Source organism: Streptomyces sp. NPDC006610 (genome assembly GCF_040611575.1).
Classification (GTDB): domain Bacteria; phylum Actinomycetota; class Actinomycetes; order Streptomycetales; family Streptomycetaceae; genus Streptomyces.
Genome location: NZ_JBEXOP010000001.1, coordinates 281,725 through 371,807, shown reverse-complemented (window position 1 = coordinate 371,807; position 90,083 = coordinate 281,725). Strand labels below are relative to the sequence as shown.

The window sequence follows — 90,083 nt, the reverse complement described above, 5'->3', positions numbered from 1 at the left end:
CGGTCTGTCGCAAGAGGTACCCGTGTTGACGCGCCAACCGCTGCGGGCGGACACCCCCGGCCCGTCCCCTTCCCGCCGTACGCGGCCCACCCGCCGTCGTGGCCAGACAGGGTGGGGGGTGCCGCCCCCATGGGGGCGGCCTCCCGTGGGGGCGGGAACGGCCGTGCCGACTTTCCCTCGTCTGGGCTAGTGCGCCAAGTGGCGTTCCACCGTTTCGACCTTGGCGGTCAGGCCGTCCTGCACTCCTGGGCGGATGTCCGCCTTCAGGACCAGGGAGACTCTGGGAGCCCTTGCCTCTACGGCCGCCACCGCGCGCTTGACGACGTCCATGACCTCGTCCCAGTCGCCCTCGATGGACGTGAACATCGCGTCCGTGCGGTTCGGGAGGCCCGACTCGCGGACCACCCTGACCGCGTCGGCGACGTATTCGCCGACGTCCTCGCCCACGCCCAGGGGGGTCACGGAGAAGGCGACGATCATGCCGTGGCCTTTCGGGCCTGCGAGGCGAACACCGCGTTCTCGGCCTCGGTGCGCAGGCGGCGCTCCGCGTAGAAGCCGCCGGCCGGGAGGACCGAGAGGACGAAGTAGAGGGCGGCGGTCTTCAGGGACCACTTGGTGCGGTTCCAGGCGTCCGCCCAGAAGATCACGTAGAGGATGAACAGGACGCCGTGGATCGCGCCCATCACCGGGACCGCGTTGAATTCGGTCGTGCGCTTGAGCACCGAGCAGACGAGCAGGACGAGGAAGGACACCGCCTCGGGCGCCGAGACCAGGCGCAGGCGGCGGAGGGCGGTGGCGGTCTTGAGGTCCACGGGGGTCACCTTCGGGGTCGCTTTGTGAACGGGTGCACAAACTTTCCGTCATTGTGACAAACGCTCGCAGGCCGAGTCCCGGCAGGGGTAGGTACCTTCCTCCCTGTGGCGATGTTTCGACTCCAAGGCAGCAAGGTGCTGGCCGTCGACATGACCGGGGACGCCGTGAAGGCGAAGAACGGCTCGATGGTCGCGTACGACGGGCAGATGACCTTCAAGAAGCTGAGTGGCGGGGGTGAGGGGATACGGGGGATGGTGACCCGGCGTCTCACCGGTGAGCAGATGACCCTGATGGAGGTGACGGGGCACGGGACGTGCTGGTTCGCCGACCGGGCCTCGGAGATCAACCTGGTGGCTCTGCAGGGCGACAAGTTGTTCGTGGAGTCGAGCAATCTGCTCGCCACGGACTCGGGGCTGCGGACGGGGACGTCGTTCACCGGGGTGCGCGGCGCGGCTCAGGGCAACGGGCTGTTCACGACGACGGTCGAGGGGCACGGGCAGGCGGCGATCATGTCGGACGGGCCGGCCGTGGTGCTGCGGGTCAGTCCGCAGTTCCCGCTGAGCGTCGACCCCGGTGCGTACATCGCGCATCAGGGGAACCTCCAGCAGTCCTTCCAGTCCGGGGTGACCTTCCGGACGTTCATGGGCGAGGGCGGCGGCGAGGCCTTCCAGATCAGGTTCGAGGGTGACGGGCTCGTGTACGTGCAGCCCAGCGAGCGGAACACCGTCGCGGGGGGTGTGTGAGATGGGTTTCCGTGAGCTCAACGCGAAGATGATCGAGGCGACCGTCGCCCCGGGTCAGCGGCTGTTCAGTCAGCGCGGGGCCATGCTCGCCTACAAGGGAGAGGTGTCCTTCACGCCCAACATGGCGGGCGGGCAGGGCGGGGTCGTGTCGATGATCGGGCGGCGCGTGGCCGGTGAGGACACGCCGCTCATGACCGTCGAGGGCAGCGGGACCGTGCTGTTCGGGCACGGCGGACACCACGTGCAGGTGATCAATCTCGGCGGGGAGACCCTGTGCGTCGAGGCCGATCGGCTGCTGGCCTTCGAGGGGACCCTGCAGCAGGGGACGCTCTTCCTGGGGTCCCAGGGCGGGGTCATGGGGATGGTCCGCGGGCAGATCAGCGGGCAGGGGCTGTTCACGACCACGCTGACCGGGCACGGGGCCGTGGCCGTGATGGCCCACGGGGGCGTCTTCGAGGTGCCCATCAGACCCGACCGGCCCGTTCACGTCGACCCGCAGGCGTACGTCGCCCACCATGGCGACGTACGGAACAAGCTGTCCACGGCCCTGGGCTGGCGGGACATGGTGGGGCGCGGCTCCGGCGAGGCGTTCCAGCTGGAGCTGAGCGGCAGCGGTGTGGTGTACGTGCAGGCCTCGGAGGAGAAGCTGTGAACGGTGTCTATGGGCCGCCGGGGCCCGTTGTCCACGATCCGATGACGTTGCCCGTCGACGACAACGTCAACCCGTACACCTTCTGTGTGGAACTCAAGGGCAACCAATGGTTCCTCCAGAAGGGCAAGATGATCGCCTACTACGGCGCCATCCAGTTCAACGGCATCGGGCACGGTGCGCTCGACCGGCTGGTGCGGACGTCGTTCCATTCGCCTCTGCACGCGGCCGACTGGGTGGTGGCGGACGGCTCGGGCAAGATGCTGCTGGCCGACCGGGCCTTCGACGTCAATTCGTATGACCTCGAAGACGGCAACTTGACCATTCGCTCCGGCAATCTGCTCGCTTTTCAGCCAACCCTCGCGCTGAAGCAGTCCATCGTCCCGGGCTTTCTGACGCTCATCGGAACCGGGAAGTTCGTGGCCGCGTCCAACGGACCGGTGGTGTTCATGGAACCGCCGATCCGGGTGGACCCGGAGGCGCTCGTCGGGTGGGCCGACTGCCCCTCCCCGTGCCACCACTACGACCACGGCTACATGAGCGGGGTGATGGGCGGTCTACGTGCGCTGACGGGCCTCGGCGGGGCCTCCGGGGAGGAGCACCAGTTCGAGTTCGTCGGGGCGGGCACGGTGCTGCTCCAGTCGTCCGAGGCGCTGATGACCGAACAGCCCGTGGGGGCGGGTCCGCAACAGGCCGGAGGGGGTATGGCCGGAGGGCATGGGGCGCAAGGCGGCACACCGCGTCTTCCCGGACAGCTGGGGGACGTCCAGCGTCGCTTCGGGCTGTGAGCGGTAGTCTGCGGAGTGTGACAGTCGAACGCGTGCGCACTGTCACACGACCCTCACTAGTTCGCCTTTCAACCTTTTAGGTAGACTTCATTCATGGAGACCGAGACGGCCACGCGCTGGCTGACCGATGCGGAGCAGTGTGCTTGGCGCACCCATCTGGACGTCAACAGACTCTTGACGTACCAGCTCGAAAAGGATCTGCAGCCGTTCGGCCTGACGATGAACGACTACGAGATCCTGGTGAACCTCTCGGAGTCGGAGGATTCGCGGATGCGGATGAGCGATCTCGCCGCCGCGACCCTCCAGTCCAAGAGCCGGCTCTCGCACCAGATCACACGCATGGAGAACGCCGGGCTCGTGCGGCGGGAGAACTGCGAGTCGGACCGCCGCGGTCTGTACGCCGTCCTCACCGAGCACGGCATGGAGACCATGCAGAAGGTCGCGCCGCACCATGTGGCGTCCGTGCGCCGGCACTTCATCGACCTGCTGTCCCCCGAGGCCCTGACCGAGCTGGACAAGGCCCTCAAGCCCATCGCGGAGCATCTGCGCGGGCACCGGGGGCGTCCCTGACGAGTCGGTAGCGGGCGCGGGCGGGGCCTCTGCGGGCCCCGCCCGCTCCGTCAGGACCGGGTCAGTTCCGCGATCAGGTCGTCCGCCGCGCGGTACGGGTCCAGTTCGCCGGCGACGATGCGCTCCGCCAGGGCGTCCAGCCGGCGGTCGCCGTGAAGGTCGCCGATGCGTTCGCGAAGGGCGGTGACGGCGATCGTCTCGACCTCGCGGGCGGCGCGGGCCCGTCGGCGCCCGCTCAGGACGCCGTGCTCCTCCATCCACGCCCGGTGCTTCTCCAAGGCCTCCACGACCTCGTCGACGCCCTCGCCGCGCGCCGCCACCGTCTTCACGATCGGCGGGCGCCAGTCGCCGGGGCCCCGCGACTGACCGAGGCCCAGCATGTGGTTCAGCTCGCGTGCGGTGGCGTCGGCCCCGTCGCGGTCGGCCTTGTTGACGACGTAGACGTCGCCGATCTCCAGGATGCCCGCCTTCGCGGCCTGGATGCCGTCCCCCATGCCCGGCGCGAGCAGCACGACGCTGGTGTCGGCCTGCGAGGCGATCTCCACCTCGGACTGGCCGACGCCGACCGTCTCCACCAGGATCACCTCGCAGCCGGCGGCGTCCAGGACGCGGATGGCCTGCGGCGCCGCCCAGGCGAGGCCGCCGAGGTGGCCGCGGGTCGCCATGGAGCGGATGTAGACGCCCGGGTCGGAGGCGTGCTCCGACATGCGGACCCGGTCGCCGAGCAGGGCCCCGCCCGAGAACGGCGAGGACGGGTCCACGGCGAGGACGCCGACCCGCCTGCCCTGCTTGCGGTACGCCGTCACCAGCGCCGACGTGGAGGTCGACTTGCCGACGCCCGGCGAACCCGTCAGGCCGACCACGTAGGCGTTGCCGGTCAGCGGGGCCAGGGCCGCCATCACCTCCCGCAACTGCGGGGACGCCCCCTCCACCAGGGAGATCAGCCGGGCGACGGCACGCGGCCGGCCTTCCCCGGCCTGGGCCACCAGTGAGGAGACGTCCTGCATCACAGCTCCGTTCGAGAGTTCTTCGGCGAGGGTCAGGCCTTCGGCACGCGGATGATCAGGGCGTCGCCCTGACCGCCGCCGCCGCACAGCGCCGCCGCTCCGACGCCGCCGCCGCGCCGCTTCAGCTCCAGCGCCAAGTGCAGCACCAGACGGGCGCCGGACATGCCGATCGGGTGCCCCAGGGCGATGGCGCCGCCGTTCACATTCACCTTTTCGACGGAAACGCCGAGGTCCTTCATTGACTGCACGGCGACCGCGGCGAAGGCCTCGTTGATCTCGATCAGGTCGAGGTCGGCGACGTCCAGGCCCTCCTTCTTCAGCGCGTGCGCGATGGCGTTGGACGGCTGGGACTGCAGGGAGGTGTCGGGGCCCGCCACGTTGCCGTGGGCGCCGATCTCGGCGATCCACTCCAGGCCCAGCTCCTGCGCCTTGGCCTTGCTCATCACGACCACCGCGGCGGCGCCGTCGGAGATCTGCGAGGAGGAGCCGGCGGTGATCGTGCCGTCCTTGGTGAACGCCGGGCGCAGCTTGCCCAGCGACTCGGCGGTCGTGTCGCCGCGGATGCCCTCGTCCTGGCTGACGACCACCGGCTCGCCCTTGCGCTGCGGGATCTCCACGGGGGTGATCTCCGCCTCGAAGACGCCGTTCTTCTGGGCGGCGGCGGCGCGCTGGTGGGACAGCGCGGCGATCTCGTCCTGTTCGGCGCGGCCGATGCCGAGGCGCGTGTTGTGCCGCTCCGTCGACTCGCCCATGGGGATGTTCTCCCACGGGTCGGTCAGACCGTCGTACGCCATCGCGTCCAGCATCTGCACGGCGCCGTACTTGACGCCCTCGCGGGACTTCGGCAGCAGGTGCGGGGCGTTGGTCATGGACTCCTGGCCGCCGGCCACGATCACGTCGAACTCGCCGGCGCGGATGAGCTGGTCGGCGAGCGCGATGGCGTCCAGGCCGGAGAGGCACACCTTGTTGATCGTGAGCGCCGGGACGTTCATCGGGATGCCGGCCTTGACCGCGGCCTGGCGCGCCGGGATCTGCCCCGCCCCGGCCTGCAGCACCTGGCCCATGATCACGTACTGCACCTGGTCGCCGCCGATCCCCGCACGGTCCAGGGCGGCCTTGATAGCGAAGCCGCCGAGGTCGGCTCCGGAGAAGGACTTCAGCGAACCGAGCAACCGCCCCATCGGGGTCCGGGCGCCCGCGACGATGACGGACGTCGTGCCGTTCGTTGCAGATGACATGAGCTGAGATCCCCTTACCGGCCTTGCACGGGCCGAGGAGTGAACGAGGGTTTACTCGAATGTACTGAGCGGTACTCCACCCGTCATCGGGCGGTCGGTGTGATCGCGCGCACGTTGCGTAACCACCTCCGGAACGCTGCACTGAATCCATGCTGACGCGAATCGACCACATCGGAATCGCCTGCCACGACCTCGACGCGACCGTGGAGTTCTACCGGGCCACGTACGGCTTCGAGGTCTTCCACACCGAGGTCAACGAGGAGCAGGGCGTGCGCGAGGCCATGCTCAAGATCAACGATACGTCGGACGGCGGTGCGTCGTACCTCCAGCTTCTCGAACCGATCCGGGAGGACTCCACCGTCGCCAAGTGGCTGGCGAAGAACGGGGAGGGCGTCCACCACATCGCCTTCGGCACCGCGGACGTCGACGCCGACGCCGCCGCCGTGCGGGACAAGGGCGTGCGCGTGCTCTACGACGAGCCCCGCCGCGGCTCCATGGGATCGCGGATCACCTTCCTGCACCCCAAGGACTGCCACGGCGTTCTCACCGAACTGGTCACTTCGGCGCCCGTTGAGTCACCTGAGCACTGATGCTCGTACATAGGGGCCGGTAGGGTTGGGGGCGGTCGCCGCTCCTTCCAGGGCGACCGAGGTCCTGTCGCGTTGACGGCAGGACCGCCGGGGTCCGGGTTTCGGGGGACGAGCGTCGGGGCAGCAGCCCATGCTCCGCCGTTGATCTGACACCATTCCCCGGGGGCCCCGTTCGGCGGATGGACGGAGCTCGTTCGGAAAGACTTGCGACCAGGGGACGGATGGGACCGCGCAGTGCGGGGCTACGAGAGCCAGGAGCGAGAGCCGGCGGCTGACGTCGACCACCTCACTCGGTTCGAAGCCGAGATGAAGCGGCTGAGGACCGAGCGGGAAAAGGCCATCCAGCACGCCGAGGACCTCGGCTACCAGGTCGAGGTGCTGCGCGCCAAGCTGCACGAGGCGCGGCGCACGCTCATGACGCGGCCTGCCTATGACAGTGCTGACATCGGCTACCAGGCCGAGCAGTTGCTGCGCAACGCCCAGATGCAGGCCGACCAGATCCGCGCCGACGCCGAGCGCGAGCTGAGCCAGGCCCGCGCCCAGACCCAGCGCATCCTCCAGGAGCACGCCGAGCAGGCGGCCCGCCTCCAGGCCGAGCTGCACCAGGAGGCCGTGACCCGGCGCCAGCAGCTCGACCAGGAGCTGGCCGAGCGCCGGGCCACCGTCGAGTCCCACGTCAACGAGAACGTCGCGTGGGCGGAGCAGCTGCGCGCCCGCACCGAGCAGCAGGCCCGCCGGCTGCTGGAGGAGTCCCGCGCCGAGGCCGAGCAGGCCATGGCCGCCGCCCGCGCCGAGGCCGAGCGGCTGACCGCCGAGGCCCGTCAGCGGCTGCGCGGCGAGGCCGAGGCCGCCCGCGCCGAGGCGGAGCAGCTGCTGCGGCGCGCCCGCGCGGACGCGGAGCGGCTGCTGAACGCCGCCTCCACCCAGGCCCAGGAGGCCACCGACCACGCCGAGCAGCTGCGCACCACCACGGTCACCGAGTCGGACGCCGCCCGCCGCCAGGCCGCCGAGCTGAGCCGGGCCGCCGAGGCGCGGATGACCGAGGCCGAGGAGGCGCTGCGCAAGGCGCAGTCCGAGGCGGAGAAGCTGGTCACCGAGGCCAAGGAGGCCGCGGCCAAGACCCTCGCGAGCGCCGACTCGGCCAACGAGCTGCGCACCCGTACGGCCAAGGAGCAGGTCGCCCGGCTGGTCAGCGAGGCCACCAAGGAGGCCGAGACCACCAAGGCGGAGGCCGAGCAGCTCGTCGCCGACGCCCGCGCCGAGGCCGAGAAGATCGTCGCGGAGGCCGCCGAGAAGGCCCGCACGATCACCGCCGAGGAGACCGCGACCCAGCTGTCCAAGGCGGCCAGGACCGCCGAGGACGTCCTCAACAAGGCCGCCGAGAACGCCAAGAACACCACCAAGGCCGCCGCCGAGGAGGCCGAGCGGATCCGCCGCGAGGCGGAGGCCGAGGCGGACCGGCTGCGTGCCGAGGCGCACGACATCGCCGAGCAGCTCAAGGGCGCGGCGAAGGACGACACCAAGGAGTACCGCGCCAAGACGGTCGAGCTGCAGGAGGAGGCGCGCCGGCTGCGCGGCGAGGCCGAGCAGCTGCGCTCCGACGCGGTCGCCGAGGGCGAGAAGATCCGCGCCGAGGCCCGCAAGGAGGCCGTGGCGCAGATCGAGGAGGCGGCCAGGACCGCCGAGGAACTGCTCGCCAAGGCCAAGGCGGACGCGGACGAACTGCGCCGGATCGCGACCGCGGACAGCGAGAAGGTCCGCACCGAGGCCATCGAGCGCGCCACCACGCTGCGCCGGCAGGCCGAGGAAACCCTGGAGCGCACCCGCAAGGAGGCCGAGCGCCACCGCGACGAGGTGCTGGAGCAGGCCGAGGGCATCCGCGCGGACGCCGAGCGGGCCGCGCTCGAACTGCGCGAGGAGACCGAGCGCGCCGTCGCGGCCCGGCAGGCGGAGGCCGCCGACGAGCTGGCCCGGCTGCACGCGGACACCGAGGCCCGTCTGGCCGCCGCCGAGCAGGCCCTCACCGACGCCCGCGAGGAGGCCGCGCGGATCCGCCGCGAGGCCACCGAGGAGGCCGACCGGCTGCGCACCGAGGCCGCCGAGCGCATCCGCGCCCTGCAGCAGCAGGCGGAGGCGGAAGCGGAACGGCTGCGCACCGAGGCCGCGTCCGACGCGTCCGCGTCCCGCGCGGAGGGCGAGGCCGTCGCCGTACGGCTGCGGACCGAGGCCGCGACGGAGGCCGAGCGGCTGAAGACCGAGGCGCAGGACACCGCCGACCGGGTGCGCGCCGAGGCGCAGGCCGCGGCCGAACGGCTGGCCGCGGAGGCGTCGGAGACGCTGGCCGCCGCGCAGGAGGAGGCCGTACGGCGTCGGCGCGAGGCCGAGGAGACGCTCGGCGCGGCCCGGCAGGAGGCCGACCAGGAGCGCGAGCGGGCCCGCGAGCAGAGCGAGGAACTGCTGGCCTCTGCGCGCACCCGCGTGGAGGAGGCGCAGGCCGAGGCGGTCCGCCTGGTCGAGGAGGCCGACCGGCGCGCCACCGAGATGGTCTCCGCCGCCGAGGCCCACGCCCAGCAGGTGCGGGACTCCGTCGCCGGGCTGCACGAGCAGGCGCAGGAGGAGATCGCCGGTCTGCGCAGCGCCGCCGAGCACGCGGCGGAGCGCACCCGGCGCGAGGCCGAGGAGGAGGCGGACCGGGTCCGCGCCGACGCCTACGCCGAGCGGGAGCGGGCCAGCGAGGACGCGAGCCGGGTCCGGCGCGAGGCGAGCGAGGAGGCGGAGGCCGCGAAGTCCCTCGCCGAGCGGACCATGGCGGAGGCCATCGCCGAGTCGGAGCGGATGCGCGCCGACGCCGCCGAGCACGCGCAGCGCGCCCGGACCGAGGCGTCGGACGCCATCGCTCAGGCCGACCAGGAGGCGGCGCGCGCCCGTGCGGACGCCCGCGAGGACGCGAACCGGATCCGTTCGGACGCGGCGGCGCAGGCGGACACGCTGATCACCGAGGCGCGCTCCGAGGCGGAGCGGCTCACCACGGAGACGGCCGCCGAGGTCGAGCGGGTGCGGGCCGAGGCGGTCGCCCAGGCCGAGAAGCTGCTCGGGGACGCGAACGGCGAGGCGGAGCGGCTGCGTGCCGAGGCCGCGCAGACGGTCGGCTCCGCGCAGCAGCACGCCGAGCGGGTGCGCGGCGAGTCCGAGCGGGTCAGGGCCGAGGCGCTCGCCGAGGCAGAGCGGGTCACCGCCGCCGCGCGCGACGAGGCCGAGCGGACGCTGGACGCGGCCCGCAAGGAGGCCAACAAGCGGCGTTCGGAGGCCGCCGAGCAGGTCGACAAGCTCATCACGGAGACCGCGGCCGAGGCCGACAAGCTGCTCGCCGAGGCGCAGGCGCAGGCGCTCAAGACCACCGCGGACGCCGAGGCGCAGGCCGACACCATGGTCGGCGCGGCCCGCAAGGAGGCCGAGCGGCTGGTCGCGGAGGCCACGGTCGAGGGCAACTCCCGGGTGGAGAAGGCCCGCACGGACGCCGACGAGTTGCTGGTCGGCGCCCGCCGGGACGCCACCGCCGTCCGGGAGCGCGCCGAGGAGCTGCGCGCCCGGATCACCGCCGAGATCGAGGAGCTGCACGAGCGGGCCCGCCGGGAGGCGGCCGAGACGATGAAGTCGACCGGCGACCGCTGCGACGCGCTGATCAAGGCCGCCGAGGAGCAGCTCGCCAAGGCCCAGGCGAAGGCGAAGGAGCTGGTGTCGGAGGCCAACTCCGAGGCCGGCAAGGTGCGCATCGCCGCCGTGAAGAAGGCCGAGGCCCTGCTGAAGGAGGCCGAGCAGAAGAAGGCCACCCTCATCCGGGAGGCCGAGGAGCTGAAGGCCGAGGCGATCCGCGAGGCCCGGCGCACGGTCGAGGAGGGCAAGCGCGAGCTGGAGGTCCTGGTGCGCCGGCGCGAGGACATCAACGCCGAGATCTCCCGGGTGCAGGACGTGCTGGAGGCGCTGGAGTCGTTCGAGGCGCCGCCGTCCGGCAAGGACGGCGCGGTCAAGGCCGGGGCGGCCGTGGGACCGCCGCGCTCGGGCGGCAAGGCGTCGGACGGGTAGCCGTGGCGACCGTTGGAGATCGTCTGAAAGTGTTTGGCCTGATTTCCGGAAGCTCGTGCGCTGGTCAGCCGTCCAAATGGGGTGTCATTCTCCAGATCAAACCCGTATCCGCTCGATGACACACCGCTTCGGCCCCTAGGATTCCACCTATCACCTCACCGGTCTCATTCGACAGGAACCCCATGAGCGACACTTCCCCCTACGGCTTCGAGCTTGTGCGGCGTGGGTACGACCGCGCTCAGGTGGACGAACGGATCTCCAAGCTCGTCTCCGACCGTGACAGCGCTCTCGCCCGCATCACCGCTCTGGAAAAGCGCATCGAGGAGCTCCACCTCGAGACGCAGAACGCCCAGGCCGCCGTGACCGACGCGGAGCCGTCGTACGCGGGTCTCGGCGCGCGCGTCGAGAAGATCCTCCGCCTCGCGGAGGAGGAGGCGAAGGACCTGCGCGAGGAGGCCCGGCGCGCGGCCGAGCAGCACCGTGAGCTGGCCGAGTCGGCGGCCCAGCAGGTGCGCAACGACGCCGAGTCGTTCGCGGCGGAGCGCAAGGCCAAGGCCGAGGACGAGGGCGTCCGGATCGTCGAGAAGGCCAAGGGCGAGGCCGCCCAGCTGCGTGCGGACGCGCAGAAGGACGCGCAGTCCAAGCGCGAGGAGGCCGACGCGCTCTTCGAGGAGACTCGCGCCAAGGCCGCTCAGGCCGCCGCCGACTTCGAGACCAACCTGGCCAAGCGCCGCGAGCAGTCCGAGCGCGACCTGGCGTCCCGTCAGGCCAAGGCCGAGAAGCGGCTCGCGGAGATCGAGCACCGGGCGGAGCAGCTGCGCCTGGAGGCCGAGAAGCTGCGCACCGACGCCGAGCGCCGCGCCCGCCAGACGGTGGAGACCGCCCAGCGTCAGGCCGAGGACATCGTCGCCGACGCCAACGCCAAGGCGGACCGCATCCGTTCGGAATCCGAGCGCGAGCTGGCCGCTCTGACCAACCGCCGCGACTCCATCAACGCCCAGCTGACGAACGTCCGCGAGATGCTCGCCACGCTCACCGGCGCCGCGGTGGCCGCGACCGGCCCCGCCGACGACGAGTCCGTCTCCCGCGGCGTCCCGGCGCAGCAGTCCCGGTAAGCAGTAGGCAGTACACGGCGTACCCTCCGCGAGGCCCTCCGTCACTGAAGTGGCAGGGGGCCTCGTGCCGTTTTAGCGTGGCCGCATGATCGAGCTCGAGGGGCTGACCAAGCGGTACGGCGAGAAGGTCGCGGTGAACGGGCTGACGTTCACCGTGCGGCCCGGCGTCGTCACCGGCTTCCTCGGTCCCAACGGCGCCGGCAAGTCGACCACCATGCGGATGATGCTGGGCCTGGACCGGCCCACCGCGGGGGACGTGCGCATCGACGGCGTCCACTACGACCGGCTGAAGGACCCGCTGAAGTACATCGGCGCCCTGCTCGACGCCAAGGCCGTGCACGGCGGCCGCAGCGCCCGCAACCATCTGCTGTGCCTGGCGCAGAGCAACGGCATCCCCGAACGGCGGGTGGCCGAGGTGCTGGACACGGTGGGCCTGACGGCCGTCGCCCGGAAGAAGGCCAAGGGGTTCTCGCTGGGCATGGGCCAGCGGCTGGGCATCGCCGCCGCGCTGCTGGGCGATCCGCGCATCCTGATGTTCGACGAGCCGGTGAACGGGCTGGACCCCGAGGGCATCCACTGGATCCGCCATCTGATGAAGTCGCTGGCCGCCCAGGGCCGTACGGTGTTCGTCTCCTCGCATCTGATGAGCGAGATGGCGCTGACGGCCGACCACCTCGTCGTCATCGGCCAGGGCCGGCTGCTGGCGGACACCTCCATGGCCGACTTCATCGCGCGGAACAGCCGCACGTACACCCGGATCCGCTCCCCCGAGCGGGAGCGGCTGCTGGACGCGCTGCACGGGGCCGGGATGACGGTGGTGGAGAACGGCGGCGGCGCGCTGGAGGTGGACGGCGCCGGTGCGGAGCGGATCGGCGAGCTGGCCGCGCGGCACGGGATCACGCTGCACGAGCTGAGCCCGCAACGCGCCTCGCTGGAGGAGGCGTTCATGCGGCTGACGGCGGAGTCGGTGGAGTACCACGCGCACTCCGACTCCCCGGAGCCGCCGGCGGCCTGGGGCGAGGGCTGGAGGAAGGCAAGCACATGACGGCGGCCCAGGTCATCCGCTCCGAATGGACGAAGATCCGCTCCGTGGCGTCCACCGTGTGGACGCTGTCGCTCGCCGTGGTCGTGACGATCGCGCTGGGCATGCTGATCTCGGCGCTGTCGAAGAGCGAGTTCGACCGGATGGACGAACGCGACCGGCTCTCCTTCGATCCGACGTTCATCAGCTTCGCCGGGATGAGCCTCGGCCAGCTGGCGATGATCGTCTTCGGGGTGCTGGTGGTGTCGAACGAGTACAGCTCCGGCATGATCCGCACCTCCCTCGCGGCGGTGCCGCAGCGCGGGACGTTCCTGTTCGGGAAGCTGGCGGTGGCCACGGCGCTGGCGCTGGCGGTCGGCATGGCGACGAGCTTCGCCGCGTTCTTCCTGGGGCAGGCGATGCTCGGCGAGCTGCGGGCGTCGCTCGGCGACCCGGGGGTGCTGCGGGCGGTGCTCGGCGGCGGGATCTACATGACGCTGATCGCGATGTTCTCCATGGGCGTCGCGGCGATGCTGCGCTCGCCCATGCTGTCGCTGGGCATCCTGATGCCGTTCTTCTTCCTGATCTCCAGCATCCTCGGCAACGTCCCGGCCACCGAGAAGGTCGGCCGGTTCCTGCCCGACCAGGCCGGCAGCCGGATCATGCAGGTGGTCACCCCGGTGGACGACGACACCCCGTACGGCCCCTGGGGCGGGCTGCTGATCATGCTGGCGTGGGTGGCGGCGGCGGTCGCCGGCGGCTATCTGGTGCTGAGGCGGCGGGACGCCTAGCCGCACTGTGCACGGAGCGTTCTTTTGCCCGCGCTTGAAGGGAACCGGCGGGGCCTGGATATCCTCCTAAGCCTTACGGGGGCGTGTGCCCCGCTGTCCAGGACCTTTCGATGGGTGCGGAGCATGATCGAGGCAGTCGGCCTGACCAAGCGCTACGGCGACAAGACCGCTGTGCACAACCTTTCCTTCCAGGTGCGGCCCGGAGCCGTCACGGGCTTCCTCGGGCCGAACGGCTCCGGCAAGTCGACGACGATGCGGATGATCCTCGGCCTGGACAACCCCACCTCCGGGCAGGTGACGATCGGCGGCTACCCCTACCGCAAGCTGCCGAACGCCCCCCGCCAGGTCGGCGCCCTGCTCGACGCCAAGGCGGTCCACGGCGGCCGGTCCGCCCGCAACCACCTGCTGAGCCTCGCCCAGCTGTCCGGCATCCCGGCCCGCCGCGTGGACGAGGTGCTCGGCGTGGTGGGCCTCCAGGACGTCGCCAAGCGGCGCTCCAAGGGCTTCTCCCTCGGCATGGGCCAGCGGCTCGGCATCGCCGGCGCGCTCCTCGGCGACCCCCAGGTGCTGCTGTTCGACGAGCCGGTCAACGGCCTCGACCCCGAGGGCATCCTCTGGGTGCGCAACCTGATGAAGTCGCTCGCCGCGGAGGGCCGCACGGTCTTCGTCTCCTCCCACCTGATGAGCGAGATGGCGCTGACGGCCGACCACCTCATCGTCATCGGACGCGGTCAGCTGCTCGCCGACATGAGCGTGCAGGACTTCATCGCGGCGAACTCCGCGGGCTTCGCGCGCGTGCGCACCCCGGACACCGAGCCGCAGCTGCGCGAGAAGCTGGCCTCCGCGCTGGCCGAGGCGGGCGGGCACGTGCTGCCCGAGCCGGACGGGGCGCTGCGGGTGACGGGACTGCCGCTGCCCCGCATCAGCGACATCGCGCACGACACGGACGTACGGCTGTGGGAGCTGTCGCCGCACCAGGCCTCGCTGGAGGAGGCGTACATGCGGATGACGCAGTCGGTGGTGGACTACCGCTCGACGGCCGACCAGAAGGCCGGACTGATGCAGCCGCTGCCGGCGGGCGCGCAGCCGCCGGTCCCGGTGCCCGGCCAGGGCCAGCCGGGCTGGTACGCCCCGCCGCCGCCCCAGCAGGGCGGTCAGCCCTTCGCGGGCCCGTACGGCGGCCCTCAGCCGTCCGCGCCCGCCCAGGGCGGTACGCCGAACCCGTACGCGCAGCCGGCGCCGCAGCCGCCCGCCCAGGCCCCCGCGCAGCCCGCCCAGGCCCCCGCGCAGCCGCCCGCCGCGGCCCCCTCCGCCTCTGCTCCCGCCGACCAGACCAAGCCCGAGGACGCCCGATGAGCACGCCCCAGCCCTCCACGCCACAGGCCGCGCCCCAGTGGGGAGCGCCCTCCGGCGCCCCGTACCCCGGTTACACCTCGCCGATCCCGGTCGTGCGCACGCACCTCGGGCACGCCGTCGCCTCCGAGTGGACGAAGATCCGGTCGGTGCGCTCCACGATGTGGACGCTGGGCGTGTTCGTGCTGCTCGTCGTCGGCATCGGGCTGTCCACCGGCGCGCTGGTCGCCGGCTCCTCGGAGGCCGACCTGGGCGGCGAGAGCCCGCTCGCGCTCGGCTTCTTCGGGCTGCTGCTGGGCTGCATGTGCATCATCACGCTGGGCGTGCTGACGACGGCCTCGGAGTACGGCACCGGGATGATCCGGACCACGATGACCGCGTGCCCCTCGCGCGCCCGGGTGCTGGCGGCGAAGGCGATCGTGTTCTTCACGGTCGCGTTCGTGGTGACGCTGGTCTCCTCCGGCTTCGTCGCCCTGGCGCAGGTCGGCATGGTGAGCGAGGCGCGCGAACCGTCCGGCGGCGAGTGGTTGAGGGGGACGGTCGGCGTCTCCCTCTACATCGCGCTGCTGGGCCTGCTCTCGCTCGTGGTCGGCTCGATCGTGCGGCACTCGGCGGGCGCCATCACCATCATGATCGCGGCGGTGCTGGCGCCGCTGGTGATCGCGCTGTTCATGTTCTCGTCGTCGCTGGAGGACCTGCGCGAGGCGCTGTTCGAGTACTCCATCCCGAACCAGCTGAGCGTGTTCTACGCCAACTCCCTCAGCGAGTCCGGCCCCTCGGGCTGGGACCCGCTGTGGATCATGCTGGGCGTCACGGCGGTCGCGTTCGCCGGGGCCGTCGTGCTGCTGGAGAAGCGGGACGTCTGAGGCTCCCGGGGGCCGGCGTCCGGGCCGCCCTAGAACTTCGGCGCGTTTCGGGACCGCTGCACCCGGGTGGTGCGGCGGTCCCGCGCGTTCCAGCAGGACTTGTGCCAGTGCCGGCGGTCGTCCACGCCCGCGTGCTCGGGCCAGGCCACGACGTGCGGCACCCCGGAGGGGATGAGCTGGTCGCAGCCGGGGCAGCGGTACGACTTGCCCTGCGAGGAGGCGCCGGCGACATGGCGCACGCTCCAGCCGTCGCCCTGCCAGTCCTCGGTGGACTGCCAGCCGCCGTAGCGGCCCGGGCGGTCGTCCTCGGCACTCCGGCCGGAGGAGCCTGAGCCCTTGGGTCGGTTGCGGCGCGGCGACACGGGACACCTCACGGAGTTGTCGGGGAGTGTTCGCGACAAGCCTACGCGTCCCCCGTAGGGGTACCCGGAAGGGTCCGAAGCTCACAAGTCCCCCGCGCGCGCCACCGATTCTGCCGACAATCCGCAAATCCCTCCGCCCGCCCGTGTCCTCGGTACGTGTCGGCCGGTTATGCCCGTGGGGGAGCTCCGTGTCGGAGCCAAGGAAGCAGGAATTGCGATGCGCGTAGGAACATTCGTGCTGGCCGCCCAGTTCCCGGGGCAGGGCCAGGGGGAGGCGCTGCACCGCGCGGTCCGCTCGGCGGAGGCCGCGGAGGAGGCGGGGCTCGACTCGGTCTGGCTGGCCGAACACCACTTCGTGCCGTACGGGACGTGCCCGTCGGCCGTCACCCTCGCCGGGTTCCTTCTCGGCCGCACCCGCCGCATCCGGGTCGGCACGGCGGTGAGCGTGCTGCCGACCGCCCACCCGGTCGCCCTCGGCGAGCAGGCCGCGCTGCTGCACATCGCGAGCGGTGGCCGGTTCTCGCTGGGCGTGGGGCGGGGCGGCCCCTGGGTGGACCTGGAGGTGTTCGGGTCGGGCCTGGAGGCGTACGAGAAAGGGCTCCCGGAATCGCTCGATCTGCTGCTGCGCTGGCTGCGCGAGCCGGCCGTCGCGGGCACCGGCGAGCGCTTCGCCTTCCGCGAGGTGCCCGTGGTGCCCCGGCCCGCGGAGGCGCTGACGGACGCGCCGGGTCCGGAGGTGCTGCTGGCCTGCACCTCCCCGCAGGGCGTGCGCACGGCCGCCGAGCGCGGGCTGCCGATGCTGCTCGGCATGCACATCGGGGACGAGGAGAAGGCCGAGATGGTCGCCCTGTGGCGGCGGCACGCACGCGCCTGCGGACGCCCTGCGGCGGAGATCGCCGGCGCGGCCCATGTCTCGGCCGGCGTCTGCCAGATCGCCGACCAACGCACCGACGCGGCCGAGACGCTGCTGAAGGCAATGCCGGGCTGGCTGCGCCAGGGGCTCGACGCCCATGTCACGGTGGACGGCCGCGAGCGCCGGATGCGCGATCCGCTGGCATACACGGAACTGCTCTGCGGACTGCACCCGGTGGGCCCGCCGCGGCTGTGCGCCGACCGGCTGGCGGCGACCGGCGAGCGCACGGGCGTCACCCGCTTCGCCCTGCTGGTCGAGGGCTCCGGCGACCTGGCGACGACGGAGGAGAACGTACGGCGGCTGGGCGCGGAGGTGCTGCCGCAGCTGACGTGACCGGGGCCGCGCCGGCGTGCCGCGCGGCGTGGTGGGCTTGCCGCTCCGGTACGGATCGCACCTCCCCCGCGTACGGAGCGGCAAGCGAGCGGATCGCCGCCGTCAGCAGTCCCGCAGCTCCGGGGACTGGTTGAGCAGCTGGCTGCGGACCGAGGTGAAGCGGGTCAGCGTCGCGTCCGCCGAGGCGTCCAGCGGGAACACGGCCACCCGGTGGCAGTTCTGGAACGCCAGCCGCACCCCGAAGTGCCGCTGCAGCGCACCGCGAATGGCGTCACTCGCCAGCGCACGCAGCAGCTGACCGCGTGCCTGCTCGTCCGGCGGGGGCGTCAGGTTGTCGGCGAACTGTCCGCCGTCCACCTTCAGCTGGGCCACCAGGGAGCTGATCATCTCCCATGCGTAGGGCAGGGAGGTCCGGACGCAGTCGACGAAGGCAGCTTCGTCGACCTCGCCTCGCTCGGCCTGTTCGAGTAGGGCCGGTGAGACGTCGAGCGACATGGGTTCTCCTCTCGCACCCCCAACGAGCAGGGGTTGCCGGACAGATGAGGGAGCACGCACGGCGAACACGCTGGGTACACGCGCGGCGACCTCCCGTTTATACGGTAGGCAACTGCCGGAGGCGGCACCAGGAGAATGCCGACACAGACGCGTTCCGTTGTGTTCACTATCGGCCATTGCCGAACAGGTCTCTTCCAGGGCGAATCGCGTGCGCTCTCGTCCGTCGAGTAGCGTTGCCGACCATGCGTCTCGTCATTGCCCGATGCTCCGTCGACTACGCGGGCCGGCTCACCGCCCACCTTCCGACCGCTCCCCGTCTGATCCTGGTGAAGGCGGACGGCAGCGTCTCGATCCACGCGGACGACCGGGCCTACAAGCCCCTGAACTGGATGTCGCCGCCCTGCACGCTGAAGGAGGGGACCGGCGAGGAGGCCGGCGTCTGGACCGTCGTGAACAAGGCCGGCGAGAAGCTGATCATCACGATGGAGGAGGTGCTGCACGACTCCTCGCACGAACTCGGCGTCGATCCCGGCCTGATCAAGGACGGCGTGGAAGCGCACCTCCAGGAACTGCTCGCCGACCGCATCGAGACCCTCGGCGAGGGCTACACGCTGATCCGCCGCGAGTACATGACGGCCATCGGCCCGGTCGACATCCTGTGCCGCGACGCCGAGGGGCGGACCGTCGCCGTGGAGATCAAGCGGCGCGGCGAGATCGACGGCGTGGAGCAGCTCACCCGCTATCTGGAGCTGCTGAACCGCGACCCGCATCTGGCGCCGGTGCGCGGCATCTTCGCCGCGCAGGAGATCAAGCCGCAGGCACGTGTCCTCGCCACGGACCGCGGCATCGGCTGCCATGTGCTGGACTACGACGCCCTGCGCGGCATCGAGGACGACAAGCTGCGGCTTTTCTGACCCGCACCTGTGCCCCACCCGCGCCCACCGGGCCCGGGTGGGCTCTCAGATGACCGGCTCCTCCGCGTGGTCTTCGGGGTCCTCGGGAGAGGAGGCCGTCGAAGTGCCCGGGCCGGTCGCCGAGTTGGTGGTCGACGGGCTGGTCGAGGTGTCGGTGGGCGTCGGGCTGCTCTGGCTCGGCGTCGGGTCGGGGCTGGGCGACTGCGATTCGTCGGAGGACGGGCTCGGCGTCGGGCTCGACGAGGTCGGCTTCGACGTGGACGGCCTGGTCGGCGTGGAGGGGTCCGCCTCGTCGTCCGGCTTCGTCGTGCCGGTGGGCTCGGCGTCGGGCTCGTCCGCTCCCTCGTCGCCGTTGTCGCCGACGGCCGTCGGGGTCGGGTCGTCGGCCGTGCCGAGGGTGCCGTCGGGTCCGGGGGCGGTGGGCCGGCTGGTCGCCGAGCCGGTGTCGCCCACGTCGTCCCCGTCCGCCACGCCGAGGTTCTCCTCGCCGTCGTCCTGGGTGGCCGTCGGGTTGACGCCGACGCGGCCGGACGGGCCCTCGGCGTCGTTGTCGGAGGTGGCGCCGAGGGTGACGACGGTGCCGAGCACCGCCACGAGCAGGGCGCCCGCGCCGGCCGCGACCAGGTTGCGCCGGGCCAGTCCGCGCAGGCCGGCGCGCGTGTGCCGGGACGGCGTGCCCGGCACGGAGACGCCGCCGTACGCGGCCAGCGCCGGGGCGTCCGTGGGCGGCTGGAGTTCGGGGAAAGGCTCCGGCGACGCGGGCGCCTTGGCGGCGTCGCCGTCGGCGAAGGCGTCCGGGAAGTCCGCGAGGTCGTCGCCGAACGGGAGACCGGCCCCGGCGATCGCGGCCGTGCCCCCTCCCGGTGCGGTCGCGAGCCCCGGTGTGCCCGAGCGGTCGGCGACCAGGGCGAGGGCGCGGCGGCCGGCGACCGTGCCGCGCTTGTCGGCGAGGGCGCCGCGCAGCCCGATGGACGCCTCCAGCTCCGCGCGGGCCCGGTCCAGCCGGCCCCGGCACAGTGCGAGGACGCCCAGTTCGTGCTGGAAGTAGGCCTGTCCGGCGACGTCGCCGGCGAGCCGGGCGGCCTCGGCGCCGGCGCGCAGGGCGCGTTCCCAGGCGCTCCAGTGCAGTCCGGCGGCGAACGCGGGCGCCGCCGTGCGGGCCAGCCGTACGGCTGGGCTGTCCCCGTCGTCGCCGACCGGGGCGGCGGGCTGGAGCGCGGCGAGCAGGGCGTCGGCCTCGGCGCCGACGCGCTCGGGGTCGACGGAGGGGTGTCCGGCCCACCAGGCGTAGTGCCGGGCGGCGGTGAGGGCGTGGGCCGGGGCGTCCTGGGCGTATCCGGCGGCCTCCAGCTGGGTGCGCACGCCGGCCGCGAGCCGGTAGCGGGTGCCCACCGGGGAGACCAGGGCGCAGCGGAGCAGTTCCCCGAGCGCGGCGTCCGCGTGGGTGTCGCCGACGAGGGCGGGCAGGTGGGCCTGGTGCGGCACCTCGCCGCCGAGCGCGACGGCGAAGCGCAGGGTGGCCCGCGCGGAGGGGCTCAGCCGGGAGGCGAGCAGCGCGGCGGGCGCGGCGCCCTCGGCGAGGGAGGGCAGCGGCACGTCGTCGGCGAGCGCGGCCGGGTCGACGGGGGTCTCGAAGGCCGGGTCGGCCGGGATGTCGCCGAAGACGCCGAACTCGTCCAGGGCGTCGGCGCCGGCCCGCAGCCGGTCGCGCTGCCGCAGCAGGGCGCCGGCCTGCACGAACCGCAGGGGCAGGCCCTCGGACTCGAACCACAGGTCGCCGGCCCAGTTGGCCTCGTCCTCGGTGAGGGGGCGGCCGACGGCGTGCTCCAGCAGCCGCAGCCCGCCGGCGCGGTCGAGGCCCCCGAGGGCGACCTCCTCGATGCCGGCGTCCGCGGAGGGGGCGGGCGCGCCGGGGGCCGCGCCGATCAGGAAGGCGCACTCGGGGGTGGCGTCGAGCAGCTCGTCCAGCGCGGCGCCGCCGAGTTCGGCGTCGTCCAGGACGACGACCGCGCCGATCTCCCCGACGAGTTCGAGGAGTTGCTCGCGGTCGGGGCGGTGGCCGGGGGCGGCGTAGACGGCGTGGAAGAGGTCGTGGAGCAGGTCGTCGGCCGTGCGGCGCAGTCCGCAGAGGCGGACGACGCCGTCGGGGGCGAGGTCGGCGCAGTCCTCGGCGACGGTGTCGAGCAGGGTGGTGCGGCCGGAGCCGGCGGGGCCGGTGACGCGGGCCGAACGGCCACGGGCGAGCAGGCGTATCAGGCGCTCGCGTTCCTCCTGGCGGCCGAGGAGCGGCGGCGCGGGCCGGGCGGGGCCCGGCGGGACAGGGGGGCGGGCGGCGCGGGCCGCCTCGGCGCGTTCGGCGGGGGTGCGCTTGGCGGGGCGGGCGGGCCGCTCGGCGGGCGGGCAGACCTCTATCTCGCTGCCGTCGACGGGGTTGACGGTGAGCAGCAGGTCGCCGGAGACCAGCCGCGCGGTGCGGGCGGGCGCGGGCGCGTGCTGGCCGAAGTCGGAGGTGAGGGGGTCCCTGGGCGGCCGCCGGCCCGACGGGCCGTCGTCGTGGCCGTACTCCTCGGGTCCCCGGGTGTTCGGGTCCATAGGTTCCAAGCCCCCAAAAGCGTCGAGTGCGTCCAGCCCCTCCCGGCCTTGCCGCACACCGCGCTGTCGCTTCTGGTCCGGGCCCGCTCGAGGGTCGAACAGTCGCGGGCGTCCGAACACTAACCGCAGGCCGGTGTCCGCGACAGCCCGGGGTGCCGCGCCGTCCGAGACGTCACGGTCCAAGCGGAATGCGCGCGTCGGGCGTTTCGCCGTGGGCTGCCCGGGTCTCCCCCGGGCGGCCGTTCACACCTGCCGGGTCAGACCCGCGGCAGGGACTCCACGCCGATGCCGCCCTCGATCGCCAGGATCCGGTGCAACCGGGTGGCGACGAGGAGGCGTTGCATCTGGGGCGGTACGCCGCGCAGCACCAGCCGCCGGCCGCAGCGGCCGGCGCGCCGGTGGGCGCCCATGATGACGCCGAGTCCGGTGGCGTCCCAGGAGTCCAGTTCGGACAGGTCGAGAATCAGGTCCCCGGCGCCGTCGTCGACCGCCGTGTGCAGAACCGCACGGGCGTCCGCCGCGGTGCGGACGTCGAGGCGGCCCCCGACGACCACCTCGGCGTGGTCGCCCCTGATGTGCATATGCGCTCCCCGTGAGTGCGGTTGACGTACTGCAGAACGGTGGCTGTGCAACGTCTGACGGCTTCCGTGGCGATGCGGTTGCTGGTTGTGAGCGAACCGATACCGAATTCACCCCGAGGTGTGATGCCCTCGGGGCGAGTGCTGTTTCAGTGCTTGTAGAAGCCCTGCCCGCTCTTGCGCCCGATGTCACCGGCGTCAACCATCCGGCGCATCAGCTCCGGCGGGGCGAACTTCTCGTCCTGGGTCTCGGTGTAGATGTTGCTCGCGGCGTGCAGGAGGATGTCGACGCCGGTCAGGTCGGCCGTGGCGAGCGGGCCCATGGCGTGCCCGAAGCCCAGCTTGCAGGCGAGGTCGATGTCCTCGGCGGAGGCGACGCCGGACTCGTAGAGCTTGGTGGCCTCGACCACGAGCGCGGAGATGAGCCGGGTGGTGACGAAGCCGGCGACGTCGCGGTTGACGACGATGCAGGTCTTGCCGACCGACTCGGCGAACTCCCGCGCGGTGGCGAGGGTCTCGTCGCTGGTCTTGTGGCCGCGGACGAGTTCGCACAGCTGCATCATCGGGACCGGCGAGAAGAAGTGGACGCCGACCACGCGCTCCGGGCGCTCCGTCGCGGCCGCGATCTTGGTGATCGGGATGGCGGAGGTGTTGGACGCGAGGACGGCGTCGTCCTTCACGAGCTTGTCGAGCGCCCGGAAGATCTCGTGCTTGACCTCGAGCTTCTCGAACACGGCCTCGACCACGACGTCCGCGTCGGCCGCGGCGTCGAGGTCGGTGGTCGCGGTGATCCGGGCGAGGGCGGCGTCGGCGTCGTGCGCCTCCATCCGGCCCTTGGAGACGAACTTGTCGTACGACGCCCTGATGCCGTCGGTGCCACGGGTCAGCGCCTCGTCGGTGACGTCGCGCAGGACGACGTCCCAGCCCGCCTGCGCGGAGACCTGGGCGATGCCGGAACCCATGAGACCGGCCCCGATGACGGCGAGCTTCCGTGCCACTGTGCGACTCCCCTGATACGCGCTGTCCTTACTTCTCTCGCCGGGACACTAGCGCTCGTGAGGCGCGCTGTGACCGGTAAGTAACGCGCGTCACGTCTCACATGACGGACATCACACCGGCGGCGGCAGGGCGCGGCAGGCGGTGCCGCGCGCCGGGGCGGCGGCGACGCCCCGGCGCGAACGCCCCCTCGGCCGCCGCGGGTTCGGCCGGTCGCCCGTCGGCGCCGGCCTCGGCGGGCGTCTTGCCCCGCATTGTCCGCACGCCGGCGCGGGCGCCGGCCCTTCGCGTACGACCGGACGGAGCGCCCGCACGGACGAAGGACCTCGTACACGCGTGGGTTCGCGCGCCCGGCGCCGCGCCATACCTCGGCGAAAGTGATCGTCGGGCCGGTCGGCGGGTGCCAGAGTAGGAGGACCCGCGTCCCGTTGCACCGGAGGAGAACCACCCGCATGGCCGTGATCCACCGCACCACCCTGAAGCCGACCAAGCTGGAGCTGCTGACCGCCTGGCTGCCCTCGCGCCCCTGGTACCACGGGGGCGCGGAGAAGCCCGTGCTGACCAAGGCCGGCGGCTTCCGGCTGGACGACCCGGAGGGGGAGGTCGGCATCGAGTTCATGATCGTCACCGATGGCTCCGGACCCGAGCCGGGCGCCGCCTACCTGGTGCCGCTCAGCTACCGGGGCGCTCCGCTGGAGGGGGCCGAGAACGCCCTCATCGGCACCACCGAGCACGGCGTCCTCGGGCGGCGCTGGGTGTACGACGGCTGCCACGACCCGGTGGTGACGGACCGTCTGGCGGCGCTGGTGGAGGGCCGCGCCGAGCCGCAGGCGCAGAGCGAGACGGACACCCCCGACCGTGAGGTGAGCCGCGCCCACGCGGGCGCCGGCCCGGTCCCGTCCGTGTTCACCGCCGTGGCCGACACCGAGCGGGACACCGCGCTGACGGCGCCGGACGGCACGGTCCTGCGGGTGCTGCGGACCCCGCACCCGGCCCCCGGCGGCACGCCGCTGCCCCCGCCGGGCACGACGGGCCACGTCGCCGGCGCCTGGAACGCGGCGGACGGGACCCGCGTCCAGGGGATCCTCTTCACCCTCGCGGACTGAGCGGGCCTACGCTGGCCGCATGGTCAATCTGACGCGCATCTACACCCGGACCGGCGACAAGGGCACCACCGCCCTGGGGGACATGAGCCGGGTCGCCAAGACCGATCTGCGGATCGCCGCGTACGCCGACGCCAACGAGGCGAACGCGGTGATCGGCACGGCCATCGCGCTGGGCGGTCTGGAGGAGGACGTCGTCAAGGTCCTCACCCGCGTCCAGAACGACCTGTTCGACGTGGGCGCGGACCTGTCGACGCCGGTCGTGGAGAACCCCGAGTATCCGCCGCTGCGGGTCGAGCAGTTCTACGTCGACCGGCTGGAGGCGGACTGCGACCGGTTCAACGAGCGGCTGGAGAAGCTGCGCTCCTTCATCCTGCCCGGCGGCACCCCCGGCGCGGCCCTGCTGCACCAGGCCTGCACGGTGGTCCGCCGGGCCGAGCGCTCGACCTGGGCCGCGCTGGAGGCGCACGGCGAGACGATGAACCCGCTCACCGCGACCTACCTCAACCGGCTCTCCGACCTACTGTTCATCCTCGCGCGCACGGCCAACGGCCGCGTCGGGGACGTGCTGTGGGTTCCGGGCGGAGAACGCTGAGCCCTGCCGCCGCACCGTCTTCGGCGCCTTCTTCGGGAAGACGGCGTAGGACAGCGCGATCAGTCCGTGGATGCCGGTCACCTGCCAGGCGACGGCCCGCCACTGCTCAAGGGACGTGACGCGGGAGGCGTCGTCGACGTACCAGACGGCGATCTGGAGCAGCACGGTCGCGGTGGCCGCGCCGATGACCGTGCCCAGCCACACCTTGCCCTCGTGGCGGGCGCGGGCCATGCCGTGCCGGGGCGCCCCGGCGGGCTTGGGGGCGTCGCCGAACCGGTGGGCGGCGTGGCCGTCGAGCCACTTCACGGTGCGGTGGCCGTGGCCGACGGTGTAGCCGATGTAGAGGGCGGCCAGGCCGTGCTTCCAGCTGGGGTCGGCGCCGTTCTTCAGGTCGAGCGCGGTGACGACCAGCAGCACGACCTCCAGCAGCGGCTCGCACAGCAGCAGGGCGAGTCCGGTGCGGGGCATCTTGAGCAGGTAGCGGAAGGCCAGGCCGGCGGCCAGCAGCACCCAGAAGCCGACCTCACAGACGACGATCAGTGTGACGATCACGGCTCGCGCTCCTCCCAGTGCGTCGGATCACCCTTCAAGGCTCCCGTCGCGGCGGCCGGATTTCGTCGTCGCCGCAGACGAACCGCGACTGCATCCTTCGATGTACTGCCGGGGGGCCGGGGACCGTCCCGGAGGAGCAGGCGCGCCCCGCGCGGGCCGTGTTGGATGGTCCCATGGCCGTACGACTCCCCCGCCCGTCCCGCTTCGACGTGTACATCGCGCTGGCGGGCCTGCTGGGCGGGCTGCTGCTGTGGGGCATCGGTCTGGGCATGCGATCCGCCGACGAGCCGGTCGTGCTGTGGCCCGGGCGCTGGCCGATCCTGCTGCCGCTGGCGCTGATGGCGGGCTGCGAGCTGCTGCGCCGGTCCGCGCCGCGGGTCGCGCTGCCCGCCGCGACGGCGGCGCTCCTGCTGGACACGCTCACCCAGGGCAGCCTGGTCACGGCCCTGATGTTCACCGACGTGATCTACGCCGCCGTCCTGTACGGCTCCCCCGCCGCCGCCCGCCGCATCCCCCGGGTGACGGGGCTGCTGTCGGTGGCCGCCGCGATCGTGCCGTTCGCGGTGTGGCAGGCGCCCGAGGTGCTGCTGATCGGCGTGGCCGTGGGCATCGTGGGGTTCGCGCCGGCCTCCACGGGGCTGATCGTGCGCAACCACCGGGACGCCGCCGAGTCGGCCCGGCTGCGCGCCGAGCAGACCGCGCTGCTGGCCGAGATGGACCGGACGCAGGCGGTGGTCGCCGAACGCGCCCGTATGGCACGGGAACTGCACGACATGGTGGCCAACCACCTCTCCGCCATCGCCATCCACTCCACCGCCGCGCTGTCCCTGGACGACCCCGGCACCAGCCGCGAGGCCCTCGCCGTGATCCGCGAGAACAGCGTCGCCGGACTGGCCGAAATGCGTCGACTGATCGGCATCCTGCGCGACGGGGACGCCGACCGGGAACCGGCGGCCACACCGACGCTCGACGGCCTCGACGCCCTGGTCCGCGCGGCCCGCGGCAACGGCCTGGACGTCACCCTGGAGGCCGAGCACGGCGCGGTCCCGGCGCCGGTGGAGCTGGCCGCCTACCGCATCGTGCAGGAGTCGCTGACCAACGCCCTCAAGCACGCCGTCCCCGGCCGGGTCGCCGTCGTCCTCGCCCGCCGCGACACCACCCTCGACGTGCGGGTGACCAGCCCCTACGGTCACCGGAACGGCCCCCGCGCCCCGGGCTCCGGCGCCGGACTGATCGGCATGCGGGAGCGTGCCGCGCTGCTCGGCGGGACGCTGGAGGCCGGGCCCGAGGGCGACCGGTGGACCGTGCACGCCCGTCTGCCCCTCGCCGAGGGGGACCGCATGACCGAAGGAGAATCCGCATGATCCGCGTCCTCGTCGCCGAGGACCAGTCCGCCGTCCGCGCCGGGCTGGTCCTGATCCTGCGCAGCGCGCCCGACATCGAGGTGGTCGGCGAGGCCGCGGACGGCGAGCAGGCGGTGGCGCTGGCCCGCGAACTGAGGCCGGACCTGGTGCTGATGGACGTTCAGATGCCGCGCCTGGACGGGGTGTCGGCCACCCGGCAGGTGGTCGCGGAGAAGCTGGCGGACGTGCTGGTGCTGACCACCTTCGACCTGGACGAGTACGTGTTCGGGGCGCTCAGGGCGGGCGCCGCCGGGTTCCTGCTGAAGAACACCGACGCACGGGACCTGCTGGAGGCGGTGCGGACCGTGGCGCGCGGCGAGGGGCTGATCGCGCCGGCCGTGACGCGGCGGCTCATCGCCGAGTTCGCGGCGGGGCCGGCGCGGGAGCCGAAGGCCGACCGGGCGGTGCTCGCGGAACTGACCCGGCGCGAACGCGAGGTACTTTCCTGCCTGGGCGAGGGGCTGTCCAACGCGGAGATCGCGATACGCCTGGACATGGCCGAGGGAACGGTGAAAACGCACGTCAGCCGGTTGCTGGGGAAGCTGGAGCTGCGCAGCCGGGTGCAAGCGGCGGTGCTAGCTCAGGAGTTGGGGATCTAGGTTCGCGAGCCGTAGGTGGTCCAGACCTATTGACCTGTGGTCCAGACCTTTCTATTCTCGCCGCACCGTGGACATGAAGGCTCAGTCATGTCCCCCACAACCCCCATAAGGAGGCGCAGCATGCGCTTCAGACACAGAGCCGCGGCAGGGTTCGCGACCCTGTTGCTGCCGCTGGCCGGTCTGGTCGGCCTCGCGAGCCCGGCCCAGGCCGCCACGTCCGCCACCGCCACCTACACCAAGGCCTCGGACTGGGGCAACGGCTTCGAGGGCAAGTGGACGGTGAAGAACACCGGCACCACGTCCATCAGCTCCTGGACCGTCGAGTGGGACTTCCCCTCCGGCACGTCGGTCACCTCCGCCTGGGACGCCGACGTCACGTCCTCCGGCACCCACTGGACCGCCAAGAACAAGGCCTGGAACGGCACGCTCGCCCCCGGCGCGTCCGTCTCCTTCGGCTTCAACGGCACCGGCACCGGCTCGCCCACCAACTGTAAGCTCAACGGCGGCAGTTGCGACGGCGGCCCGTCCGTGCCCGGCGACGCGGCCCCCTCCGCGCCCGGCACCCCGACCGCCTCCTCCGTCACCGACACCTCGGTGAAGCTCACCTGGAGCGCGGCCACCGACGACAAGGGCATCAAGAACTACGACGTCCTGCGCGGCGGCGCCAAGGTCGCCACGGTCACCGGCACCACCTACACGGACACCGGCCTGAGTGCCGGCACGGACTACTCCTACACCGTGCAGGCCCGTGACACCGCCGACCAGACCGGCCCGGTCAGCGGTTCGGTCGCCGTGCGCACCACCGGCGGCGGCAGCGGCGAGGAGCCGCCCCCCGGCACCAAGGTCAACCTGGGCTACTTCACCGAGTGGGGCGTCTACGGGCGCAACTACCACGTCAAGAACCTGGTGACCTCGGGCTCCGCGTCCAAGATCACGCACATCAACTACTCGTTCGGCAACGTCAAGAACGGTCAGTGCACCGTCGACGACACCTACGCCGCCTACGACAAGGCGTACACCGCCGACCAGTCCGTCAGCGGCACCGCCGACACCTGGGACCAGCCGCTGCGCGGCAACTTCAACCAGCTGCGCCAGCTGAAGGCGAAGTACCCGCACATCAAGGTGCTGTACTCGTTCGGCGGCTGGACCTACTCCGGCGGCTTCGGCCAGGCCTCGCAGAACGCCGCGGCGTTCGCCAAGTCCTGCAAGGCCGTCGTGGAGGACCCGCGCTGGGCCGACGTCTTCGACGGCATCGACATCGACTGGGAGTACCCGAACGCCTGCGGCCTGACCTGCGACACCTCGGGTCCGGCGGCGTTCAAGACCCTCTCCCAGGCGCTGCGCGCCGAGTTCGGCAAGGACTACCTCATCACCGCCGCGATCACCGCGGACGGCTCCGAGGGCGGCAAGATCGACGCGGCCGACTACGGCGGCGCGGCGCAGTACCTCGACTGGTACAACGTGATGACGTACGACTACTTCGGCGCCTGGGCCAAGACCGGCCCGACGGCCCCGCACTCCCCGCTCACCTCGTACCCGGGCATCCCGACCGCGGGCTTCAACTCCGCGGACGCGATCGCCAAGCTCAAGGCGAAGGGCGTGCCGGCCGCCAAGCTGCTGCTCGGCATCGGCTTCTACGGCCGCGGCTGGACCGGCGTCACCCAGTCCGCCCCGGGCGGCACGGCGACCGGCGCGGCGCCGGGCACGTACGAGGCGGGCATCGAGGACTACAAGGTCCTCAAGACGGCCTGCCCGGCCACCGGCACCATCGCCGGCACGGCCTACGCCCACTGCGGCACCAACTGGTGGTCCTACGACACCCCGGCGACGATCGCGGGCAAGATGGCCTGGGCCAAGAACCAGGGCCTGGGCGGCGCGTTCTTCTGGGAGTTCAGCGGCGACACCAGCAACGGCGAACTGGTCACGGCGATCAGCAACGGCCTGAAGTAACCCAGCTCCACCCCGAGCCCGTCGCAGGAGACCCCTGCGGCGGGCTCGCCCTTTTCCCCCGGCCCCGGCTGGAGCAGGCGCCTTCCAGGCGCTCGGCCTCTGCCGCCGGGCACCGGAAACGCCCCGAAGGGGCGCGGGGAACCGCGCGACCGGCCCACCACGACCCGCACCCGACCCTTCGCTCGCCCGGGACACCCCCCACCCCGCCCCACAAACGAATACGCCCCTCCCGATCCCTCGAAGAGGGGCGGTGGGGCGTCGGACGTCAGGCGCCGGCCGGACTCAGGCCACGTTCACCCGCTGGCCCGGCGGAGCCGCCTCCAGCCACGCCAGGAACCCGGTGAGCGCATCCTCGCTCATCGCCAGCTCCAGCCGCGTCCCCCGGTGCAGACACGCGAGGATCACCGCGTCGGACAGCAGCGCCAGCTCCTCCTCGCCCTCGGGCAGGCGGCGGCCGGCCACCTCGATCGAGGCGCGTTCCAGGACGCGGCGCGGGCGGGGGGCGTAGGAGAAGACGCGGAACCATTCGACCCGGTCGCCGTTGTAGCGGGCCACCCCGTAGGCCCAGCCCTTTCCGTCACCGTCCGGCGTCACCGGGGCGTCCCAGCGCAGGCTGCAGTCGAACGTGCCGCCGGAGCGCTGGATCAGCCGGCGCCGCAGGCCGAAGACGGCGAGCCCCAGCACCACCAGGAACACCACGATTCCGCACACAGTCAGAGCGAGGACCATCGACACCGACCTCCTCGTCTCCTAGGTAACGGAACGGAAAAAACATCCATATCTGCCTCAGCCGCGACCGGCACCGGATCGCTCCGGTCCCAGCCGCGGCTGAGTGACGTCATCGCGTACGCGGGTGCGCTCAGCGCCCCGCGGTCGCCGCGCGCAGTCGTACCTCCGCACGACGCTCGGCAAAGGCGTCGTCCTCGGACTTCGCGCGCTCCAGCGCCCGCTCGGCGCGCTGGACGTCGATCTCCTCCGACAGCTCGGCGATCTCGGCCAGCAGCGACAGCTTGTTGTCCGCGAACGAGATGAAACCGCCGTGCACCGCGGCGACGACCGTTCCACCATCACTCGTGCGGATGGTCACCGGGCCCGACTCCAGCACACCGAGCAGCGGCTGGTGACCGGGCATGACGCCGATGTCGCCGGACGTGGTGCGCGCGACGACCAGGGTGGCCTCGCCGGACCAGACCTCTCGGTCGGCCGCGACCAGCGCGACGTGCAGCTCAGCAGCCAAGGGTGGCTCCTCGGGTCACCACCCGGCGGGTCTGCCGGGTGTTGGGGTCAATTCTAGTAGGAGTGCGGAGAGGGGCAGGACGCACCCCGCGCGGGTGGATCCCGCCCCTCATCAAGAGCGCGGGGGTCAGGAGACGCCCAGCTCCTTCGCGTTCTTCTTCAGGTCCTCGATACCACCGCACATGAAGAACGCCTGCTCCGGGAAGTGGTCGTACTCGCCGTCGCAGATCGCGTTGAAGGCCGCGATCGACTCGTCCAGCGGGACGTCCGACCCGTCGACGCCGGTGAACTGCTTGGCGACGTGGGTGTTCTGGGACAGGAAGCGCTCCACGCGACGGGCACGGTGGACGACGAGCTTGTCCTCCTCGCCGAGCTCGTCGATACCGAGGATCGCGATGATGTCCTGGAGGTCCTTGTACTTCTGCAGGATGTTCTTGACGCGCATGGCGGCGTCGTAGTGGTCCTGCGCGATGTAGCGCGGGTCCAGGATGCGGGACGTGGAGTCCAGCGGGTCCACGGCCGGGTAGATGCCCTTCTCCGAAATCGGACGGGACAGAACCGTCGTCGCGTCGAGGTGGGCGAAGGTGGTGGCCGGGGCCGGGTCGGTCAGGTCGTCCGCAGGGACGTAGATCGCCTGCATGGAGGTGATCGAGTGACCGCGGGTCGAGGTGATGCGCTCCTGGAGGAGACCCATCTCGTCGGCCAGGTTCGGCTGGTAGCCCACCGCGGAGGGCATACGGCCGAGCAGGGTCGACACCTCGGAACCGGCCTGGGTGAAGCGGAAGATGTTGTCGATGAAGAACAGCACGTCCTGCTTCTGGACGTCGCGGAAGTACTCGGCCATGGTCAGGCCGGCCAGCGCGACGCGCAGACGGGTGCCCGGGGGCTCGTCCATCTGGCCGAAGACCAGCGCGGTCTTGTCGATGACGCCCGACTCGCTCATCTCGTCGATGAGGTCGTTGCCCTCACGGGTGCGCTCACCGACGCCGGCGAACACCGACACACCGTCGTGGTTGTTGGCGACGCGGTAGATCATCTCCTGGATGAGCACCGTCTTGCCGACGCCGGCGCCGCCGAACAGACCGATCTTGCCGCCCTTGACGTACGGGGTCAGCAGGTCGATGACCTTGACGCCGGTCTCGAACATCTCGGTCTTCGACTCGAGCTCGTCGAAGTTCGGGGCCTTGCGGTGGATGGACCAGCGCTCGCCCGTGTACTTCTCGTCGACGTTCAGCACCTCACCGAGGGTGTTGAACACCTTGCCCTTGGTGAAGTCGCCGACCGGGACGGTGATGCCGTCGCCGGTGTCGACGACCGGGGCCTGGCGGACCAGGCCGTCGGTCGGCTGCATGGAGATGGTGCGGACCAGGCCGTCGCCCAGGTGCTGGGCGACCTCGAGGGTCAGCGTCTTCTTCTCGCCGGCGTTGGCCGGGTCGGCCACCTCGACGTGCAGAGCGTTGTAGATCTCCGGCATCGCGTCGACGGGGAACTCCACGTCGACGACCGGGCCGATGACCCGGGCGACGCGGCCCGTAGCCGTCGCGGTCTCAACAGTGGTGGTCATTAGCGGTCACTCCCCGCGGTCGCGTCGGCCAGGGCGCTGGCGCCACCGACGATCTCGCTGATTTCCTGGGTGATTTCGGCCTGGCGGGCCGCGTTGGCAAGACGGGAGAGCGTGTTGATCAGCTCGCCCGCGTTGTCGGTGGCCGACTTCATCGCACGCCGGGTGGCGGCGTGCTTGGAAGCGGCCGACTGAAGCAGCGCGTTGTAGATCCGGCTCTCGACGTACCGCGGCAGCAGGGCGTCGAGGACGTCCTCCGCCGACGGCTCGAAGTCGTACAGCGGGAGGATCTCGTCCTTGGCGGACGCCTCCTGCGCGACCTCGTCGAGGCTGAGCGGCAGCAGGCGGTCGTCGAGCGCCGTCTGCGTCATCATCGAGACGAACTCGGTGAAGACGATGTGGATCTCGTCCACGCCGCCCTCGGCCGTGTCCTTCTGGATGGCCTCGATCAGCGGCGCCGCGACCTTCTTGGCGTCCGCGTACGAGGGCTCGTCGGTGAAGCCCGTCCACGACTCCGCGACCTTGCGCTCACGGAAGTTGTAGTGCGCCACACCACGCCGGCCGACGATGTACGTGTCGACCTGCTTGCCCTCGCGCTCCAGGCGCTCGGTCAGCTGCTCCGCCGCCTTGATGGCGTTGGAGTTGAAGGCGCCGGCCAGACCGCGGTCGCTGGTCAGCAGCAGGACCGCGGACCGGGTGACCGTCTCGGCCTGGGTGGTCAGCGGGTGCTTCGTGTTCGACCCGGTGCCGACCGCCGTGACCGCGCGGGTCAGTTCCTGCGCGTACGGCGTGGAGGCCGCCACCTTGCGCTGCGCCTTGACGACGCGCGAGGCGGCGATCATCTCCATCGCCTTGGTGATCTTCTTGGTCGCGGTGACGGATCGGATGCGACGCTTGTAGACCCGGAGCTGGGCTCCCATGAGTCAGGTCCCTTCCTACGTCACTTGGAGACGTTGACAGCCGCCGGGGCGTCCTCGCCGAGAAGCTTGCCGTCCGAGGTCTCGAACTGCTTCTTGAACTCCGCGATGGCGTCGGCAACGGCGCCGAGGGTGTCGTCGGACATCTTGCCGCCCTCGCGGATGGAGGTCATGAGGCCCTGCTCCTTGCGGTGCAGGTACTCCAGGAGCTCCTTCTCGAAGCGGCGGATGTCGGCGACGGGGACGTCGTCCATCTTGCCGGTGGTGCCGGCCCAGACGGAGACGACCTGGTCCTCGGTGGACATCGGCTGGTACTGGTTCTGCTTCAGCAGCTCGACCATGCGCTGACCGCGCTCCAGCTGCGCCTTCGACGCGGCGTCCAGGTCGGAACCGAAGGCGGCGAACGCCTCCAGCTCGCGGAACTGGGCCAGGTCCACGCGCAGACGGCCGGAGACCTGCTTCATCGCCTTGTGCTGCGCGGAACCGCCGACTCGGGAGACGGAGATACCGACGTTCAGCGCGGGGCGCTGACCGGCGTTGAACAGGTCCGACTCCAGGAAGCACTGGCCGTCGGTGATGGAGATGACGTTGGTCGGGATGAACGCCGACACGTCGTTGGCCTTGGTCTCGACGATCGGCAGACCGGTCATCGAGCCGGCGCCCATGTCGTCGGAGAGCTTGGCGCAGCGCTCCAGCAGACGGGAGTGCAGGTAGAAGACGTCGCCCGGGTAGGCCTCGCGGCCCGGCGGACGGCGCAGCAGCAGGGACACGGCGCGGTAGGCGTCGGCCTGCTTCGACAGGTCGTCGAAGATGATCAGGACGTGCTTGCCCTCGTACATCCACTGCTGGCCGATGGCCGAGCCGGTGTAGGGGGCGAGGTACTTGAAGCCGGCCGGGTCGGACGCCGGGGCGGCGACGATGGTCGTGTACTCCAGCGCGCCGTTCTCCTCCAGCGCGCGGCGGACCGACGCGATGGTCGAGCCCTTCTGGCCGATGGCGACGTAGATGCAGCGGACCTGCTTCTTCGGGTCGCCCGAGCGCCAGTTGTCGCGCTGGTTGATGATCGTGTCGACGGCCAGCGCGGTCTTGCCGGTCTGACGGTCGCCGATGATCAGCTGACGCTGGCCACGGCCGATCGGGGTCATCGCGTCGACGGCCTTGTAGCCCGTCTCCATGGGCTCGTGCACCGACTTGCGCTGCATGACCGTGGGGGCCTGCAGCTCGAGGGCGCGGCGGCCCGAGGTCTCGATCTCGCCGAGGCCGTCGATCGGGTTGCCGAGCGGGTCGACGACGCGGCCGAGGTAGCCCTCGCCCACTGCCACGGAGAGCACCTCGCCGGTACGGGTGACCGGCTGACCCTCCTCGATGCCGCTGAACTCGCCGAGGATGACGCAACCGATCTCGCGCTCCTCGAGGTTGAGGGCGAGACCGAGGGTGCCGTCCTCGAACTTCAGCAGTTCGTTGGCCATGGCCGAGGGGAGGCCCTCGACCTTCGCGATGCCGTCGCCGGCAAGGGTGACCGTACCGACCTCCTCGCGCGAGGCCGCGTCCGGCTTGTACGACTGGACGAAGGTCTCCAGTGCGTCCCGGATCTCCTCCGGCCGGATCGTGAGCTCCGCCATCTGGGTTCCCTGCTCTCCTTGTTGGGCCCGAAGTTTCACTTTGGGGGGATGGGGACTCCCCCCAACAGGAGGTGAATCCTCTGCACGGCCCAACCAGGGCCGTAAGTACGTACTGCGTTCTGTTTGTGCGCTGCCGGCGGTGCCGTCAGCCCGCCAGGCGGCGGCTCGCGTCTTCCAGCCGGTCCGCGATGGAGCCGTTGATGACCTCGTCGCCGACCCGCACCCGGATCCCGCCGAGGACCTCGGGGTCCACGTCGAGGTTGAGGTGCATCCGGCGGCCGTAGAGCTTCGCGAGGGCGGCGCCGAGGCGCTGCTTCTGCGAGTCGCTCAGCGGGACCGCCGAGGTGACGACGGCGACCGTGCGGTCACGGCGCTCGGCGGCGAGCTTGGACAGGGACTCCAGTCCCGTCTCCAGGCTACGGCCTCGCGGCGCGGTCACCAGGCGCGTCACCAGCCGCTCGGTGGCGGCCTCGGCCCGGCCGCCGAGCAGGCTGCGCAGCAGCTCGCCCTTGGCCGCGGTGGTGGCCTTGCGGTCGGTCAGCGCGGCGCGCAGCTCGGTGTTCGAGGAGACGATCCGGCCGAACCGGAACAGCTCGTCCTCGACGTTGTCGAGCGTGCCCGCCTTCTGCGCGGCGGTGAGGTCGGCGACGGCCGCCAGCTCCTCGAGGGCGTCCACCAGGTCGCGCGACTGCGACCAGCGGGAGCGCACCATGCCGGACAGCAGGTCCACGGTCTCGCCGCCGACCTGCCCGCCGATCAGGCGCCGGGCCAGGTCGGCCTTGGCCTCACCGGCCTGCGCCGGGTCGGTCAGGACCCGACGCAGCGACACCTCGCGGTCGAGCAGCGCGGTCACCGCGGCCAGCTCCTCGGCGAGCCGCTGCGCGTCCACGGACGTGGCGTCCGTCAGCGCGTCGAGACGCTCACGTGCGGCTGCCAGGGCCTCGCGGCTCGCTCCGTTCATCGAGACGCCTCGGCCTTCTCCTCGAGCTCGTCGAGGAAGCGGTCGATCACGCGGCTCTGCCGGGCGTGGTCCTCGAGGGACTCGCCGACCAGCTTGCCGGCCAGGTCGGTGGCGAGCTTGCCGACGTCCTGGCGCAGCGCGGAGGACGCGGCCTTGCGGTCGGCCTCGATCTGGGCGTGACCGGCGGCGACGATCTCCTCGCGCTGCCGCTGGCCTTCCGCGCGCATCTCGGCGATGAGCGCGGCTCCCTGCTCCTGCGCCTCCTGGCGCAGTCGCGCGGCCTCGTGACGGGCTTCGGCGAGCTGTGCCTTGTACTGCTCAAGGACGCTCTGGGCCTCGGTCTGCGCGGCCTCGGCCTTCTCGATACCGCCCTCGATGGCCTCGCGACGCTCTTCCAGAACCTTGTTGATGTTCGGGAGGAGCTTCTTGGCGAGGAAGCCGAAGACGATGACGAAAGCGATGAGGCCGATGACAACTTCCGGCCACGGCGGAATGAGGGGGTTCTCCTTCTCACCCTCAGCCGCCAGGAAAACCAGGGCGGATGTCACATCAGTGCCTTTCGTCAAATGGGACGGTCGTCAGGGCTCGTCTTAGTAGACGAACGGCATGACGAGACCGATGAGGGCGAGCGCCTCACAGAAGGCGAAGCCCAGGATCTGGTTGGCGCGGATCAGGCCGGCCGCCTCGGGCTGGCGGGCGAGGGCCTGCGTGCCGTTACCGAAGATGATGCCAACGCCGACGCCCGGGCCGATGGCCGCGAGACCGTAACCGACGGAACCGAGGTCACCGGTGACAGCAGCAAGGTTGGACATGCCAGTTCTTCCTTCTCTTTACGGACCGGTGGGGGTTGGCCACCGGACGACTGGGGGGTGCGAAAGCGGGATCGCTCAGTGGTGCTCGGCGAGCGCGCCCTGGATGAAGGTGCAGGTCAGCAGGACGAAGACGTACGCCTGGACCGCCTGGATGAAGAGCTCGAAGGCCGTCATCACGATGACCATCACGAACGAGACCGCCGAGTAGGCGATGCCGATGCCGTTCAGCATGTACCAGGCGGCGATGGTGAACAGCAGCAGCAGCGTGTGACCGGCGAACATGTTCGCGAAGAGCCGGACCGCGTGCGTGAACGGGCGGACCAGCAGGTTCGAGAAGAACTCGATGGTCATGGCCAGCGGGAGCACCGGGCCGAGCGACTTGTCGTAGCCCGTGAAGTTCTTGAGGGCGCCGACGAAGCCGTGGCGCTTGAAGGTCAGCGAGACCCAGGTGACGTAGACGATCAGGGCCAGGATCGCCGGGTAGGCGATGATCGAGGTCACCGGGAAGGCGGCGACCGGCACGATCGACCAGAGGTTCATCATCCAGATGAAGAAGAACAGCGAGACGGCGAGCGGGACGTACTTCTCGCCCTCCTTCTTGCCGATCGTCTCGTAGACGATGCCGCGGCGTACGAAGTCGTAGCCGGCCTCGGCGACCATCTGGAGCTTGCCCGGGATCAGCTTCGGCTTGGCGAACGCCGCCCAGAAGAAGCCGACCACGATGATCGAGCCCAGCAGGGCCAGCAGCATCGGCTTGTTGAAGTACAGGCCGTTGCCGTCCGCGTCGCCCCAGAGCGGCTCGAAGAGGAACGAGTGCAGGCCCGGGGCCGGGAAGCCGCACCCGTCGAACAGGTGGCAGTCGGTCTCGAAGGCGAGCACCTGCGTCGGGTCAGCACTCACCGCGGGCTCCTTCATCGTGGCGCATAGGTACGGCAACCTCGTTGTGTCGGCGCGGCATGTGGCCGCGGTTCGGCACGGGACTGGTGTTACGGATGTGGGGGCGGCTGTGGGGCATCTCGCCTCGCGATTGAGCAGGCGTCAGCTCGGATGCCCGCGCCCGCGATGCCGCAGTTGGCACCGGACGATAGCAGGATCTGTCATGTGCCTTTATCCCGGCCCTACCCCTCACGACGAGTGCCCCGACTTCTCGGGCTCGACGTAGAGGATCTTGGACTTCATGTGCGCCCGCGTCTGCGCCGCGATCCACGCCAGGGTGGCGGCGACCAGGGTGAGCGCGAAGGCCCGGGGGTGGAACAGCGTCGTGTTCTTGAAGGCCGCGACGAAGACGAACAGCAGCAGGATCTGGGCCGCGTACAGCATCAGGCCCATGGCCTGGAAGAGGTGCGGGAGCGACCTGGCGGTGCGCTGGAGGACGTAGAGGCCGATCCCCATGAAGAGGATCACCACGAGCGTCGCGACGACCGCCCCGATCGCGCCTTCCCCGCCGGCGACCACACCGCTGACGACGGCGGCGACTGCGCCGACGGCGGCTGTGGGCACAGCGGCCTGGGCCAGGATCCGGACGTCGTTGGACGGCATGGCGGCAACTCCGCTTTCAAAGGGGGCAGGGGTGTCGTCATGGACGAGCGTAGTCCCGGGTGGAGAGAGGTCCTCACGCCGCCTGACCGTCGCATTCGCGGTCCTTCGGCTCTGTCCGGGGGTTCTCGTGAACCGTATCACAAACTATTTGATGAGGTCTTTACCTGCCGGGTGTGCCAGCTGTCACACATGAGAGTGAACATGCGCGTCTGTGCAGAAACCGGGACCCTTTGTCGGGTATAGGACCGGTTCGTTCCCCCACGGGTTGGCAATGCTTTAGTCAGATTCTTACCTTGTGAAGCGCGATCGAGGGCCCACGGCGGTCGCCCCGTTGACCCCGGACACCCCAACGGCCACAGGCGTACGGTGCTCCTCCACGGCCGGGGTCTCCGCCGGCGCCTCCGCGGCGGCCGGCGCCGGTGCCGGGGCCGGCTCGGCGAGCGCCCTGCGACGGTAGCGCGGGGGCACGAAGCGCTCCGCCCAGACCGGGGCGCGCGGGGTGAAGCGCGGCATCAGCAGCAGGGCCAGGCCGATCGCGCTGAGGAAGACGATGCCGAGGACGATCCACATGGACGCCGAGTTGACGGAGTAGGCGAGCGCGCCGAAGGCGATCAGGGCCGACCAGAAATACATGATCAGCACGGCCCGGCTGTGCGAGTGGCCGATCTCCAGCAGGCGGTGGTGCAGGTGGCCGCGGTCGGCGGCGAACGGGGACTGGCCGCGCCAGGTCCGGCGGACGATGGCGAGCACCAGGTCGGCGGCCGGGATCGCGATGATGGTCAGCGGCATGACCAGCGGGATGTAGACGGGCACCATCTGGTGCACCGCGTTGCGCTCGGAACCGGAGAACAGCTTCATCACGTCCGGGTCCACCTGCCCGGTGACCGAGATCGCGCCCGCCGCCAGGACGAGGCCGATCAGCATCGAGCCCGAGTCGCCCATGAAGATGCGGGCGGGGTGCATGTTGTGCGGCAGGAAGCCCAGGCACATGCCCATGAGGATGGCCGCGAACAGGGTCGCGGGGGCGGCGGCCTCGATGCCGTACGAATACCAGATGCGGTAGGCGTACATGAAGAACGCCGCCGACGCGATGCACACCATGCCCGCCGCGAGGCCGTCGAGGCCGTCCACGAAGTTGACCGCGTTGATGGTGATGACGACGAGCGCCACCGTCAGCAGCGTGCCCTGCCACTGGGTGAGCGCGACCGTGCCGACGCCCGGCACCGGCAGCCACAGGATGGTCAGGCCCTGCATGACCATCACGCCGGCGGCGATCATCTGACCGCCCAGCTTGATCAGCGCGTCGATCTCGAACTTGTCGTCCAGCACGCCGATCAGCCAGATCAGCGCGGCCCCCGAGAGCAGGGCTCTGGGCTCGTTGGACGTCTCGAAGACGTGGTTGAGGTTGGTGAGGTGGTCGGCGACCAGCAGACCCGCGCACAGGCCGAAGAACATGGCGATCCCGCCGAGGCGCGGAGTGGGCTCCCGGTGCACGTCACGGGCCCGGATCTCCGGCATCGCCCCCGCCACGATCGCGAACTTCCGCACCGGCCCTGTGAGCAGATACGTCACCGCGGCCGTGATGCAGAGCGTCAGCAGGTATTCACGCACGGGCTTCCCCACAAGTCTCGCCGGCCATCTCAGCCCCACACCCTAGCGACGTCCGGATACGGGACGCATATACGAGGGGACTGCCGGGTAGCGACGATGGTTGCACGCCTGGCTGTGCGCGCGACGGCGCACCCGGTCGTCTACCCCGCATCGCCCGGGACATGACGGGGATACGGCGGGAACGCCCCGGCCAGTTCGCGCACCTCCTCGCGCACCCTCCGGCCGTCCCGCCGCCCCCGCAGCACGCCCGCGGCCAGCTCGGCGATGTGCCGCATCTCCCTCTCCCCCATGCCCTGCGTGGTGACCGCGGCCGTGCCCAGGCGCAGTCCGCGCGTGCCGGGGTGGGGCAGGGCGCAGCAGTCCATGACCATGCCGGCGGCGGCGAGCAGGCCGCGGGCGGCACGGCCGTCCACGCCGAGCGGGGCCGGGTCGGCGGTGATCAGGTGGGTGTCCGTGCCGCCGGTGGTGACGACGAGCCCCTCGGCGGCCAGTGCGGCGGCCAAGGCGCGCGCGTTGGCGACGACCCGGTGGGCGTACGCGGCGAAGGCCGGGGTGGCCGCCTCGCCGAACGCGACGGCCTTCGCGGCGATGGTGTGCATCTGCGCGCCGCCCTGGGTGAACGGGAACACGGCCCGGTCCACCCGCTCGGCGAGGTCCGCGCCGCACAGGATCATCCCGCCGCGCGGCCCGCGCAGCACCTTGTGGGTGGTGGCGCACACCACGTCGGCGTACGGCACCGGGCTGGGCGCCGCTCCCCCGGCGACCAGCCCCATCGGGTGCGCCGCGTCGGCGATGAGGTAGGCGCCCACCTCGTCGGCGACCTCCCGGAAGAAGGCGTAGTCGAGGTGGCGCGGGTAGGCGATGGAGCCGCACACGATCGCCTTGGGGCGGTGGCTGCGGGCCAGCGCGCGGACCTGGTCGTGGGCGATCAGGCCGGTCTCCTCGTCCACGCCGTAGCCGACGAAGTCGAACCAGCGGCCGGAGAAGTTGGCGGGCGAGCCGTGGGTGAGGTGGCCGCCGTGCGGCAGGCCGAGGGCGAGGACGGTGTCGCCGGGGCGCAGCAGGGCGGCGTAGGCGGCCAGGACGGCGGAACTGCCGGAGTGGGACTGGACGTTGGCGTGCTCGGCGCCGAACAGGTCGCGGGCCCGCTGCACGGCGAGGCGCTCGGCGACGTCGACGATCTCGCAGCCGCCGTGGTGGCGGGCCCCCGGGTAGCCCTCGGCGTACTTGTTGGCGAGCGGCGAGCCGAGGGCGGCCAGCACGGCGGGCGAGGTGAAGTTCTCGGCGGCGATCAGCTGGAGGGTGGTCGACTGCCGCTCGCGCTCGCCGAGCAGGATCTCGGCCAGCTCGGGATCCTGCCGGCGCAGCACGTCGGCTTCGGCATCGGCCGCTGGGGCATGGGTGACCGACATGGGTGGCTCCCGGGGCGTCGACGGTGACGTACGTCCAATGTAGGCCCGGGGCGGGCGGGGCGCCCGGCCGTCGCTCCCGCCGGGTGTCAGGTCCGGGCGGGGACGCCGGTGAGGGCCGTGACGACCGGGTCGAGGGCCTGGTGTATTTCGTCGCCGACGGAACGGAAGAACGTCAGCGGGGCGCCGTAGGGGTCGTACACCTCGTCCGCCTCGGCGGTGGGCGCGAGCAGCCAGCCGCGCAGCGCGGCGGCGGCCCGCACCAGGGCGCGGGCGCGGGTGACGACGCCGTCCTCCAGCGGGGGCAGGGTGGCGGGGTCGATCGCCCGGACCAGGCGGGTGAACTCCTTCAGGGTGAAGGTGCGCAGGCCCGCCGAGTGGCCCATGGAGATGACCTGGGCGCGGTGGTCGCGGGTGGCGGTCAGCACCAGGTCGGCGCGGATGACGTGCTCGTCGAGCAGTTCCCGGCCGACGAAGCCGGAGGCGTCCGCGCCGAACTCGGCCAGCACCGTCTCGGCGTTGGCCTCCATCGGGGCGCCCTCGTGGCCCCAGGTGCCGGCGCTCTCCACGATCAGCCCGCCGCCGAGGATGCCGAGGCGCTCGTGCAGGAAATGCCGGGTGAGCCGCTCGGTGATGGGCGAGCGGCACACGTTGCCGGTGCTGACGTGGAGGATGCGGAAGGTGTCGCGCGGAAACCCGAACGTCGTCGTCTCCTCCGCGGGCCGTTCCCGGTTGCCTATGCCGCGCCCCGCCTCGGGGGCTGTCAATTGGCCACCTCGAGGTCGGGTACGACCTTGCGCAGCTCGTCCGGCGACAGCGCCCCCTCGCGCAGCAGCACGGGCACCGGCTTGGTGACGTCGACGATGGACGACGGCACGATGCCGGGGGTCGGGCCGCCGTCGAGGTAGACGGAGACGGAGTCGCCGAGCATCTGCTGGGCGGCGTCGCAGTCCTCGGGCGCGGGGTGGCCGGTGAGGTTGGCGGAGGAGACGGCCATGGGGCCGACCTCGGTGAGCAGTTCGATGGCGACCGGGTGCAGCGGCATCCGCACGGCGACGGTGCCCCGGGTGTCGCCCAGGTCCCACTGGAGGGACGGCTGGTGGCGGGCGACGAGGGTGAGGGCGCCCGGCCAGAACGCGTCGACCAGCTCCCAGGCCTGCTCGGAGAAGTCGGTGACGAGGCCGTGCAGGGTGTTCGGGGAGCCGATGAGGACGGGCGTGGGCATGTTGCGGCCCCGGCCCTTGGCGGCCAGCAGGTCGGCGACGGCCTCCGCGGAGAACGCGTCGGCGCCGATGCCGTACACGGTGTCGGTCGGGAGGACCACCAGCTCGCCACGGCGGACGGCGGACGCGGCCTCGCGCAGACCGGTCGCGCGGTCGGTCGCGTCGTTGGTGTCGTATCGCCGTGCCATGTCAGCGGGCCTCCTCGTACACGAGCTGCTGGGGGGAAGAAGGGAAGGGGTGGGGTGCGCTCACGGCATCGCCTTGCGGGCGGTGGCGAAGCGCGGGCGGTTGTTGAGGTCGGGGTGGTCGGCCGCGTCGGCCCACCCGCGTTCCTCGGTGAAGATCCACGGCACCTGGCCGCCCTGGGTGTCGGCGTGCTCGATGACGACGACGCCGCCGGGGCGCAGCAGCCGGTGCGCGGTGCGTTCCAGGCCGCGGATCAGGTCGAGGCCGTCCTCGCCGGAGAACAGCGCCATCTCGGGGTCGTAGTCCCGCGCCTCGGGAGCGACGTACTCCCATTCGGTGAGCGGGATGTAGGGCGGGTTGGAGATCACCAGGTCGACCTGGCCGTCGAGGTCGCGGAAGGCGTCCAGGGCGTCGCCCTGGCGCAGGTCGACGCGGGAGCCCTCCATGTTCTTGCGGGTCCAGCGCAGCGCCTCCTCGGACAGCTCCACGGCGTGCACGCGCGAGCGCGGCACCTCCTGGGCGAGGGCGAGGGCGATGGCGCCGGACCCGGTGCACAGGTCGACGATGCAGGGCTCCACGACGTCCATGGCGCGCACGGCGTCTATCGCCCAGCCGACGACCGACTCGGTCTCCGGACGGGGCACGAAGACGCCGGGGCCCACCTGGAGCTCCAGGTAGCGGAAGAAGGCGCGGCCGGTGATGTGCTGCAGCGGCTCGCGCTGCTCACGGCGGGCGACGACCTCCCAGTAGCGGGCGTCGAAGTCGGAGTCCTTCACGGAGTGCAGCTCGCCCCGCTTCACGCCGTGCACGAACGCGGCGAGCTCCTCCGCGTCGTTGCGCGGCGAGGGCACGCCGGCGTCGGCCAGGCGCTGGGTGGCCTGGGCCACCTCCGCGAGCAGCAGGTTCACGCAAGTCCTCCGTGTCGTACTCGTCGTACCCGGTCGTACGCGTGGTGCGTACGCGCCTTACGCGGCCGCCAGCTTCGCCGCCGAGTCCGCGTCGACGCAGGCCTGGATGACCGCGTCGAGGTCGCCGTCCAGGACCTGGTCCAGGTTGTACGCCTTGAAGCCGACGCGGTGGTCCGAGATGCGGTTCTCCGGGAAGTTGTACGTGCGGATCTTCTCGGAGCGGTCGACCGTGCGGACCTGGCTGCGGCGGGCGTCGGCGGCCTCCCGCTCGGCCTCCTCCTGCGCCGCGGCGAGCAGCCGTGAGCGCAGGATACGCATCGCCTGCTCCTTGTTCTGCAGCTGGCTCTTCTCGTTCTGGCAGGAGGCGACGACTCCGGTCGGAATGTGCGTGATGCGCACGGCGGAGTCGGTGGTGTTGACGGACTGGCCGCCGGGCCCGGAGGAGCGGTAGACGTCGATGCGCAGGTCGTTCGGGTTGATCTCGACGTCGACCTCCTCGGCCTCGGGCGTGACCAGCACGCCGGCGGCGGAGGTGTGGATGCGGCCCTGGGACTCGGTGGCCGGCACGCGCTGCACGCGGTGCACGCCGCCCTCGTACTTCAGCCGGGCCCACACGCCCTGGCCGGGCTCGGTCTGGCCGCGGGCCTTCACGGCGACCTGGACGTCCTTGTAGCCGCCCAGCTCGGACTCGGTGGCGTCGATGATCTCGGTCTTCCAGCCGACGCGCTCGGCGTAGCGCAGGTACATGCGCAGCAGGTCGCCGGCGAACAGGGCGGACTCGTCGCCGCCCGCGCCCGCCTTGATCTCGAGGATGACGTCCTTGTCGTCGCTGGGGTCGCGCGGGACGAGCAGCAGCCGCAGCTTCTCGGTCAGCTCCTCGCGCTGCTTCTCCAGCTCCTTGACCTCCGCGGCGAAGTCCGGGTCGGCGGCGGCGAATTCGCGCGCGGTCTCGATGTCGTCGCCGGTCTGCTTCCAGGAGCGGAACGTGGCGACGATCGGGGTCAGCTCGGCGTAGCGCTTGTTCAGCTTGCGCGCGTTGGCCTGGTCGGAGTGGACCGACGGGTCGGCGAGCGTCTTCTCCAGGTCGGCGTGCTCGACTACGAGCTCCTCGACGGCCTCGAACATCTCTGGCTCCTGAATGACGTGCGGTGAGGAAGGGCGGGCGACCAAAAACGCCGGTCCCGGCGCGCCCGTGAGGGGCACGGCCGTGGACCGGCGATTGGAGGCTCGCTACTTCTTGGAGCCGGCGGCCTTGCCGAAGCGGGCCTCGAAGCGGGCCACACGGCCACCGGTGTCGAGGATCTTCTGCTTGCCCGTGTAGAACGGGTGGCACTCGGAGCAGACCTCGGCCCGGATGGAACCGGACTGGATCGTGCTGCGGGTGGTGAACGACGCGCCGCAGGTGCAGCTGACCTGGGTCTCGACGTACTCGGGGTGGATCTCGCGCTTCAAGGTGTCTCCTAGGTTCGGGAGGGCGCCGGGTCGCTGCCGCGGGATGCGGAGGCGTGAACCGGAGCCGACGTACCAGTCTGCCAGGACTGGGGCCACTCCCCAAAACCGGGGGCGGCCCGGGGGTATTCCCGAGTGCGGTGACCCCGCTCGGCGGCGACCCCGCCGCCGCGTCCGTCGCGACGGTGTTCCCCGGCGGCGCCGGGCCCGCTCAGGCGGCGTCGACCACGTCCCCAGCCTCACCGGTGGCGGTGCCCTCGGTGGCCGACCTCGGTATGGGCCGGTCGCCGCGCAGCGCCTTCCACACCTGGTCGGCCTTGGCTTCGTCGAGGACGACGCGGTTGCGGTCGGCGGGGTCGTACTGGACCGGCAGGGTGATCATGGTCAGGTTCTCGGAACCGATGCCCTTCAGGCTGCTCGCGAAGGAGATCAGTTCGTTGACGGAGCCGAGCCCGGAGTCGGTGGTGACGGCCTTGGTGGCGGTGTCGGCGAGGTCGTAGAGCTTCTTGGGGCTGGTGAGCACGCCGAGGTCCTCGACGCGGTCGGCCAGCGCCTTGACGAAGGCCTGCTGGAGCTGGATGCGGCCGAGGTCGGAGCCGTCGCCGACGCCGTGCCGGGTGCGGACGAGGCCGAGGGCCTGCTCGCCGGTGAGGGTGTGGTCGCCGGCCTTGAGGCTGAGGTGGCTGTCGGGGTCGTGGATGTCCTCGGTGGTGGTGATCTCGACGCCGCCCAGTTCGTCCACGAGCTTCGCGAACCCGGCGAAGTCGACCTCCAGGTAGTGGTCCATGCGGATGCCGGTGAGGGACTCGACGGTCCTCACCGCGCAGGCGGCGCCGCCGGTGGTGTAGGCGGAGTTGAACATCACTCCCCTGGCGGGCCGGTGCGTCCTGCCGTCGGCGTCGGTGCAGGCGGGGCGGTCGATCAGGGTGTCGCGCGGCACGGACACCACGCCGGCCCTCTTACGGCCCTCGTACAGGTGGACGATCATCGCCGTGTCGGCGCGGGCGCTGCCGTCGTCGGCGCCGCCGCCGAGCCGGCCGTTGGAGCCGGAGCGGGTGTCGGAGCCGAGGACCAGGATGTTTTCGGACCCGTTGTCGACCTTGGCGGGCCGGTCGGCGCCGAGTGCCTGGTCGATGTCGAGGCTGCGCAGATTGCCGTTGAGCTTGAGGTACACGTAGCCCACTCCGGTGCCGCCGAGCAGCAGCACCCCGGCGGCGGTCCACACGGCGAGGGCCAGTCCCTTCCCGCGCTGGCCCGCCGCCCTGCCGCCCCGGCCCGGTGTCCCGGACTCCCGCATACGCCGCTCCTCGCCTCTGTCCACCCACCGGGTACCCCCATCGTCGCCCGGTACGGCCACGGAGGGAAACGGGGGGCCGCGGCCACGAGGGAAGCCGTCCGCGACTGCGGCGGGAACCCGGAGCCGGCGCGCAAAGAGGGCCGCCCCCGTCACCGGCGAGGCGACGGGGGCGGCCCCTTCGGACGAAGAACCTCGACGTCAGTCGCCGTTGCCCGGCGTCGGCGTCGTCTTCTGGATCTGCATCAGGAACTCGACGTTCGACTTGGTCTGCCTCATCTTGTCGAGGAGCAGCTCGATCGCCTGCTGCTGGTCCAGCGCGTGCAGCACGCGCCGCAGCTTCCACACGACGCCCAGCTCCTCGGCGCCCAGGAGGATCTCCTCCTTGCGGGTGCCGGACGCGTCGACGTCGACGGCCGGGAAGATGCGCTTGTCGGCGAGCTTCCGGTCGAGCTTGAGCTCCATGTTGCCGGTGCCCTTGAACTCCTCGAAGATCACCTCGTCCATGCGGGACCCGGTGTCCACCAGCGCGGTGGCGAGGATGGTCAGCGAGCCGCCGTCTTCGATGTTGCGCGCCGCGCCGAAGAACCGCTTCGGCGGGTACAGGGCCGTGGAGTCGACACCGCCGGACAGGATGCGGCCGGAGGCCGGCGCGGCCAGGTTGTACGCGCGGCCCAGACGGGTGATCGAGTCGAGCAGGACGACCACGTCGTGACCCAGCTCCACCAGGCGCTTGGCGCGCTCGATGGCCAGCTCGGCGACCGTGGTGTGGTCCTCGGCCGGGCGGTCGAAGGTCGAGGAGATGACCTCGCCCTTCACCGACCGCTGCATGTCGGTGACCTCTTCCGGACGCTCGTCCACCAGGACGACCATCAGGTGGCACTCGGGGTTGTTGTGCGTGATCGCGTTGGCGACCGCCTGCATGATCATGGTCTTGCCGGTCTTCGGCGGGGCCACGATCAGACCGCGCTGGCCCTTGCCGATGGGCGAGACGAGGTCGATGATGCGGGTCGTCAGGACGCCGGGGTCCGTCTCCAGGCGGAGGCGGTCCTGCGGGTAGAGCGGGGTGAGCTTGTTGAACTCGGGGCGGCCGCGGCCGTGTTCGGGCGCCATGCCGTTGACCGAGTCCAGCCGGACCAGCGCGTTGAACTTCTCGCGCCGCTCGCCCTCCTTGGGCTGACGCACCGCGCCGGTGACGTGGTCGCCCTTGCGCAGGCCGTTCTTGCGGACCTGGGCGAGGGAGACGTACACGTCGTTGGGGCCCGGCAGGTAGCCCGACGTGCGGATGAAGGCGTAGTTGTCGAGGATGTCGAGGATGCCCGCGACCGGGATGAGGACGTCGTCCTCGTTGATCTGCGGCTCCTGCACCTCGTCGCGCCCGCGGCGGCCCCGGCGGTCGCGGTAGCGCCCGCGCCGGCCCCGGCGTCCGCCGTCGAAGTCGTCGTCGTCCTGCGGCCCGGCGTTGCGGTCCTGGCGGCCGCCGCCCTGCTGCTGGCTCTGCTGCTGGCGCTGACCGCCCTGGCCCTGCTGGTCGTCGCCCTTGCCGCGGCGGTCGCCGCGGTCGCGCTCGCGGTCGCCGCGGTCGCGGTCCCGGCCGCGCTCACGGCGGTCCCGGCGGCGTCCCTCGGCGCCGTCCGCGTCGCCGCCCTGCGGCTGCTGCGCGGACGCCTCGGCCTTCGGCTCGCTCTTGGCCTCGGCGACGACGGTCTCGGCCGCGCCGGCGGGGGCGCCGGCCTCGGCGGTCACACGGCGACGACGACGCTCGACGGGCGCGTCGTCCCCGCCGCGCTCGGCATCGCCCGCGCGGGCGATGCCGCCGGCGGGCTGGCCGGGGATCTCGATCTGCTGCTGGGCGACGGCCTGCTCGGCGGCGGGGGCGGCGTCGGCCTTCTTCGCCTTCTCGGCGGGGGCCGCGTCCTCGCCCGTACGGGCCTTGGAGGTGGCCCGGCGCTTCGGCTTGGCCTCGGCGGTCTCCGCGGCCTTGGCGGCGGGGGCTCCGCCGGCGGCCTGGGCCTCCTTGATGACCTCGATCAGCTGGCTCTTGCGCATACGCGCCGTGCCCCTGATGCCGAGGCCCGATGCGACCTGCTGCAGCTCGGCCAGCACCATGCCCTCGAGGCCGGTACCCCGGCGCCGCCGGGAGCCGGCACCGGTGGCAGGCGCGGAGGCGTCCGTGGCGGGCGCGGCAGCGGTCTCCTCGACACGTGCGCCCATCAGATCGGTGGTGTCGCTCACGAAGGGTCCTTCCCTGGAGCGGACGTCGGCCTGTCTGGCTCGGCGACCGGTTGTGCTGTCCGGCTTCGGTCCTCGATCGAACCGTGCCGGGGCGGTAATCCGCCGGAGCGGCGGAGGAGATATCTGGTGATGGCGCTACCTCGAGCCGTGGCACCCAGTGTCACGTGGCGTGGTCGCACCGGTTCCGGAGCCTGCCCGTCGGTCCGCTCGGTGTCGGCGTACGACGTACTGCCCACGTACGACGTACTCAACACAGTGCGGCTTGGGGGGCTCCCGGAAGGATGTCTGTCCCGGACTGGGACACGAGGCACCTCGCCATGGTGGGGTCGGGTGCAGACTTGAGATTAACACTACCGGATCCAACAAACATTCCCCCTCTCGCATCCGGCCGTCGCGTGTCATGCCGCGAGCGGCAGCACGCTCGCTCCCTGCAGGTCCAGGGCCAGCCGGTTGGCCGCCCAGCCGGGCCCGGCGAGCTGCTCGACCTTGTCGGCCGAGTCGGCGTCGGCGAGCGCCATGACGGTCGGTCCGGCGCCCGAGATGACCGCCGGGACCCCGTCGGCCCGCAGCCGCTCCACCAGCGCCGCGCTCTCCGGCATGGCCGGCGCGCGGTACTCCTGGTGCAGACGGTCCTCGGTGGCGGGCAGCAGCAGCTCGGGGCGCCGGGTGAGGGCCTCGACGAGCAGCGCGGCACGGCCCGCGTTGGCGGCGGCGTCGACGTGCGGCACGGTGCGCGGGAGCAGTCCGCGGGCGGTCTCGGTCAGCACCGGCTTCCCGGGCACGAAGACCACCGGGACGACGGAGGCGTCGGGCTCCATCCTGATCGCGCGGGCGGCGCCGGCCTCCATCCAGGAGAGCGTGAAACCGCCGAGCAGACAGGCGGCGACGTTGTCCGGGTGGCCCTCGATCTCGGTGGCCAGCTCCAGCAGCGCGGCGTCGTCCAGCCGGGCCTCGCCGCCTATGGTCACGGCGCGCGCCGCGACGATGCCGGCGCAGATGGCGGCGGAGGAGGAACCGAGGCCACGGCCGTGCGGAATGCGGTTGGCGCAGACGATTTCGAGGCCACGCGGCTGTCCGCCCAGCAGATCGAAGGCGGTGCGCAGGGACCGTACGAGAAGGTGCTTCTCGTCGCGCGGGAGGGTCTCGCTGCCCTCGCCCGCGATGTCGATGTGCAGCCCGGAGTCGGCCACCCGGACGACGACGTCGTCGTACAGCCCCAGCGCGAGGCCGAGGGCGTCGAAGCCCGGGCCGAGATTGGCGCTGGTGGCGGGGGTGCGCACCCGGACGGCGGCGGCGCGGAACGCTGGACCGGCCATCGCTCGATGACTCTCCTTGAGCTGCGTGACTTGCGTGACTGTCGAATGACATTCGACGACGTACGAGAACCCGGAGCTTCCGTGCGCCCCCCGTGGTCCCCAGGGACGCGCGCGGCACCGCGGCATATGCGGCGGGCGAGTTCGGTACAGCCTATCGAAGGTCGGTTCTGTGGCGACACAGGGCGCACCGGGGGCGCACGATGCGTGTCGTAAGCCCCCTGTGCATCCGCTGTAGAGAACATCCCCAGGTGAGCGTCCCCTTACTCCCGGGTGTGTGCCGGAGTGCGGGGACGCGGCATCACACCGGGCCGAGGCGCCCGGTGATCACACCAGGCCGAGGCGCTCGGCGGCCGTGGCCGCGTCGACCGGCACGGTGACCGGCTGCGGGGCGCCGGCGACGGCCCAGTCGGGGTCCTTGAGGCCGTTGCCGGTGACGGTGCACACGATGCGCTGGCCCGGGTCGACCTTGCCCTGCTCGGCGGCCTTCAGCAGACCGGCGACCGAGGCGGCGGAGGCGGGCTCCACGAAGACGCCCTCCTGCGCGGCCAACAGCCGGTAGGCCCGCAGGATCTCACGGTCCGTCACCTCGTCGATGAGACCGCCCGACTCGTCGCGCGCGGCGAGCGCGTACTGCCACGAGGCCGGGTTGCCGATGCGGATCGCCGTGGCGATGGTCGAGGGGTCCTTGACGACCTCGCCGCGCACGATGGGCGCGGAGCCGGACGCCTGGAAGCCCCACATGCGCGGGGTGCGCGAGGCGACGCCGTCGGCCGCGTACTCGGTGTAGCCCTTCCAATAGGCCGTGATGTTGCCCGCGTTGCCCACCGGAAGGACGTGGATGTCGGGGGCGTCGCCGAGCATGTCGACGATCTCGAAAGCGGCCGTCTTCTGGCCCTCGATGCGCACCGGGTTGACCGAATTGACCAGCGACACCGGGTAGTTGTCGGACAGCGCGCGGGCCAGGGTGAGGCAGTCGTCGAAGTTGCCGTCGACCTGGAGGATCTTCGCGCCGTGCACGAGGGCCTGCCCCATCTTGCCGAGCGCGATCTTGCCCTGCGGCACCAGCACGGCCGACACCATGCCGGCGCGCACGGCGTACGCGGCGGCGGACGCCGAGGTGTTGCCGGTGGAGGCGCAGATGACCGCCTTCGCGCCCTCCTCCTTGGCCCGCGTGATGGCCATGGTCATGCCGCGGTCCTTGAAGGAACCGGTCGGGTTCGCGCCCTCCACCTTGAGGTGGACCTCGCAGCCCGTGCGCTCGGAGAGCACCTGCGCGGGCACGAGCGGCGTGCCGCCCTCGCGGAGCGTCACGACCTGCGTGCTGTCGGAGACGGGGAGCCGGTCCCGGTACTCCTCGATGATTCCGCGCCACTGGTGGGTCATTGCTGGTTACTCTCCTTCAACCCGCATGATGCTGGCGACACCACGCACGGTGTCGAGCTTGCGCAACGCCTCGACGGTCCCGGTGAGGGCCGCGTCGGACGCACGGTGCGTGACGACGACGAGGGACGCCTCGCCGTCCTTCCCCTGCTGCCGGACCGTGTCGATGGACACCCCGTGCTCGGCGAACACGGTCGCCACCTGGGCGAGGACGCCCGGTTTGTCGGCGACGTCGAGGCTGATGTGGTACCGCGTGACCACGTCGCCCATGCCCGAGACCGGCAGCGCGGCGTACGCCGACTCGCCGGGCCCGGTGGTGCCGCTGAGCCGGTTGCGGCAGACGGCGACGAGGTCGCCGAGGACGGCCGAGGCGGTGGGCGCGCCGCCGGCGCCGGGGCCGTAGAACATGAGCTGCCCGGAGGCGTCCGACTCGACGAACACGGCGTTGTAGGCGCCGCGCACGGAGGCGAGCGGGTGGCTCAGCGGGATCATCGCCGGGTGCACGCGCGCGGTGACGGAGGCGCCGTCCGCGGCCCGCTCGCAGATGGCGAGCAGCTTGATGGTGCAGCCCATCTCCTTGGCGGAGGCGAAGTCCGCGGCGGTGACCTCGGTCATGCCCTCGCGGTAGACGTCGTCGAGGCGCACGCGCGTGTGGAAGGCGATGCCGGCGAGGATCGCGGCCTTGGCGGCGGCGTCGAAGCCCTCGACGTCGGCGGTCGGGTCGGCCTCCGCGTAGCCGAGGGCGGTCGCCTCGTCCAGGGCCTCCTGGTAGCCGGCGCCCGTGGAGTCCATCTTGTCGAGGATGAAGTTGGTGGTGCCGTTGACGATGCCGAGCACGCGGTTGACCTTGTCGCCGGCGAGGGACTCGCGCAGCGGCCGGATCAGCGGGATGGCGCCGGCGACGGCGGCCTCGTAGTACAGGTCGGCGCCGTGCTCCTCGGCCGCCGCGTGCAGGGCTGCGCCGTCCTGGGCGAGCAGCGCCTTGTTCGCGGAGACGACGGAGGCGCCGTGTTCGAAGGCGGTGGTGATGAGGGAGCGGGCGGGCTCGATGCCGCCGATGACCTCCACGACGACGTCGATGTCCCCGCGTTTGACGAGGGCGGTGGCGTCGGTGGTGACCAGGCCGGAGGCGATGCCCTCGCGGACGCGGTCGGGACGCCGTACGGCCACGCCCGCGAGCTCCACCGGGGCGCCGATCCGGGCGGCGAGGTCGTCGGCGTGCGTCGTCATGATGCGCGCCACCTCGGAGCCGACCACTCCACAGCCCAGCAGCGCCACCTTCAGCGGACGCGTACGCATCATCCGACCTCGTTTCTCTTACGTCACGGTGGAACCAGTCTCACGCACCGGACGGGACTTTCTATCCCTTGTCCGGATTATGAGACGTCTATTTCATTTGTACGGGGGTGAAAGACGCAGATCTTCCACCCCCGACCGATTGACCGGCCGAAGTACCGGCGGGGCCCCCTGGCCCGGTCGCCGCTCAGCCGACGTCGAGCCGCAGCAGATCGTCCTCCGTCTCGCGCCGGACGATGACCCGCGACGCCCCGTCGTGCACGGCGACCACGGGCGGGCGCAGCACATGGTTGTAGTTGCTGGCCATGGACCGGCAGTACGCGCCGGTGGCCGGTACGGCGATCAGGTCGCCCGGCGCCACGTCGGCCGGCAGGAACGCGTCCCGCACCACGATGTCACCGCTCTCGCAGTGCTTGCCGACGACGCGGGCGAGCATCGGCTCGGCGTCGCTGGTGCGGGAGACGAGGGCGACGCTGTACTCGGCGTCGTAGAGCGCGGTGCGGATGTTGTCCGACATGCCGCCGTCCACGGAGACGTACGTCCGCAGCCCGTCGAGCGGCTTGACCGTGCCGACCTCGTAGAGCGTGAACGCGGTCGGCCCGACGATGGCCCGCCCCGGCTCGACGGAGATCCGCGGCGTGCGCAGCTTCGCCGCCTCGCACTCGCGCGTCACGATCTCGGTGAGCGCCTTGGCGATCTCGTGCGGCTCCCGGGGGTCGTCGTCGCTGGTGTACGCGATCCCGAGCCCGCCGCCGAGGTCGATCTCGGGCAGCTCGACCCCGTGCTCGTCCCGGATCTCCCTGAGCAGCCCCACGACCCGGTGGGCAGCCACCTCGAACCCGGACATGTCGAAGATCTGCGACCCGATGTGCGAGTGGATCCCGATCAGCTCCAGCCCGTCCAGCCGCAGCGCCCGCCGCACGGCCTCCGCCGCCTGTCCCCCGGCGAGCGGGATGCCGAACTTCTGGTCCTCGTGCGCGGTGGCGATGAACTCGTGCGTGTGCGCCTCGACGCCGACGGTGATACGAATCTGCACCCGCTGCCGCGTGCCCAGCTCCTGGGCGATGTGCGCGACCCGCACGATCTCCTGGAAGGAGTCGAGCACGATCCGCCCCACACCGGCGTGGACGGCCCGCTCGATCTCCTCCTTGGACTTGTTGTTGCCGTGGAAGGCGATCCGCTCGGCGGGCATCCCCGCGGACAGGGCGGTGGCCAGCTCCCCGCCGGAACAGACGTCGAGGTTGAGCCCCTCCTCGTGCAGCCACCGCACGATCGCGCGGGAGAGGAAGGCCTTGCCGGCGTAGAAGACGTCGGCGTCCTGCGAGAACGCGGTACGCCAGGCCCGCGCCCGGGCCCGGAAGTCGGCCTCGTCGAGGATGTAGACCGGAGTGCCGTGCTCCTGCGCGAGATCGGTGACACGGATGCCCCCGACGGTCACGATCCCGTCGTCGTCCCGCGCGACGGTCTGCGCCCACACCTTGGGGTCGAGCGCGTTGAGGTCGCTGGGCGGACCCGAGTAGTGCCCCTCGGGAAGAACGTCGGCGTGCCGGGGGCCGGCGGGGTGTGCGGAACGGCTCATGGTGTGGGGTGGCTCTCTGTCTGTCGTCGTCGGGCGTCTTCTGTCGACGTCGTCGGGCGGCGCGGTCTGTCGCCGTCGGGCGGCGTCGGATGCCGTCGTCGGGCGGCGTGGTTTGTCGTCGCGGTCGTCTCGGAGGTGGTCCGGGCGCGGGCCGGGCGCGGAGGCGGGGCGGGTCCGGTCCGGGTCTCAGAGGTGATCGGGCGCATGGATGCCGAGCAGGGACAGGCCGCCGGCCAGCACCGCCCCGGCGGCTGCGGCAAGGGCGAGCCGGGCACGGTGGGCGGCCGAGGGTTTCTCCTCGCCGATCGGCAGGACGGCGGGGAGAAGGGGCAGCACGGCATCGGCGACGCTGACGAGGTGCCGGGCGAGACGGTCGGGGGCGCGGTGGGATGCGGCCTGGGAGAGGACGCGGGGGTGGTCGGCGAGGAGGGCCTGTACGGGTGACGGGGGTACGCCTGCTCCGGCGTCCGGGGCGAAGCCGAGGTCGGCGGCGTTGCGGAGGAGGGCGCGGGTGCGGGCGTGGGCGTACCGGACGCGGAAGAGGGGGTTGCCCTCGCGCTGGACCAGGTGCTCGGGGGTGAGGCGGGGCCGGTCGTGGGCGGCGGGGTGGAGCAGGGCCCAGCGGGTGGCGTCGGGGCCCAGGAGGGTGAGGGGGTCGGGGTGGGGCGGCGCCGGGACGGGACGGATGGTCTCGGGCGGGGGCGCGTCGGGGAGCGAGTTGCCGGTACTGCCGTGGGCACCGGTGCCGTGGGCGTCGATGCGCAGGCCGAGGGCGTCTGCCGAGCCTCCCTCCAGCTCACCGGCGCAACTGATCCGGACGTCGGCGCCCTGGGAGCGGAGGATGCGGGCGAGGGCGTCGGCGACGACTAGGGCGCGGAGCTCGGCGGGGCAGTGGAGGTGGACGGGGGCGGACCGGGTGCCGGCGCGGTGGGGCTGGGCGTGCCCGTAGCGAGGGCCGGCGCGGAGGATGTCCTGGACCAGCTCGCCGGGGGCGTCACGGCGGAGCCGGAGGTTGAGGAAGCCGGGCCCGGTGACGACGACGTCCGTGACGCCGGGGGCCTCGGCGAGCCGGGCGCGCAGTATCTCGGCGACGTGGAGGGGCGGCTGCCCGGCGGCGCGGGAGAGCTGGAGGGCGATGTTGGTGGCGTAGTCCCCGCATCCCCCGGGACCGGGCGAGGTGACGACGGCCCGCTCCGGAACGCTCACGGACAGCTCTCCGCCGTCGACGGCACGACGCACGGCGTGCAGGACGGTGCGGGAGAGCTCGACGGGGGTCACGGGACAAGCGTAGGGGAGAAGGGGGGTGGGTATGCGAGCCGGTTTGGCGGGGTCCCGAGATGTGGACGGGGCCGGACGGAGAGGACGGGCGGACCAGCACCACTGCCCTCCCTGGCTGTCACGCGAGCCCGGCGCGCCCCGGCTCGGCGGCGCCGGGGAACCGCTTCCCCTCGACCTCCCCCTCCCCGTCCATGAGCTGCCGAACGAGCCGCACCAGCGCGTCGGGCTCGAAGGGCTTGGCGAGGAACGCATCGACGCCGACTTCGAGGCCGCTCTCGACCTCGTGCTGCGAGCATGCGCTGATGATGGCGAGGGGCAGATGGCGGGTGAGCGGATCCGCACGCAGCCGGGCGGCGGTCCTCAGCCCGTCGAGCCGAGGCATGACGACATCGAGGGTGACCACATCGGGCCGCACCCTATGGATGACTTCAAGACACTCGGCACCATCGGACGCGGTCACGACCTCGAGGCCCTCCAGCTCGAGATTGACCCTGATCAACTGCCGGATGACCTTGTTGTCGTCGACAACAAGCACCCGGCCCGAAGCGCCTGGCACCCCTCGAGAGTAGGTCGGGACCGGCCACCGCGTCCGGGTTTTCCCGACTTCCACCCCTGCGGGCGACGGCACCCTCCGGGGTGGACGCGTAACCCGTTCATGAACACCCCGCCGGAGCTGGTAGTGTTCTACCCGTCGCCGCGAGCGAAGCCCGCGAAGGACACGCCCCCGTAGCTCAGGGGATAGAGCAACGGCCTCCGGAGCCGTGTGCGCAGGTTCGAATCCTGCCGGGGGCACCCTGTATGAGGTGCCCAAAGACCCCGCCACCAGCGCTTTCGCTGAGACGGGGTCTTCGCGTATGTGCAGGCGTGTGCCGCTCGGAGCGGCTGTATGTCGGGGGCTGTGGACTATTCGTGGACAGGATCTTAGGGCATCTTCGCTGGTCAGCCCCGAAGTTTCGCACCGGTCGGCCGAAGTGCCGCCCGTCAGCCGGCGTCGGGCCACTCCTCAGGAGGCGAAGGCGGCTTCGGGTCGTCCCGCCTCTCCGCTTGCCGCGCGTTCTCCCCTCGCAGGCTCGTCAACCACGGCCACAGATCCGGCAGCGGCTGCGCCGGGCAAGCGAGACGGTGCTCGATACGGCACCGCTGGAACTGATCCGGCGGACACACCCCATAGACCGTCACCCGCCCGTCGGACAGCTCGATCCATCGGTACTCCGCTGGCACCGTGTGAGCCAGCGGGCGCATGTCTGGCTCCAGCAGCACCCACTCGTGTTCGAGTGTCGCCACCCGATCCCCTAGCAACCCGCATCGCGGGCAGCGGGACTGCCCACCACCCAGCCGCCGCGGCTTCTCCTCCAAGACCCCCATACCATGAGGGTCGCCAGCCCGGCAGTTCAGGCGTAGAGCGCGAACCGGACGAAACCCCTGGGACGACCGTCCGCCAGCGGGACGAAATACGACGCGGCAGGTGCAGCCCGCAACCAACGGCCGACGGCACACGGCCGAAATGCGGCGAAGCCCTCCGGCCCAAGCGGGCTGGAGGGCTCACGGCCTACGCGCGCGATCACTCGTACTCGCGCAGCATCTCCTCGATCTTGCGGTTGGCTATCTCCTGCCGTCCGTCGATGCACTTGGCGTAGCGGCTCAGCAGGACCTCCACGCTGTTGCCCGCACGTTCGGCGACTTCCGTCGGGTCCACCCCGGAGTTGAGCCAGGTCGACAGCGCCGAGTGTCGGAGGTCATACGGGCGAGCCGCGAGCGGAGAGGCGACCGCGGCCGGCGGAAGCGCCAGCGCACGGGCCTCCTGCCAGACGCGGTAGTACGTCGAGGAGCCGACCACTCCCCCACGCTCGTTGGTGAACAGCCGCCCATCCTCGGCGGTGCCGAACGTGTCGAGGGGCTGCCGGAGGATGGCGACGAGCTGGGGCGGGATCGGGACGAGCCGGACCTCTTCCGCCGGCCTGTTCTTGAGGCCCCGGTCGTCGTGGGTCTCACCGGAGTCCGTCCACTGCTTGCCGACACTGGGACGCGTCCGGTTGAGCAGCACCGTCCCCCAGCCGACCTCGGGCAGCTTCAGGTCTGCACTGGTGAGGCCGACGGCCTCAGCCGGACGCAAGGCGCCGTAGTACATACAGGCGAACAGGCCGACGAGTCGGCGACCACGTGCCCGGCCATACCCACCGACGTACGAGATCGCAGTCAGCAGGGAACGGGCCTGCGCGGGATTGGCGACCACCCGGGGATCGACTTCCCCGGCCACCTTCGGTTTCTTCCAGCGGATGCCCGTGATCGGATTCTCTTTGAACTCCCCGATGTCCACTGCATAGTGCAGCGCATTGACGAGCGTTCGACGCTTGCGCCGGACGGTCTCCGCGGCTGCCGCCGTCCCGTCGAGCTTCAGCTTGAGCGAATCCAGGACGGCCCTGCCGATCGCAGCGTCACCGAGGTCCGAGAGCGGACGCGATGCCTTGGCCACCCAGTGCAAGGTGTTCGCGATCTCGGTCGGCAATTCGCGCTCGTCCGGTCCGGGAAGGACGAAGGCCCAGTTGCGAAGCGCCCTCCTGATCAGTTCCTCGGACGGCTGCCCCGGACGCTCGTCAAGAAGGGCCATCGTCATGGCGGTCAGGGCCTCATTGATCCCGTTGCGTGTGTTCGGCGCCGCGTGCGGCCACTTCATGGCGAGGTACTTCAGAGCGAAGGCGTACCAGGTCATCGAAGCTGCCTTTTCGACCATCGAGTCGGGCAGTCCTGTCTCTGTGTCGAACTCTTCGCCAGCATGGGCGGCGCGGAGCAACTTGGAACGGTAGTGGTCCGCAAGCCCTTTGGTGCGGAACTGTTCGGAGAACACGTTCCCGGCAACGGTCCATCGGACGTCATAGGACGACTTCTTGGTGTTCCTCTTCCGGACGCCCCACACCTTTACGTCGAGAGACTTCACGCCGCCGCCTCCAACTGCCGCAGCCAGGCGGTGCAGTCACTCCGCCACACCCGGAGCTCCCCGTTGGGCAGCTTGAACGCAGCGGGGCCCTGCCCCAGCTCGCGCACCGGTAGAACGTCCGGCGAGAAACACCGCCCAGCTCATCCAGGACTTGGCGAACAGTCATCAGCTCATCGCGACGGTGGTCCATGTCGGTTCTCCTTCCGTTCCGGAGGCGGGTTCGAGGGTTTCGGCGAGCCAGGCTTCGGCGTCGGTGAGGCCGGTTCCGGCGTAGACCCAGTGCGCGAGGACGAGGGTCGTGTCCGGGTCGGTCTCGGCCGCTGCCAGGGCCTGTGCGCGGCGCCATTCGGCGCGGGCGTCGCGGAGGGCGCCGAGGGTGGTGGAGTAGCGGCGGGACTTGGTGGAGAAGTGGCCGCGGAAGCCGAGCATGTGGGCCCAGGCCCGCAGGCGGAGGTGTTCGAGGTCCTTGCGCGCGCCGAGGGTCCAGGCGGTGCGGATGAGCCGACGGGCGTGGTCGCTGATGTCGAGCTGGGCGAGTTCGGCGAGGAACCTCAGCGGCCGGTCCAGAGCTCCCGTCGCGGTCTCGGCGCCCTTGGTGGCGTACTTGGCGATGTACGCGGCGACGGCCCGCTCGGTCAGCTCCTTGCCGCCGTCGAAGTCGGCCGAGCGGATGGTGCGCACATCGAGCTGACGGCCGAAGGCCAAGGCGTGCGCCCGGCCGTCGATGACCGGGCCGTCCACGCGGGCAGCGTTGGCGGCGGCCCGGATGGCGTCGGTCAGCAGTTCGGCGGTGGCCCAGGCGGGAGGCGGGGTGTCGCCGCCCTCGGGGCCGTCGATGCGGATGACGGCGTGGAAGTGGACGGCGCCGCGCTTCTGGTACTCGGCGACCTTGGCGAAGGACACCCGGGCGTACTCGCGGAAGGCCCGCTGGGTGAGTCCGGCGCGCTTGGCGACTTCCCGGCGCAGGTAGATGGAGAAGCGCCGCCACAGCGGACCGGCGTGCGCGTTCCAGAGGACGGCGGCTTCGTAGTCGTAGGTGTCCGGGTCGAGCGGGGTACCGAGGGCGGGGTCGTCCTGGTCGTGGAGCGCGCCGCAGCGGCAGCGGCGGGCCGATCCGGCCGGGCCGGTGGGGCGGTTGTGGACCGGGCCGAAGCTCGGCGCGGTGAAGGTGGCGAAGACGCGCGGGTGTGCGGCGACACGTTCGGGGACGCCCTTGCCGCCGCGCAGTCCGGAGGTGATCAGGTGGAAGGTGTCGCGGCGGTACACCTCAGCGCAGGCCACGCAGCGGGTCGTGCGGCGGTTGTTGCAGCGGACCAAGAGGTGACCGGCCGGGAGGCTGGAGGAGTCGAGGTGGTGGAGGACGGTGCCGATCTCGCCGGTGCGGGTGTCGACGGCGTACTCGGTGCGGTGGCCGTCGAGGCGGATCGGGTGCGTGCAGCCTCCGAGGCCGGCGAGTTGGCGCAGGAGGGCGGGCATGGTGCCGAGTGCGGCCAGTTCGCCGAGTTCGTGGAGCGGAGGCGGAGTGGCGCGGGTGATGATGGCTTTCTCCTTCTGGTTCGACTGGAGGGAGAGAGCCCCCGGGGGCGGCGGATGCTTGGCGGTATCGAGGCCGCCCCGGGGGTCCGGTGCGTCAGCGGCGGTGCTGGTCGCGGAGCAGTGAGCGCAGGACCACGGCGGCAACGGCCACGGAGATGGCCGTGACGGCGACGGCGGCCAGGAGCGCGGTCAGCACGACACCGCCGACGAGGACGGCCGCGACCGCTCCGGTACTGACGGATATCTGAGGGACAGGCCGCCGGGTGGGCATCTGGTCGGCCGCGGTGTGGGTGTGCGCGGGCAGCGGTGTCGGGTGGTCGGGGTACTTGGGCAGGAACACGGCGAAGCCCTCCTTGCCTACTCGTCTAGTCATGTGAGCCGTTGACGATGTCCACTCCGGAGCGCGTGCCGGACTCGATGGCGGGGGCCATGAAGGTATCCGAGAGCCAGAAGCCGAAGAGGGCGATCAGGACGACGATCCACGTGCGGACGCCGAGGAACTTGACCGCTCCCCAGGCGAAGAGGCCGAGGAGGACGACGAGCGGCAGGCTGACGGTCACGGTGTGCGGGTCCCTTCAGCGGACGGGGCAGCGGTGGGTACGGGCGGCCAGTTCGGCGGCGGCGCGGCTGTCGTAGTCGGCGGAGAAGCCGCAGCGCGGGGCCGTGCAGGCGGCGGTGTGCTTCTCCCGGCCGCGACCGTCGTAGGACGTGCCGACCTGGACGGGGCCGATGCGGCTGACGTTGCGGAAACGCTTCGGTGCAGGCATGGTCAGTTCTCCTGTCGCAGGCTGGGGCCGGGGAACTCGCGCAGGATCCGGGCGGCTTCCCTAGGGTCCGACGTGCGGTCGGCAGCTTCTTCGGCGAGGAGCCGAGCAAGCGCCGACCGACCGCTCACGGCCATCTCACGGGCCGCTTCGAGGTAGTCGGCGGCCGTGTTGAAGCAGAAAGGCATGGTTCTCCTTTGTCAGTCAGGTGAGCTGGGCGGCGATGGCGTCGGCCATGGGCGGCGGGACGCCGAGGCGGGCGCGCAGGGTCGAGGTGTCGATGGCCGTTCCGGTGCGGGCGTGGTGCTCGGCGGCGACTTTGCGGGCGTGCTCGACCAGGGCGGCCGGGACGGCGACCGGCGGCGGGGCCGGAGGCGGAGTCGGTACCGGCTCGACCGTCGGAGGTGCCGGGGATTTTGGTGCGGGATCGGGCGCGTCCTCCTGGTCCTCGATGTCTTCGGGCACCTCCTGGCCCACGGCGTCACTGGTCTCGTCGTGCGTGGTCGGCGACGAGTGGACGAGGAGGGTTCCACCGAGGAAGGCGACCGCGGGCCAGCCCGCGACGAGGATGCGGAGCCAGGCCGGCACGTGGTCCAGGTCGAGCAGTCCGGCGGCGGCAACGTTCGCGCCGAGGGACGCGGCGAGGGCGATCAGGAACCAGCACCACCCGGCCGCTTTCGCGTCGCCGGACCGCAGCCGACGCCAGGCGGCGACGAGCAGCAGGTCGACCGAGACGGGATAGGCCCACGCCTTCCACCCGTCCTGTCCGGCCGCCAAGGCGACGTCGTGCAGATGGGCGAAGGACAGCGCGGCGGCGATGACCGCTTGGACGAGCACCGCGTCGACACGGGCCAGGTGGGCGCGCATGCTGCGGCTCCTTCCGGGTTCGGGCATGGGAGGGGTAGGGACATGGCGTGAGGCGGTCACGCCGACCGGGGATAAGCGGGGACGCGGGTCAGTCGGTCACCGGGCGGGGCCGCACGACCGGGCTCGGTGTCTCAGCAGGCTGTAGGGGCGCGTCGGGCCGGAAGGGCTTGAGCGCGGGCAGGTCGGGGACCAGGTGGGCCGACTGGCGGCAGGTCTCGGCGGCGTCGCCGAGGGAGAGGTACGGCGTGCGGATGCGGGACCAGCCGCCGGAGGTGTCACCGGCCACGGCGAGGCCGGGCCGTTCGGGGGCGATGGCGCAGGCTGCGGAAACTGCCTCGGGGGCGATGTCGCCGAGCGCCATCTTGGCGGAGGCTTCGTCGTTGACGCGGTGGCAGACGCGGCCGGTGAGCTGGGCCCGCAGCATGGTCGCGCCCTTGCCCAGTTCGGCGCCGAAGCGCTGGCCGCAGACCTTCAAGTAGATGCCGGCGGCCCGGCCGAGCTGGGCGAGCCGGATGAGTTGGGTGACCATCTCGTCCCGGCGTTCCTCGTCCTTCCTCGTCGCGACGAGGAAGAGTTCGGCCACCTCGTCGACGAACAGCACGACGGGCACCGGGCGTTCGTGCTCGGGCAGGCCCCAGATGTCGGACGTGATCTCCTCGTCCGGCGTGCTCGGCGCGATGCCCTGCCGAGCCTTGATCAGGTCGTACCGGTCCTCCATTTCCTTGATGAGCACGGGCAGCAGCTCGGCGGCCTGCTCCGGGTCGGTGGCGAGCGCCGACAGGCGCGGGGCGAAGGGCGCCAGTTCCACGCCCCGCTTGCAGTCGATGCCGACCAGGGCGACGGGCTGACGGGCGAGACCCGCTATGAGGTGACGCAGGTACATGGATTTGCCGGACAGCGTGGCGCCAAGGGTGAGTTGGTGCGGCACGGTGCGGTAGTCGCGTACGAACGGAGTGGCGTCCTCGCGCAGCGCGACCGGCACCCGGAGCAGGTCCGTGCGGAGCTTGCGCGGCATACGCACCCGCCGTAGCACGTCGAAGCCGACGAGCCGCAGTTCGACCACGCCCGGCTTGATCGTGGTCACGTAGACGGCGTGGACGCCCCACGCGTGCCGCAGCCGTTCGGCGGAGGCGGCCACGTCGGCGGGTTCCTGCCCCGGGGCGAGCCGCAGGCGGACCCGCAGTCCCGTCGTGGTCGGCCGGATGATCCCCCGGCGCGGCGGTACCGGCCGGATCTCACGGCGGGTGGTGGCCTTGACCGCCAGGACCCGCAGCCGGGAGGGAGCCACGGTCAGCCCGCACGCCTCCATCACGGAGCCGTAGGAGCCGAGCAGCCGGACCGCGGACACCGGTAAGCCGACCGACGCGAGGGACCAGACGGCATGGCTCGACAAGTACCGCCTCGAAACTGACGACTTGGCGTTGGACTACGAGAACGCACGAGCCTCCATTATACTCCTCGCCGAAGCTGGCCGTATCGACGGCGCCATGGAGTCGCACCTCGCACGCATTGACGCGATCCTCGACGCGATGAGCGGGGCGGAGCAGGCGCCCAGGTGGACGTACGAGGCACTGATGGCCGACGCAGGGTGGCTCAAGGTGCGCCAGCTGGCACGGGCGGCACTCACCGAACTCACCAGTACTTGGCAACAGCCGTTGCCCACCCTGAGGATCTACGGTGTCTCTCAAGACCACCCGGGGCGTCTCCGGGCCGTCAAAGAGGCTCAACGACGACCAACGCTGACAACCACCGACAGCTAAGTCGCAGGTCACAGCGTTGATCGATTACGCGGCCGCAGGTCAGAGACCCCGCCCTGCACTTCTTCGGCTACTGGTCGCACACCGCGGCGCTCGACTCGCCCATTGAAATCCAGCCCAAAGCCGTTCCACCAGCCGCGTCGCTATCCTCTCGTGATGTCCTCATGCGCGTTCGAGCTACCTCAGACACGCGTCACGCTGATCGACGAGCGCGGCGAGAAGCCACCCACGGCACCAAATCCTTACCAGGGAGCTCAAGCCCAGATGCACGAACTCTCTGAACAACAAAGCGGAGGCGGAGGGATTTGAACCCTCGATGGGCTTTAAGGCCCAAACCGCATTAGCAGTGCGGCGCCATAGACCGGACTAGGCGACGCCTCCAGCGCAACCGCCGACACGGCTGCTGCATGTACATGGTGGCACACGCGAACACGCTGCCACCAATGTCAGCACACGATACTCAACAGTCGGGTCGCAGGTCAAAGCCACCCCGTCGATCAGGCCCGGTGAGCAAGGCACCATGGCCTACCGTCTTGGGGTGCGTAACGAGGGCAAAAGGTCAACCGAGCTCGTACAGCGGATAGCCGGTCCCGGCACGCCGAGGGTCTGCGCCGCCGTGTTGCTCGGAGCCCGGCGTCCTTTCATCGCCCGGCTACACGCGCCGGCAGCGCCCGCTGCGTGGCGGGTTGGCGAAAGCTCAGCCAGGCGCAGGCGGGCCATGGCCACCGACACCCTAGGTCGTAACGACTGGCAGGAAGCTTTCGGACCAGCCCGGCCAGCTACCGCCGCCAAGTTCCTCGCTGCATGCCTGCTACACCTGGAAAGGTCCTACCGTCGTGGCGAGAGTATTCGAGCAACTCACCGAAGAGTTGGCGTGAGAGCCGACCCACGGCAGGATGAACCGTGGCCGCGCGGGCCTGCTTGGTGTCCACACGTCAAGAACCCGCGCGGCCGTCTTCATACCACGATCCACCGGCACCAATCGCTGAGAAAGCCACTAATTATTTTCGCCACAGCACACACATCAGCCAGGTCGGTCATGGAGTGGCCCCAAGCTCGACGCGGTGAGGGGGGCGAAGACACGCGGGTAGTCGCGGACGGTGCGCTGCTCCCGCCCCGCCCGCATACCAAAGTCCCCCGACGGTCGGCAAAGCTTTGACTCGACGACTACGGCTTCGACTCGGTCGCATCAGTAGTGGAGGTTGACTCACGCACAGAACGGTCATTCCACGCATAACAACACATATACTATCTATTCATAGTCGACCCTCTAACCACATCAGCGGATCACTCACGCCGAAGCCAAGTAGCTGGCCTATTCTGTACGGGCTCGATGATCACGACTTTTGAGAGAGGCGGACGTGAGCGAGCCGACATCGGATCCGGCACTGGCCGAAGCACTAAGCGAAGCAGTCTCCAACGCGCCAGCCGCGCCCAAAGCACCGCAGCTCGACCCAAATGACCCGCTGACCTCTCTGCGTCAGCGAGTCATTGAAACCCTGCAGGCCATGCCTTCTTACTTCAAGTTCGACACAACAATTGAGGGGGTGGATGCCACTGACCTACAGAATGCGAACACGCTCCTAGGAGCGAGCATCGAGGTCCAGGTCGTTGCGACTCTTAACCGTCTGCGCGAGCTTTGGGACCCGAAACAGGAATGGCAAGGTTATAGATTCGAGCGACAATCACAGACATTTCCGGATGTCCGGCTCATTCAGCGCATCGGAGCAAATACCGACATTGCCCTTGGTATCGAACTAAAAGGGTGGTACCTATTTAGCAAAGAAGGTGTCCCGACCTTCCGCTTTTCGAGTACGCCACATTCGTGCGCGGACCATGACCTACTCTGCGTCGTGCCTTGGCACTTTAGCAACGTGACGTCAGGTACACCGGTTGCAAGAGACCCCTGGGTAGTCCCCGCCAAATGGGCGGCCGAGTATCGAAATTACTGGTGGATGTATATCCGGCGGGCCAAGAATGGGATGGTTGGAATCACAAGCCCACCAAACGCACGCCCATACCCCACCAAGGATCAGCAGATTTCAGACGTTCCAGACTCGGACGGGGGTAAAAATTTTGGGCGCCTTGCACGAGTCAAGGGCTTGATGGACACATTCATTGCTGAGGCACGATCCCAAGACGCCCTAGGTATCCCTATCCGCGACTGGGTGACCTTTTTTGCTCGCCACAGCGACTCATCGGATGCCGATGCCGTCCATGCTGCCATAGCAGAGGAGCTGAGCGTCCACCGTGCACGCGTTTCCCGCGAGAAAGCTGAGCGTGTCGCCAGTTTGATTCAAGAAATCTGCGATCTGCTGGATAGCGAGGAGTAAGAGAATCCCTGCACCTGAACGTGTGGGTGCAGGGATCATCAAAGCAACGCTCAGGCATCGTTTTCGGTAAAGCCCTCCACGGCTTCCTCTTCTCTCTCAGGATCCGCGCTTTCAGCGGCGATGCTCAGTCGTTCGTGCGCCAACTCCTGGAAGCCCTCGTCAATCTCAGCAACGAAGGCCCGACGACCAAGGGCAACAGCCGCCACGGATGCAGAGGCCAGGCCCCCAAATGGCTCCCATACAACATCGTCCGGATCGGTAACAGCGGATACAATTCGCTCCATGAATTCGAGCGGCTTCTGGTTTAGATGCGCTGCTGAACCTTTAGTTGGCTTATAAACGCGAGGGGCTGCACGTCGCAAAGTCCCTTTCAGCCGCTCATTGTCGTGCAGCGGACCCCGAGCCCAAACGTTAGTGTAGCCATGTCGATGGTGCCACTTATAACGAAGCGCATCCCACTCTTTCGCCGATACGGGGCGTTCACCATCGAGACTGTAGTAAGGTCGATCGGTTTTGGCACCGTGCAGCTCCGCGTAGGCGGCCAACTTCTCCAGCATTTCCCCCGGAGGCCAATACCAGAGCCAATCCTGGGTAAGATACTTACGGGTGGCGGCGTTCTTCACCTCACACGCCTCATTTGCTTTGCTTAGGGCGAGTCCCGCTCGACGCCACTCCGCCCTCAGCCACTTCTTTACGGACATTGTTTCAACATCCGTCGAGATTTCAAAACGTCGTTGGTAAAGCGCACACACTTCGGTCACTACAGGAAATCGTCGGATGGTCTTACCGTTGACATTGCCAGCGATATGTGCAACACCCTTATCCCATGTGATCAGTTGTACGTAATCCCACCCATTATCCACCAGGAGTGGGTGGACCGTGGCCCAGCCGACCTCTGTGTTCCAGAACCAAAGGGTGGTGGCGGGGCTAGAGGCCGCTGACCATGCCTCCACGTGAGGGCGGTACCACTCGACGAGCCCTTCTGGCCCCGTCGTGTCTCCGTGGAAACCTCGTACGCCGTATGCGCCGTCACTAATGATAGTGGTTGGAATGTCCCACTTGTCATAAGCTTCCAAGGCATTGCCGCGATGAAAAGTGAACGGGGGCTTTGGCATAAACTCTCCCTCGCAGTTTAACGAGGCCGGCAAGGAGGTCACTCGTCATCTAGTCAACCGGCATCTAACCCGGTAGACAATACCACACTTAGAGTGGGCGCTCATTACCTTGCAAGTCGTGAGCATCCCAGCCAAGCGGTCAGTTCATCGCAGAGATGACAGCGCGTATACAGCCCATCCAGCGGAACTCTACGATACCCGACGCAATAGGACGCTCCAGTAAAGGTCAAGCAGTTCTATCGGCGGAGCTCCACGCTGGTATCTGAACGGACCGGAAAATGGCGGTCAGGGGCAGCCTCACGAGCTCGCCCCTGACCACCATTGACAGTCACCCTAGCTTGCGCAAGGGATATGCGGCAGAGCCATCCTGTGTCTACTCGAAGATAGCTTCTACTCGCTTTAGTGCTGTGCTCCACTCGCGCTCAAGCACAACGTTGAGTTGAGTTTCGATATCGCGTCGTTGCGGTTGTTGAAACCATTCGCGGTTTCGACGCAAGACACGGTGAAGATACCCCGGCCCCCGACCCCACTCGTCGACATTGTCACTCCAAAATGCCGAATCCTCACGGAGCTGATCTCGATAGTAGGTAAGGCCGGCAAGCTGGACTTTTCGCAACAGATCATCGTAGGCCTTGGACATGAGCTGGCGTGCCTGAGACAACAGCTCCTTTGCCTCGGGCATGGAGTGAGACAGAGCACCACACATGCCGTCGAACTCAGTGACCCACCCTTGCAGGGCCACCACTGCAGCTTTTCGCATTCCGTGGCCGAGTTGGTGCGTGTAGCTCAGCGAGCGCCATTCCCCTTCCCTACGTACGGCCGCGTTAACCGTACTAGCATGTACGCGCTCGATTTCTTCCAGAAGCGTGTCGTGGATATGCCCGGTAGTTTGAGGGGGCCTTGCATGTTGGCTCATCCAGCTGGCAAGGTGTCTCCCGGCGTCCCGCTGAACCGCTTGGACCTGCTCCCGTTCGGCGTTGTCCAGAAGGGACTGCGTCCGGCACAACACATCATCCAACTGACGCTGGAACCGGACTCGTGTCTGCATTACGCGATCTCGAAGGAAGGTGCGAAGGTCTTCAGGCTCGTCTTCACGTGAGTTGAAGAAGAAGCAAGGAAGTTCATCGAGCCGGTACGGCGTGAGGGCATTGCGAACCTGCTCATTCTTGAGCTCGTATCCGTCCTCTTTTGTCTCGACTTGGAATCCGAGCTCATCCTTAACGGCCAATGCTTCGTCAGGGCGAGCTAGGACAAGAAGACCGGCGTTGAGTTCGATCTGCTTGTTGTCGATTTCGCGCGCCCGCTTGAGGAGATGCTGCACGGACTCCGACGGGGCGTCGTTGAACCCGGAGCACAGAATTGCTACCGTGTGTGGATCTTCCAATAGCTCCTCGAGATCACCTCGGGCCGAAGGTTGATCGATTCCACGGGTATCAACAATGCTAACCTTGAGATCGTCGATCTCCAAAACTTCAGGCACGACAAGATCGATCCGCGCTGGCAGAGAAAAGTCTGGATGTCGTCCGTTATTAATCCGCGCGAAGGTAGATCGCATCCAGTCCAAAGGGGCTTCAGTGAGCTCCGGGCCGTGCCACTCGTCTCGTCGATCACGGCGATGCAATCCCATGCGAGTCAGCACTTCGACTACAAGATCGCGCCTTTGCGGAAGTGCCTCAGTCAATTCTTTGGCCGGATCCCTGGTTACGAGCTTTCCGTCCTCATTTTTGCTGCGCTTTTGTGTGAGGCCGGCCATGTTCCGGATAGCTCGTTCCATCTCACGTGGAACCGACGACCTACCATCTTCGTCGCGTGCATGCTGACCCGCCTGCCTGATTTGATCAACAAAGTCCTCCACATCTGACCAAATGTCATCGTGGCTCCGCGGCTCGACAATTATCCCGTATCTCGGTCCGCGGTTCAGATGGACTTCACAGAGCGTGCTTCCACCAGCGCCCGTCTCGAGTACGGGCTCCGTGCGCCCCTGTGGGTCGCAAGTCTCGAGGCTCGTCGCGCGACAAATCACCGTAGATTTTCCGATACCGATGCTACCGATAAAAGCAATTTGGTGGTCACGCCGAAATAGTTGGTTCGCCAGTCCCAAAATTTCCTTTTGGTACTCTTCCAACCTCGCCCGAAACGCGGGCGGCACCTCAGGAGAGGACCCCGCCTCGACCAAAGCGGCCGTCATCTCCTCGGCACGCCAGAGCAAGTGATGGTCCGGGTGATCTAGTGCTGGTGTTGGCAGATGCTGCCACTCTCGTGCGAGAACAGTCGCTAGCTCGGCTGCCTCCACAGTACCGATGGATTTCAGAAGAATTTCGAGCTCGTCTCCCGAGACTGAGCGCTCGCCTGCCTCGACGCGCGAGAGCACTGCCTGACTCCACGTGACCTCGCGCGCGAGTTCGGCTTGCTTCATTCCAGCGCGCTCGCGCAGTTGGGCGAGTCGATGGCCTAGCTGGACTCCAGTAAAGCCATGCATGATCGGTAAGGCCCCCTCCGACACTGACGATGGCGCAAGCTTGCAGCAACGTTGCGGTGGCGTCAACTGTGCCTTGGAAGAGGGGTGATGCGCCGCCGTCCGGGCAGCAAGCCGTGACGTGCAACTCCCCGGGATAGCTTCATGCCGATTGGCCGGCAAGCCCCACCTCCGCATATCGAGCGCGACATGAGGATAAGTCATGGACTATGCGTGGACGGAGCGTCGTCAAATGCGCTCTTTTGGTCCCCTGATCAGCGAAGATGCTAGAGACACACGCGCCCTCCGGAGCCGTTGGCCAAGGCCCAACGCCCGGGCGTTGCAATCAGAGAGCTGAACCGCAGAGACGCAGAGCCGTGCCTCGTTCAAGCAGACAGAGCAGCATATTGCCCGATCAGATCAAGCACCCGCCCACCACCAGTCAGATCAGCAACAACGTGATCCGCCCCAGCCGCCGCAAGCTCCCCAGCCGACGTAGTACCTGACGCCACGGCAATGACGCTCGCGCCACCTTCCCGCCCCGTGCGGACGTCTTCCAGGGAGTCGCCGATGATCACGGTCGAGCGGCGGGTGAAGGTCTGGCCGTAGCGGGTGCTGGCTCGTTGTTGGGCCACTCGCACGAGGGCCGGCCGGTGGGAGTTGTCCGACGCGTAGCCGCCGATGGTCAGGTCCAGGTGTTCGGCCAGTCCCAGGGTTTCTAGCTTGGTTTCCGCGCTGCCTCGCAGGTTGCCTGTGACGACCGTTGGGATCAGTTCGGGCCCCGCCGTGTGGAGACCTGGACCGGTGTCGGCGTCGCCGGTAACGAGTCCGTCGGCGGCCTGCAGATGTACGTCGCGACGATGGTCCCCGGGTACTGCAACATGTTCATCGATCCGGAGCTGGCAACTGGCAAGATCGGCCCCACCCGTCTGAACTTTTCCCTCGTCGCGGTCGACGGCCCGAACCTCGCCTACGTCGTGGTGCGCCGCAGCGACGACCGGAAGAGCGCCGAGTTCGGCGTTCACGCCTTCGGCCCCGACGGCGAGGGGGCCGCGTACCGGCTGGCCGACGCCGTCCGTACCTGGGGCAAGGAACACCGCCGCGGCCCCGGTCCGGCCATCGCCGTTCATCCGGCAGGCACCCCTGACGAGCTGATCTCCGGCGAGCGGGTCATCGACAAACGCCACCGCCGGATCTCGATCTCCTGGCCCGCCGTCCCTTGACGGACCAGCGGGCCGGGTTGCCCTGCACCATCCCCTTCGATCTCACCAGGAGAGTGATCACATGACTGCTGCCGTACTCGACGCCGTGACCGGGCCGGATCGGACCGCACTGACGGACGACGAGTTCGACCTCGACGTCCAGGTCGTCATCAGCGAAACCGGGCTGGCCGCGTTCAACTGCGCGACCAGCGACGGCTGCGGTGACACCTGTGCCAACGGGGCCAGCTCCTGCGTCTCCTCGATCGAGGACGCCGCCTAGACAGTCCCCTTCGCCGCCGGGGCCGGCGCCGCGTGCCGGCCGACGCCCCGGCGGCGCCTGTAGCCGCGCCCACCCACGGGGGAGCCCATGGCACACCGATCATCCAGCACCTACCAGTGGCAGCCCGCCCTTCTGCTGCGGGCGTCGACCGCACCACGACCCATCCCCGTCCCCGACATCGACCCGCACACCGACGACATCGCCGCTGAGGGACGGCAGTGGCTGTCCCAGGTCTGGCGCGACCCATTGCCCGAGGCTGTCGCCGTCGCCAGTCCCGTCCTCTGCGGGCGGGTCACCGCGATCCTGGACGGCACGCTGACCGAGGGGCGTCGCATCCGCCGCGCCGTCCAGTCCGTCGGCGCGTATCTGCTGCGCTGGAATCACCGGCCCACTCCGTTCGGAGTGTTCGCAGGAAGCGCTCCCGCCCGGCCTGCCGACGAACCCCGCATCGACTGGCAGGCCGGCTACCGCACATGCCTGCGCCCCGATGCCGACTGGCTGGCCGAGGTCATCACCCAGCTCGAAGCCGACCGGGCACTGCTGGCCCGGCTGACCGTCGTGGCAAACAACACCGGCCATCGGCGCGGAGACCGGCATGTCGTCACTGGTAAGCCGACCACGGGACGCACCAGCGGTTACGCGCCTGTCGAGGTGTCCGTCCGCCACACCCTGCCCGTGGCCGCGACCCTGGACGCGGCCCGAGGCCCGATCCGATGCAGTGACCTCCTGGCCCTGCTCGCGGACCGGTTCCCCACTGCCCGTCCGGCCCGGCTCGAACAGCTCATCGCCGACCTGGTCGACCAGCACGTGTTGATCAGCAGCCTCTGGCCGCCCATGACCGAAGCCGACCCCCTTGATCACGTGTGCGCGCAGCTGGAGCTAGCGGATGCGGCCACTTTGCCCGGCATCGGGGCCCTGGCCGCACAGCTCAGCGGAATCCACGGCCTGATCGACCGGCCCGCCGTCACCGTTCCCTGGGCCGCCGACTCCCGCCTCGTCCAAGCGATGCACCCCGTCAGCCGCATCGCCCCCACTCCCGTGCGGGTCGACACCGCTCTGCGTTGCGCCGCAGACATCCCAGAGGCCCTGCTGACCGAGGCCGCCGAAGCAGCCCAGATCATGGCCCAGTTGTCGCCGCATCCGTACGGCTATCCGCAGTGGCGCGACTACCACCGGCGGTTCCTCGACCGGTACGGGGCCGGAGCGGCCGTACCCGTGCTGGAACTCACCTCCGACAGCGGACTCGGCTACCCCGCTGGGTACCTCGGATCCGACCGCTCCCGCGCTTCCTACCAGTGGACCCGGCGGGATGAGGTGATGCAACGCCTCCTCCAGGAAGCGTCACTGGCCGGCCGCACCGAACTCCTCCTCACCCGGGAACACATCGCCGAGCTGACCGCCGATCACGCCGGTCCCCTCCGGACCGCGCCACGGGCCGAGATCGCCGTCGAGATCCTCGCTCCCACCCCGGACGCCGTCCGACGCGGCGACTACCGACTGCTCGTCACCGGAGCGCCCAGACCCGGCAGCAGCATGCTCGGCCGGTTCGCCCACCTGCTGTCGCACGACGACCGGGCCGCGCTCAGCGACAGCTACGCGACCGCCACCCCCGACGCGGTGCCGGCGCAGCTGTCGTTCGGTCCGCGTCGCCGCCGCAACGAGAACGTGGCCCGCGTCCCCCAACTGCTGCCTCACACCATCCCCCTGGCGGAACACCCGACACCTGGGCCCGGAGTCATCCCCTTGGACGACCTCGCCGTAACCGCCGACGCGGACCACTTCCACCTGGTACGCGTCTCGACCGGCCAGCACGTCGAACCCCGTGTTCCCCACGCCCTCGAAGCATCTGTCCACACGCCGCCGCTGGCCCGGTTCCTCGCCGAGATCACCACCGCACGCACCGCCGCTTACAAGTCCTTCGCCTTCGGGGCCTCTTCGACCCTGCCCTATCTCCCTCGCGTCCGGTACCGGCGGACCATTCTGCGTGCCGCCCGCTGGCTGCTCTCCGCCGACGGGCTGCCCGCTCGTTCGGCGTCGATGACCGCCTGGAACAAGGCCTTCGACCAGTGGTGTGACCGGCTCCGCGTACCCGACCGGTTCGCCCTGGTGGAGAACGACCAGCAGCTCCCGGTGGATCTGACCCGGCACCTCGAACGCGCGCTGCTGCGGTCCTGCCTTGATCGCGTCGGCCTAGTGGAGCTCCGCGAGACCTTCGGGCCGCAGGACCGAGCCTGGATCGGGCGGCCCCACGAACTCCTCATCCCCCTTGCCCACAGCGAGACGGTGTCCGGCGGACCCAAGCCGCCGCTTGCACCCGTCCTCCGCACGACACCCCGCGGTGAGGAACACCCGGCAGTCCTGCACGCTCGGTTGCGCGCCCACCCACTGCGGTTCAACCAGATCCTCACCTCACACGTGGAGGACCTGATCACCCGGTTCCCCCGACCACCGCGTTGGTGGTTCCGACGGCACCGCGACCACGACCGTCCCGACAACGGCGGGCACTTGGCGCTGTACTTGGACCTCACCGATCCCGACGACCACGGACTGGGCGCGGTCATCATCCAGGGCTGGGCGGCCGACCTCACCCAGCAGCACCTGGTGAGCGGCCTGGAGCTGGTCCCGTACCGTCCGCACACCGGCCACTACGGCCACGGCCCCGCGCTCGACGCGGCCCACGCCGTGTTCGCCGCGGACTCGGCGGCCGCCGTGGCGCAGATCCACGCCGCCGCAGACGACGTCCCCACGGCACAGGCCCTGACCGCCGCCAGCATGGTCGACCTGGCGGTGCGGTTCACCGGCGACTGGGCGGAGGCCGGCGACTGGCTGAGGCACACGCTGCCGCGCGAGCCGGGACCGCTGGGCCGACCCCTGACTCGTCGGACCGTCGCCCTGACGAACCCGGAGGGCCTGGCCGAACTGCCCACGGGCGTGAGCGTCTCCACCGCTTGGCACACCCGTGCCACCGCCCTGACGGCCTACCGCCGACACCTCGAACACCAGGACAAGGGCCGGGTGCTCGGGTCGCTGCTGCACGAACACCGGATCCGCACTCTGCCCGACGACCCGGACCAGCAGCGCATCACCGGCCGACTCGCCCGGGCCTGCGCCCCGCATCCCCACGGCAGGCGGTCGTGACGAACGCCGACACGATCTCCCGCCGCCTGGCCCGTCCCGCTTCGCTGCCGTCGGACAAGTCCTGGCTCGGCCAGTCCCTGTCCGAGGGACCGGTGGGCACGGCCCTGCTCCACATCGAACGCGCTCTCACCGGGCAGGGCGCCTGGTCCCAGGCCCACGCCTGGATCAAGGCCGCCACCCGCACCCCCGTCAGCGTCTCCTACACCGGCGGCCTCTTCCTGGGGGCGTCGGCCGTCGCCTTCGTCCTCGGCTGCGCCGCCTACCCGGACTCGTCCCATTACCAACAGGCCCTGTCCGTCGTCGACAAGCACGTCACCGCCCTCGCACACCGTCGCGTCGATGCCGCCACCGACCGGCTACGGGGCGGTGAGCGACCCGCCTTCCACGAGTACGACGTCTTCCACGGGCTGACGGGGATCGGCGCGCACCTCTTGCGCCATCACCCGGGCAACTCCGCCCTTGAGCGGGTGCTCGCCCACCTCGTCACCCTGACTCGCCCCGTCCACGACGACCTGCTCGGCCGGGTGCCGGGTTGGTGGGTCGGCCACGACCCCGGCCTCCGCCACACCTCGGACTTCCACGGCGGCCACGCCAACCTGGGGGTGGCGCACGGCATCACCGGTCCCCTGCTGCTGATGTCCCGGGCCCTGCGCCTCGGCGTCACTGTGGACGGCCAGGAGGAGGCCGTGCATGCCGTCCTGGCCTGGCTGGAGCAGTGGCGTCAGGACGCACCGGCCGGACCCTGGTGGCCCCAGCACCTCACGCTCGACGATCTGCGCACCGGCCGCCCCCGCCAGTCAGGCCCGGGCAGACCCAGCTGGTGCTACGGAACTCCGGGCATCGCCCGCGCCGGGCAGGCTGCCGCCAAGGCGCTGCATGACGCCGTACGGCAGCACGAGTACGAGGACGCCATGGTCCAGTGCCTCACCGACCCGCGACAACTGGCCCGGCTCACCGACGGCAGCCTGTGTCACGGCTGGGCCGGGGTCTACCAGACCACCTGGCGCGCGGCCCACGACAGCGCAGCCCTTACCCTGCGCGCGGTTCTGCCGCGTCTCGCCGAGGGTCTGCGCCGATGTACCTCAGCCCCTGCCATCGGTGATCCGAGGTTGCTGCTCGGTGACGCGGGCGCAGGGCTGGCCCTGATCACAGCAGCCCGTGACGCTGCCCCCGCCTCAGGATGGGATGCATGTCTGCTGATCGACTGACGACCACCGTCCGTGCCGTCCGGGACATCCTCGCGGGAACTCCCTTGGAATCAGCCGCAGCCCGGGCCGGTTTGGAGCCCGCCGACCTGGCCGCCGCGACCGCCGTCTACCAGCAGGCGGGACAGCGAGCCCTGGCCCGGCAGGTGGGACCGCCCGCGTGGCAACAGCTGTATATGAAATTCACCGACTGGGGCGGGGCGGAACAGACGGTCGGCTCCCATCTGGCTCCCGTCCTGGACCTGGCCGTGGCGGACGGTCGGCTCACCGGCTGGTGGTTCATCCGCAAGTACCCCTGTTGGCGCGTGCGCGTCCTGCCCTCCGCTCCCGCAGAACGGATACCCTCCGCCGTCACCGATGTCCTGGACGAACTCACGGCAGCCGGCCTTCTCACCTGGTGGACCGGCACGTACGAGCCCGAGACGGCTGCGTTCGGCGGCACCACCAGCATGGCGATCGCCCATGACCTGTTCTGCGCCGACAGTCGTGCTGTGCTGACCGCCCCTCAAGGCGCTCTCGGCCGTCGAGAACTGTCCGTCCTGCTGTGCACCGCACTCATGCGCGCCGCAGGACTGGAGTGGTACGAGCAGGGGGATGTCTGGCACCGGGTCGCGCTCGACCGTCCCCTGCCCGTCGGGACAGCCTCGGGCAAGGTCACGGCGCTGGTGGACCGGCTCATGCCCTTGTTGCTCGCGAACACCAGCCCCACCGGCCCACTGCTCCGGTCCGACCGGGCGCTTCAGCCAGTCGCCGCATGGGTCGCGGCGTTCCGGGATGCGGGCGCCGCACTCGGTACCGCGTCCCGCGACGGGGCCCTTGAACGCGGTCTGCGCCATGTCATCGCCTACCACGTGATCTTCCACTGGAACCGTCTCGGCCTCGGCGCCCACACCCAGAGCGTCCTGGCCCACGCCGCCCGGGCGGCGGTCCTTCATCCACCCGAGGCAGATGGATCGTGACAGTCATAGAGCTGTTCGTGTCCGCGAGACGGTCGTTGGGAGGGCGGGTACTGGCGAGCCTCCCCCTCGACCTGGTGAGCCGGCCCGGCCCCGCCCCGGCCCCGGTCACAGGTCCAGCACCAGCCGGCTCGTCTTCGCCCGGCCCACGCAGATCATCATCGTCGTGCCCGATCTCCTCTCCTCCTCCGTCAGGACGGTGTCGTGGTGTTCCGGGACTCCGGCGAGGACCTTGGTCTCGCAGGTGCCGCACATGCCCTCCTCGCAGGAGTAGGCCACCGTCGGGATCGCCTCGCGGACGACGTCCAGGAGGGTGCGGCCGGGCGGGACGTGGAGGACCTTGCCCGTGCGGCGGAGTTCCACCTCGAACTCGCCGGTGGGCGGGCGGGGTTCCGTGTCGGGGGCCGTGAAGCGTTCGACGTGCAGGGTGCCGGCCGGCAGGATGCGGGCGCAGCGTTCCCGTACCGCCTCGATCAGCGGTGGCGGGCCGCAGCAGTAGACGGCCGTCGTGGCGGGGACGGCCTTCAGGGCCCGGTCGAGGTCCAGCAGGCCCTGGGTGTCCTGGGGGACGATCGTCACCCTGCCGGGGTCCTCGCCGGCCAGCGCCCTCAGTTCCCGGCGGTACGCCATCGAGGAGAGGGTGCGGCCGCCGTACAGGAGGGTCCAGGGGGTGGCGGTGGCCGCCGTCCGGCGGATCATGGGGAGGATCGGGGTGATGCCTATGCCGCCCGCTATGAAGAGGTAGTGGTCGGCGGGGGTGAGAGGGAAGCGGTTGACCGGGGGTTTCGCGGTCAGCAGGGTGCCGGGCAGTTGCGTCGTGTGGATCTCTTCGGATCCTCCTCTGCCGTTCCGCTCGCGCAGGACGCCCAGGCGGTAGGTCGTGCGGTCCTCCGGGTCGCCGGTGAGGGAGTAGTGGCGTATCCGGCCGGACGGGAGGCGCACTTCCAGGTGGGCGCCGGGGGTCCAGGGCGGCAGGTCCGCGCCCCGGGGGTCGGTGAGGACGACCCCCAGGACGCCGTCCGCCTCGTGGACCGTCTCTCGGACCAGGAGTGTCAGTTCCGTCATCGTCGGGACGCTTCCGGCGTCGTGGCGGGTTCGGGCCATACGCGGCACAGCGCGGCGTACACCGCTGCCGCCAGGGCGAAGGAGACGGGCAGGCTGAGGTCGACGCCGTCGGTCAGGTCGGTCAGCGGGCCGACGTACAGCGGGTTGTTGACCCACAGGATGCCGACCGCCGAGCCCGTGACGAAGGCTGCCAGGGCACGGGGGTTGAAGCCCTGCGTGTACCAGTAGCGGCCTCCCCCGCCCGTGGTGAAGGACCGCAGGTCCTCGGAGTGGTAGCGGCCTGCGTGCAGGTGGTGGCCGACCGTGAGGACGGCGGCCCACGGGGCGATCACCGTCAGCAGCAGGGTCACGAACGCGCCCATGGAGTCCATGGCGTCGTGGCGCACCGCGCCCAGGTACAGCACGATCCCCGCCAGCACCGCGACCACGGCCGTCACCGCGGCGCGGGGCGCGCGCCACACCATGGAGTTGGCCGAGAGGCCCGCGGCGTACAGGCACAGGGCACCCTGCGGGAGCGTGCCGGCGAACCCGAAGACCACGACGACCGCGGCGAACCAGCCGGGGACCTCGTCGGTGAGCCCTTGGAGCCAGGGGGTGTCGGGGCCGGCGAACACGGTGGTCACGTACGCGCCCGCGCTCAGGGCGGCCAGGGTGCTGACGAACATCGCCCCGCCCGAGTACCGCACCAGCCTGCCCGGTGGCGTGCCGGCGGGCATGTAGCGGGTGTAGTCGCCCTGGAAGGTGGCGTAGGACAGGGGCACGGTCGCCGAGGCGGTCGCCGCCAGCAGCCAGGTGTGCAGCGGGCTGGACAGGATGTGGGTCCCGCCCGCGTAGCCGGCGTCGAACTTCGGGGCGAGGACCAGGACCGTGCCGGCCAGCACCACCGCGCCGATCACCGCGGTGACGCGGTACGTGCGCACCAGCAGGTCGTGCCCGCGCACCGCGACGACGGCCACCGCCACCGCCGTGACGAACATGGCGACGGTCAGCGCGCCCGGCCCCGTCGGCGTGGAGACCAGGCGGTGGGCGGCGACCATGACGGCCGTGCCGCCGGTCCACACGGCGATGGAGAAGAACCCCAGCGCGGTCACGATGGTGATGAGGTTGCCGATCAGCCTGCCGCGTACGCCGAAGTGGGCGCCGGACGATATCGGGTCGTTGGTGCCGGTGCGGGCGCCCAGGCGGGCGAGCGGGGCCAGCAGGAGGGTGCCGACCGCCGTGCCGACCAGGATGGACGTGAACGCGTCCCACCAGCCCAGGCCGAACACCACGGGCAGCGCGCCCAGCACCACGGTGCCGAAGGAGAACTGGGCGGAGGGCCAGATCCAGCCGAACTCGGCCGGGGTGGAGGTGCGTTCCGCGTCGGGTACGGGGGCGATGCCGTCCGCCTCGGCGGGGGCCGGGCGGGGCGGCGCCGAGGTCGGCGCCGCCCCTTCGCTCAGGGTGCTCATGAGGCGTCCCGTCCCGTGTCGGGGCCGCTGCCGGGTGCGACGCCCCGGCCGGCCGGAAGACCCTCGCCACCGTCATCACCGCGCGGGCCGCCGTCCGGCGGATTCACGCCCGTCACGCCCCCGCGGCCACCGTCCGGCAGACTCGCTGCCGCCACGCTCCCGCCCGGCAGGCTGTCCACGATCCGCAGCGGATCGCACGCCGGCCCCGACGTGCGTTCGCCGCTGGTCAGGTCGAACGTCGAGTAGTGCAAGGGGCACTTGATGCGCAGCCGGTTCCCGTCGACGTGGGCGTACTTGAGCTTGCCCTGCCGGTGCGGGCACCGCGCGGCGGCCAGGAACTTGCGGCCCGCGACCTCGACGAGGACCAGGTCCTCGCTGATCTCCCGCACCGAGCACTCGGTGTCCATCAGGACACCTCCCGTGCCCGGTCGATGGCCGCCTCGGTGGCGCTGCCGACGATGAGGCTGGCGAGCCGCACGCCGGCCCAGATCTTCGGCAGGTCCGGGTCGTCCAGGGAGCGGATGGCGGTGCGCATGTGGTTGCTGTGGTACGAGTCGATGTAGAGGTGCTCGGTGTAGTACGCGTCCTGCTTGATGCCGAGCCGCCTGGCGGCGCGGGCGAAGCTCTGGAAGCCGTAGAGCACGCTGGCCTCGAAGTAGCCGTAGGCGCCCAGGAAGTACTGCGGGGACGGGGCGCGGGAGGCCAGCCAGTGGAACATGTTGACGTAGGCGTAGCTCTCCGGGCCGGTGACGTCGAGGTAGTCCTCGACGTCGGTGCTCATGCCCAGCTCCTCCAGGAGGTTGCGGTAGAGCTGGGAGTGGGACTTGTCGTCGTTGCCGCAGCCGAGTTCGTCGATCAGGACCCGGAAGACCGCCATGCCGGAGCGGTACGGCAGCCTGGGCACCACGGGCAGCAGGGACTCGGACTCGGTCAGGCCGTCGAGGGCGAACTCCCGCACCACGACCTTGAACTGCTCCAGCGTCGCCTCGTCGGCGAGGAAGGTCTCGTTGGCCGAGACCTCGGCCTCCTCCGCGGCGAGGAACTCCTTGAGCGCCTGGAGGAGGTCGCCGGTGGAGGAGAACTCGGGCGCCTCGGTCTCGAAGCCGCGGGCCAGCGGGAGGATCCACTGCTCCTCGATGTCGAGCATGGCGGCGTAGCCCTCGGCGTCGGGCACCTGCCGGTACAGCTCGTACAGTTCGCGCTGGGCCTGTTCGCGGCGCTGCTTGCCGCGCCGCACGTTGGCGACGACGGTGGCCGGGTTCACCGCAGCTCCTCGTGGACGGCCGGGTCGGCGATGACGCCCCGCGCGTGCAGTTCCCGCTTGACCCAGCGGTACCAGTCGTCCTTGAAGACGCCGTAGCGCTCGCAGACGGCGTCGACCTCGGCCTGGCGGTCGGGGCTGGGGTCGACGAGCACCGCGTTGCACAGGGCCGGCTCCAGGTTGGCGAGCGGGCCGATGAAGCCGTCGATGCCGGTGGCGGCGGTGATCAGGTTCTCCCAGCCCTCGAAGACGGGGACGCCGGTGGCGGCCTCGGCGAGTTTGCGGGTGAAGGCCGCGTCGCCGCTGGACTCCTTGATGCCGACGATGCCGGGGAGTTCGCACAGGACCAGCAGGGTGTCGTACTCGATGCGGTTGCCGGACAGCGCCTCCTCGTTGTAGAGGAAGATCGGCACGTCGGTGGCGGCGCGCAGGGTGCGGTAGTGCTCGACGATGTCGTCCTGGGTGACGTCCTTGCCGAACGGGGTGGTGACCACGACGGCGTCGACGCCCAGTTCCACGGCGCGCAGGGCGCGTCGGACGACCTGGCCGGTCTCGGGGAGCTGGATGCCGGCCAGCACCGGGAGGGCGCCGGAGTGGCGGACGGTGCAGTCGACCATGTCCGTCCACTGGCGCTCGTCGAGTTTCCAGCCCTCGCCGGAGGTCAGGGCCGGCATGAGGGCGTTGACCTCGTGGCGGACGCTGTCGATGAGGCGGGCGGCGCTGTCCTGGTCGACGGCGCCGTCGTCCCGCATGGGGGTGATCAGGGGAACTATCGTTCCGGAATACATGGCCGGGGTCCTCACAGCGAGTCGGAGGCGACGGTCAGTACCAGGGAGTCCTTGTACAGCCGTTCGAGGTGGTCGGGGAAGGCGTCCTCGGCGGGGGCGGTCCGCAGGTCGGCGACCGGGAGGTCGGTGCGGCCGGTGAGGCGGGGGCTCGCCGTGTACAGCACGCCGGAGTGGGACAGGACCTGGGCGAGCAGCAGCCGTTCGTGGGCGGGGAGGCCGTCCAGTTCCTTCGTGGTGAAGGCGCGGCGGGTGTCCTCCTCGGTGTAGCCGACGCGGTCGATGGCCATGTCGGTGTGGAGGACGTCCATGAAGGGGTAGTAGGCGTCCTGCACCTCGCGGCTGTAGCCCCACACGAGGTCGTCGCAGCGGCCGACCTGCTCCCAGCTCATCGTGACCTTCTCGCCGATGCGGGCGGCGAAGAAGCCCTTGCAGGCGCGGCGGACGGAGTCGTCGCTGCTGTGCATGCCCATGAACAGCGTGGCGTCGATGAAGACGCGGTCAGCCGGCATAGCGCTCGAGCACCTTCCGCAGCCGGTCCATGGCGCCGGCGAACATCTCCGGCTCGCGGGCCAGCGCCAGCCGGACGTAACGCTCGCCGCGCTCCGGGGAGTTCCAGTAGAAGAACGTGCCCGGCAGGACGTAGACCTCCTCGTCGAAGAGCACGGCCTGCAGTTCGGTGGCGGTGACGTCCTCGGCGAGGATCTTGAACCAGGCGACGGAGGTGTTCACCACCGGCTCCTGGAACTCGAGGATGGTGCCCCGCATGGCCTCGCGCGCGGCCTTGCCGTTGGTGGTGATGACGTCCCGCACGGAGGCGAAGCCGTCGGCGATGGAGTCCTCGACGTACTGGGTGACCATGTTGAGGACGAACGGCGAGACGTTGAGGAGCACGCTGGTGTGGAGGTTGTAGACGTCCTCCTGGATGTCCCGGCTGGCGGTGATCATGGCGCACTTGGCGTCCTGGATCGGCCAGGTCTTGCCGGTGTCCTCCATCACCATGTAGGTAACGCCGGACTCCTCCAGCAGCTGGTAGATGTCCACCCGCCCGATCGCGTCGTCGCACAGCGCGAACGAGGCGAAGCAGAAGTCCATGACCAGGACCTTCCGGTGGTCGACGCAGTAGCGCACGACCTCGCGGAAGCCCTCCAGCTTCTGGGCCAGGAGGGTGAAGCCGGTGGGGTTGTTGGGGTCGACGAGGTAGATCGCGTCGGTGGTGACGTGCTGCGCGAGGCGCTCGTAGATCTTGTCCGTCTCGTGCAGCGCCTGCTCGGGCAGCGGCGATATGGGCACCTGCATGTTGCGCAGCAGGTCGACGAGGTTGTCGAAGCACGGTTCGACCAGCGAGACCGACATCCCCTGCTTCTTGAGGTACATGCCGGCGACCATGGTGGAGACGCTGGCGGAGTACGACAGGAGGGTGCGGCCCATCTCGCGGGCGGTGGGCTGGCGGTGCAGGCGGAAGAAGGCGTCGAGGAACTTGGCCTCGAAGTGCGCCTGCTGCTTGGACTCCGACTCGTACCACAGCTCGGGCAGCCGGGCCACGATCGCGTCCTGGCTGGGCGACTGCCGCTGGTGGGTGTGGGCGTCGGCGAGGTTGTACCGGGTCTTCAGCGCCTCGATCTCGTGCTGGGTCAGGTCGACGAAGGCGCTGACGTCCGCCTTCTCGGAACCGTTCACGGACGGGGCGTCGTTGATCGCGCTCTCGGGCATGACAATTCTCCCTGCGTCATTTTCCGGGGAAGCTCCGGGCCGGCCGACCGAAGGCCGATGCCTTTTCGGCGGCTCCGAAACACAGGTGAAACGCTACCGACAAAACACGGCGCCCTGAATCACGCGACCATTACCAAAGCGGTAATCACCGTGATGTTTTCGGGGACAAAATAATGGTGGTGACGTTTTCCGGGGAAAGATAATCGCGGTGATTTTCTGAATGCGCGAAAAAAGGCGGCCGGGAGCTCCCCAGGGGAGTTCCCGGCCGCCTGCGGCGCGCCGGAGGTCCGGACGTTACTCGGTGGCCGCCCGCAAAAGGATGTCCTCGAAGATCTTGGGGTCGTCGGACTCGATCACCGGGAATCCGATGCCGTACGAGCCCTCCCAGCGCACCTCGATCCCGGGGTTGGCGTAGTCGCTGCCGTCGGACAGGAACAGGTGCGGGCTGCAGTTGACGCGGTCCGTGCGGGAGTCGGCGGCCTGGTCCATGAGGGCGCGGCGGGCCCGGCCGTCGTCCAGGGCCTCGGCCAGCGCGTCCACGTCGACGGCGCCGGTCTCCTCGGCGACGTCCAGGATGACCTTGCGGTGGCTGACGCAGCGGGACTCGGCCCAGAACGCCTTGCGCAGGCCGAGGTCGAGCTGCTCGGCGGCGGTCGCCGACTGCTCCTTGGCGGCCTGGATGGCCTCCAGCGCCGGCAGCATCGTCGACGGGTACAGCCAGTCCTTGCTCTGCCACAGCTGCCAGCCGGCCTCGGGCTCCAGGCTCGCCATGCGGCCGACCTCGCTGTCGGTTCCGGGGCGCGGGCTGGGCGCGTCGTTGAGCAGCTCCAGCGGGAAGGCCCGCAGGTCGAAGCTGACCTGGCTCTCCAGGCCGAGGCGCTTGCGGGTGGCGTGCAGGCGGTGGATCGCGATGTGCGCGAAGGAGCACCAGATGTCGGAGTAGACGGTGATGACGCCGGGCGGCGGGGTGAGGGTCGTGTCGGTCACGGAGGCTCCATGGTGTGTGAAGGGCGGGGCTGGGTGTGCGGGCCCGGCGGGTCGTGGTGGTGGGTGGTGGACGGGGGTGGTGGATGGGGGTGGTGGATGGGGGTGGTGGTGCTGGAGGCGGGTCGTCGAGGTGAGGGCGTCGGGGGTCGCGGCGGATCAGGCGGTCGTCGCCGTCCCGTGGGCGTCCAGGACCGCCTCCAGGTCGACGTCCGCGCCCGGCAGCCAGGCCGGCAGCCTCGGTATGCGGGACATGGCCTGCATCAGGGCGTCGACCATGGACCCCTCCACGGTCGGGCCGTGGGCCGACAGCAGGCGGGCGGCGGACAGGGCGGACACGGCGCGGACGTTCCGGTCGAACTTCTCCGCGTCGACCAGCGCCGTCCACGGGGCGATCGCCCGGTTGAGCACGTCGAAACCCTCGAAGAATTCCTTCACCTCGGCGTCGCCGACATGTTGCACGTTTTTCGGCAGTACGGTGCCGAAGCTGTCGGAGCTGAAAAGCGTCCCGTCGCGGTGGTCGAACATCGCGAGGGTTCCCGGTGAGTCGAACGTGGGCGGGCGGAAGAATTCCAGCCGCCGGTCCCCGATGGTTATCCGGCTTCCGGGATTGACCGTCACCACCCGGTCCGCGGGAATGTCGAACTCCTCGGACAGCCGGGTGAGCGATATCGCGTTCATGATGAACTTCGCGCCGGGAGCGCGGTCGAGAAGGGCCGGCAGGCTCCCGGTGTGGTCACGGTCGTCGTGGGTGATGACGACCCACCGCAGGTCCTCCGGATCGACCAGGGACCACAGGGCCTCTTCGAATCCCGCCCGGTCGACGGGCATGCCCGAGTCCACCAGCATCGGCTGCTCGCCCCGCAGCAGATAGGCGTTGACCGGCTGGAGGCCGAGGTCGGGTATGGGTAACTCGGAGGGCAGGACGTGCAGTTCGGGTCCTGCCGTATAGGTCTCGAGCATCGGGTCGGCCTCCTGTCGGCAACGGCGGGCGGGTGCGGGTCACACGAGCTGGATGGCCAGCGATCCGGCGATCAGCAGGCCGAGTCCGGACAGCCGGGGCGTGGTCAGCAGGCGGGTCGGCAGGCGGAACAGGCCGCGGTGGTCGATCAGGGCCGACGTCAGCTGCTGTCCGGTCACCGTCAGCGCGACCGTGACGGCGGCGCCGATCTCGGGGATGAGCAGGAAGGTGCCGGTGACGTAGCCGGCGGCGCAGGCTCCGCCGAGCCAGCCCCACCACGGCATGGACTTCAGCGGCGCCAGCTGCGGCTTGGGGGTCCTGCCGGTGACGCGCAGCACCAGCAGGACGACGGCGATGGTGAGCGTCGCGACGGCGAAGCTGAACGCGGCGACCGTGATGGGGGCGTCGAGCCCGCCCCGGAGCTTGGCGTTCACCGCGCCCTGCACGGGGAGCACACCGCCGGCGACGAGACCCAGGACGATCCAGCCGACGCGGCCGGCGCCGGACATGTGCGGCGCGCCGGGCGGGGCGCTGGCCTTCTGCCCCTTGATGATCACGACGATGCCGGCGAGCACGGCGAGACCGCCCAGGGCGATGCCGGGGCTCAGGCTCCGCTGCTCCAGGCCGAACAGCCCGCCCAGGTCCAGGACCAGGGAGGAGAACATCTGCCCGGTGACGAACAGTCCGACGGCGGCCAGCGCTCCCAGGCGGGGGAAGAGCAGGATGCCGCTGGTGATGTAGAGGGGGCTGGCCAGGCCGCCGAGCAGGTGCCACCACTCGACGTCGGGGAGCTTCCCGAGGGCGCCGAGGGTGCCCGTGACGGCCGCGAGTACCACCAGCAGGCCCGTGGCGACGCCCAGTTGGACCGTGGAGGCGCCGTACGGCGTACCGACGGCCTTGTTCAGTTGCAGGTTCACCGACGCCTGGACGGCCAGTAGGCAACCGATCAGGAGGGCTGCGGCGAGCAGCGCGGCGTTCATCGTTGTCTCCCACTCTCAAGTGGACAGCAGTCTCACTTAAGATAGCCGCAGGGCGCTCAAGTGGACAAGGTGTCCACTTAATCGGATCGAAGTAAGGTGAATGCCATGAGCAACGGCGACGAGATCCCGGCCCCGCCCGTCGTCCCCCTCGGCGACCTGCGCGACCTCCAGGCCGCCGCGCCACCGCGCCAGCGCGCCGACGCCGTGCGCAACCGCGCCCAGATCCTGTCCGCCGCCGAACTGCTCTTCAGCGAGCGCGACCCGCGCACCATCACGATGGATCAGATCGCCAAGGCCGCGGGGGTCGGACGGGCGACGCTCTACCGCAGCTTCCCCGACCGGTCGGCCGTCGCCACCGCCCTCCTCGACGAGCACGAACGGCGCCTGCAGGGCCAGATGATCTACGGCCCGCCGCCCCTGGGGCCGGGCGCGCCCCCGGCCGAGCGCCTGGCGGCCTTCTACATCGCCATGCTGAACCTGCTCCGCCGGCACCTGCCGCTCGCCCTGGGCGCGGAGACCGGCCCGGCCCGCTACACCACCGGCGCCTACGCCTTCTGGCGCCTGCATGTGCGCACCCTGCTCCGGGCCGGCGGCGTGCCCGACCCCGACGCCCTCGCCGACGTCGCCCTGGGCCCGCTGGCCCCGGAGCTCTACGCGCACCAGCGCGACACCCTGGGCATCCCCCACGAGCGGATCGCGGAGTCGTTGTCCCTGCTGGCGCGGCGGCTGCTGGACCGGGGCTGAGCCGCCCCCGCGCGCCCCGCGCCCTCAGCGCCCCCTCAGCGCCCCACCCCGTCCGTGCCCCGCCCGCCCGCTCCGACGCGGGCACCCGAAGCCGGCGCCCGCCCGTCCCCGCCCTTACGCCGGCACACCCCCGACGCCGGCACGCTCCGACACCGGCGCCCCCAACTCCCCTCCGGCACCCCGACGCCGGCACGCTCCGGCCCCGGCACCCCCACTCCCCTCCGCCCGGCGACGCCGGGCGCCGGCACGCCCCCTACGCCGCCGGGAAGCCCACCCCCGACCGCGGGCGCCCGCCCCGCTCCGCCGTCGGTTCCAGCGCGGGGAGCACCAGCTCCCAGATCCGTTCCAGCCGTACGTGCGCCGCGGCTCCGTCCAGTGCCCCCGCCTCGCCCAGCCAGGGTTCGTCGGCGGGCAGCCGGGGACGGCGCATGGCCAGTTCGACGCCGCTGACGACGTAGCTGACCAGGGCGGCCAGCGCCATCGCGTCGATGCCGGGGCGGAGCAGGCCCTCGGCGTCCACGGCCCGGGACAGGCGGGCCACCTCACGGCGCCACGGGCACTTCTCCTCCTGGACGCCCTGCCAGGTCAGTTCGCGGGAGAGCCGCTCGGCGGCCCGGACCACGGGGTCGCTCTCCAGGAGGTCGATGAGGATGCGGGTGACGGCCATCAGTTTGTGCATGGCCGTCGGTTTCCCGGTCGCCGCCGCCTCGACGGCCCTGCGGGTCACCTCCCGGGCCCGCTGGACGACCGCCTCGGCCAGGTTCGCCTTCGTGCCGAAGTGGAAGACGACGGCGCCCGTCGTCACCTTGGCCCGTTCGCTGATGCGGCTCAGCGACGTCCGCTCGTAGCCGTCCGCGTCGAACGCCTTGGCCGCGGCCCGCAGGACGATTTCCTTCGTGCGTTCGGCTCGCTGCTGGATCGCCAAGACTTCCTCCCCGTCGAGTCGCCGACTGGCCTGTTTTCTCAGTGAGTCGCATCTCAGTGAGTGGAACGTGCGGCTGTGCTCGGGCGGCGGTTCACGGCGGCGGTGCGCCGGCGGGCCGCGCGCCCCGGCCCTCGATGTGGTGCAGGACGGTGTCGAGGAGCTGTTCGAGGGCGGTCACGGTGTCGTCGGGCAGCCGGTCGTGGAGCCGGGCGTGCTCCGCCGTGGCGGCCTCCAGCACCGCCCGGGCGAGCGCCTCGCCCTCGGGGGTGAGCTGCACCCAGGTGCTGCGGCCGTCGTGGATGTTCGCCTCCCGGTTGACGTACCCCGCCTGCGCCAGCCGGAGGATGACGTTGCTGGTGCCGCCGGAGGACAGCCCGCAGGCCGCGGAGAGGGTGGTCGGCCGCAGCCGGTGGTCCGGGGTGTCGAAGAGGGCCAGCAGCACGTCCGCGTCGGCACTCGTCAGGCCGGCGTCGGACGCGGCGGTCCGGGCGGCCGCGTTGACCACCTGGGCCAGGCGGGCGGCCTTCCGGGCCAGCCGGGTCAGAGGGACCGTGTGTCCGGCCGGGGCGGGGTTGTCCATCTCTCTCCTTCCGCGCCACGAGAACAGCGCCGTCGCGCGGTGAACCGCGCGACTCACTCCAGCACCGCGCCGCCGGGAACACGGCGGCGGTCGGCCACGGGCGCGGCTCCGGCGGACAGGAGACAGGGATTGCCGGGGCCGCGGCCCGTTGCCCGGCCCCGCCCCAACGGGACGTGCGGCCGGGACGTCACGGTCGGTTGAATGCCCAACCCGTGACGGTTACTATCTCACAAGAAAGCTTTTCATGAAGGACCCTCGTCGGAGAGGACGGTCGCCGGGCACCACTCGGCCACCAGGGCGCTGCGGTCGGGGCCGAGCTGGAGCTGAACCAGGACCGAGGGCGCGGCGATACTGGGGAACACATGCCGCAGGAGGACGCTCAGGCGCTGGGGGAGGTCGCGGTAGTCGCTCAGAGCCTGGGACATCGCCTGCACGCCGGCGAAGGCGCCGACGAGGAGCTGCGCCACCTCGTCGATGTCGACGTGCGAGAGCACTTCGCCGCGGTCCTGGGCCAGTTGCAGCAGTTGCCGGTTCTGATCGCTCCAGGTGCGAAAGGACAAGTGGTGCTGGAGATGCGCGGCGTGCTGCTGGAGCGTGAGGTGGACGCTGGCCCGCACCAGCGGGTCGGTCTGCAGGCGGTGGGCGAGCAGCATGCCGACGTCGGCCAGTTCCTGGAGCTTGAGTCGCTGCGGCCGGACCACGAAGTCGGTCTGGGCGTCCAGGACGGCCTGGGCGAGCTCCTCCTTCGACTTGAAATGGAAGTAGAGCGAGCCCTTGGTGAGCCCCGCAAGGGCCAGGATCTCAGTGATCGTCGCGGCCTGGTAGCCCTGCTCGACGAAGACGCTGGCGGCCGCTTCCAGGATTCTCCGTCGGGTGCGAATCGCACGCTCCTGGATGGCCATCCGCTCCTGGCCCCAATCGTGTTGAGAGACAAACCGGCACCCGAGTATGTTACCAGCGCCCAATCGGCGTATAGCGGGGCATTTTTCCCGTACTGGCTCCCCTACTGAGTGAGGTGGCACAGTCATGCTCTTACGATCCGGTGTGGACGGCCCGACGGCGTCCTCCGCGCACCCGCGCGGCCGCGGCTGGAAGGACCTGCATCCGGTGCGGGTGGTGACCAAGGAGTCGGCACACCGGGCCAGAGCCGCCGACGTGTTCCCGAGACTGTGGACAAGAACGGCCGAGGACCGGTTCCGGGTGAGCGTGGAACTGCCGTCCGACCACCCCTTCTATCCCCCGGTCGGCGCGGGCAGCGTGGACCCCCTGCTGTTCGTCGAGGCCATGCGGCAGTGCGTGCTGGTGGTCGCGCACGGCGCGTACGCGGTGCCGCTCGGCCATCATTTCCTGCTCAACACCCTGGAGTTCGACTGCGACGCCCGGCGGCTGCGGACCACGGCCGGGCCCGCCCGGCTGGCCGTCGACCTCACCTTCCACGACCTGAAGGTCCGCGCGGGCCGGCTCGTCTCGCTGCACAGCCGGATGTCGGCCTGGCAGCGGGGCCACCGGGTCGGCGGGGCCACCGGACGCATAGGACTGATCAGCCCGGGCGTGTACGACCGAATACGCCGGGCCCGGCTGGAGGACCCCGTGGTCCCCGAACTCCTCGACCCCGTCACGCCCGCCGGGTCCGTGGGCCGCACCCGCCCCGGCGACGTCGTCCTGTCGCCGGACCCGCGGCCGGACGCCTGGCGGCTGCGCGTCGACGTCAACCACCCCACCCTCTTCCAGCGGCCCAACGACCATGTGCCCGGCATGCTCCTGCTGGAGGCCGCGCGGCAGGCCGGCGCCGCGCTGTCGGCCCCGCGGCCGTTCGTCCCCACCGCCGGCCGCATCGAGTTCGAGCGGTACGCGGAGTTCGACAGCCCCTGCCTCGTGACGGCGCGGCGCACGGCGGCACACGCCCCGGACGCCGACCGGGTCGAGGTCACCGGCACGCAGGACGACGAGACCGTCTTCCACTGCTCGCTCACGGCCGCGGCCGGGGACGCCGACGACGGGACGGCCCGGTGATCGTCGTCACCGGTGCGACCGGGACGGTCGGCCGTACGGTGGCCCGCCTGCTCGCGCGGGAGCACCCCGTCCGGCTCTTCGTCCGCAGCCCCGACCGGCTCGGCCCCGTCGAGGGCCTCGCCGAGGGCCGTACCGAGGTGGTGCGCGGGCACTACGGCGACGGTGAGGCGCTGCGCCGGGCGCTGGAAGGGGCACGGGCCGCCTTCCTGGTGACCAACCACCCCACGGAGCCCGACGACGCCCGGTTCACCGAGGCCGCGGTGGCCGTCGGCCTGCGGCACGTGGTGAAGCTGTCGGCGTACGCGGTCGGCGACCCGGACGCGGACGACTTCATCACCCGCAGGCAGCGGGAGAACGAGGACGTCATCCGCGCCTCGGGCCTCGACTGGACCTTCCTGCGGCCGCGGGCGTTCATGTCCAACACGCTCTCCTGGGCCGAGTCCGTGCGGGCCGCGGGCGTGGTGCGGGCGCTGTACGGGGACGCCCCGCACTCGGTGATCGACCCGCGGGACGTCGCCGAGGCGGCGGTGCGCGCGCTGACCGGGCCGGGGCACGAGGGCCGCGCCTACGCGCTCACCGGACCGGAGGCGGTCACCGCGGTGGAACAGACGGAGCAGCTCGGCGAGGCGCTGGGCCGGCCGCTGAAGTTCGAGGAACTGACAGTGGATCAGGCGCGGGCGGCGTTGCTGCGCCGCTGTCCGCCGGTCGTGGCCGAGGCGTTGCTGCGCAGCGCCGAACGGCTGGCGGCGGGCCGCAAGGCGGACGTCAGCGGGACGTTCGAGGAGGTCGTCGGGCGCGGGCCGGGCGCCTTCCGGCAGTGGGCGCGCGACCATGCGGAGGCCTTCCGCTGAGCCCGCCGTGACCGTCCGGCGACCGGGACGCCCGCCGCACCCGCCACGGGCGTCCCGGTCGCGCCGCATCAGCGGCCCAGCAGGACGGGCAGCGTCCGGTGCCCGTTGGACAGGAAGGAGCCGAGCAGTTCGAGCGGCTTGCCGGGCTCGGCCAGGGCGAGCGAGGGGAAGCGCTCGAACAGCGCGGACAGCGCCAGCACCGCCTCCATGCGCGCCAGCGGCGCGCCGAGGCAGTGGTGCACGCCGTGGCCGAAGGCCAGATGCTCGCGCCGCTTGGGCCGGGTGACGTCGAAGCGGTCCGCGGTGTCGCCGTGGACCAGCGGATCGCGCCCCGCGCCCGCGATGGAGACCAGGATCGGGTCGCCCCTGCCGATGACGACGCCGTCGATCTCGATGTCCTCGA

The 90,083-nt window shown here is 70.6% G+C and carries 88 protein-coding genes, 2 tRNA genes and 2 pseudogenes (1 of these 92 running past the window's edge); 29 read left to right on the top strand and 63 right to left on the bottom strand.

Annotated elements, in window-relative coordinates:
* Nucleotides 1-186 precede the first annotated feature (186 nt).
* Entirely contained in the window at nucleotides 187-480 is a 294-nt protein-coding gene (locus tag ABZY13_RS01750; RefSeq protein WP_356626795.1) for an MTH1187 family thiamine-binding protein, read from the bottom strand.
* Nucleotides 477-812: a DUF3817 domain-containing protein gene (locus tag ABZY13_RS01745; RefSeq protein ID WP_356626793.1), complete on the bottom strand. Its 336-nt coding sequence runs from the start codon at nucleotides 810-812 to the stop codon at nucleotides 477-479. The genes ABZY13_RS01750 and ABZY13_RS01745 overlap by 4 nt, the downstream gene beginning before the upstream one ends.
* 111 nt (nucleotides 813-923) lie before the next feature.
* On the opposite strand from ABZY13_RS01745, the gene ABZY13_RS01740 reads away from it, so the two are divergent.
* The 4 genes from ABZY13_RS01740 to ABZY13_RS01725 all read left to right on the top strand — a co-directional run bounded on the left by ABZY13_RS01740 (nucleotide 924) and on the right by ABZY13_RS01725 (nucleotide 3,563).
* Entirely contained in the window at nucleotides 924-1,556 is a 633-nt protein-coding gene (locus tag ABZY13_RS01740; protein ID WP_356626818.1) for an AIM24 family protein, read from the top strand.
* A gap of 1 nt (nucleotide 1,557) precedes the next feature.
* Nucleotides 1,558-2,208: an AIM24 family protein gene (locus tag ABZY13_RS01735; protein WP_356626791.1), complete on the top strand. Its 651-nt coding sequence runs from the start codon at nucleotides 1,558-1,560 to the stop codon at nucleotides 2,206-2,208.
* A 41-nt stretch (nucleotides 2,209-2,249) separates the two neighbouring features.
* A complete protein-coding gene (locus ABZY13_RS01730) occupies nucleotides 2,250-2,993 on the top strand; it encodes an AIM24 family protein (RefSeq protein ID WP_356626816.1) in 744 nt (247 codons plus the stop codon).
* Nucleotides 2,994-3,086: 93 nt separating this feature from the next.
* Nucleotides 3,087-3,563 carry a MarR family transcriptional regulator gene (locus tag ABZY13_RS01725; protein WP_356626789.1) on the top strand — a complete coding sequence of 159 codons (477 nt, stop codon included), beginning with the start codon at nucleotides 3,087-3,089 and terminating at the stop codon, nucleotides 3,561-3,563.
* Between the two features lie 50 nt (nucleotides 3,564-3,613).
* Here ABZY13_RS01725 and meaB read toward each other — a convergent pair whose 3' ends face one another.
* Together meaB and ABZY13_RS01715 are read right to left on the bottom strand one after the other, a co-directional pair.
* Nucleotides 3,614-4,570 (bottom strand): methylmalonyl Co-A mutase-associated GTPase MeaB, encoded by a 957-nt coding sequence (gene meaB, locus ABZY13_RS01720; RefSeq protein WP_356626787.1) that lies wholly within the window; start codon nucleotides 4,568-4,570, stop codon nucleotides 3,614-3,616.
* A 32-nt stretch (nucleotides 4,571-4,602) separates the two neighbouring features.
* A complete protein-coding gene (locus tag ABZY13_RS01715; protein WP_356626785.1) occupies nucleotides 4,603-5,808 on the bottom strand; it encodes an acetyl-CoA C-acetyltransferase in 1,206 nt (401 codons plus the stop codon).
* A 149-nt stretch (nucleotides 5,809-5,957) separates the two neighbouring features.
* Here ABZY13_RS01715 and mce point away from each other — a divergent pair, with 149 nt between their 5' ends.
* The 7 genes from mce to ABZY13_RS01680 all read left to right on the top strand — a co-directional run bounded on the left by mce (nucleotide 5,958) and on the right by ABZY13_RS01680 (nucleotide 15,627).
* Complete coding sequence (gene mce / locus ABZY13_RS01710; RefSeq protein ID WP_356626783.1) at nucleotides 5,958-6,398, top strand: methylmalonyl-CoA epimerase; 441 nt, start codon at nucleotides 5,958-5,960, stop codon at nucleotides 6,396-6,398.
* A gap of 234 nt (nucleotides 6,399-6,632) precedes the next feature.
* The gene (gene scy / locus ABZY13_RS01705; RefSeq protein ID WP_356626781.1) at nucleotides 6,633-10,481 is read left to right on the top strand and encodes a polarized growth protein Scy; all 3,849 of its coding nucleotides are present in this window, start codon (nucleotides 6,633-6,635) and stop codon (nucleotides 10,479-10,481) included.
* A gap of 182 nt (nucleotides 10,482-10,663) precedes the next feature.
* Nucleotides 10,664-11,596: a cellulose-binding protein gene (locus ABZY13_RS01700; protein WP_356626779.1), complete on the top strand. Its 933-nt coding sequence runs from the start codon at nucleotides 10,664-10,666 to the stop codon at nucleotides 11,594-11,596.
* A gap of 85 nt (nucleotides 11,597-11,681) precedes the next feature.
* Nucleotides 11,682-12,641, top strand: coding sequence for an ABC transporter ATP-binding protein (locus ABZY13_RS01695; protein ID WP_356626777.1), 960 nt, complete (start codon nucleotides 11,682-11,684; stop codon nucleotides 12,639-12,641).
* A complete protein-coding gene (locus ABZY13_RS01690) occupies nucleotides 12,638-13,408 on the top strand; it encodes an ABC transporter permease (protein ID WP_356626775.1) in 771 nt (256 codons plus the stop codon). The genes ABZY13_RS01695 and ABZY13_RS01690 overlap by 4 nt, the downstream gene beginning before the upstream one ends.
* Before the next feature lie 123 nt (nucleotides 13,409-13,531).
* Nucleotides 13,532-14,764, top strand: a complete 1,233-nt coding sequence (locus ABZY13_RS01685) for an ABC transporter ATP-binding protein (RefSeq protein WP_356626773.1) — start codon at nucleotides 13,532-13,534, stop codon at nucleotides 14,762-14,764.
* On the top strand, nucleotides 14,761-15,627 hold the full coding sequence (locus tag ABZY13_RS01680) for an ABC transporter permease subunit (RefSeq protein WP_356626772.1): 867 nt from the start codon (nucleotides 14,761-14,763) through the stop codon (nucleotides 15,625-15,627). Before ABZY13_RS01685 ends, ABZY13_RS01680 begins: the two co-directional genes overlap by 4 nt.
* A gap of 29 nt (nucleotides 15,628-15,656) precedes the next feature.
* Here the strand turns inward: ABZY13_RS01680 and ABZY13_RS01675 are convergent, their stop codons facing one another.
* Nucleotides 15,657-15,989 (bottom strand): ATP/GTP-binding protein, encoded by a 333-nt coding sequence (locus tag ABZY13_RS01675; protein ID WP_356626770.1) that lies wholly within the window; start codon nucleotides 15,987-15,989, stop codon nucleotides 15,657-15,659.
* A 217-nt stretch (nucleotides 15,990-16,206) separates the two neighbouring features.
* Between ABZY13_RS01675 and ABZY13_RS01670 the strand changes: the two genes are divergently transcribed.
* Entirely contained in the window at nucleotides 16,207-17,235 is a 1,029-nt protein-coding gene (locus ABZY13_RS01670; protein ID WP_356626768.1) for an LLM class flavin-dependent oxidoreductase, read from the top strand.
* A 102-nt stretch (nucleotides 17,236-17,337) separates the two neighbouring features.
* On the opposite strand, the gene ABZY13_RS01665 is transcribed toward ABZY13_RS01670, so the two are convergent.
* Nucleotides 17,338-17,730: an SCO5389 family protein gene (locus ABZY13_RS01665; RefSeq protein WP_356626766.1), complete on the bottom strand. Its 393-nt coding sequence runs from the start codon at nucleotides 17,728-17,730 to the stop codon at nucleotides 17,338-17,340.
* A 242-nt stretch (nucleotides 17,731-17,972) separates the two neighbouring features.
* Between ABZY13_RS01665 and nucS the strand changes: the two genes are divergently transcribed.
* Entirely contained in the window at nucleotides 17,973-18,644 is a 672-nt protein-coding gene (gene nucS / locus ABZY13_RS01660; protein WP_356626764.1) for an endonuclease NucS, read from the top strand.
* Between the two features lie 45 nt (nucleotides 18,645-18,689).
* On the opposite strand, the gene ABZY13_RS01655 is transcribed toward nucS, so the two are convergent.
* From ABZY13_RS01655 to ABZY13_RS01645, 3 genes are all read right to left on the bottom strand, one after another.
* Nucleotides 18,690-21,236: an ATP-binding protein gene (locus tag ABZY13_RS01655; RefSeq protein WP_356626762.1), complete on the bottom strand. Its 2,547-nt coding sequence runs from the start codon at nucleotides 21,234-21,236 to the stop codon at nucleotides 18,690-18,692.
* Between the two features lie 257 nt (nucleotides 21,237-21,493).
* On the bottom strand, nucleotides 21,494-21,817 hold the full coding sequence (locus ABZY13_RS01650; RefSeq protein WP_356626760.1) for an STAS domain-containing protein: 324 nt from the start codon (nucleotides 21,815-21,817) through the stop codon (nucleotides 21,494-21,496).
* A 146-nt stretch (nucleotides 21,818-21,963) separates the two neighbouring features.
* Entirely contained in the window at nucleotides 21,964-22,812 is an 849-nt protein-coding gene (locus tag ABZY13_RS01645; protein WP_356626758.1) for a 3-hydroxyacyl-CoA dehydrogenase family protein, read from the bottom strand.
* 450 nt (nucleotides 22,813-23,262) lie between these two features.
* Between ABZY13_RS01645 and ABZY13_RS01640 the strand changes: the two genes are divergently transcribed.
* Both ABZY13_RS01640 and ABZY13_RS01635 read left to right on the top strand, forming a co-directional pair.
* The gene (locus tag ABZY13_RS01640) at nucleotides 23,263-23,916 is read left to right on the top strand and encodes a 1,4-alpha-glucan branching protein (protein WP_356626756.1); all 654 of its coding nucleotides are present in this window, start codon (nucleotides 23,263-23,265) and stop codon (nucleotides 23,914-23,916) included.
* Between the two features lie 19 nt (nucleotides 23,917-23,935).
* On the top strand, nucleotides 23,936-24,508 hold the full coding sequence (locus ABZY13_RS01635; protein ID WP_356626754.1) for a cob(I)yrinic acid a,c-diamide adenosyltransferase: 573 nt from the start codon (nucleotides 23,936-23,938) through the stop codon (nucleotides 24,506-24,508).
* Here the strand turns inward: ABZY13_RS01635 and ABZY13_RS01630 are convergent.
* Nucleotides 24,434-25,060, bottom strand: a complete 627-nt coding sequence (locus tag ABZY13_RS01630) for a hypothetical protein (RefSeq protein ID WP_356626752.1) — start codon at nucleotides 25,058-25,060, stop codon at nucleotides 24,434-24,436. The two genes, ABZY13_RS01635 and ABZY13_RS01630, sit on opposite strands and share 75 nt — an antisense overlap.
* 173 nt (nucleotides 25,061-25,233) lie before the next feature.
* On the opposite strand from ABZY13_RS01630, the gene ABZY13_RS01625 reads away from it, so the two are divergent.
* The 3 genes from ABZY13_RS01625 (at nucleotide 25,234) to ABZY13_RS01615 (ending at nucleotide 29,012) form a co-directional block, all read left to right on the top strand.
* Complete coding sequence (locus ABZY13_RS01625; RefSeq protein ID WP_356626750.1) at nucleotides 25,234-26,424, top strand: histidine kinase; 1,191 nt, start codon at nucleotides 25,234-25,236, stop codon at nucleotides 26,422-26,424.
* The gene (locus ABZY13_RS01620) at nucleotides 26,421-27,062 is read left to right on the top strand and encodes a response regulator transcription factor (protein WP_356626749.1); all 642 of its coding nucleotides are present in this window, start codon (nucleotides 26,421-26,423) and stop codon (nucleotides 27,060-27,062) included. Before ABZY13_RS01625 ends, ABZY13_RS01620 begins: the two co-directional genes overlap by 4 nt.
* Nucleotides 27,063-27,182: 120 nt before the next feature.
* Nucleotides 27,183-29,012: a glycoside hydrolase family 18 chitinase gene (locus ABZY13_RS01615; protein WP_356626747.1), complete on the top strand. Its 1,830-nt coding sequence runs from the start codon at nucleotides 27,183-27,185 to the stop codon at nucleotides 29,010-29,012.
* A gap of 282 nt (nucleotides 29,013-29,294) precedes the next feature.
* Here ABZY13_RS01615 and ABZY13_RS01610 read toward each other — a convergent pair whose 3' ends face one another.
* The 25 genes from ABZY13_RS01610 to ABZY13_RS01490 all read right to left on the bottom strand — a co-directional run bounded on the left by ABZY13_RS01610 (nucleotide 29,295) and on the right by ABZY13_RS01490 (nucleotide 55,452).
* A complete protein-coding gene (locus ABZY13_RS01610; protein WP_356626745.1) occupies nucleotides 29,295-29,741 on the bottom strand; it encodes a DUF2550 domain-containing protein in 447 nt (148 codons plus the stop codon).
* A gap of 130 nt (nucleotides 29,742-29,871) precedes the next feature.
* On the bottom strand, nucleotides 29,872-30,249 hold the full coding sequence (locus ABZY13_RS01605; protein ID WP_356626744.1) for a F0F1 ATP synthase subunit epsilon: 378 nt from the start codon (nucleotides 30,247-30,249) through the stop codon (nucleotides 29,872-29,874).
* Nucleotides 30,250-30,375: 126 nt separating this feature from the next.
* Nucleotides 30,376-31,812: a F0F1 ATP synthase subunit beta gene (gene atpD / locus ABZY13_RS01600; RefSeq protein ID WP_356626743.1), complete on the bottom strand. Its 1,437-nt coding sequence runs from the start codon at nucleotides 31,810-31,812 to the stop codon at nucleotides 30,376-30,378.
* The gene (locus tag ABZY13_RS01595) at nucleotides 31,812-32,729 is read right to left on the bottom strand and encodes a F0F1 ATP synthase subunit gamma (protein WP_356626741.1); all 918 of its coding nucleotides are present in this window, start codon (nucleotides 32,727-32,729) and stop codon (nucleotides 31,812-31,814) included. The genes atpD and ABZY13_RS01595 overlap by 1 nt, the downstream gene beginning before the upstream one ends.
* Before the next feature lie 20 nt (nucleotides 32,730-32,749).
* The gene (gene atpA, locus ABZY13_RS01590; RefSeq protein WP_356626739.1) at nucleotides 32,750-34,348 is read right to left on the bottom strand and encodes a F0F1 ATP synthase subunit alpha; all 1,599 of its coding nucleotides are present in this window, start codon (nucleotides 34,346-34,348) and stop codon (nucleotides 32,750-32,752) included.
* Nucleotides 34,349-34,493: 145 nt separating this feature from the next.
* Nucleotides 34,494-35,309, bottom strand: coding sequence for a F0F1 ATP synthase subunit delta (locus ABZY13_RS01585; protein WP_356626737.1), 816 nt, complete (start codon nucleotides 35,307-35,309; stop codon nucleotides 34,494-34,496).
* Nucleotides 35,306-35,857, bottom strand: a complete 552-nt coding sequence (locus tag ABZY13_RS01580; RefSeq protein ID WP_356626735.1) for a F0F1 ATP synthase subunit B — start codon at nucleotides 35,855-35,857, stop codon at nucleotides 35,306-35,308. Before ABZY13_RS01580 ends, ABZY13_RS01585 begins: the two co-directional genes overlap by 4 nt.
* A gap of 42 nt (nucleotides 35,858-35,899) precedes the next feature.
* Nucleotides 35,900-36,121: an ATP synthase F0 subunit C gene (gene atpE / locus ABZY13_RS01575; protein WP_004925497.1), complete on the bottom strand. Its 222-nt coding sequence runs from the start codon at nucleotides 36,119-36,121 to the stop codon at nucleotides 35,900-35,902.
* A 75-nt stretch (nucleotides 36,122-36,196) separates the two neighbouring features.
* Complete coding sequence (gene atpB, locus ABZY13_RS01570; protein ID WP_356626733.1) at nucleotides 36,197-37,036, bottom strand: F0F1 ATP synthase subunit A; 840 nt, start codon at nucleotides 37,034-37,036, stop codon at nucleotides 36,197-36,199.
* Nucleotides 37,037-37,246: 210 nt separating this feature from the next.
* Complete coding sequence (locus tag ABZY13_RS01565; protein ID WP_356626731.1) at nucleotides 37,247-37,660, bottom strand: hypothetical protein; 414 nt, start codon at nucleotides 37,658-37,660, stop codon at nucleotides 37,247-37,249.
* Between the two features lie 288 nt (nucleotides 37,661-37,948).
* Complete coding sequence (locus ABZY13_RS01560; RefSeq protein WP_356626729.1) at nucleotides 37,949-39,271, bottom strand: MraY family glycosyltransferase; 1,323 nt, start codon at nucleotides 39,269-39,271, stop codon at nucleotides 37,949-37,951.
* 140 nt (nucleotides 39,272-39,411) lie between these two features.
* Entirely contained in the window at nucleotides 39,412-40,683 is a 1,272-nt protein-coding gene (locus tag ABZY13_RS01555) for a serine hydroxymethyltransferase (protein WP_356626727.1), read from the bottom strand.
* Between the two features lie 86 nt (nucleotides 40,684-40,769).
* Nucleotides 40,770-41,447 (bottom strand): protein-tyrosine-phosphatase, encoded by a 678-nt coding sequence (locus ABZY13_RS01550; protein ID WP_356626726.1) that lies wholly within the window; start codon nucleotides 41,445-41,447, stop codon nucleotides 40,770-40,772.
* Nucleotides 41,444-42,091 carry an L-threonylcarbamoyladenylate synthase gene (locus ABZY13_RS01545; protein ID WP_356626725.1) on the bottom strand — a complete coding sequence of 216 codons (648 nt, stop codon included), beginning with the start codon at nucleotides 42,089-42,091 and terminating at the stop codon, nucleotides 41,444-41,446. The genes ABZY13_RS01550 and ABZY13_RS01545 overlap by 4 nt, the downstream gene beginning before the upstream one ends.
* Before the next feature lie 60 nt (nucleotides 42,092-42,151).
* Nucleotides 42,152-42,997 carry a peptide chain release factor N(5)-glutamine methyltransferase gene (prmC, locus tag ABZY13_RS01540; RefSeq protein WP_356626723.1) on the bottom strand — a complete coding sequence of 282 codons (846 nt, stop codon included), beginning with the start codon at nucleotides 42,995-42,997 and terminating at the stop codon, nucleotides 42,152-42,154.
* Between the two features lie 57 nt (nucleotides 42,998-43,054).
* Entirely contained in the window at nucleotides 43,055-44,122 is a 1,068-nt protein-coding gene (prfA, locus tag ABZY13_RS01535) for a peptide chain release factor 1 (RefSeq protein ID WP_356626721.1), read from the bottom strand.
* Between the two features lie 105 nt (nucleotides 44,123-44,227).
* Nucleotides 44,228-44,449, bottom strand: coding sequence for a 50S ribosomal protein L31 (gene rpmE, locus ABZY13_RS01530; RefSeq protein ID WP_356626720.1), 222 nt, complete (start codon nucleotides 44,447-44,449; stop codon nucleotides 44,228-44,230).
* Between the two features lie 208 nt (nucleotides 44,450-44,657).
* A complete protein-coding gene (locus tag ABZY13_RS01525; protein ID WP_356626718.1) occupies nucleotides 44,658-45,743 on the bottom strand; it encodes an LCP family protein in 1,086 nt (361 codons plus the stop codon).
* A 198-nt stretch (nucleotides 45,744-45,941) separates the two neighbouring features.
* Nucleotides 45,942-47,975, bottom strand: a complete 2,034-nt coding sequence (gene rho, locus ABZY13_RS01520) for a transcription termination factor Rho (protein ID WP_356626716.1) — start codon at nucleotides 47,973-47,975, stop codon at nucleotides 45,942-45,944.
* A gap of 398 nt (nucleotides 47,976-48,373) precedes the next feature.
* Nucleotides 48,374-49,291 (bottom strand): homoserine kinase, encoded by a 918-nt coding sequence (gene thrB, locus ABZY13_RS01515; RefSeq protein WP_356626714.1) that lies wholly within the window; start codon nucleotides 49,289-49,291, stop codon nucleotides 48,374-48,376.
* Nucleotides 49,292-49,615: 324 nt separating this feature from the next.
* Entirely contained in the window at nucleotides 49,616-50,674 is a 1,059-nt protein-coding gene (thrC, locus tag ABZY13_RS01510; RefSeq protein WP_356626712.1) for a threonine synthase, read from the bottom strand.
* Between the two features lie 6 nt (nucleotides 50,675-50,680).
* Nucleotides 50,681-51,973, bottom strand: a complete 1,293-nt coding sequence (locus tag ABZY13_RS01505) for a homoserine dehydrogenase (protein WP_356626711.1) — start codon at nucleotides 51,971-51,973, stop codon at nucleotides 50,681-50,683.
* Nucleotides 51,974-52,154: 181 nt separating this feature from the next.
* Nucleotides 52,155-53,546 (bottom strand): diaminopimelate decarboxylase, encoded by a 1,392-nt coding sequence (gene lysA / locus ABZY13_RS01500; RefSeq protein ID WP_356626709.1) that lies wholly within the window; start codon nucleotides 53,544-53,546, stop codon nucleotides 52,155-52,157.
* Between the two features lie 186 nt (nucleotides 53,547-53,732).
* Nucleotides 53,733-54,824, bottom strand: coding sequence for an ArgS-related anticodon-binding protein NrtL (nrtL, locus tag ABZY13_RS01495; protein WP_356626707.1), 1,092 nt, complete (start codon nucleotides 54,822-54,824; stop codon nucleotides 53,733-53,735).
* Between the two features lie 118 nt (nucleotides 54,825-54,942).
* Nucleotides 54,943-55,452, bottom strand: coding sequence for a response regulator (locus tag ABZY13_RS01490; RefSeq protein ID WP_356626705.1), 510 nt, complete (start codon nucleotides 55,450-55,452; stop codon nucleotides 54,943-54,945).
* Between the two features lie 92 nt (nucleotides 55,453-55,544).
* On the opposite strand from ABZY13_RS01490, the gene ABZY13_RS01485 reads away from it, so the two are divergent.
* Nucleotides 55,545-55,616 (top strand) — tRNA-Arg (locus tag ABZY13_RS01485).
* Nucleotides 55,617-55,805: 189 nt separating this feature from the next.
* Here ABZY13_RS01485 and ABZY13_RS01480 read toward each other — a convergent pair.
* From ABZY13_RS01480 to ABZY13_RS01435, 10 genes and pseudogenes are all read right to left on the bottom strand, one after another.
* The gene (locus tag ABZY13_RS01480; RefSeq protein WP_356626703.1) at nucleotides 55,806-56,189 is read right to left on the bottom strand and encodes a DUF6083 domain-containing protein; all 384 of its coding nucleotides are present in this window, start codon (nucleotides 56,187-56,189) and stop codon (nucleotides 55,806-55,808) included.
* A 196-nt stretch (nucleotides 56,190-56,385) separates the two neighbouring features.
* Nucleotides 56,386-57,759, bottom strand: a complete 1,374-nt coding sequence (locus ABZY13_RS01475) for a tyrosine-type recombinase/integrase (protein ID WP_356626702.1) — start codon at nucleotides 57,757-57,759, stop codon at nucleotides 56,386-56,388.
* Nucleotides 57,756-57,949: pseudogene (locus ABZY13_RS01470) on the bottom strand (excisionase). Before ABZY13_RS01470 ends, ABZY13_RS01475 begins: the two are co-directional and overlap by 4 nt.
* The gene (locus tag ABZY13_RS01465; protein WP_356626700.1) at nucleotides 57,925-59,235 is read right to left on the bottom strand and encodes a replication initiator; all 1,311 of its coding nucleotides are present in this window, start codon (nucleotides 59,233-59,235) and stop codon (nucleotides 57,925-57,927) included. Before ABZY13_RS01465 ends, ABZY13_RS01470 begins: the two are co-directional and overlap by 25 nt.
* Before the next feature lie 154 nt (nucleotides 59,236-59,389).
* Complete coding sequence (locus tag ABZY13_RS01460; protein WP_356626814.1) at nucleotides 59,390-59,635, bottom strand: SpdD protein; 246 nt, start codon at nucleotides 59,633-59,635, stop codon at nucleotides 59,390-59,392.
* A gap of 25 nt (nucleotides 59,636-59,660) precedes the next feature.
* Nucleotides 59,661-59,855: a hypothetical protein gene (locus ABZY13_RS01455; RefSeq protein ID WP_186784664.1), complete on the bottom strand. Its 195-nt coding sequence runs from the start codon at nucleotides 59,853-59,855 to the stop codon at nucleotides 59,661-59,663.
* A 15-nt stretch (nucleotides 59,856-59,870) separates the two neighbouring features.
* Nucleotides 59,871-60,062 carry a mobile element transfer protein gene (locus tag ABZY13_RS01450; RefSeq protein ID WP_085478225.1) on the bottom strand — a complete coding sequence of 64 codons (192 nt, stop codon included), beginning with the start codon at nucleotides 60,060-60,062 and terminating at the stop codon, nucleotides 59,871-59,873.
* Between the two features lie 2 nt (nucleotides 60,063-60,064).
* The gene (locus ABZY13_RS01445) at nucleotides 60,065-60,247 is read right to left on the bottom strand and encodes a hypothetical protein (RefSeq protein WP_356626698.1); all 183 of its coding nucleotides are present in this window, start codon (nucleotides 60,245-60,247) and stop codon (nucleotides 60,065-60,067) included.
* A 16-nt stretch (nucleotides 60,248-60,263) separates the two neighbouring features.
* Entirely contained in the window at nucleotides 60,264-60,926 is a 663-nt protein-coding gene (locus tag ABZY13_RS01440) for a DUF2637 domain-containing protein (RefSeq protein WP_356626696.1), read from the bottom strand.
* An 88-nt stretch (nucleotides 60,927-61,014) separates the two neighbouring features.
* On the bottom strand, nucleotides 61,015-62,319 hold the full coding sequence (locus ABZY13_RS01435) for an FtsK/SpoIIIE domain-containing protein (protein ID WP_356626695.1): 1,305 nt from the start codon (nucleotides 62,317-62,319) through the stop codon (nucleotides 61,015-61,017).
* A 22-nt stretch (nucleotides 62,320-62,341) separates the two neighbouring features.
* Here ABZY13_RS01435 and ABZY13_RS01430 point away from each other — a divergent pair, with 22 nt between their 5' ends.
* On the top strand, nucleotides 62,342-62,686 hold the full coding sequence (locus ABZY13_RS01430; RefSeq protein ID WP_356626694.1) for a hypothetical protein: 345 nt from the start codon (nucleotides 62,342-62,344) through the stop codon (nucleotides 62,684-62,686).
* 287 nt (nucleotides 62,687-62,973) lie between these two features.
* On the opposite strand, the gene ABZY13_RS01425 is transcribed toward ABZY13_RS01430, so the two are convergent.
* Nucleotides 62,974-63,064, bottom strand: a tRNA-Ser gene (locus tag ABZY13_RS01425).
* Nucleotides 63,065-64,044: 980 nt separating this feature from the next.
* Here ABZY13_RS01425 and ABZY13_RS01420 point away from each other — a divergent pair.
* Nucleotides 64,045-65,016 carry a hypothetical protein gene (locus ABZY13_RS01420; protein WP_356626692.1) on the top strand — a complete coding sequence of 324 codons (972 nt, stop codon included), beginning with the start codon at nucleotides 64,045-64,047 and terminating at the stop codon, nucleotides 65,014-65,016.
* Nucleotides 65,017-65,066: 50 nt separating this feature from the next.
* On the opposite strand, the gene ABZY13_RS01415 is transcribed toward ABZY13_RS01420, so the two are convergent.
* The 3 genes and pseudogenes from ABZY13_RS01415 to ABZY13_RS01405 form a co-directional block, all read right to left on the bottom strand.
* Nucleotides 65,067-66,131, bottom strand: coding sequence for a DNA methyltransferase (locus ABZY13_RS01415; protein ID WP_356626691.1), 1,065 nt, complete (start codon nucleotides 66,129-66,131; stop codon nucleotides 65,067-65,069).
* A 373-nt stretch (nucleotides 66,132-66,504) separates the two neighbouring features.
* Nucleotides 66,505-68,610 (bottom strand): helix-turn-helix transcriptional regulator, encoded by a 2,106-nt coding sequence (locus ABZY13_RS01410; protein ID WP_356626689.1) that lies wholly within the window; start codon nucleotides 68,608-68,610, stop codon nucleotides 66,505-66,507.
* A 362-nt stretch (nucleotides 68,611-68,972) separates the two neighbouring features.
* Nucleotides 68,973-69,365: pseudogene (locus tag ABZY13_RS01405) on the bottom strand (HAD hydrolase-like protein); the annotation flags it as partial.
* A 9-nt stretch (nucleotides 69,366-69,374) separates the two neighbouring features.
* Here ABZY13_RS01405 and ABZY13_RS01400 point away from each other — a divergent pair.
* The 5 genes from ABZY13_RS01400 (at nucleotide 69,375) to ABZY13_RS01380 (ending at nucleotide 75,370) form a co-directional block, all read left to right on the top strand.
* A complete protein-coding gene (locus tag ABZY13_RS01400) occupies nucleotides 69,375-69,809 on the top strand; it encodes a hypothetical protein (protein ID WP_356626820.1) in 435 nt (144 codons plus the stop codon).
* A gap of 61 nt (nucleotides 69,810-69,870) precedes the next feature.
* Entirely contained in the window at nucleotides 69,871-70,068 is a 198-nt protein-coding gene (locus ABZY13_RS01395; RefSeq protein WP_356626688.1) for an FxLD family lanthipeptide, read from the top strand.
* An 87-nt stretch (nucleotides 70,069-70,155) separates the two neighbouring features.
* The gene (locus tag ABZY13_RS01390; protein ID WP_356626686.1) at nucleotides 70,156-73,206 is read left to right on the top strand and encodes a lantibiotic dehydratase; all 3,051 of its coding nucleotides are present in this window, start codon (nucleotides 70,156-70,158) and stop codon (nucleotides 73,204-73,206) included.
* On the top strand, nucleotides 73,203-74,414 hold the full coding sequence (locus ABZY13_RS01385) for a lanthionine synthetase C family protein (RefSeq protein ID WP_356626685.1): 1,212 nt from the start codon (nucleotides 73,203-73,205) through the stop codon (nucleotides 74,412-74,414). Before ABZY13_RS01390 ends, ABZY13_RS01385 begins: the two co-directional genes overlap by 4 nt.
* On the top strand, nucleotides 74,396-75,370 hold the full coding sequence (locus tag ABZY13_RS01380) for a thiopeptide-type bacteriocin biosynthesis protein (RefSeq protein ID WP_356626684.1): 975 nt from the start codon (nucleotides 74,396-74,398) through the stop codon (nucleotides 75,368-75,370). Before ABZY13_RS01385 ends, ABZY13_RS01380 begins: the two co-directional genes overlap by 19 nt.
* Before the next feature lie 105 nt (nucleotides 75,371-75,475).
* Here the strand turns inward: ABZY13_RS01380 and ABZY13_RS01375 are convergent, their stop codons facing one another.
* The 10 genes from ABZY13_RS01375 to ABZY13_RS01330 all read right to left on the bottom strand — a co-directional run bounded on the left by ABZY13_RS01375 (nucleotide 75,476) and on the right by ABZY13_RS01330 (nucleotide 84,567).
* Nucleotides 75,476-76,432, bottom strand: a complete 957-nt coding sequence (locus tag ABZY13_RS01375; RefSeq protein ID WP_356626682.1) for a PDR/VanB family oxidoreductase — start codon at nucleotides 76,430-76,432, stop codon at nucleotides 75,476-75,478.
* Nucleotides 76,429-77,883, bottom strand: coding sequence for a cytosine permease (locus ABZY13_RS01370; protein ID WP_356626681.1), 1,455 nt, complete (start codon nucleotides 77,881-77,883; stop codon nucleotides 76,429-76,431). The genes ABZY13_RS01375 and ABZY13_RS01370 overlap by 4 nt, the downstream gene beginning before the upstream one ends.
* Nucleotides 77,880-78,290: a Rieske (2Fe-2S) protein gene (locus tag ABZY13_RS01365; RefSeq protein ID WP_356626679.1), complete on the bottom strand. Its 411-nt coding sequence runs from the start codon at nucleotides 78,288-78,290 to the stop codon at nucleotides 77,880-77,882. The genes ABZY13_RS01370 and ABZY13_RS01365 overlap by 4 nt, the downstream gene beginning before the upstream one ends.
* On the bottom strand, nucleotides 78,290-79,147 hold the full coding sequence (locus ABZY13_RS01360) for an iron-containing redox enzyme family protein (RefSeq protein ID WP_356626678.1): 858 nt from the start codon (nucleotides 79,145-79,147) through the stop codon (nucleotides 78,290-78,292). Before ABZY13_RS01360 ends, ABZY13_RS01365 begins: the two co-directional genes overlap by 1 nt.
* Nucleotides 79,144-79,932 carry a dihydrodipicolinate synthase family protein gene (locus ABZY13_RS01355; protein ID WP_356626677.1) on the bottom strand — a complete coding sequence of 263 codons (789 nt, stop codon included), beginning with the start codon at nucleotides 79,930-79,932 and terminating at the stop codon, nucleotides 79,144-79,146. The genes ABZY13_RS01360 and ABZY13_RS01355 overlap by 4 nt, the downstream gene beginning before the upstream one ends.
* Before the next feature lie 11 nt (nucleotides 79,933-79,943).
* Entirely contained in the window at nucleotides 79,944-80,441 is a 498-nt protein-coding gene (locus ABZY13_RS01350; RefSeq protein ID WP_356626676.1) for a DUF6190 family protein, read from the bottom strand.
* Nucleotides 80,431-81,642, bottom strand: a complete 1,212-nt coding sequence (locus ABZY13_RS01345) for an aminotransferase class I/II-fold pyridoxal phosphate-dependent enzyme (protein ID WP_356626674.1) — start codon at nucleotides 81,640-81,642, stop codon at nucleotides 80,431-80,433. The genes ABZY13_RS01350 and ABZY13_RS01345 overlap by 11 nt, the downstream gene beginning before the upstream one ends.
* Before the next feature lie 294 nt (nucleotides 81,643-81,936).
* Nucleotides 81,937-82,629, bottom strand: a complete 693-nt coding sequence (locus ABZY13_RS01340) for a DsbA family protein (protein WP_356626673.1) — start codon at nucleotides 82,627-82,629, stop codon at nucleotides 81,937-81,939.
* Nucleotides 82,630-82,785: 156 nt separating this feature from the next.
* The gene (locus ABZY13_RS01335; RefSeq protein WP_356626671.1) at nucleotides 82,786-83,589 is read right to left on the bottom strand and encodes an MBL fold metallo-hydrolase; all 804 of its coding nucleotides are present in this window, start codon (nucleotides 83,587-83,589) and stop codon (nucleotides 82,786-82,788) included.
* 39 nt (nucleotides 83,590-83,628) lie between these two features.
* A complete protein-coding gene (locus tag ABZY13_RS01330) occupies nucleotides 83,629-84,567 on the bottom strand; it encodes a DMT family transporter (RefSeq protein WP_356626669.1) in 939 nt (312 codons plus the stop codon).
* Nucleotides 84,568-84,672: 105 nt separating this feature from the next.
* Between ABZY13_RS01330 and ABZY13_RS01325 the strand changes: the two genes are divergently transcribed.
* Nucleotides 84,673-85,311 carry a helix-turn-helix domain-containing protein gene (locus tag ABZY13_RS01325; RefSeq protein ID WP_356626668.1) on the top strand — a complete coding sequence of 213 codons (639 nt, stop codon included), beginning with the start codon at nucleotides 84,673-84,675 and terminating at the stop codon, nucleotides 85,309-85,311.
* 253 nt (nucleotides 85,312-85,564) lie between these two features.
* Here ABZY13_RS01325 and ABZY13_RS01320 read toward each other — a convergent pair whose 3' ends face one another.
* The 3 genes from ABZY13_RS01320 to ABZY13_RS01310 form a co-directional block, all read right to left on the bottom strand.
* On the bottom strand, nucleotides 85,565-86,236 hold the full coding sequence (locus tag ABZY13_RS01320) for a helix-turn-helix domain-containing protein (protein WP_356626666.1): 672 nt from the start codon (nucleotides 86,234-86,236) through the stop codon (nucleotides 85,565-85,567).
* Nucleotides 86,237-86,327: 91 nt separating this feature from the next.
* Complete coding sequence (locus ABZY13_RS01315) at nucleotides 86,328-86,816, bottom strand: MarR family transcriptional regulator (protein WP_356626665.1); 489 nt, start codon at nucleotides 86,814-86,816, stop codon at nucleotides 86,328-86,330.
* 242 nt (nucleotides 86,817-87,058) lie between these two features.
* Nucleotides 87,059-87,718: a ScbR family autoregulator-binding transcription factor gene (locus ABZY13_RS01310; RefSeq protein WP_356626663.1), complete on the bottom strand. Its 660-nt coding sequence runs from the start codon at nucleotides 87,716-87,718 to the stop codon at nucleotides 87,059-87,061.
* Between the two features lie 124 nt (nucleotides 87,719-87,842).
* Here ABZY13_RS01310 and ABZY13_RS01305 point away from each other — a divergent pair, with 124 nt between their 5' ends.
* Nucleotides 87,843-88,829: a ScbA/BarX family gamma-butyrolactone biosynthesis protein gene (locus ABZY13_RS01305; RefSeq protein ID WP_356626661.1), complete on the top strand. Its 987-nt coding sequence runs from the start codon at nucleotides 87,843-87,845 to the stop codon at nucleotides 88,827-88,829.
* On the top strand, nucleotides 88,826-89,680 hold the full coding sequence (locus tag ABZY13_RS01300) for an NAD(P)H-binding protein (RefSeq protein ID WP_356626659.1): 855 nt from the start codon (nucleotides 88,826-88,828) through the stop codon (nucleotides 89,678-89,680). Before ABZY13_RS01305 ends, ABZY13_RS01300 begins: the two co-directional genes overlap by 4 nt.
* A 68-nt stretch (nucleotides 89,681-89,748) precedes the next feature.
* Here the strand turns inward: ABZY13_RS01300 and ABZY13_RS01295 are convergent, their stop codons facing one another.
* A protein-coding gene (locus ABZY13_RS01295; protein ID WP_356626658.1) for a cytochrome P450 crosses the window boundary here: on the bottom strand, nucleotides 89,749-90,083 show its 3' portion. Its footprint extends 898 nt past the window's final position; the window shows 335 of its 1,233 coding nt (coding positions 899-1,233); its start codon lies off the right edge, out of view — the gene reads right to left on this strand; it ends in the stop codon at nucleotides 89,749-89,751.

What these genes read in the sequence shown, in the direction of transcription:
- ABZY13_RS01565 (WP_356626731.1), bottom strand. Translation starts at nt 37,660, where the DNA reads ATGCCGTCCAACGACGTCCGGATCCTGGCCCAGGCCGCTGTGCCCACA.
- atpE (WP_004925497.1), bottom strand. Translation starts at nt 36,121, where the DNA reads ATGTCCAACCTTGCTGCTGTCACCGGTGACCTCGGTTCCGTCGGTTAC.
- ABZY13_RS01615 (WP_356626747.1), top strand. Translation starts at nt 27,183, where the DNA reads ATGCGCTTCAGACACAGAGCCGCGGCAGGGTTCGCGACCCTGTTGCTG.
- ABZY13_RS01685 (WP_356626773.1), top strand. Translation starts at nt 13,532, where the DNA reads ATGATCGAGGCAGTCGGCCTGACCAAGCGCTACGGCGACAAGACCGCT.
- ABZY13_RS01670 (WP_356626768.1), top strand. Translation starts at nt 16,207, where the DNA reads ATGCGCGTAGGAACATTCGTGCTGGCCGCCCAGTTCCCGGGGCAGGGC.
- ABZY13_RS01690 (WP_356626775.1), top strand. Translation starts at nt 12,638, where the DNA reads ATGACGGCGGCCCAGGTCATCCGCTCCGAATGGACGAAGATCCGCTCC.
- mce (WP_356626783.1), top strand. Translation starts at nt 5,958, where the DNA reads ATGCTGACGCGAATCGACCACATCGGAATCGCCTGCCACGACCTCGAC.
- ABZY13_RS01620 (WP_356626749.1), top strand. Translation starts at nt 26,421, where the DNA reads ATGATCCGCGTCCTCGTCGCCGAGGACCAGTCCGCCGTCCGCGCCGGG.
- ABZY13_RS01740 (WP_356626818.1), top strand. Translation starts at nt 924, where the DNA reads ATGTTTCGACTCCAAGGCAGCAAGGTGCTGGCCGTCGACATGACCGGG.
- ABZY13_RS01505 (WP_356626711.1), bottom strand. Translation starts at nt 51,973, where the DNA reads ATGATGCGTACGCGTCCGCTGAAGGTGGCGCTGCTGGGCTGTGGAGTG.
- nucS (WP_356626764.1), top strand. Translation starts at nt 17,973, where the DNA reads ATGCGTCTCGTCATTGCCCGATGCTCCGTCGACTACGCGGGCCGGCTC.
- ABZY13_RS01725 (WP_356626789.1), top strand. Translation starts at nt 3,087, where the DNA reads ATGGAGACCGAGACGGCCACGCGCTGGCTGACCGATGCGGAGCAGTGT.
- ABZY13_RS01305 (WP_356626661.1), top strand. Translation starts at nt 87,843, where the DNA reads ATGCTCTTACGATCCGGTGTGGACGGCCCGACGGCGTCCTCCGCGCAC.
- ABZY13_RS01735 (WP_356626791.1), top strand. Translation starts at nt 1,558, where the DNA reads ATGGGTTTCCGTGAGCTCAACGCGAAGATGATCGAGGCGACCGTCGCC.
- ABZY13_RS01665 (WP_356626766.1), bottom strand. Translation starts at nt 17,730, where the DNA reads ATGTCGCTCGACGTCTCACCGGCCCTACTCGAACAGGCCGAGCGAGGC.
- ABZY13_RS01365 (WP_356626679.1), bottom strand. Translation starts at nt 78,290, where the DNA reads ATGGACACCGAGTGCTCGGTGCGGGAGATCAGCGAGGACCTGGTCCTC.
- ABZY13_RS01480 (WP_356626703.1), bottom strand. Translation starts at nt 56,189, where the DNA reads ATGGGGGTCTTGGAGGAGAAGCCGCGGCGGCTGGGTGGTGGGCAGTCC.
- ABZY13_RS01650 (WP_356626760.1), bottom strand. Translation starts at nt 21,817, where the DNA reads ATGCACATCAGGGGCGACCACGCCGAGGTGGTCGTCGGGGGCCGCCTC.
- ABZY13_RS01330 (WP_356626669.1), bottom strand. Translation starts at nt 84,567, where the DNA reads ATGAACGCCGCGCTGCTCGCCGCAGCCCTCCTGATCGGTTGCCTACTG.
- ABZY13_RS01640 (WP_356626756.1), top strand. Translation starts at nt 23,263, where the DNA reads ATGGCCGTGATCCACCGCACCACCCTGAAGCCGACCAAGCTGGAGCTG.
- ABZY13_RS01585 (WP_356626737.1), bottom strand. Translation starts at nt 35,309, where the DNA reads ATGAACGGAGCGAGCCGCGAGGCCCTGGCAGCCGCACGTGAGCGTCTC.
- ABZY13_RS01655 (WP_356626762.1), bottom strand. Translation starts at nt 21,236, where the DNA reads ATGGACCCGAACACCCGGGGACCCGAGGAGTACGGCCACGACGACGGC.
- atpB (WP_356626733.1), bottom strand. Translation starts at nt 37,036, where the DNA reads ATGAAGGAGCCCGCGGTGAGTGCTGACCCGACGCAGGTGCTCGCCTTC.
- ABZY13_RS01730 (WP_356626816.1), top strand. Translation starts at nt 2,250, where the DNA reads ATGACGTTGCCCGTCGACGACAACGTCAACCCGTACACCTTCTGTGTG.
- ABZY13_RS01390 (WP_356626686.1), top strand. Translation starts at nt 70,156, where the DNA reads ATGGCACACCGATCATCCAGCACCTACCAGTGGCAGCCCGCCCTTCTG.
- ABZY13_RS01595 (WP_356626741.1), bottom strand. Translation starts at nt 32,729, where the DNA reads ATGGGAGCCCAGCTCCGGGTCTACAAGCGTCGCATCCGATCCGTCACC.
- ABZY13_RS01350 (WP_356626676.1), bottom strand. Translation starts at nt 80,441, where the DNA reads ATGCCGGCTGACCGCGTCTTCATCGACGCCACGCTGTTCATGGGCATG.
- ABZY13_RS01445 (WP_356626698.1), bottom strand. Translation starts at nt 60,247, where the DNA reads ATGCCTTTCTGCTTCAACACGGCCGCCGACTACCTCGAAGCGGCCCGT.
- ABZY13_RS01545 (WP_356626725.1), bottom strand. Translation starts at nt 42,091, where the DNA reads ATGGCACGGCGATACGACACCAACGACGCGACCGACCGCGCGACCGGT.
- thrB (WP_356626714.1), bottom strand. Translation starts at nt 49,291, where the DNA reads ATGGCCGGTCCAGCGTTCCGCGCCGCCGCCGTCCGGGTGCGCACCCCC.
- ABZY13_RS01635 (WP_356626754.1), top strand. Translation starts at nt 23,936, where the DNA reads ATGGTCAATCTGACGCGCATCTACACCCGGACCGGCGACAAGGGCACC.
- atpA (WP_356626739.1), bottom strand. Translation starts at nt 34,348, where the DNA reads ATGGCGGAGCTCACGATCCGGCCGGAGGAGATCCGGGACGCACTGGAG.
- ABZY13_RS01440 (WP_356626696.1), bottom strand. Translation starts at nt 60,926, where the DNA reads ATGCGCGCCCACCTGGCCCGTGTCGACGCGGTGCTCGTCCAAGCGGTC.
- ABZY13_RS01610 (WP_356626745.1), bottom strand. Translation starts at nt 29,741, where the DNA reads ATGGTCCTCGCTCTGACTGTGTGCGGAATCGTGGTGTTCCTGGTGGTG.
- ABZY13_RS01345 (WP_356626674.1), bottom strand. Translation starts at nt 81,642, where the DNA reads ATGCCCGAGAGCGCGATCAACGACGCCCCGTCCGTGAACGGTTCCGAG.
- ABZY13_RS01315 (WP_356626665.1), bottom strand. Translation starts at nt 86,816, where the DNA reads ATGGACAACCCCGCCCCGGCCGGACACACGGTCCCTCTGACCCGGCTG.
- ABZY13_RS01375 (WP_356626682.1), bottom strand. Translation starts at nt 76,432, where the DNA reads ATGACGGAACTGACACTCCTGGTCCGAGAGACGGTCCACGAGGCGGAC.
- thrC (WP_356626712.1), bottom strand. Translation starts at nt 50,674, where the DNA reads ATGACCCACCAGTGGCGCGGAATCATCGAGGAGTACCGGGACCGGCTC.
- ABZY13_RS01700 (WP_356626779.1), top strand. Translation starts at nt 10,664, where the DNA reads ATGAGCGACACTTCCCCCTACGGCTTCGAGCTTGTGCGGCGTGGGTAC.
- ABZY13_RS01310 (WP_356626663.1), bottom strand. Translation starts at nt 87,718, where the DNA reads ATGGCCATCCAGGAGCGTGCGATTCGCACCCGACGGAGAATCCTGGAA.
- ABZY13_RS01380 (WP_356626684.1), top strand. Translation starts at nt 74,396, where the DNA reads ATGTCTGCTGATCGACTGACGACCACCGTCCGTGCCGTCCGGGACATC.
- prfA (WP_356626721.1), bottom strand. Translation starts at nt 44,122, where the DNA reads ATGTTCGAGGCCGTCGAGGAGCTCGTAGTCGAGCACGCCGACCTGGAG.
- ABZY13_RS01750 (WP_356626795.1), bottom strand. Translation starts at nt 480, where the DNA reads ATGATCGTCGCCTTCTCCGTGACCCCCCTGGGCGTGGGCGAGGACGTC.
- atpD (WP_356626743.1), bottom strand. Translation starts at nt 31,812, where the DNA reads ATGACCACCACTGTTGAGACCGCGACGGCTACGGGCCGCGTCGCCCGG.
- ABZY13_RS01715 (WP_356626785.1), bottom strand. Translation starts at nt 5,808, where the DNA reads ATGTCATCTGCAACGAACGGCACGACGTCCGTCATCGTCGCGGGCGCC.
- lysA (WP_356626709.1), bottom strand. Translation starts at nt 53,546, where the DNA reads ATGAGCCGTTCCGCACACCCCGCCGGCCCCCGGCACGCCGACGTTCTT.
- ABZY13_RS01410 (WP_356626689.1), bottom strand. Translation starts at nt 68,610, where the DNA reads ATGCATGGCTTTACTGGAGTCCAGCTAGGCCATCGACTCGCCCAACTG.
- ABZY13_RS01555 (WP_356626727.1), bottom strand. Translation starts at nt 40,683, where the DNA reads ATGTCGGTCACCCATGCCCCAGCGGCCGATGCCGAAGCCGACGTGCTG.
- ABZY13_RS01625 (WP_356626750.1), top strand. Translation starts at nt 25,234, where the DNA reads ATGGCCGTACGACTCCCCCGCCCGTCCCGCTTCGACGTGTACATCGCG.
- ABZY13_RS01335 (WP_356626671.1), bottom strand. Translation starts at nt 83,589, where the DNA reads ATGCTCGAGACCTATACGGCAGGACCCGAACTGCACGTCCTGCCCTCC.
- ABZY13_RS01325 (WP_356626668.1), top strand. Translation starts at nt 84,673, where the DNA reads ATGAGCAACGGCGACGAGATCCCGGCCCCGCCCGTCGTCCCCCTCGGC.
- ABZY13_RS01680 (WP_356626772.1), top strand. Translation starts at nt 14,761, where the DNA reads ATGAGCACGCCCCAGCCCTCCACGCCACAGGCCGCGCCCCAGTGGGGA.
- ABZY13_RS01450 (WP_085478225.1), bottom strand. Translation starts at nt 60,062, where the DNA reads ATGCCTGCACCGAAGCGTTTCCGCAACGTCAGCCGCATCGGCCCCGTC.
- ABZY13_RS01355 (WP_356626677.1), bottom strand. Translation starts at nt 79,932, where the DNA reads ATGTATTCCGGAACGATAGTTCCCCTGATCACCCCCATGCGGGACGAC.
- ABZY13_RS01695 (WP_356626777.1), top strand. Translation starts at nt 11,682, where the DNA reads ATGATCGAGCTCGAGGGGCTGACCAAGCGGTACGGCGAGAAGGTCGCG.
- ABZY13_RS01370 (WP_356626681.1), bottom strand. Translation starts at nt 77,883, where the DNA reads ATGAGCACCCTGAGCGAAGGGGCGGCGCCGACCTCGGCGCCGCCCCGC.
- ABZY13_RS01465 (WP_356626700.1), bottom strand. Translation starts at nt 59,235, where the DNA reads ATGCCCGCCCTCCTGCGCCAACTCGCCGGCCTCGGAGGCTGCACGCAC.
- meaB (WP_356626787.1), bottom strand. Translation starts at nt 4,570, where the DNA reads ATGCAGGACGTCTCCTCACTGGTGGCCCAGGCCGGGGAAGGCCGGCCG.
- ABZY13_RS01415 (WP_356626691.1), bottom strand. Translation starts at nt 66,131, where the DNA reads ATGCCAAAGCCCCCGTTCACTTTTCATCGCGGCAATGCCTTGGAAGCT.
- ABZY13_RS01395 (WP_356626688.1), top strand. Translation starts at nt 69,871, where the DNA reads ATGACTGCTGCCGTACTCGACGCCGTGACCGGGCCGGATCGGACCGCA.
- ABZY13_RS01525 (WP_356626718.1), bottom strand. Translation starts at nt 45,743, where the DNA reads ATGCGGGAGTCCGGGACACCGGGCCGGGGCGGCAGGGCGGCGGGCCAG.